A 95,043-nucleotide genomic window follows, 5' to 3' on the forward strand; every position below is an offset into this window, starting at 1 on the left:
AAAAAAGTATTATTCGAATCGACTGAGCACAAAAGTGTTACCTATGTGCCCGGTCTGATCTGTTACCCATGTGCCCGGTTGTACCTTTATGCGCACCTGGCAACTCTCCGATCGCGCCAGCTCACCACCACAAACGTCACCAAAAACATCAGGCTATACAGCACCACAATCGTCGGTCCAGGCGCACTATCAAGGAAGAACGAGGCGTAAACCCCACACACGCCGGTCACAACAGCGATCAACACTGCCAGTAGCATCACCTGCAAAAATCGGCGCGCCAGCAACAACGCAATCGCACCAGGCGCAATCAACATGGCAATCGACAAAATCACCCCCACCGATTTCAGCGCAGCCACAATGGTCAGGGCGATCAAACACAGCAACCCGTAATGCATGAGATTACCGTTAATACCGCAGGCGCGCGCTTGTTGCGGGTCAAACGCATGCAGCAACAGGTCGCGCCATTTTAGGCTTAACAGCACCACCACCAGCAGCGCGATGGCTGCGGTTTGCGCTATATCAGACCAGGCAATGCCGAGCATATCGCCGAACAGAATATGATCGAGATGCACTTCGGGTTTCAGCTTTAGATAGAGCACCAGACCCGCGCCAAACATCCCCGAAAACACAATGCCCATCACGGTATCGGGCTTGATACGACTGTTTTGGCTGATAAATCCCGTGGCCAGAGCGCACAGCATTCCGGCAATAAATGCGCCGATCGCATACGGCAAACCGATCCACCACGCCAGCACCACGCCGGGAAACACCGCGTGACTCATGGCATCACCCAGCAGGGACCAGCCTTTCAGTACCAAAAAAGCTGACAGCATGGCACACGGCAGCGACAACAGCAGGGTAATGATCAGCGCCATGTTCATAAATTCAAACTGGAACGGGCTCAGCAGTATTTCACTCATGACTGTTCATCTCCTGAGCCTGACGTGCACGACGCCGTGCAGCCAGTACGCCGTGTTTAGGTGCAAAGGTAAACGCCACCAGGAACACCAGCGTTTGCGCCACCACAATCACGCCACCGGTGGCGCCGTCGAGAAAATAGCTGCTCCAGGCACCGAGGAAACTGGTGATACTGCCAATCGCTACCGCGATCATTAACAGGCGTGGAAAACGATCCGTGAGCAGGTAGGCGGTGGCACCAGGCGTGACCACCAGACAAATCACCATAAAGGCACCCACCGTCTGTAACGCGGCGACGGTTGAAGCAGCGAGCAGAGTAAAAAACAGAATCTTGAGTGCCGTAGTATTTAAGCCCAGGGATCGCGCGTGGCTCTCATCGAAGAAGGTGACCATCAGGTCCTTCCACTTCAGCAACAATATCGTCAGGGTGATCACGCCAATCGCGCCGAGTTGCCAGATATCGGCGGGCGCGACCGCCAGAATGTTGCCCAGCACAATGGTTTGTATATTGACTGAAGTCGGGTTAAGCGAGACCAAAAACAGACCGATGCCAAAAAAGGAGGAGAAAATCAGCCCGATAATCGCATCTTCTTTCAACCGCGTGCGTTGATTCAGAAACAGCATGCTGCCTGCTGCCAGACCGCCGGAGAGAAAAGCACCGAGCGAGAAGGGCAGACCCAACATATAAGCCCCCGCCACCCCGGGCACAATCGAGTGCGACAGCGCATCGCCAATCAGCGACCAGCCTTTCAACATCAAAAAACAGGAGAGAAAGGCGCAAATCGCCCCGACCAATGCCGCAATCCACATGGCATTGAGCATGTATTGGTAGCCGAAGGGCTCAATAATCCACGACATGGCTGGCCCCGATTTTTTGCAAAAGTGCGGCGTTTCTCTGCTGCAATTCACCATCAAAGGTGCGTGCCAGATTGGCTGGCGTGAAGGTGTCAGCGAGCAGACCGCTGGCCAGCACAGTGTTCTTCACCAGCACACAGCGGTCACAGAAATCCGGGATAGCGTTGAGATCGTGCGTGGAGACCAGCATGGTACGGCCTTCATCGCGCAGTTCCTGCAATAGCGTGATGATTGCCGCTTCAGTTTTCACATCCACGCCGGTAAACGGCTCGTCCAGCAGGATGATCTGCCCACTCTGCGCCAGTGCGCGGGCGAGAAAGACGCGTTTCTTCTGACCACCGGACAACTCACCGATCTGCCGATGGCGATAGTCACTCATGCCCACACGCGCCAGCGCCTCATCCACGCTGCGTTTGTCCTCTACGCGTGGCATACGCAGCATGTTCATATATCCATAGCGGCCCATCATCACCACATCTTCCACCAGCACCGGGAAACTCCAGTCCACCTCTTCGGCTTGAGGCACATAGGAGACGATGTTGCGCTTCAACGCGGTTTTAGCGGGCATCTCCGCCAGCGTCACATGGCCCGTTGAAAGCGGCACAAAACCCATAATGGCTTTGAACAGCGTGGATTTTCCGGAGCCATTGACGCCAACCAGCGCTGCGATGCTCCCCGCGGGCACGGAGAATGACGCCTGGCGTAACGCCGTGTGGCCGTTGCGGTAGGTGACGCTGACATCTTGCACGTTAAGGGTCATTTTTGGCTCCCGGCAGCAATGCCTTTCGCGACGGTGTCCGTGGTGACGCGCAGTAAATCGATGTAGGTAGGCACCGGGCCGTCGTTGTTGCTAAGGGAATCGACGTACAGCACGCCGCCGTAGTGAATCCCCGCTTCACGTGCCACTTGCTGGGCGGGTTTGGCGGAGATGGTGCTTTCGCTAAAGATGGTGGGGATCGCGTTAGCTTTCACTGCATCGATCACCTTGCGCACCTGCTGCGGTGTGCCTTGCTGATCGGCATTGATCGGCCATAGGTAGAGTTCTTTTAGCCCCAAATCGCGCGCCAGGTAGGAAAACGCCCCTTCACTGGTGACTAACCAGCGCTGGTTTTCTGGCAGCTGATCGATCGCTGCGCGCATCGGAGCCAATGTTTGTTGGATTTGCGCTTTATAGCGTTCAGCATTGGCCTGATAAACAGTGGCATTAGCGGGATCGTATTTTTGTAAGGCATCGCGGATGTTATCGACGTAGATCAGTGCATTATCTGGTGACATCCACGCATGCGGATTGGGTTTACCATTGTAAGGTCCCTCGGTGATGCCAAGCGGTTCAATGCCCGCCGTGACGGTCACTTCCGGCACACCTTTCAGGCGTTGATAGAAGCGGTTGAACCAAAGTTCGAGGTTAAACCCGTTGACCAGAATGAGGTTCGCGCCCTGCGCACGACGAATATCGCCCGGCGTGGGTTGATACTCATGGATTTCTGCCCCCGGCTTAGTGATGGACGTGACTTCAGCCGCATCTCCCGCCACGTTGCGGGCCATATCAGCAATCACCGTGAAGGTGGTGACCACTTTGAGTTTTTCTGCAGCAAAAGCGGGGGCACTCAGTGCGAGCACGAGCATGGCAACCGATACGACCTTAGTCTTGAACATCGTCATCCCTCAATAAAATATAGCCTGTGCTATACAGTATAGTGAATGCTATGAATGTGAAGCGTTTTTGTTCACATTTTTCTGTTCACGACAAAAATTTACGCAAGTTGAAATAATGCAGGTAACGGCTTATGCGTTTTTCGGGAAAACTTTTGAATAAAAATGATAAAGGGGAGGGTATTAAATTTAAAAAAGAACACTTCATCCTAATAATGAAGTGTTCTTTTAAGATTATTAATCGATCGACAAATTATGAATCGCCAGCGCAGCGCGCGCGGCTTCTTTGCCTTTCTTAATAAAGTGCTCGGTGTAGAAGTTTTCCAGCACGTCTACTGGCTGGAAATTATGTGGCGTCAGTGACACAGAGAAGACCGGGACGTTGGTGCTCAATTGCACGTTCATCAGGCCATCTACCACTGCTGCCGCAACGAAATCGTGGCGATAAATGCCGCCATCAACCACCAGTGCAGCGGCGACGATCGCATCATATTTGCCGGTTTCAGCCAGGCGTTTTGCCAGCAACGGCATTTCAAATGCGCCTGGCACTTCCAGTACTTTTAATTCAGCATCAACGTTCTGTGCTTTTAATTCCTGCTCAAAACCCACCAGCGCATTGTGCACAATCTCTTTATGCCAACCGGCTTTAATAAAGGCAACTCTAATATTTTTCATAATAAACCCAACATCACCTGTAATTTCTTTGCGCATGAAAGTAGCAATAATGCGTTTGTATACCATATGTTACGTTTGTAATCCACATTGCGCGCGTAGCGATAAATGCGTTTCTGGTCTGACGCAATCCGCGCTTGACGCCGACCGGCACCTGCAATACAAATAGACGCGTCGGGGGAGTCTCGCCAAAGAGACTGAGAGGCTAAAAGCGCACTGCGCGGCTTAGCGACCCTTTGAACCTGACCCAGTTGATACTGGCGTAGGAAGACTGACAGCGCACAGGTTGCGTTGTCTGGCGCAGAGGATTGCTCGCGCCCTTTCCCTCCTCCTGTATCTGCGGGTCTCAGCGAAAACTGAGAGGCCGATGTGAACTCCCTTTGTATCCCGGATCGACGGCTGTGAGCCGCTGGACAGTCTTAGGCTGCGGCGTGGCGGGCCTGTGCGTGGCGACCTTGCTGGCTGAGCGTGGTGAAGACGTCGAGGTGATCGGCGATGAAACGCGCCAACCCGCCTCGTGGTTTGCTGGCGGCATGCTGGCTCCCTGGTGTGAATCTGAAAGTGCGCCGCAGGAGGTGATCACCCTTGGGCAACATTCCGCTGGCTGGTGGCAGCAGCGCGTCAACAGCGTTGTAGAGCAGGGTACGCTGGTGGTGGCACCGCCGCGCGACAGCCAGGAACTCAACCGCTTTGCGCGCATGACGGAACAACATCAGTGGGTCGTTCCCGCTGAGATTGAACCGATGCTGGAAGGGCGTTTCGCCCGTGGGCTGTACTTTACACGCGAGGCGCATCTCGATCCCCGTCTCGCCCTCACCGAAATGCGCGAAAAGCTGTTGCAGCGCGGGGTGCGTTTTGATGCGCAGCAGCCTCATGGGCAGGTGATTGATTGCCGTGGGATTCATGCGAAGAGTGAGCTAAGCCACCTGCGCGCCGTGCGGGGTGAGATGGTTATCCTGCACAGTGATGAGGTGCAATTCTCGCGCCCGATTCGTCTGCTGCATCCGCGTTTTCCCTGCTATCTGGTGCCGCGTCGAGACGGCCATTTCATGCTGGGCGCGACCATGGTGGAAAGCGACGATGCCAGTGCTATCAGCGCTCGCGCCATGATGGAGCTGCTCAGCGCTGCCTATGCCATCCATCCTGCATTAGCTGAAGCACGCGTGGTGGAAAGTGCCAGTGGGCTGCGTCCTGCTTATCCGGCCAACCTGCCAGAAATCCGTTATCACAATCACACTTACTATCTTAATGGCCTGTATCGCCATGGTTTTCTGCTGGCACCGATGCTGGCAGAACAGCTGATGCAGCGCATTTTTGGGGAGCAGCACCATGAACATTCTGCTTAATGGCCGAGCGATTAGCACCGAGGCCAGCACGCTTAGCGAATTGCTGATCGAACAGCAAATTGACGCCGCCTGTGTCGCCAGTGCCTTCAACGGCATGTTCGTGCCGAAGAGCCAGTACAGTAGCCAAACGCTGGAAGAGGGCTGTCAGTTAGAGGTGTTGTCACCGATGCAGGGAGGTTGAAGCATGTTTTACGATTTCGCACCGCAGTCACGTTTTCTGTTAGGGACGGCTGGCTATCCCTCTCCCGCTATTTTGCAGCAGGCGATTGCGGCTTCAGGCACTGAAATCATCACCGTGAGTTTGCGGCGTGAAGGCGCGGCTGGGGCGGCATTTCGCGAGCTGCTCACCGATCTGGATGTGCGGGTGCTGCCAAACACGGCGGGCTGTCACACGGTGAAAGAGGCGGTAACCACCGCGCAGATGGCGCGTGAGTTATTTAATACGCCATGGATCAAGCTGGAAGTGATCGGTCATGCGGATACGCTGCAGCCCGATCCGTTCGCGCTGGTGGAAGCCGCGCGCATTCTTTGTGCAGACGGCTTTAAGGTGTTCCCGTATACCACGGAAGATTTGATTGTCGGCGAAAAATTACTGGAAGCGGGCTGTGAGCTGTTGATGCCGTGGGGCGCCCCCATTGGTTCCGGGCAGGGGCTGCGCAATATTGACGGCCTGCGTGCCATGCGCGCGTGGTTCAGCGATATCCCACTGATTATTGATGCGGGTATTGGTGCCCCTTCACAAGCGGCGCAGGCGATGGAAATGGGCTTCGATGGCATTCTGCTCAACACCGCTGTGGCGAAAGCGGGCGATCCGGTGGGCATGGCGAACGGCTTCCGTCTGGCGATTGAAGCGGGGCAGGCAGCGCGTAGTGCTGGTTTGATGGAGAAGCGCGATATGGCAGCGGCCTCTACGCCGATCTTCGGCCTGGCGAATCTGAGCTGAGGAGCCACCATGGAACGCTATCAACGGCAGATGATGCTGCCAGAAATCGGCATCGCAGGGCAGCAGAAACTGGCGGCGGCGCGCGTGCTGGTGGTGGGCGCGGGCGGATTAGCGGCCACGCTGCTGCCGCAGCTGGTGGGAGCGGGGATCGGATATCTTCGCCTGTGCGATGACGATGAAGTGGCGCTACACAATTTGCATCGTCAGACGCTGTTTACCCAGCAGGATATTGGATTCAGCAAAGCGGAGCGTGCGCAGCAGGCGTTGCAGCAGCGTAATCCCGAGGTGCAAATCGATGCATTTCGGTATGCGATCACCGCCAGCCATCTGCCGCAAACCCTCACGGATATCGATTTGGTGATCGATGCAGCGGACAACTTCGCGGTGACCTATCCGCTCTCGGATGCCTGTCTACAGAGCAACATCCCATTGATCAGCGCCTCGGTGCTCGGTCGTCAGGGTTATGTCGGCGGTTTCTGCGGCAGTGCGCCGAGTTATCGTGCGCTGTTTCCGCAACTTCCTGCCTCGGCGGCCAACTGCAATACCGCAGGGGTAATGGGACCGGCCGTGGCCACGTTGGGTGCGATGCAGGCGCAAATGGCACTGAGCGTATTACTGGATTTACATCCTTCACCGCTCGGGTGTGTGGTGAACTGTGATTTCGTTAACTGGCATTTTCGGCAGTTCCGGTTTGATGGAGCAGAGGAGCCGGAACAGGCGGTGCCGTTTATCGATCAACAGCAACTCAGCGCCGCTGACTGTATTGTCGAGTTGCGCGGCTTTGAAGAAGCGCCGGATAGCGTGGCAGCGCATGTTGAACGGATTTTGCCGCAGGGGATCGCAGACTGGCAGCCGCCACAGGATCAGCGCATCGTGCTGGTGTGCGCCAGCGGCATCCGCGCGGCGAAGGCGGCGTCAGACCTGATGCAGCGCGGATTTACCCAGCTCGCCATTTTAGCGGCGCGCCGTCCATGAACGCGCTCAGTTTCAACCAGGTCACCTTTGGCTGGGGAGAAAACCCGCTGTGTGAACGGCTAAACCTGTCACTGCGCGGCGGAAAAACCACGGTGTTTCTCGGGCGCAGCGGTATTGGTAAAAGTACCTTGCTGCGACTGGTGGCAGGCTTGCTGCAACCTGAGCACGGCACTGTTGAGGGAGTATCGGGCAAGGTCGCCTGGATGGGACAGCAGGATCTGCTCTATCCGTGGTTAACGGTGCTGGAAAACGTGATGCTCTCAGCGCGTCTGAACGGTGAAAAGCCCAATCGCCCCCGCGCTTTAGCACTGTTGGAGCAGGTGAAACTCAGCGAGGTGGCCAACGCGCCGCCCAGCCAACTCTCCGGTGGGATGCGGCAGCGCGTGGCACTGGCACGCACCTTGTATGCGCAACGCGAGGTGGTGTTGATGGATGAACCCTTCGCCACTCTGGATGTAATGACCAAACTCAGCCTGCAAACCCTCACCGCCACCTTGCTAAAAGGCAAAACGGTGCTGCTGGTGACGCACGATCCGCTCGAAGCCTGCCGCATGGCGGATGACATTGTGCTGCTAAATGGGCAACCGCTAATGATCGAAGCCTGGCCGGTGCCGGGCGGTGAAGCGCCGCGTGCTCTGGATGACCCAGGTCTGCTGCAGGCGCAGGGCAAACTCTTCTCACGACTGAATCAAGATGAAAAAACTGTATAGCGCGATCTATCTGATCGCGGTGCTGCTGTGCGCGTGGCTGTTAGCGCGGCGCAGCGGCGTGCCGGAGTTTCTGCTGCCTTCACCGGTGGCGGTGCTGGAAGCGTTGTGGCTGCATCGTCAACTGTTGTGGCATCACGCGATATACACGCTGGCGGAGATTGTGCTGGCGCTGCTGCTCGGCGTAGGGAGCGGGGTGATCCTCGCGGTGTTGATGGCGGGGAGCCAGACACTACGCCGCCTGCTGTTTCCGCTGGTCACGGCCAGCCAGGCGATCCCGGTGTTTGCCTTAGCGCCCTTGCTGGTGCTGTGGCTGGGATTTGGCATGGCTTCCAAAGTAGTCGTAGCGGCGCTGATTGTGTTTTTTCCGCTCTGTTTATCCCTGTTCGATGGGCTGTGCCGGACGCCATCTGGCTGGCTTGAGTTGGCAAATACCCTGAACAGCTCCCGCGTGAAGGTGTTCTGGCATGTGCGCTGGCCCGCTGCACTGCCGCAATTTTTTTCCGGGTTGCAGATGGCGGTGGTTTTAGCGCCGATAGGCGTGGTGATTGGCGAGTGGGTCGGAGCCAGCGAAGGGTTGGGTTATCTGATGATGCAATCCAACGCACGACTGGAAACCGCCACCAGCTTTGCTGCTCTGCTGCTGTTACTGATTCTGGCGCTGCTGCTCTCCGGCAGCGTGGCATTGATTCGTAAAAAACGCCTCTGGCACTCAATATAAGGATGCACTTTGAACACCCTACGTACTGCAATCACCGCACTGCTGTTGCTGGCCACCAGCGCACACGCTGAAGAGAAAGTTCGCCTGCTGCTCGATTGGTTTGTGAACCCCAATCATGCCGCGATTTTTGCCGCGCAATTCAGCGGCGCTTTCAAGAAAGAAGGGCTGGATGTGGAGATGATCGCGCCAGCAGATTCGGCCTCTGTGCCGCTGCTGCTGGCGGCGGGCAAAGCCGATCTGGCGATTAGCTATCAGCCCCAGCTATACACGCTGGTGGAGAAGGACGTCCCGGTTATCCGCGCGGGTACGCTAATTGGTCAGCCGCTGAATACCTTAACCACCGTCTCCAGCGATATTCACTCACTTAAGGATTTCGCCGGCAAAACCCTCGGCTATGCCGTGCCAGGTTCGGAAGATGTTGCTATCCGAAATATGCTGAAGTCTCAGGGCGTGGATGTCGATTCCGTCAAGCTCATCAGTCTTAACATGGATTCCACCTCAGCGCTGCTGACGCATAAAATCGACGGCGCGATGACCATTTTTCGTAACTACGAGCTGATCGACCTGAAAGACAAAGGCGCGAAGCCGGTGGTGTTCAAGCCGGAAGACTACGGCGTGCCGGCTTATGATGAGCTGATCATTCTGGCAAACAACAACAGTGCCGCGCAGGATAAGCGCATACCGGCGTTTTTACGTGGGTTAGATGCCGGTGTGGTATGGCTGCGAGCGCATCCGGAAGAGGCGTGGAAAGCCTTTATCAAGCAGTATCCGGAACTGAACACCAAGCTGAATCATCAGGCTTGGGAAGCAACGTTGCCGCTGTTTGCCGCGCACAGCGCGAGCTTTGATCAAGCGCGATATACCGCGTTTGGCGATTACATGAAGGCTAACGGGTTGATTAAGGCCGTGGCACCGATGACGCGCTATTCGCTGGAGCAGTAGTGCGGTTTGTTTCCCCTCACCCTAACCCTCTCCCAAAAGGAGAGGGGACCGTAAGGTACGGCTTTTCGGTTAGGTAAGCCGCATCAGATATGCTGGATCGCCTCCCTCTCCCGCTTGTGGGAGAGGGCCGGGGTGAGGGCAATCCCACACACCGTTATCAATCCTCAACTAAAACACTTGCTCCCACACCTTTTTTTGATAATGATATCCATTCTCAATTATCAAGTAATGGACAACCTGATGCGTTTGCCTGTTCTGGCACTCCTGTTTCTCTCTACCCTGTTTGCAAAAACCATGGCCGCCGAAACCAGTACAGGTTGGCCGCGCACGCTTGAAACACCTCAAGGCCCGCTTACCTTGCAACTGCCTCCACAGCGAATTGTCTCTACCAGCGTCACGCTGAGCGGAACGTTGCTGGCGATCAATGCGCCGCTCATCGGTTCAGGGGCCACCAGTCGTAACAGCAGCGTATCTGATGCGCAGGGCTTTTTTACCCAATGGAGTGAGGTGGCACGCGCACGGCATGTGAAGCCGCTGTATGTCTCGCAGCCCAATGCCGAAGCGATTGCCGCTGAAGCGCCCGATCTGATTGTGATTGCAGCCACCGGCGGTGATTCGGCGCTGAAACTCTACGATCAGCTGCGCACTATCGCGCCGGTTTTGGTGGTCGATTATGGTGATAAGAGCTGGCAGGCGCTGGCGTTACAGTTGGGTAGCATTACCGGTCACGAAGCAGATGCGAAAAAGGTTATCGCACAGTTCGATCAACGCGTTGACGCCGTTCGCAGTGCAATCACACTGCCGCCGCAGCCAACATCCGCGATTGTCTATTACGAAGATGGACGTGGCATGAACCTGTGGACGCCTGCGTCGGCGCAGGGCATGTTGCTAAAAGAGTTAGGCTTTACGCTGGCTGCGCCGCCCGCCAGTCTGCAGGGCAGCACCAGTATGGGTAAACGCAACGATATCATCCAGCTTAACGGCGAAACCATGGCCGATGGCATCACGGGTAATACGCTGCTGCTGTTTGCGGCGGATGATAAAACCGTGCCGCAGGTCGCGAAGAATCCGTTCCTCGCTCATTTACCTGCGGTTCAGCAGCACGCTATTTATGCCATGGGCAACGATACTTTCCGTCTCGATTACTACAGCGCCAGCAATATGCTCAGCAGCATCGAACGGCAATTCGTGCACTAAGCAGCAGCTTGCGTGTGACTATGCTCACCATTGTCTAGTCTGGCCGTGCGCAAACCGCGTGCGGCCAAGGCCACCAACATCAATAAACCGGCTGCCACACCGCCAAACCACAATACGCTGCTCAGTGGTGCCAGGCTGCGGGCCAACGCACCTAAACCCAGCGCGCCAACGGAATCTCCGGTTACGTCCTGTGCGGTGCCTAAACTGTTCACCCGTCCCAACAAGGCGTCCGGTGTGTGATGCTGGATCAGGATGAACTGCAGCAGTGATGCGATGGCGTTGCTGTAGCCGTAACACACTAACACCACTAACGCGGCAGCGAGATGGTGTATCAGACCCAGCGCGGCGATGGAGCCAAATGCCAGTAGGGCACTGGCGACGAGCACCACACCTGGACGCGATAATTGCCGCACCCAACCGCTGGTAAAGGCGCCAATCATCGCGCCAAACGGGACGGCCGAATACATCAATCCTAACGCCGAGGCATCCAGTTGCCACGTCAGGGCCAGCGCCGGGAACAGCACGCGAACGGCACCGATCATGCTGAGTAGCAAGCCCACCAGTACCACCGTGCCGACGACGGGATGACGACAGACGAACTGGATACCGCTCGCCAGCGCGCGCAGGGGATGTTCGGGTTCTTGTTGTTCAGGTTGCAGGGCGGGGAGGCGAACCAAGGGGATGAGCGTCGCCAGCGTACCTATCGCGGCAACGGCAAATGCCCAGCCGACGCCCGCGGCGACAATGATCATGCCACCCAGCGCCGGGGACAGGATTGCACCAAGACGCACCGTCAACATGCTGAGTGCACCGGCCTCCGCCAGATGCTCGCGACCAACAATCAGCGGAATGACCGCCATCAGCGCGGTCATTCCCAGCGCACCAAAGAAACCATCCCAGAAGGCGAGGAAGTAAAGCGCCCACAAAGAAGGGCTGGGGCTGAACGCGTTCAGGCTGAGCAGCACAAAACCAACCCCGCAGGTGCCACGTGCAAACAGGATTAATTTGCGGCGGTCATAGCGGTCCGCCAGCACGCCGCCCAGCAGCAGGCCGATAAACATGCCGATGCCATCCAGCATTACTGCCACACCGACCTGTAAGGTTGAACCGGTCATGGCCTGAATCTGCACCGGTACGCCCACTGCCAGCATGCCGAGTGCGAACACCGATAACATGCGGGCGCAGAAGATGGCGCGGAACGCGGCGTTTTTTTTCAGCAAGCTGAAATCAAGAAAAATCGAGGGTTTAGCCATACATATCCATAAGAAAGAATCGTTGTATCATGAAATTTTTCCCATCTGAGTACGTGGTAGCGGGGGAATAAATTGCGCCGCTACGATACGTATAAGGCGTTACGCCAGCAGTCGGTTGAGCAGCGGGCCCAGTGCTTTCAGCGATGCGGCAGACAAGATGTCCGCGTGCTCGCAGTCCAGCGGCCAGATCTCCAGCTCGGAAACAAACGGCGCCCAGCTTGCCGCAACGTCCATGCCAGGAGGCACCGTTCTCTCCGCCATAAACAGCGTGGCTTTACCGGCATAGCGCGGCGTCCGCGCCTCAGCCAGACGGGCAACGGCATCTTTGTAGTTGGCAACGATGGTGTTGAACATCGCGGCTTTCTCCTCGCGTAACAGCGCATCGCGTTCATCTTCCGTGGCCGCCATAAACTCCGCCTGCTCGCGTGCCACTTCCTGCTCCGCTTCGTCGGCTTCTGGCGTGCGCCAGTCCTGACCCTCGGCGGGGTAGGTATCCAGCAGGCCCAAGAACGCGACGCTTTCGCCATGCGCTTGCAAACGTGCTGCAATACCTTGCGCCAGCGTGCCGCCCAGCGAGTAGCCCAACAGGTAATAAGGTCCGTGCGGCTGTTGCTGTCGGATAGTCGTAAGATGGTGTTCGCACATTGCATCGACGCTGTCGCAGGCGGTAATCACCCCATCAGGTCGTGGCGATTGCAGCCCAACAATCGGGAAATCACCGTCGAGATAGTGCAGCAACGCACTGTACTGCCAGGCGAAGCCCGAAGCCGGATGAATGCAGAACAGCGTTGGCCCTTGCCCTGCGCGCAGCGGCAGCAGTTCCCCGTTGCCACCGGTGTCGCTGACCGTACCTGCCAGCAACGCGGCCAGTTTCTCCACGCTGCGTGCCGCGATCACCTGTCCGACACTGATCGGCTGTGGCAAACGACGACGCAATTCAGCGACCAGTCGCATCGCTAGCAGTGAGTGGCCGCCCAGCGCGAAGAAGTCATCTTTTGCGTATACCTGTTCGCAACCCAATAACTGCTGGAAAAGTTCAGCCAGCAAGCGCTCATTCTCGCTTTGCGGTAAACGCCCGCTGCGCGCGCTGAGTTGCGGCATCGGCAACGCTTTGCGGTCTAATTTTCCGTTGGCGCTGAGTGGCAGCTCGTCGATGACCTGATAATTTACCGGTTGCATATGTGCAGGCAATCGCGCAGCGAGTTGCTGTGTAACCTGCGCAATATCCAGAGTGATACCCGCATCCGCCACCAGCCAGGCGAGCAGTTGCCGGTTATCGACGCCTGCTGCCGTTTGTTGCGTCAGGGCCCGTGCGGCAACCACGGCTTGCGCCACACCGGGGATTGCCACCAGCGCCTGTTCAATCTCGCCAGGTTCGATACGCTGACCGCGCATTTTGAGCTGATCGTCACTGCGTCCCAGATACTCCACCGCGCCGTCATCACGCCAGCAAGCAATATCACCGGTGCGATACATGCGTTCGCCCTCGGCAAACGGCGCAGCAATAAAGCGCTGGGCGGTGAGGTCAGCGCGATGCAGATAGCCATCGGCCAGTTGCACGCCGCTGAGATAGAGATCGCCGGGCACGCCCACCGGAACCGGACGCAGCAGGCTATCGAGGATGTGCAACTGAGTGTTCCATACCGGACGCCCAATCGGCACGCCGGGTCCACTCAATCCCTCTAACGCACTGCCGCTGGCGGGCTGCCAGGTCACGTCAACGGCGGCCTCAGTCGGTCCGTAGAGGTTGTGCAGAGGAGCGGCAATCAATTGCTGATAGCTGCGCGCCAGATCGCAGGCGAGCGCTTCACCGCTGCAAAATACACGGCGCAGGGTGGCGCAAGCCTGGTCAGTCTGGCTGGCAATGTGGCTGACAAAAGCCGCCAGCATGGAAGGGACAAAGTGCAGAGTGGTGACCTGATAATCGTCGATCAACTGCCACAGCGCCTGCGGATCGCGGTGCGCTTCCGGCGGGGCCATCATCAGCTGTGCACCGGTCATCAGTGGCCAGAAGAACTCCCACACCGAGACATCAAAACTGCACGGGGTTTTCTGCAACACCACGTCGTCACTGCGCAGCGGATAGCTGGCTTGCATCCAGCGCAGGCGGTTGATGATGGCGCGTTGGTTGACCACCACACCTTTCGGCCTGCCGGTGGAACCGGAGGTGTAAAGCACGTAGGCCGGGCGATGGGCATCTGGCTTCGGTTGGGCATGACGCGCGATAAGCTGCTCACTCGCCAGGCCATCGAACATCATTAGCGTACCAAAGGTGGCGAAACGGCTTTCCAGCGCAGATTCAGTGATCACCACCCACGGACGTGCATCTTCAACCATGTAGGACAGTCGTTCATCGGGATAACCAATGTCGAGTGGCAGCCATGCGGCACCCGCCTGCAAGATGGCGGTGAGGGCAATGCTGAGGCGCACGGAACGCGGCAGCGCCACGGCAACGATATCGCCCGGCATCACGCCCGCTTCAATTAAGCGATCGGCCAACAGGCTGGCCTGGCGCTGCATTTCACGATAGCTCAGTTGATGTTCGACATCACACAGCGCCAGCGCATCCGGTGTGCGGGCGGCCTGCTGTGCAATTGCCTGTTGCAGGGTTTCATTTTCCAACTGAACCCCAGTGTTGTTGACCCATTGCAGCAAGGACTGTTCGGCAAGGGTTTGCAGCTTCCACTGTGCCAGCGGGAGATCGGGCGTGGTGACCAACTGTTGCAACAACAGCAGTAAGCGTTCCGCCAGCCGTTCGGCATCGGATACGCAGTCGCGATACTCCAGCAGCAGCGTGAGCTGATCACCGGGCAACACCAGCAGCGTCAGGGGGTAATGCGTGTATCCCCGGTTGTGAATGCTTTCGCAGCGCACGCGGGCATTGGCATCGAACAAACCAAGGTTGTCGGGGTAGTTTTCCACCACCAGCAGGGTGTCAAATAGCGTGCCTTGTCCCGCCAGCTGTTGGATTTCCGCCAGACCGAGGCAGTCTTGCTCAATCAGCTGGATTTGCTGCGATTGGTGCTCTGCCAGCTGTTCCAGCAGCGGTCGCTGGTGATCGAAACGCACCCGCACCGGCAGCGTATTGCTGAACAGCCCCACATGCTCATCAATGCCATCGATTTGCCCGAAACGACCGGAAACCGGCGCACCAAACACCACATCCTGTTGACCGCTGGCAATCGACAGCATCATGCCCCACACGCCTTGCATCAGCGTATTGAGCGTTAGCCCACGAGTGCGGCACAGGGCGTGCAGTTCGCGTTCCAGCGCGCTATCCAGCAACAGACGTTTTTCCAACACCGGACTATCTGAGGCGTTGGGATAGATCAAGGTCGGGCGCACATCGCGCAGGCAATCCTGCCACTGCTTGCGCGCCTCTTGCTCATTACGCTGGCTGAGTTGGCGCACGATATCCGCGTAGTGGGTGCGATGCGCTGGCAGAGGTTGTTGACACAGTGCGCACAGCAGATCGTTGAGGATCACCGGAGTTGACCAGCCATCAACCACCAGATGATGGGCATTGAGCAGCAGCGTCCAGCGTTCTTCATGGCGATGGGCAATCAGCGTCGCCTGTAGCATCACCGGCTGATGAAACAGATCCTGTGCCAGCATTTGCCGTTCAGCCTGCTCGATATCGTCGGTGTCGAGCACCGTAAGCGGCCAGGTGAGTTCACCCTCTGGCAGCAACTGCAGCGGTTGCAGGCAGATTTCGCTGTCAAAGCGGGCGGCCAACTGCGGGTGGCGCAGCAGGACCTGGTTCAGTGCCCGCTGCACGCTTTCAGCAGAGAGATCGCCGCTCAGTGTCAGACGTGTCAATGAGTTGTAACTGCCAGCGGATGAAGTGGTTTGTGCATGGAACAGCAAGCCTTTCTGCAACGGCAGCAGCGGCAGTGCGTGGCTAAAAGCACCGTGCTGCGCGTGCAGTTGTTGCAATGCCTGGTCATCCACGCCCACCAGATTGATGTCGGCTGCCACTTGCGTATTAGCCGCTTGCAGCGGCTGCTGCTCGGCGAAGTGACTCAACTGCATAGCACCCTTTGCCATGGCCTGATGCAGTTGCTGAATCTGATCGGCATGCAACACGCCGTCGGCCCAGCTCCAGTTGAGAGCCAACTGCTGCTCATCGACAAATACGTTGAGTTCCAGTGCATGTTGCAATGGCAGTGAGGCATCCTGAATCATCGCAAAGCTATCGCGGAACTGCTGTGCGGTGCGCTGTGGTTGCCAGTTTCCGTTTCCTTGCGTGAATCGGCCTAAGAAGTTAAATAACACCTGCGGTGCATGATCTGCGGCCAGTTTCGCCAGAGTGACCCCACGATGTGCATCAAGCCAGCGAAGCTGACCATAACCGATTCCCCGGTCGGGCACCGATCGCAGAGCGGCTTTCACCGCGCGCACGCTTTCGTTTAAGGGCGCGGCGGCGGGCAGCGCAATCAGCAGCGGGAACTCTGCGGTTAACCAACCCACAGTGCGAGCCAGATCCTGATGATCGTGCAACTCTGCGCGACCATGTGATTCCAGCGTCAGTCGTTGCGCTGCGCTGCCGTTCATCTGACGTAACGCCAGTGACAGCAGCGTCAGCAGCAGCTCTTCGCTGGTGGCGCGGTACTGCTGCGGCAGCGTGTTGAGCAGGGCGTGAGCGGTTTTCGCATCCAGCAACGTGCGCTGATGCAACGCACGATCGGTGGGGGCTAAGGCGCGCTCACCCAAAACAGGCAGTGGCGGGGTCAGCATGTTTTGCCAGAAGGGTAGCTCGCTGGCGCGCGCGGAAAGATTGGCAAGCAGAGTGGCTGACCAGTCATGCAGCGATGTCTCTTCTGGCGGCAACGCGATGGGCGCACCGCTTAACAGCGCATCACCGGCCTGCTGTAATTCATCCAGCAGCACGCGCCAGGAAACGCCATCCACCACCAGATGGTGCAACGTCAACACCAGACCACAACTGGCACCACCCTGCTGCAGTAACGTGGCCTGCAACACGGTCCCTGCGGCGGGATCGAGGCGCGCAGCATCACCGTTAAAAGCCCGTTCGGCGGCAATGTCGCGCTCTTCGACTTCAATAGCGCGGCAGCGAGCAGGGCGCGTCGGCAGCCATTCCCCCACCACTAACTGCTCATCGCGGGTAAAGGCGTTAAGCGCCGGATGCGCTGTCGCCAACTGTTCGATCAGCTGTTCTAGCTGGGAGAGTTGCAGCTGGGCGGGCACGGACAGCAGCACACCATGGGCAAAGCGCGCGTTGATGCCAGCCTGCGCATTGAACCAGTGCAGGATGGGCAGACCACCCACCGCGCCTTGCTGCGCAACGCGCGCCTGCTGGTTGTGCTGCGACAGCGGCTGTAACCCTGCAGCCATGCGCGCGGCCGTGCGTTCTGCGAAGATTTCTCGTGGACGCAGCAAATAACCGGCGCGGCGCGCGGCCGTGCTCAATCCCATCGCGGAGATACTGTCACCACCGAGTGCAAAGAAGTCATCCTCTGCGCCGACGCTCTCCAGCCCCAATAACCCGGCTATCGCCTGACAAATCAGGGCTTCCTGCGGCGTGCTGGCGGCGCGGCTGATGGCGGTTTGCGCCTGTTGCGGTTTAGGCAGCGCCTGGCGATCGATCTTACCATTGACGTTAAGTGGCAGATCTTCCAGTACCATTAGCACGGCTGGCACCATGTAATCGGGCAGCTGCGAGGCGAGCTGTGCCAGCAAGCGGGCGCTCAGTTGAGCGTCAGCTCGCAGTGCCTCATCCTGCACCGAGCAGTAGCCGATCAGGCGATGTGTAGTACCGATGCTTTCGGCGATCACCACCGCTGTGCTGACTTCAGGCAAAGCGACCAGGGCGTTTTCAACTTCACCCAACTCCACGCGGAAACCGCGCACTTTGATCTGGTGGTCGACACGGCCAATAAACGCCAGCTGTCCGTCCTGGCGCCAGCGCATCAGATCACCGCTTCGATACATCACTTCGCCGTTGAGGAAGGGATTAGCCACAAAGCGTCCGCTGGTGAGGTCGGGACGACGCAAATAGCCGCGTGCGATACCGGTTCCGGCAATATATAGCTCGCCCACGCAGCCCACCGGCACCTGGCGCAGTTGGCTGTCGAGCAGATAGACCTGGGTGTTGCCTACCGGACGGCCAATCACCGGTTGCTGTGCGGCCAGGACGCTGGCACCCAAGGTATCAATGGTGTATTCAGAAGGTCCGTAATAGTTGTGAATCTCCATCTGCTGCTGATTCTGCATTAGCTTCCACAGCGTTGGCGTGGCCGCTTCACCCCCAATCATCACAAACGAGGGACGATGGTTTTCAACATCCATCAGGCCGCTGTCGATCATCTGTGAGAAGAACGATGGGGTGATGTCCAACAGATCGACCGGCACGGCGTTCATCTGTTGAATCAGTCCCCAGGCATCGCGGCGCAGCTCTTCGTCAAAGATATTGAGTTCGCACCCCATCAACATGCAGAACAGCGGCTCCCAGGAGGAGTCAAATGAGAACGACGCGGTGTGGCCTGCCCGCATACGGCGCGGGCTGGTGGCATGGAAGCGATCAATCGCCGGGCCAAACAGATGCTCGCGATGGGATAAGAACAGATTGAGCAGACCCTGATGGGTGCTCATCACCCCTTTCGGGCGGCCGGTGGAGCCTGAGGTGTAGATCATGTAGGCGAGGTCATCGCCACACAGTTGCGTTGCAGGGCGCTCAACCGATTGGTTGGCGAGTTCCGCATCCAGCGCATCAATACAGAGATGTGGCAGTGTCGGCATCTGTGACAATGTCACGGAGTGCGTGAGCAGCAGAGCGGGTTGGGCATCTTCACACATCAGTGCCAGGCGTTCACGTGGATAGTCGAGATCCAGCGGCATATAAGCCGCACCGCTAGCCAGCACCCCGAAGATGGCGACCAGCGAATCGACCGAGCGAGGGATGCCTATCGCCACCACGTCATCGGCACCCAAGCCACGCGCAATCAGCAGGTGTGCCAGTTGCATGGCCCTGTCGCGCAACTGGCGATAGCTCAGGCTGTGCTCACCACACACCACTGCAGCGAGTTCGCCGCTCTGCGCGGCACGCGCCAGCAGTATATCGATAATCGTGGTGACGCCGTCAGGCGGCGTTATCACGGGACCGGTAGACCAGCGCTGGATATCGGCCTGTTCATCTGGCGCAATCAACGAGAGTTCGGCCAGCGTGATGCCAGGCTGCGCAGCGAACTGCGCAATCAGATGACGGATACGATCGGCGTGACGCTGTAACGCAATCGCGTCATAGCGTAATGGATTAGCCACCAGCGTCAGTTGTAGCGCGCCATCGCGGAAACCCACCTCAAATTCGATATCATCCACCGGTCCCATTGCCAGCGTATGGGTTGTCGCCGCAATACCATCAAACTGCAGGTCATCATGATAGACCTTGACGTTGATCACCGGTCCGTACAGGTGCTGACTGCTGCCGACTAACCCCAAATCACGGCGCAGTTGTTCCGCTTCATAGCGCTGATGGCGACGCGCTTTGCGGATTTCGCCCTGTACCTGCTGCACCAGTGCGGCGAGGTCGGTGGTGTCAGACAGGTCAAAGATCAGCGGCAGCACGTTCACCACCGGGCCAAGCGCGGTAATTGCAGCTGACCCCATGCGGCGCATAAACGGGAAACCAATCGACAGGCGTGGGCTGTCACTGATCCGGGCCAGATAAGCCACTAACACGGCGCTCACCACATCGCCTTCACTGCATTCGTACAGGGCGGGCTGCTGGCGTAACGTGGCTAAATGCGGTAGCGTCACCTGGCAACTAATAGGACGATCACCGGGATTGTCGGTGCTCTCATTTGAGAGTGTGATGCTGGTCGGCAGATCGGCGGTATAGCTTTGCCAGTGGCTGGCTGAACGTTGAAACGCCGCTGAGTCCTGCCACTGCTGGTACTCCTCAATCACGCCAGTAAAGGGCGTAAAGGGTGAGGGTGCAGGCGATTCTCCGCGACACAGTGCGGCATAGATAGCCGCGACACGCTGTGCCAGGGCTTCAAAACTGAAGCCGTCAACCTGTAGATGGTGGTAGCGCTGATACCACCACCAACTGCCATCACCGAGGCGCATCAAGACATGACGGCAGAGCGGTTTTTCGCCGTCGGCGGGTAAATCCGCACTCACATCGGCCTGCATCAGTTTGTGTGCCTGGCTGCTGGCATCAGCGCGTTGGCTGAAATCATGCCACTCGGGGATGATCTCCGTTGAAGCGGTAAACCACTGTGCAGGGTCGCCATTTTCATCCAGACCAAAGCGGGCCTGCACGGTATCGGCTTCCATCATGGTTTGGCGGATCGCGCTGTCGAGGGCCGCGCGGTTGATGGCGCCGTGCAACACACTGTAGTGCGCCACTGTGAATTGATTGCGCTGCTGCGCAATAGTGTCAGCGATCCAGATGCCGGGCTGCGCCGCCACCAAGGGGTACGCTGTTGAATGCGTGATTAACGATGCCAAAGGACAGTTCCTGTCTTAAAAAATCAAAAAAAAGAAAATAAGAAAAATTAGTGCGCGGTGGATGACGTCTGCTGCGTCGTGGGCCGCATATCCAGCCAGTGTGTTTCTACGTATTCGATGGCGGCGGATCGTGCCAATGGCCCGGTGACGCAGCACCAGCCTGCTGGAACGGGCGCAAAGGCGGGCCACAGGCTGTATTGCTGGCGGTCATTCAACAGCACGAGGAAATCCAGGGCATCGTTATCAAACGGATTTTGTTGTTCAGACATGGTGTTCACCTTCAGAGGTTGCATCAGAGGAAAGAAAATCGGCCAGTAACCAACGGCAGCCATCGATCAGGCCCCCGCGCCAGCACAGCGCATCGTGTCCACCGGCATAGCGGCGGAAAGAGAGGGTATGTCCAGCCGCTTCCAGCGCCGGACGAATTTGTTGATTGACGTAAAGCATGTCTGCCTCACGGTCACCCACTTCCTGAAAAATTGTCAGCTTACCGCCGGGAAGTTGGTTGTTTTGCAGGCGTTGCAGCAGGAGTCCGGGCGCGTGCTGCTCCCGGTTGGCGTAATCGCGGATGTATTGCAGATGCGGCCACCAGAACGATCCTGATTGCGTCAGCACGCGACCAAAACGCTGTGGCCAGTGCAGGCCAGCGTACAGCGCCGCTAATCCACCATAACTTTGCCCCGCAACAACGGTGCGGTTGCCCTCATTGCTGAAGGTGGCATGCTGGCGCGCCAGGGGCAGTAATTCCTGTTGCATGGCTTGCCAGAAGGTTTCATTGCACGGCAGTTCCACTTCGCGGTGCTGGCTATCAATCACATCAATGAATAACCAGCAGGCAGGCGGCAGTTCACCCGCCGCCGTGACCTGATCGAGAGCGCTGAAAATCGGTTGGCCATAGACCCAGTTTTGACCATCCAGCAGGATCACCAACGGGCGTTGCTCTGCCTCGTCACTGTGTCCAGTGGTGTAAAGCCAGACATTGCGCGTGACGTTGAGCAGGGCACTGTGCCACTGCAGCGTTTGCAGAGAATCCGGCCAGGTGTCGGCTAAGCCGGCATCCAGTAACTGCCAGGCGGATTGGTCTGGCGCATCTGGCATCTGCGCGTTGCTCAGGGCAAAACGGCGGCTGCTGAGAAAGGGCGGTGAAGCATTAAGGATGTCAGGGATCGCCAGCGGCATCAGCGAAATCCACCACTTACGCTGCAACACGCGACAGGTTTCATCATCGCCGCAAAACAGCGGTGGCAGATGGTCATCACCCGCGGGGATCAAACTGTAGCTGCCGCGCCAGTCGGATTCGATGGCGGTAGACCAGTGCCAGACATTGCTATCGCCGATGCGCGCCAGGGATTCGGGCATCTGGCTGTGGTGATCGGTGACGCCATTTATATCGATATAAACACGCCGGGTAGACGATAATGCGGAATGCCCCTGCGGGTCGCGCCAGAAAAAGTGCATGGTGGTTGTGCCGGTTCCATCACGCTCGATAACCGGTGTTCCCGCCGTCCGCACCCTGTCCCACCAGCTTTCGTGGCCCAAATGGGGCTGCTCTAACCAGGTGGCAACTGTCCCCGTCGGGAACCACTTTTCCGCCCTTAATTCCGCGTCAGATCGAAACATCCTGAAATCTATCTCCACATTTTCTTCAAAGACTTTACATTAACAAACGTAATGCAAATGCTATTGATAACGATTTACATTTGCAATATGATTTTTCGCGGTCAATAAATCTCCTGGATTTCAGTAAGTTATTTTGTGAAGTGCGTCACGGGGGGATTTAGGGCCGATATTTTCTTATGACAGTAATATTTCAATTCGTTAAGGCATGTTCGCGTGCACGAGCCTGGCTGGACGAATTATTTCATCGACAAGGTAGTTTGAAATAGAGATGGCAACTATGTCCGTAAAAGCAAGAAAATCAGCAATACCTCCTGTGGCACTTCCGTTTAGACTTTCGCGGCTTCACTTATCACTGGCCTCAATTCTGTTAGTGGCGCCTGCTTTTAACAGTCTGGCGGCTGAAGAGACGATTACCGTTAATGCAGAAGCACGTGAGAGCGTCACCTCTCCCATGCAGGGTTATGTGGCGAAGGAGAGCAGTGCAGGGACGAAAACCTCCACGCCACTGCGTAAAACGCCGCAATCGATCTCGGTGATTACCCGTGAGCAGATGGACGACCAGGCCGCTGCCTCAGTGGCTGATGCGCTGAGCTACACCAGCGGAGTGCTGACCAACTATCGCGGTAATTCCAACCGTAACGATGAGATCATCGCGCGCGGCTTCCGCTATGCACCAAAATTTCTCGATGGATTAAGTTACGGACTGTCTGGGCAACAGGGTGCCGCAGGGCAGATCGATCCCTGGTTGCTGGAACGTGTGGAGATGATTCACGGCCCGGCTTCCGTGCTGTATGGCCAGGTTAATCCCGGCGGTGTGATTGCCATGACCAGCAAACGTCCTACCGCGCAGAGCATCCACAAAGTTCAACTCAGCACCGGGAATCAGCATCTGGGCGAGGCGGCGTTTGATTTCGGTGGCAAGCTGAATGATGACAACACGCTGTTTTATCGACTCAATGGTATCGCCAGCACCAAGCATGAGTTCGTGAAAGATAACAAGCAGCAGCGTATGGCGATTGCCCCAGCATTGACGTGGTTGCCGAATGCTGACACCAGCTTCACGCTGTTAACCATGTACCAGAATGAGCCAAAAGCGGGCTATCGTAATTTCCTCCCAGCCAACGGTACGCTGTTCAACACCAGCGCGGGATACATTCCTTACGACTTCAACGTGAGCGATCCGAGCTTTAATGAAGCGAAGCGTGAGCAGACGTCAGTCGGCTATATTTTCGAACATAACTTCAACGATAACATCAGCTTCACGCAGAACCTGCGTTACAGCAACATGGACGAGTCGTACAAATATCTGGTCTACACCTGGGACGTGGATGGCAGCGATCACCAGATCAACCGTCGTCCGCAACATGACAAGATCAAGTCCAAGGAATTGGGCATCGATAACCAGGTCAAAGCCACCTTTGATACCGGCAGTATTGCGCACACGGTGCTAGGCGGGCTGGATTACAAATGGAGCGATGTGGATAACAAGCTGTGGCGTGACAGCGGCGATCAATACATCCTCGACTGGGCCAATCCCACCAGCGTGACGATTAATGAGAGCGATCTGGCGCTGAATACCAGCACGCGCAAGAAGCTCGATCAAGTCGGCGTCTATTTACAGGATCAGCTGGAATGGGATAACTGGAACCTGCTGCTGTCAGGGCGCCAGGACTGGGCGGAAGTGCGAACTCAGGACCGTATTGAGAACACCAACACGCAACAGAACGACAGCAAGTTTACCGGCCGCGCGGGCTTGCTTTATGCCTTCGATAACGGTTTGTCGCCGTACATCAGCTACAGCACCTCGTTCGAACCCAACCTGAGCACTGGCGCACCGGGCAGCGATCCGTTTGCACCGACCACCGGTGAACAGACGGAGATTGGTGTTAAATATCAACCTGTAGGCTGGGATGCGGTGTTTACTGTCTCTGCGTTCGATATCACCCAGAAAAACATCACCTCTTACAACAGCGAGTTGGGCTACAACGAGCAGATTGGTAAGGTGAAGTCGCAGGGTATCGAAACCGAGGCGCACGCGCAGATTACGCCAGAAATCAAGGTGATGGCCGCCTATACCTTTACGGATGCCGAAACCAAACAGAGCAATACCGCTGCGCAGGTGGGTAAAACGCCAGCCAGTATTCCCCGCCATGCCGCTTCGGCGTGGGGAAGCTATAGCTTCCTCGACGGCGCGCTTAACGGCCTGACGCTGGGCAGCGGTGTACGTTACACCGGCACCGCATGGGCTGATTCAGTGGGGCAGGACAAAGTGCCTCATTACACTTTGTATGACGTGATGGCGAAGTATGAGTTGGGTGAAGCGGCGAATTCACTGCGAGGCACCACCCTGCAGCTCAATGTCAATAATGTGGCGGATAAACATTACGTGGCGTCGTGCAGCAACACCAGTGCCTGTTTCTATGGCAGTGGTCGTTCGATAGTGGCTTCTGTCAGCTACAGCTGGTAAAGAAAGTTGGGGCGCATGTTGGTGCGCCCCATGTTATTCAAACGCGTCCGCGCTTTCACTTTCCGTGCGGGTTGATGCCGGTTAACCCCGTCAGCAACAGGATTTCGGAAAATACTGGATTTATGTGACTGTCATCACTGCATGAGGCACGCTAAAATAAACGCTTCTCATTCAGTAGAGGATTTTTTGTCGCGATGGTTTCTCGTTTTACATTAGCCGCATTGACGGCTGCAATACTGCTTACCGGCTGTGCTCGTCACACCGCAGACAGCAGCGCTACGGCACAGGCTGAAGCGCCCGCTGCCGCACCTATCGAGAATGACAACATTCCTTCCCAGTTTGATAGCGGACCGACCGTAATCAACGTCTCGCATCTGGTGACACGCACTGATGACGGCTCTTCTGTGTATGTCACGGTAGATGGCCAGGATGCAGGTTTGTTGCAGAAGGGCGAAAATAAAGAAATTCACGTCGCTGCAGGTAAACACCAGGTGGGTGGCTACGTGCAGACGCTGTTTGGTTTTGGCAAAGTGACCATTGCGTCAGTGGACGTCACCACTGATGACAAGGGACCGAAGAACGTGGTGTATTCTGTGACGCGCCAGAAACCGGCCTTTAGTGAAGCGCCGGCTTCCACGCCTAACAATTCGTGATGTTGTAAAGGGTGTGGGCGGTGCTCACACCCTTTCGCGTTAACTGCGACTCAATACCAGCTTTAAGCCAGCCAGCGCAAAGCAGCACGCCAGCAAAGCATCCAGGCCGCGACGAATACGGCGATAAAATGCCGCCATCACGCTGGTTGAGAACAATACGGCATAGCCGCAGAACACCAGCACGCAAATGCCTGCACATCCCGCGATGATCATCGGCAAGGTTGAGGCCGCAGCATCGGGTTTTAATGCCACAGACATGATCGCCACCCAGGTGAGAATGGCTTTAGGATTGCCCACATGCATCAGGATGCCCTGGCGGAATAATTTACCAAACGCGGGTTTTTCGCCGCTGGCCATAAACTCCGTGGCATCAGGACGGCGCAGGGCAGATTTGCCGGCTTTAAACGCCAGCCATAACAGATACAACCCCCCACCGATTTTTAGCACGATCAACAGCTGTGCAAAGGTCGCCAGCACCGTTAATACGCCACAGGCTGCTAACAGCGCCCACATCATCGAACCGCCAATCACCCCGCTGGCCAGCGCCAGGGCCGCACCGCGCCCTTTTTTCATTGCCGTACCCATAATCGCCATATTGCTTGGGCCGGGGCTGGCCGTAGCCACAAAATAGGTGGTGTAAATCAATATCAGTTCGTGTGAAAGCGCCATATTGTCCTCTGCGATGGGGGTTGTCCTTTTCCCCGTTATATCGCTAGTGGACGAGATTGGCTATGGAACATTTTTCATCTAGCTGGCAACCGCTTTCGCGTGTCGACGGTTTTTGACTTTAAACAGGGTAAAAATAATCGACAGTGAGGCGATCACCACCAAAATCAGCCCTGGGCCCATTAGCGAGCCGAAACCCAATGCGTTGAAGATCAACAGCCCGACAATCCCGCCGGTGAGGAAGGAGAAAATCGTCACCAGATGGGTATTGAGTTGCTGCTTAAAGGCTCGAATATTTTTTGACGGATCGCGGCGTAATAAGGCGATAAACACCGAACCCATTGAGATACCGGCATCGGTGAGGGTGCCGGTAATATGCGTGGAGCGCACCCGTCCATTGGAGAGTTGTGTCGAGGTGGAGTTGTGGACACCCATTAAGAAGGCGAGCAACAACAATATTTCAGCGTTATTATTCGATGAGAAATAATAGATCTCAAATAACGACGTAAGGATTAACAGCAATCCTTCGGCCAGCAGAATACAGCTGAATATGGTGCGCAGGCCATTAATCACACCCAGTACCACGGAGATGCGTGCGACCACCGCACCGCTAACAAATGCCCCAATCATCGCAATAAAAATTTTCAGGTTCCGGATGTCCATGTCGTTCAAATCACTGGATATTTGCGAGATGTTGCCAGACATATGTGAGGGAAAGAAACCAAATGCCGCCAGCGCCATCGCGTTCAGCAAGCCTGCTGAGGTCGCCAGGCAGAGGGCAAGATTTCGATCTTCAATATGGGTTCTGGTTCGCTTCAGTTTTATCAGCATAATTCACCCTTCCTCATCGAGAGTATTGTGATAACGCAATGCGTCAAATCTGGTGTTCGCCAATCAATAAGTGAAGCACAAATATCTTAAGACGTTCTTAATAACTTAGTGATATAGATGAATCTGAATTTGGATGTAAAGATATCTAAGGAAGATTGTCAGTCTGGTGCTCTGTGTTTACTTTCGCTGGAAGTCACTGGATATATAAGGAAGCAAAGAAAATGACAATTCAGGGTGCTCAACCTGGGCAACGGCGTGCGCTGCTGCTGGTCAATCGCCGTTCGCGTCGTGGTGAACAGTGGGCACAACACGCGCAACGTAAATTGCAATCGGCGGGTTTCACATTAATTACGCCGCATGAGGATGAGCAACGCAGTTACAGTGAGTTGATCATCGCGCATCAGCATGAGGTGGATATGGTTATCGTTGGCGGCGGTGATGGCACCTTGAATGCAAGGTCACTGGTGGTGTTAACGCCCACGGAGGTGTAGGGGAGGAGAATTCAAAATCACCGATAAATATGCAATATGAGTCACATTCCACCAAAGCTTTGCATCATTTCAACCTTCCTGATTTGAACTGGGTTCCAGTAACGAGAAGGTATGGGCCTGGATAGATGAAATCTTCGATATAGACTGTAATGTATATCCTTTATCTAAAACACCACTGGGCAGGAATATCAAAAACACTTGTCACAGCTGGTAAGGGCTAAAAATGAAAACGTTAGATGACCTGATGGCTGATTTGACGCCAGAAGAGCTCGTACAGGTAAATGCTAAAGTTGCCGCTATGCGACTCGATTCTCAGTTGTACAAACTTCGTGAAGCGCTGGATAAAACGCAAAAACAGCAGGCAGAAGCAATGGGTATTGCCCAGCCTTCAGTCGCAGCGATTGAAGGGCGGGGTGAAGATCTGAAAATAGCGACACTCAAACGTTACGTCGAAGCGTTAGGGGGCCAGCTTACCATTGGGGTCAATATGCCCGGCGGCGATCATGTAGAATTTACCCTGTAAGATGACTTAGCCTGAGTTTGTTCGTAGGGTGCGGCCTTCAGGCCGCCAGAAAGTCAGCCACTCCTATACTGCGAAAGCCACACCGTTCGTCCACCACAGGTGGCATCTTCTGTCACCTGTTGAACGACCCTAAAGCCGTTATTCGTCAGCAACTGGCGAAACTCGGCGTGATCGAGACTGGCATGATAGAGGGGGCGATCCATGAAGGTCCCCATCGCTTCACTATCGCTATGCCCACTGGTAAACATCAACGCTGCGCCCGGTTTTGCATGCTGGGCGAAGCGCGGAAACATCGCGCGTTGATGGTCGCGCGTTAAATGGAAAAAACTGTCCCAGGCGATAAGACCGTTAAATGAGCGCGATAAAGCCAGACTCCGCATATCGGCTACATGCCAGGCAGAATGAGGAAATCGTTTTTGGCAATGGGCAATCATCGGTTCTGCTGCATCCACTCCGGTTACATGAAATTGATGGCTTAGAAAATACTGCGCAATCGGTATGCCTGCGCCGCAGCCGATATCGAGAATCTCACCCTGGGCCGGAATCAGCGCCAGAAAACGATCCAGCCAGTGTTGCTCAATAAAATGCGTCTGGCGCAGGTTATCCCAGATGTCCGCACCTGTACGGTAGAGATCGATAATGTGGTCGGCTTCTTTTTCGTGGTTCATGCTTAATCTCTCGTATTCCAGTTGGCAATATCTTAGAACAAAATACAGCGCGAGAATAAAATTATGAAATATGATCCTTGTCACGAAATATACGCATTTTTTCACGGAGTTGTATTAGTTTAGTTATATTTCTGCAATAAACACTTCGCGATAGCAGAAGTGCCACCCATGAATAAAGTGTAGCCATCAATTTCACCGAGAGTATGACTTTAACCCTCTTGATTATTAGCGATGTTCAAGTGATTAATAAGTCTCAATTGGTGGGTGTGATGATAACTGTAAAATTATAGATGGTCTCAATTTTAGATTGTTCCCGTCATAATTCTGATAAGTCAAAAAAAGCCTTCACTATTTTTTTATATGCCGCCACACTGTCAACCAAATAAAATGAGCGTGCTAAGAAATTATAAGTGAAATGTAAGCAAGTGCGTGATTTGAACATGGATAGGTTAACTTTACATTTCTTTAGAAAAGGGGGTGATGAGGAAAGTAAAAAGGTACATCACATTAACAAAGTATATGCATCTGCGAGATATGAAATGTACTCAAACGCAATATGGATCATGCTGGAAAAGTCAGTGAACATTATCGGGCTGATTTATATCAACTCAGTCATGGCTAAATATATTGGACCTGACAACTTTGGTAAGATCGCCATCTCGACCTCACTTTTCATCTTTGTACAAACATTGTCCTGGTTTGGCGGTCAGAACATTCTGTTCAAACGCATGAGCGAAAATACCAAGTCTGGCATCGCATTAGCGATGCATACTCAGAACCAACGCCGTATTTTCTTTCTGCTGTCATCAAGTGCAGTGCTCATTTATCTCTATTTTTTTACTGACCCCATTGTTTTTTTGTTTGGTGTGGCGAACTGCATTGCCACTTACTATATTGTGATGGATTTTTTCTCTATCTATAACAACACACAGCTCAAATCAAAAATAAACACCATAACAAATGTTATCGGCCTGTCGGTTGCGTTATTGGTGAGATTCTGTATTGCTCACTTTGAGTTGCCTGTTTACTACTTCACGATACCTATCATTATCATCCCTTTAATGCCTTATATAATGCGGCTGATTTACTTTAAGTATACAACGCCCGTAAAAGAAAGCACTAAAGGAGCCGGAATGTATAACCGGCACATGCTCTATACAGGAGGGGCATTAATTTTATCGAGTATATCTGCAGACATATACACCCAAATATCCAGCATCTTTTTAGCGAAAATAATTTCGTATTCTAATTTGGGCGTTTATAGCGTTGCGTTAACCATAGGTGGTGCCTGGTCATTTATTGTGTTAGCGCTTATCACCAGTTTTTTCTCGAAAATTTACAGTGAGAAAGACCCCATCACCGTGCGGGAACTGCTGGTTAAGATAAACAGAATTGTCATCCTGTGCTCGCTGGTTGCGCTGGGAGGATTTTATCTGTTTGGCGGGTATTTTATCCATTTCCTCTATGGCGACCGTTTTATGAAGGCCGTTGATATTATTCCGATCATCATTGTCGGGACAATGTTCTCCTCATTAGGAACAATTTGCTATCGCTACATGATTAAAGAGTCGGGTTACAGCTACCTCGCGAAGAAAATGTGTTTGTGTTGTGTGTTAACCATCCCCTTGTCCTGGATGATGATTCAGTCATTCGGCATCAATGGTGCTGCGTATTGCTTTTTGATCGTCGAGATAATGTCTTGCACGTTGCTTAATTATTTTTTCAAAAACAGAACCATCATCAACATGCATCTTAATGTTTTCAAACTGAGATAATTTATATGAAAATGATAAAACACACAGTTAAGTCCGCGCTAAAATTTAGTGCGAATATCTCCCCTGAATTTTCTGCAAAGGCGCACTATTACATAAAGTTTAAGAAGAAGTTAAACCTTAGGAATCCGACCAATTTCAATGAAAAGATCCAGTGGCTTAAGTTCAATGAGTATAAGGGAGATATCTACACCCTGTGTGCGGATAAGTATAAGGTCAGAGAGTACATTATCTCTAAAGGTTGTGGCGAAATTCTTAATGAACTCTACGGTGTGTACGATAACCCGCAAGCGATCGACTATGATGCATTGCCTGAAAAATTTGCCCTGAAATGCAATCATGGTGCAGGCTATAACATCATCTGTGATAACAAGTCGTCGCTGGATGTTGAAAAAACAAATAAGAAGCTGAATGAATGGTTGAAGCAAGATTTCTCCTCACATTTTGTTGAGCCGCAGTACAAGAAGATAGAAAGGAAGATTTTATGTGAAAAGTTCATCGAGAATGAGTCCGGTGGTTTTCCGAATGACTATAAATTTTACTGCTTCAATGGCAAGCCCTACGCGGTGATGGTCTGCATCGGCCGTGAGAAAGGAACGCCCAAGTTTTATTATTTTGACATGGACTGGAACCCGCTGCCTTTCGAGGATACGATTGAATTAATCAATGACAATCAACTGCCTGAGATGCCTGAGGGTTTTCATAAAATGAAAGAGTATGCATTCAAGTTGGCTACCGACTTTAAATTTGTCCGGGCTGACTTCTACCTGCTAAATGGTCAGGTGATTTTTGGTGAATTGACCTTTACCCCATCAGCAGGACTGGATGTCACTTTACAAGAGGCTGACGTGATTTTGGGTGGACAATTAAAATTATGATGTAAAATATCACTGCCAGAACAATGTAGGAACAGGGATCTTAAATATAATAAGTATCAAGTGCTGGCTACTGGCACAATGCAGTATTCATTGACGACCAAGACGAGCATTTCGCAGCGAGAAAGGGCTATTAAGATAGCGAGGGATTTTGTATAGTCTGCGGTGAACAATTGATAAGCTATTAAGATATTGCCAGGGAGAAGGTATACTATGTCTATCTTTATAAAAATCGGCATTCCGATGATCACCACATCTATGGCAATGGTTTATATTGCTCGTATTAAGAAAGATAAAAATTACCTTATACCCGCCGGTGTTCTTCTCGCTGCAGGCTTCGTCAACGTGATGCTGGGGCTGGCGGGGCTTTGACAAGCGGGTTATAACATAAACACATTCCGCCCGTTTAAATCACTCCCTGAGTAGGGAGTGTATAAACGAGGTTGTCCTCAACGTTGTACTGGCAACGTCATAAGGTATCAGGCAGTAGTATTGATATTGCGACCAATCGCCGGATTGGCTGGCAGCTGTGGAATTGAATCCAAAATCCCGGCAGCCATCGATTGCTGATTATCCAGCGTCTTCTTCAGTACCAAGGTGCTCACCTTACTGCTGAGCTCCATGTTATCCAGGCCGGTCGCCAGTGAAACGATTTGTGATACATCCATCTTGCTCTCCTTTAAACGACAAACAGGGGCTTGAACGGCTTTGAAAAAGCCTGATACGACTATCGGCAGTGCGGCATAAATCTTCAATGCCGCACAGGACGTCTGACCCCCGTTCGTTATTGCCCACCTGGCTGCCAGGTCCCGACATCCTGCGCATTAATTTCTTTCGGCAGCAGCTTCGCCTGATAAAACGCATCAGCAATCTTCTGCTGTTCAACCAGATCGCTCTTTTTAACCGGCTCAATATCATAACTGCGCTGCTGATTCGCCTGCTCGACGGTGGTTATGGGTAAATTTCCCCACAGCGGCGAGAGTATTTTGGCGGCATCGCTGGGGTGCGCTTTCAACCATTTGGCTTCCTGGTCGAGCGTTTTATACACAATGCCCAACACTTCAGGATGCTGTTTGGCGTAAGGCGTTGAAACCAGATAGTAGCGCTGATAACTGGCAAGACCTTTGCCGCTGACCAGCACGCGGGTGTGCTGTTCGACTTTCGCGCTGGTGACAAAAGGTTCCCACGTTACCCATGCATCAACGCTGCCGTGTTCCAGCGCGGCGCGGCCATCGGCAGGCGTCAACCAGGCTGGATTGATATCACTGAATTTCAGCCCTGCTTTTTGCAAGGCGGCAATCAACAGATAATGGCTGCCTGCCGCTTTGGTCACGGCAATCTTTTTGCCTTTTAAATCCTGCAACGTTTTGATGTTGGAATTCGCTGGCACCAGAATCGCTTGTGCTTCCGGCGAGGGCGTCTCTCGCGCGTAGTAGGTCAGGTCCGCACCTGCTGCCTGTGCAAAAACAGGCACTGTATCGGCAACATCGGCAGAAAGATCGACATTATTTAAATTCAACGCTTCCAGTAAAGGCAAGCCGCTGGTGAATTCGTGCCAGCTCACCTTAATGCCCTTTTCGGCCAAGGCTTTATCCAAATCCCCTCGCTGCTTTATCAGCGTTAATAACGTGGAGGATTTTTGATAGCCGATTCGCAGTGTTTCTTCGGCGTGCGCACTGGAGATCAGTGTAGAGAAAAGCAGTGAAGCAATGATTGTCTTTGTTGTTTTGCGCATTGAAAGCCCCCTGAAGTTTTATCATTTTTCAAAATGATAAGGCTGCTATCAGGGCAATCAAAACTGCAAGTTTGCATAAGCTTTGCGTAATTTCAGCTATTACAACCGAGCGGTAATCGCCCGTAAATGCGATCTTAATATCGCATGCAAAGCGCGAATCGCAGGGGAGAACTGTTTGCGATGGGGACAGATTAAATGCAGCGGCGTGCTTTCGCCTGGCAGCTGTGGCAGCACGATTTCGAGGCGGCCATGCTGGATATCCTCACAAACATCAATCCATGATTTATACGCGATTCCCATGCCAGCAATTGCCCAGCGACGCGCGACTTCAGCGTCATCGCACAGTAAGCGACTTTTTACGGTAATCTGCCTACGCATGCCCTCCTGTGGAAACGTCCATTTATCATAGACGTGACCACCCATAACAAACGGCAGACAGTGATGTCTTGCCAGCTCTTCCAGCGTTTCAGGACGCCCCTGTTGGTCGAGGTAAGCGGGAGAGGCCACCATCACTCGACGGTTATCTTCGGCCAGTGGCAGCGCGACATAGCTGCTGTCTTCCAGCTTGCCATAACGGATGGCGATATCCACCGGATCGCGGAAGACGTCGCTGATTTGGTCGGACAGCGACAAACGCACGGAGAGAGCAGGGTGTTCACGGCAAAACTCCGTGATCAGCGGCAGTAAAATATGGCGACCGATATCTGAGGGCAGCGCGATTTTTAACTCACCACTCAATGCATCTTCATGGCTCTGCAAACTGTCGGCACCGGCCTGCATCAGCGCCAGCATCTCCTGGGCATAAGGCAAATACTTCTCGCCTTCCGCGGTTAAGCGCAGGCTGCGGGTGGAGCGCGCAAACAGGCGGCGATCGAGTTCGCGTTCCAGTCGCAGAATGGCCGCGCTGACCTGGCCGGGCAGCAAATTCACCTCGCGCGCGGCACGGGAAAAACTGCCTAACGCAGCGGATCGTACAAAGAGGGTGACATCTTCCAGTCGGATCATTTCATCACTATCGCTGATTTTCACTCTGAGAGTGAAAGTGTTGCTCTGCTGCGGGCATTTTTCAACTGCAAGCGTCACGATATTCTGCAGGCAACTCACCTAACTTGCTGATGAATTAAGGAACTGCTGGATGAAAGCCATCGTCTATAGCCAAAACGGTTTACCGATTTCCGATGAAAATGCACTGTACGACCTGGATGTTGCCAAACCACAGCCCGGTGCGCGTGATTTGCTGGTCAAGATCAGTGCTATTGCGGTGAATCCGGTGGACACCAAAGTGCGTCACGGTGCGCCCACCGATAAGCCGCATATTTTGGGCTGGGACGCCGTGGGCGTAGTAGAGGCGGTGGGCAGTGACGTCACCCTGTTCCAACCGGGGGATGAAGTGTTCTACGCCGGGGATATCACCCGTGCCGGCAGTTATGCGGAATATGGTCTGGTGGATGAACGCATCGCTGGCGTTAAACCAAGTTCACTGGATGATGCCGATGCAGCTGCATTACCGCTCACTTCACTCACTGCGTGGGAACTGCTGTTTGATCGCTTAGCGATTGAGGCTGAAGACAACGCGGCATTGCTGATTATTGGTGCTGGCGGCGGTGTGGGATCGATCCTGACACAGTTGGCGCGCAAGCTCACCAACCTTACCGTGATTGGTACTGCATCACGCCCAGAGACGGCGCAGTGGGTGCGTGAATTAGGGGCTCATCATGTGGTGAATCATCAGCAACCTCTGGCTGAACAGCTCGCCGCGATTGGCCATCCGCAGGTGCGGTATGTCGCCTCTTTGACCCACACCGACAGCTATTACACGCAGGTGGTGGATGTGCTGGCACCGCAGGGCAAGCTGGCGTTGATTGACGATCCTGACACGCTGGATGTGGTGCCGCTGAAGCGCAAAGCCATCTCACTGCACTGGGAGCTGATGTTTACCCGCTCGTTGTTCCAGACAGCCGATATGCAGCGCCAACATGATATTTTGCAACGTGTCAGCCAATTGATTGATGATCAGACCCTAAAAACCACCGCTGGCGAACATCATGGTCAAATCAATGCCGCTAATTTGCGCAAAGCACATGCGCTGATTGAAAGCGGTCGAGCACGCGGCAAGATTGTACTCAGCGGTTTTTAACCTTTTGAAACACAATTGGTTTATGGATGCTGCTGCCGTGGCGTAATTTATTGCACAACTTAAATCAGGAGAATGACATGACTCTGAACGACGCAGTGGCAAGTCGCCACACCGTGAAAGCCTTTACAGCCGGTAAAAGCTTGCCGCAGGAAGAGATCGACACGCTGTTGAACGTGCTGCGTAACAGCCCGTCCTCGGTGAACTCCCAGCCATGGCATTTTGTTGTGGCCTCAACCGCAGAAGGGCGTGAGCAAATTGCGCAATCCACTACCGGCGCGTTTGTCTATAACGGCCCCAAAGTGCTCAACGCGTCTCATGTGATTGCCCTCTGCATGCGTACCGATCTGGATGAAGCGCATCTGCAAAATGTACTGGCGCAGGAAGAGCAGGACGGACGTTTTGCCAAACCTGAAGGCAAAGCCGGGCAGGATAAGAGCCGCCGTGGCTATGTTGATATGCATCGCTATGAACAACGTGATATCCCGCAGTGGATGGAGAAACAGGTTTACCTGGCACTGGGCGGCCTGTTACTGGGTGCGGCGATGTTAGGTGTCGATGCCACACCGATGGAAGGTTTTGATCAGCGTGCGTTGGATCAGGCACTGGGCCTGCGTGAAAAGGGTTTCACCAGTGTAGTGCTGGTGTCGCTTGGCTATCGCAGTGAAGATGATTTCAATGCTGCGCTGCCAAAATCGCGTTTGCCGCGTGACGACATTTTCACGTTTATTTGATAAATGCATGAAAACGTAGTGGCGCAATAAATTGCGCCACTACAACACCCAACTAATAGTTAACGCGGAAAGCGTAAACTAAACCTGTTCACCCCGTGCTCGCTCTTCACTGCACAACTGCCGTGATGCAAGCGCATGATGCTGCGTACAATGGACAAGCCTAACCCGCTGCTGCCCTGATGTCGTGAAGCATCGGCGCGCCAAAAGCGATCAAAAATACGTGACTGCTGCNGCCGTGATGCAAGCGCATGATGCTGCGTACAATGGACAAGCCTAACCCGCTGCTGCCCTGATGTCGTGAAGCATCGGCGCGCCAAAAGCGATCAAAAATACGTGACTGCTGCTCAACGCTGAGCGGCGCACCACGGTTTTCTACCATTAACTCAAGACTCTCACCCTGTTCCGTGCTCACGACTTTGATGGTGGAGCCACCCTCGCCATAGCGCAGGGCATTGGCGATCAGATTGGCCAGTGCGCGTTGCAGCAATTGTGGGTCGGCGCGCAGTTCACCTTGCATCTTCATCTCTAACCGCATCGCGTGCTCTTCTGCCATACCGTCAAAGTAATCCCGCAATTTTTCCCCTAACTGCCACAGATCGATGATTTGCCAGTCCATGGCCTGGCTGGCATCTTCCGCTTTCGCCAGAAACAGCATGTTATCGATCATCTTCGCCAGCCGCTCCAGCTCTTCATAATTGGAGCCGAGCAGTGCCTGATAATCACGCACGCTGCGTGGCTGACTCAGCGCCACTTCGGTCTGGCCTATCAGTGTGCCAATCGGTGTGCGGAGATCGTGCGCCATATCCGCCGAAACTTGGCTCAGTTGCTGATAGCCTCCTTCAAGGCGGCTTAGCATTTCATTAAAGGCGGCCACCAGCGGTTGCAGCTCCATCGGCACATCGTCTGACTGAATACGGTGTGACAAGCGTCGGACATCGATGGCATCGGTTTCTGCGGCCAACCGACGTAGAGGAGACAGACCGCGCCGCACCAGCCAAATACTGATCCCCGCCACCCATAACGCGGCCAGTGCGGTAAACACAATGATCTGGTCGCGATAGCTATTCAGCGTTTGGGTACGGTCACTCATCAAACGGCCGGTGATGACTTCAATTTGACCGCTACCATCGCGGGTGGTGACTAACGCCGCTGCAGAAATAAAAGGTGTACCGTCCGGTGAGGTTTGATGGTGAACGGATGCCAGTCCCAAAGGTTGATCGGTGGGTACCGGGATGATGTCCGGCACCGGGCGTGCGCCGGGGTTCACCACAATCAAAGGCGGCTGGCCGGGAAAACGCAGCACCAGCAGGGATTCGGTATTGCCAAGCATATTGGCAAACAGGCGTGGTTTTTGCTGAATCAGGGTGATGGCATCTTCATCGCGCAGCAGGGTGCGAATCTGGTCGATACGCGTCAGTAATGCCGCGTCGTCGCGCACGCCAATCTGCTTCGCCAGAGAGTGATAAAGTGCAAAGCCACTCAGGGCGAAGATCACCATCACCGTGACACTGAGCAGCAGCGATAAACGCGTGGCCAGCGAGCGCTGTTTCATGATTCTGCTTCGCAGCGATAACCCACGCCATGCACGGTGTGAATCAGCGGTTGAGCAAATGGACCGTCGATCTTCTGTCGCAGACGTTTAACCGCTACGTCCACCACGTTGGTATCGCTATCAAAATTCATGTCCCACACGCGAGAAGCAATCACGGTGCGGGTCAACACTTCACCGGGATGCAGCAGAAACAGATGCAGCAGGTTGAACTCTTTGTTGGTGAGATCGATACGCTGACCCGCGCGTTCAACCCGGCGCTTCAGGATATCGAGTTGCAGATCGGCAAGCGTCAGTACATCCGGTAATTTCTGCTGGCCGCCGCGTCGCAGTTGTGTGCGGACGCGCGCCAGCAGTTCAGCAAACGAAAAGGGTTTCACCAGATAATCATCCGCACCCAATTCAAGACCTTTGATGCGATCTTCCACGGTGCCTTTCGCGGTCAGGAAAATCACCGGGGTATGAATTTGCTTGTCCAGCGCGGCCATGACGTCCCAGCCGCTCATATCGGGCATCATCACGTCGAGCAGAATCAGGTCGTAATGATGCTCCTGCGCATAGAACAAACCATCCTGACCATTCTCCGCTACATCCACGATAAATCCCGCTTCCGTCAATCCTTTGCGCATGTAATCGCGTGCTTTGGCTTCGTCTTCAACCACCAAAATCTTCATGCGTATCTCCGGGCGGGATAGGGGATATTAAGGCTGTGCCTGCTGAGCGGCTTGTTCAATCAGTTTTGCCACATCAGCAGGATGCGACTCATACACCGAATGACTGGCACCGGCAATTTCAACGGTGTGGCTGTGCGCGCGTTTCGCGTACATGCGTTCCAGATCGGGGTTAATGATTTTGTCAGCTTTCGCCACCATGTACCAGCTAGGCTTGGTTTTCCACGCCGGGTCTGGGATGTTGGCGGTGAACACCGCAGCATTGGTTGGCATCTGCGCATGTGCTTCGAAATCCGCTTCGTCAGCCGGTAAATCTGCGGCGAAATCGCTGTGATAATTTTCCGGCGCAATAGTCAGGTAGCCATCCGTTGATTTGGCAAAAGGATGCGCGCTATTCGGGAATTTCTTGCCGTTACTGGCTTCAGTTTCGCCGTTATCCAGCGCATGGGCAGCGATGTAAACCAGACCCACCACCTTATTGTCGTTACCCGCTTCGCTGATGATCGCGCCGCCATAGCTGTGACCGACCAGAATCACCGGGCCATTCTGCTGATCAATGATACGGCGGGTGGCCGTGACATCTTCAGGAAAACCGGTCAACGGCTCCTGCACCAGCGTCACTTTGTAGCCGTCGTGAGTCAGGCGGTCATACACCGGGCGCCAGCCCGCTCCACCCACAAAGGCACCGTGTACCAACACGATATTTTTGACCGGTTGCGCTTCAGCCTGCGCCACGCTGCCTGCCATGGCCAACAAGATGCCCGCCGCCAGGGTTAATTTTTTCAGTTTCATCAGTGTGCTCCAGATAAGAAAGGTTCGGGCACAGGATATGAAAAGCGCTCTGACATCAGGGTGAGCGAATCATGACAAAAGAATGACAAGGGCTGAAACGCAGTCCCTGTTTGCAACGGCTAGAAATCGTGAACCCCCTCGCAAATTCAACAAGTGCTTTGGCGCACTGCTTGCCAAACGTGCAATGGCGTGTAATTTATTCCATAACTTCACAAATAATCGTGAAGAAGGAAAGTACATTACAACTTGTCACTGAAGGATCCTTCCTCATGTCAGAATTAAAATTTGCGACACGTTTGAACTCATTCGCCTCTGGGGCGCATTTATACTGGCCAGAACAACAGGGAAAACCCTCAGTATTACAGATGGTTGCGCGTGCGGGAAACGTGCAAGGCTTAACCCATCTCGATCTTAACTATCCACAACACATCACCACTGACATTAAAACCATGCGTCAGGCCATCGCGGATGCCGGTTTAGCTGTGAACGGGATGCAGATGCGTTGGGATGCACCTCAATTCAAAATAGGTGCCTTTACCAACCCAGATGCCAAAGTCCGTCGGGAAGCAATCGAACTGACCAAGCGTGGCATTGATGCGGGTCTGGAGTTTGGCTCGCGTTTAATGACGCTGTGGATGGGACAAGACGGTTTCGATTATTGCTTCCAGGCTGACTATAAAAAAATGTGGGAAGACGCGGTCAGCGCAGTACGTGAAGTGGCGGAATACGCTCCCGATATCGATGTCAGTATTGAATACAAACCCAATGAGCCGCGCGCATACAGCATTTTCCCTAACGCCACGACCTGCCTACTGGCGGTAGAAGAGGCCGGTTGCGCCAATCTGGGGATTACGCTGGATTTTGCCCATGTACTGTTCGCCAATGAAGTGCCTGCTTTTGCCGCCGCGATGGTCGCACGCCGTTCTCGCTTGCTGGGGCTGGACTTAAATGATGGCTGGGGAAAACGTGATGATGGTTTGATGGCGGGCTCCGTCAATCCCCGCGCCACGCTGGAATTCCTGTGGCAAATGCAGCGCGACGGTTATCAGGGGGCGTACTACTTCGATACCTTCCCGGATGCCAGCGGCTTGGATCCGATTCGTGAAGCAGAGATCAATATCGCCACGGTTAAGCGTTTGCTGAAGCTGTGCGAAAAACTCAACAACAATCCTGCACTGGAAGAGGCCATCAGCCGCCAGGATGCCGTGTCTTCACAGCAAATTGTGAACGATATCATGCTTGCCCGATAAGCAAGTCTGTAACCCTGCACCTACACTAAAACGATAAAAAGGCTAACACCATGAAAAAGCTCTTACTCTCTGTCATCACCTCAGCGCTGTTGTGTTCCAGCGTTCATGCTGCCACCTTGTCGCCGCTGAAATCTGACTCCGAACCGGACCGCACGGATTGGACCCAGCTGGAAAGTAAATACGGCCCAATGCCGAAAGTCGACAGTAAGCTCAAAATCGGTGGGGTATCGAAAACACTGACGAATGAGTACTGGCGCTCGTTGGGCGAGGGTTATCAGAACGTCGCCAGGCAGTATGGCTTCACGGTTGCCTATCAGGCTGCCGCTAATGAAGATGACCAGATGGGACAGCTGTCGATCGCGGAAACCCTGATTGCGCAGGGCTTCAATGGTCTGCTGGTCTCACCGCAAACCGATATCAACCTTGAGCCAGCGTTGGAAAGTGCCAGCAGCAAGGGCATTCCCGTGGTTAACGTTAACGATGCGGTGGTGCCAAGTGCGCAGTACTACGTGGGTAACGTGCAGAAAGATAATGGTGTGCGCGTCGCGAAATGGTTCATTCAGCACTATCCGCAGGGTGGCAAAGTGGCGGTGATTGAGGGCCAGCCGGGCGTTTACGCCGCTGGACAGCGTACCGCCGGTTTTAAAGAGACACTGCAGGCGAACGGCAAATTCAATATTGTTGCCAGCGTGCCGGCCAACTGGAGCCGTGAGCAGGCCTTCAATGCGGCATCGACCATTTTACAACAACATCCTGATTTAATTGGTTTCTATGCCAACAATGACACCATGGCACTCGGGGTGGTGGAAGCCGTCCGTTCATTGAATAAAGCGAAGCAGACGGCGGTATTTGGCACCGATGGCATTTCTGATGCCTACGCTTCGATTAAACGCGGTGAACTCACCGGCACGGTGGACAGTTTCCCGGTGCTGACGGGTGAAGTGGCGATGGAAGTGATGTTGCGACTGGTGAACGGCCAGAAACTGTCTCGCGTTATTGCTACACCGCAGGCATTGATCACTAAAGAGAACGCCGACGCTTTCTCTACCAAAGATAACGACAAACTGCGTCAGTTACTGGCACAGCAGTAAAACAGGCGGAGAGCGTATGGAACAGTATCGCTTAATGATGCGTGGCATCAATAAAACCTACGGCAGTGCAGCGGCGCTGCAGGATGTGGACTTTATGGTGCGGCCGGGCGAAGTACACGCGTTGATTGGTGAGAACGGTGCGGGCAAATCCACACTGCTCAACATTCTGTCAGGCGTGCGGGCGGCGGACAGTGGTGATATCCACGTCAATGGCGATCTGGTGATGATGAAAAATCCACTCAGCGCGCGTCACGCGGGCATCGCGATGATTCATCAGGAGTTACAACACGTTCCGGAGCTCTCCGTTGCTCAGAATATGTTTCTTGGCCGTCCGATGACCACATGTAACGGTTTGTTCGTTAATAAGCAGGCTCAGATGGCTCGTGCAGTGCACATCCTGAAGCAACTTGATCCCAGCATCAATCCTGCTGAACCAATCAAGAACCTCAAGGTGTCGCAGCAGCAGATTGTCGAGATCGCGCGGGCATTGCTGGATGAAGCCAAAATCATCGCCATGGACGAGCCGACCTCCAGCCTGACGCCGCGTGAGTTTGAGCGTCTGGCGGAGTTGATCAGCGATCTCAAATCTACCGGTGTGTCATTGATTTACGTGTCGCACAAAATGAATGAGATTTTCCAGGTGTGCGATCGCGCCACCATCATGCGCGATGGCCGTCAGGTCGGTGTGGTGAACATCTGCGATGAAACGGAAGAGAGCATTGTTGCCAAAATGGTGGGGCGTAAGATCGAAAAACTCGCGCACCAATCCTGGGCGACAGATCGTGAAGTGCTGAGCGTCGAGAATGTTGCACGTGGCAGCGAAATTAAACCGGCCAGTTTTAACGTCTGCGCAGGTGAAGTTTTAGGGGTTGCCGGTTTAGTGGGTGCAGGGCGTACGGAATTGCTGAAACTGATTGCGGGCATCGACAAGCGCAGCAGCGGCGAAGTGCGCGTTAATGGCAAGGCGGTGCGAAATCACAATGTCAGCGCGGCCATTCGCGCCGGTATTGGTCTGGTGCCAGAAGATCGCAAGAAAGAGGGCATCATTAAGGCGCGAGCGGTAAAAGTGAACATGGCGCTGCCGTCGATGCGTCACTTCACGCTGGCTGGCGTTATCCGTAAAGCGAAGTTGAATAACGTGGCGCAGCAGGTGATGTCCGATTTAAAACTGCGCCCGCTTAATATCGAAAAACCGATTGGCACCTTAAGTGGTGGCAATCAGCAAAAAGTGATTATTGGACGTTGGGTAGCAGCGGATGCGGAAGTCTTCCTGTTTGATGAGCCAACCCGGGGAATTGATATTGGTGCCAAAGCGGAAATTTATAATCTGATTGAAAAACTGGCCCAGCAGGGCAAAGCGATAGTGGTGGTGTCGTCGGAAATGACTGAGATCTTAAGGGTATCCGATCGCGTATTAGTGATGCGTGAAGGAAAGATTACCCGCGAGCTTAAGGGGGAAGAGATTTCCGAAGAGAACATTGCGCGTTTTGCCATTAACGATATTAAAGAAGCCGTATAACGTTTCATCTGCATATTCTACAAAGGCAAACTTATGATTACGCAAAGTGATACTCAGCCTGCGGCTGCACCAGCGGCACGGTTTAAATTTAACCTGCGCGATGCGGGTACATTAATTGGGTTATTAATTATTGTTGTCACGTTCTCTTTTCTATCACCGGTGTTTTTCACCGTGCCGAACCTGCTGAATATTTTACAGCAGTCATCAATTAATGCTTTGATTGCATTAGGGATGACGCTGGTCATTATTTCAGGCGGTATCGATTTATCTGTAGGACCTACGGCAGCACTCTCTGCGGTATTAGGTGCAACCATGATGGTGGCGGGAGTTCCTGTCCCGCTGGCCATTCTGGCTACGTTAGGAATTGGTGCGCTGTGCGGTGTATTCAGTGGCTCGCTGGTGGCCTATGCTGGCCTGCAACCGTTCATTGTCACACTGGGTGGACTCTCATTATTCCGTGCGATTGCATTGATTTATACCGGTGGCAACCCAGTATTTGGTATTCCCATGGAGTTTCGCAGCATTATTAATAGCGATGTTTTTGGCGTGCCAACACCGATTATCATTGTGGCCGTGATTGCGCTTATTTTATGGGTGGTGATGAATAAGACGCCATTAGGTGAATATATCCTCGCGGTAGGGGGGAATGAAGAAGCCGCACGTGTTGCAGGCGTACCGGTGAAGCGGACCAAAGTCACGGTATTCATTATTTCGGGCACCCTGGCGTCACTGGCCTCATTAATCCTGATTGGCCGATTAGGTGCGGCTGAACCGACGATAGGGAATCTGTGGGAGTTGGATGCCATCGCTGCTGCGGCGATTGGTGGTGCATCATTGATGGGTGGCAAAGGCAGTATTGTGGGCACCATTATCGGCGCTATCATTCTGGGCGCGTTACGTAATGGCTTGACTCTACTGAATATTCAGGCCTTTTATCAATTGCTTGCCACAGGTCTAATCATTATCATAGCGATGTTGATTGACCGGGCGACACGAGGCAGGTAATGAAGCAAGATCCGCGAGCCATTGGCGCTCAAATCCGTATGCGATTACCGCAGTTAACGCCGCTGGAGCGGCGTGTTGCGGAGGCGATTATCGCCAGACCTGACATTAATGAGCAAACGTCACTACAAGAGATTGCTGAAGAAAATAATGTCTCTCAGGCCATGATTGTCAAAATTACTAAAAAACTGAATTTCACCGGTTTTCGTAATTTTCGTACTGGACTGATCTATTACAATCAGTCTGAAGTGGCCGGATTGCATGCGGAAATTGAGCCGGATGACTCATCGGAACAATTGCTGGCAAAAGTATTCAGAACCTCCATTCAGGCAATTGAAGAGTCTCTGTCAATTCTGGATATTTCTGAGTTTAATCGCGCGGCTGATATTTTATTTAAGGCGCGCCATATCGATCTTTATGCTGTGGGTGGCTCTGCGACTGTCGCGCGTGACTTATCGCATAAGCTACTGAAGATCGGGATTAAATCGACCGCTTATGATGATGCACATATTATGCTGATGTCAGCGGCAGTGCTGTCAGATGATGATGTAGTGATTGCTATCAGTCACTCTGGCGCCACCCGAGCGGTTAATGATCCGATTAAACTCGCAGCACGTAATGGTGCAAAAATTATTGCGATTACTAATTATGCCGAGTCGCCTATTGCGCGTAATGCGCATGTGGTTCTTACATCAACTTCTCAGGGATCGCATCTGCTTGGGGAAAATGCCGCTGCACGTATCGCGCAATTAAATATTCTCGATGCGTTGTTTGTCGCTATCGCCAAAAAAGATCTCAAGCTGGCAGAAACAAATCTGATGAAAACCCAGCGAGCGGTTCAGGATCTGCGAGATTTCTAATTATGAAAAAGATTATTGTCGCGGGCAGCTTACATTACGACATTATGCTGTCTGCCCACCATCGGCCTGAAAAAGGTGAAACGGTGATGGGCAGCGACTGTCATTACAAGTTTGGTGGTAAAGGCGGCAACCAGGCTATTGCTGCTGCGCGTGCGGGTTCGCCGGTCCGTTTTATTGGCGCGGTGGGTGATGATGCGCAGGGTGAATTTTTACTGGCTGCGCTGCGTGATGCCGGGGTAGAAACCGATGCCGTGGCCATTTTGCCAGGTGTGGCGTCAGGAATGAGCGTGGCGATCAGTGATGCGGAAGGCGACTATGGTGCCGTTGTGGTGTCCAATGCCAACCGGATGTTGGATGTATCGGCGCTTGCAGAGGATGTCTGGCGCGATGCGGGCTGGCTCATACTGCAAAATGAAGTGCCATCCGGAATCAATATTGCGTTAGCGCAGCTGGCTAAACAGCAGGGTATTCCGGTGTGCATCAACGCCGCACCGGCGCGCGATATCGAACCTGAACTGCAAGCCTGTATCCAGTTACTCATCGTTAACGCGGTGGAAGCTCGCGATATGTGCCAGGTGGATGTCACAGATTTGGCATCTGCTGGTGCTGCGGCACAAAAGCTGGCACAAACCTATCCGCAAGTGATTGTTACGGCGGGTGAACAGGGTTTGGCCATTTGTGAACGCAATCAGTTACCTCACACCCTTGCTGCTGTTCCTGTCCAGCTCGTCAGCACGCATGGGGCAGGAGATTGCTTCGTCGGGGTGCTGAGCCAGGCGTTGCTATCGGGCTGTGGCCTGTCAACAGCCGCGGAGAAAGCAAATATCGCCGCAGCTGAGCATGTTTCCCGGCCTTTACAGGCATAATATGACGCGCTGTTTCTCCGGCATTAAGTTTCTCTTACTGCCGGAGAAAAATTCGCTTAACTCATTCTGTTTAATAAGAATTCCCTCTAGATTATTTCCATTTATTCAGTGGTGGTAATCCGCCCGTCATGTTATTAACTCTGCATGCTGTTATGCCTTAACCTGCCTGCTGGAGATAACCATGAAAAAGAGTTTGTCCTTCGCCTTACTGCTTTCACTCAGCGCCTTCAGCCATCTCTCTTTCGCTGAGCAGACGCTGCGTTTTGGCGTCGATCCGACCTTCCCGCCGTTTGAATCTAAAGCCAGCGATGGTTCACTGCAGGGATTTGATATCGATATTGGTAATGCGATTTGTGCCCAGGCCAAAGTGAAGTGTCAGTGGGTACAGATTGGCTTTGATGGCAGCATTCCGGCACTGCAGGCGAAGAAGTTTGATGCGATTCTCTCCGCGATGTCGATGACCAACAAACGACGTGAACAGGTCGCGTTCAGTGACATGCTTTACAACACCCCCAGCGCATTACTGACTCCCGCAGACAGCAAGCTCACCGCAGATATCTCCACGCTGCGCGGTAAGACCATTGGCGTTGCGCAAGGCACCATCCAGGAAACCTATGCCAAAACCAAATGGGCTTCGCAGGGCGTAAATGTGGTGTCCTATCCTAATCAGATGGAAGTCTATCCAGATTTGGTGGCGGGGCGTCTGGATGCCAGCGTCGCCAATGCCGTTTCTGCTGAGCAGGGCTTCTTAGGCAGCCCCGAAGGTAAAGGTTTTACCATCAAAGCCACGCTGGTGGACAAAACCATCTTTGGTGATGGCGTTGGGATTGCCTTACGCAAGGACGATGAAGCTAACCTGAAACTGATCAATAGCGCGCTGGCAGCGTTGCACGCCAATGGCACTTACGATCAGCTAGCGAAGAAGTATTTTAAATTTAAAGTTTATCCGTAAGCGATATACCCGCACAGGAAAACCCATGTCAGCACTACCGCACTACGCATCACAACGCGCCCGTTTTCTCGCCGCCGTCGAGCGGCAACATGGCGCGTTAACCTCGTACAAACATCCGTTGTCCGGTCCACAAGGTGAGGCGCTTTACACCGATGTTGCCGTGATAGGAAATGCCAACGCCACTAAGCTGATGTTGGTGATCTCTGGCACTCACGGAGTGGAAGGCTACTACGGTTCTGATAGCCAGATTGACTGGCTCAGTCGCTTCAATCTCACCGCGCTACCCGATGACACCGCGATAGTGCTTCTGCATCTGCTAAACCCGTGGGGTGCGGCCCACCTGCGTCGCGTCAATGAAGACAATATCGACCTGAACCGCAACTTCATTGATTTCAGCCAGGCGGCACCGGCTAACCCGGAGTATGCCGCCTGGCACGGCATCTACCACGGCGATCGTGTGCAAGCCGACCAACTGCTTCAAGAGACCCTCAGCAGTGATGGGTGGTTAGCAATGAAGCGGGTGGTGGAAGCCGGGCAATATCACTCAGCTGACGGTTTTTTCTATGGTGGTGAGCAGCCAAGCTGGTCCCATCGCACCCTGCAAACCATTATCACCCGCCACTTGTCGCAGGCGAAAACCATTCTGAGCTTTGATTTGCACACCGGCGCGGGCGCCTGGGGCCATCCAATGCTGTTGTCGATTGCCGAACAGGCTGTGGCTGCCCATCAATGGGGAAAAAGCGTGTATGGCGAATGGCTGACGCTGCTGTATACGGGCGCAGGCAGAGACAGTGAAACCGGCGTCACGGCCACTGCCACAGGCTATGTTTCACAATATCTGCTGGATGCGTTGCCACACACGCACCTCTTGCCGCTGGTGGTGGAGTGCGGCACCTATGCGGGTGAAGAGATGCATCGCCGGGTACGCGACGATCACTGGCTGCATTTGCAAGGTGACCCTACCAGCGAGGAAGGGATCGCCATCAAACAACAGTTGGTGGAGGGGTTTTGGCCCGCAGACCGCGACTGGCGCGATCTGGTGGCGTTTCGCACCCAGCAAATTTTTGTGCGCGGCTGGAAAGCGCTGTTAGCGGAACATCATAAGCGCCCGTAAAACGTCATGCGGGCGGTCTCGGAAAGGGCGATGCCGGGTTGCGTATTGTAGGCCAGCACCGCCAGCATCCGCGTGATGTTGCCTTCGGTAGGCGTGACGCGATGCAACGAGTTACGCCCCCGGAACAGCACTAAATCGCCTGCTTCGATCGCCAGATCATCAACCGGCTGTCGCTGATCCAGTACGGCAGCGACGCCGTCGAAGTTCATCTCTCCGGCATCGGCATCGCGCAAATCCTTCACATACTGGAAAACGCCGCCCGCGCGCGGTTTCTGCACCAACAGGGTGATGGCAAAGGATGAGTTGTCAAAGTGCCAGCCGAGTTCCTGTCCATCAGGTGCGTAGTGCAAATTGATAGAGGAGAGCGGGTCGGCGTAAGGATACAACGCGGTTTCACCCAGCACATCGCACAGGAATTCTTTAAACAAGACGTCGTTGTACAACTGGCGTAGCGGCGATTCGGCGGCGATTACATCATCAGTGATGCAACCCTTGGTGCTGATCACATCGCGATTGCGTGGATGGTCGTTGCTATAAGCCTCATCCGCTTTCATCAGGTAAACGTTGTGCTTACTGAGGGTGTGATAGGCCAAGTGGCGCTGTGCATCACCCTCAGCAATAATCGCCTGAAGCGCCGCAGGTTGTAGAAACTGGCGTAACACCAGCGCACCCTGTTGGTTAAGCTGATCGCGACAAGCGCGTCGCCAGTCGGCGTTGTCTAACGGGTGTAAATCGAAACGGATCAGTGCAGACATAGCAGCGGTTCTCATGATGACAGGTGTATTTAGACTGTAACTCGCTGATAAATTACTGCGTAACGATATAAATTTAACAACCTGCTAAGGAAACCTTAATGCCCGCTCAGTCACCGCGGTTACCTAAAATTAGCGTTATTCAGTCATTTAAGGTGGCGGCAGAATTGGGCAGTCTGGCGAAGGCCGCTGCGCAACTGGCGTTGACGCCCGCAGCCGTGAGTCAGCAGATCCGCCAGTTAGAAGAGCAACTCGGCAGCGCACTGTTTGTGCGTACGCAGAGTGGAGTGATGCTCACCGACACCGGCAAAGAGTATCTGCGCTATGTGACGGAAGCCTTTGATATTTTGCATCTTGGCCAGCAGAACTTGCGCCACGTCGCCTCGATGCCAAAACTTACACTCTACTCACTGCCTGCACTGGCCTCGAAGTGGCTGTTACCCCATTTGGCGCAATGGCGCGCGCACTGCCCGGATATCGATTTATCCCTGCACGGCACCCATGCGCAGGTTGATTTCAATGCCACACCCGCGGATTTTGTCATCTGTTTCGGGGAAGACCGCTATCCGCAACTCGATAAACAGCGGCTGTTTCTGGATGAGGTCGTACCGGTGGCAAGCCCGTCGTTAATCCAACGCTATTCAGCGGACGACATACTGACGCAGGCGCCACTGATTCATCTTGACTGGGGCAACGAGGGGCGTTTTTTACCGGACTGGCGCAGCTGGTATCAGGCCAAAGGGATCACCGAGCCGACAGCGCAACCTGCCTTCAGTTTCAATCTGACTTCTATGGCGATTGATGCCGCTGTCAGCGGTGCAGGTTTGCTGCTGGGGCAGAAAAGGCTGATTGCCGCTGAACTGTCGCGTGGCGATTTAGTGGTGGTGGATGCACTTAGCCTGCCACTGAGCAAACCCTACTTCCTCGCCTGGCCGCTGCGATCGCGTAGCCAGCCGGGCAGCGAAGCGTTGATAAACTGGCTGAATAATTTAACAAACTGTTAACTGTCACCGCGTTGTGCAGAGGGAACTGCACTATGCTTAGCGGCTTTGAGTGACGGTTTAATGAAAGGGAGTTCAGCCAGTGGCCGTAGATCTGCATTTCTGGCTTACCACTGCCGTGGTAAGCATCACCATCTTGTTGTGGGCCAGCGCGCGCTTACCGGAATACCTGACGGCGCTGCTGTTTTTCGCGGCGGCCACGCTACTCAACATCGCGCCTACGCGCACCATTTTTAGCGGTTTCGCCTCATCGGCCTTCTGGCTGGTACTGAGCGGTTTTGTGCTGGGTGCCGCGATTCGTAAAGTCGGTCTGGCGCAGCGGTGGGCGAACTGGCTGGTGGTGCCGCTGAGTCAGAGTTGGCCGCGTATGGTGGCGGGCACCATCGCGTTGACTTATTTACTGGCGCTGGTGATGCCCTCCAACATGGGGCGTATTGCCCTGCTGATGCCGGTGGTGCTGGCGTTGGGTGAGCGGGCGGGGATTGCGCCCGGCAGCCGTGGCAGCATTGGGCTGGCGCTGGCCGTCGGATTCGGTACTTTCCAGCTCTCGGCCAGTATTCTCCCTGCCAATGTGCCTAATCTGGTGCTGAGCGGGGCCGCCGAGAGCGCCTGGCAACTCCATTTGCAATGGATGCCGTGGTGGCTGCTGCACATGCCGGTGGTGGGGCTGGGTAAGGCGCTGGTGCTGATTGGCTGTATCCTGCTGCTGTTTCGTGCCAGGCCGCAGCCGGTAAACCATCGTGATCCATCCCAACCTTTAAGCGCCAGTGAATGGCGGCTTATCGGGCTGCTCGCCGTAACCTTACTGTTGTGGATGACCGACAGCCTGCATGGGTTATCCGCGGCCTGGGTCGGGCTGGCCGCCGCCTGTATTTGTCTGCTGCCCCGGATTGGTTTTCTCTCTGGAGATGAGTTCGCCAGCGGCGTCAATTTCCGCACCTGTATTTATATTGCCGGCATTCTCGGGGTGGCAACGGTGGTGGTGGATTCAGGGCTCGGACGTCTGATCGCCAATGCATTGCTCAGCGTATTACCTCTGCAGGACCATCCTTCGTTCAGTAATTTTGCCGTGCTCAATGCGCTGGTCTCTCTACTCAACTTTGTGCTGACGGCAAACGGTGTGCCGGCGATGGTGACACCAATAGCACAAGAGCTGGCAACCGCCTCCGGCTTTTCACTGATCAGCGTGGTGATGTTGCAGGTCTTCGCTTACGCCACGCCCTTATTGCCCTATCAGGCTTCGCCTGTGGTGGTGGCCATGGGATTGGGTAACGTGCCTGCCAAAGCCGGATTATCACTCTGCGTGCTGGTGTTTATCTTTAGCGTGCTGGTGCTGTTACCGCTGGATTATGGATGGTTTTGGCTGCTAGGCTATGCCTGATAGTTCCCGACCATTAAAGCCTTGAGATCCCTGCATGCCAGCCAATAACGATTGGGTCAATTTTCGTCGTGATGATGAAACCGGAATCGAAAGCGTAAACGCGCATTTTCGCGGGCACGCTTACGATCCGCACGATCATGACGAGTTATTGGTCGGCGTGACGCAGCAAGGTTTGCAGCGCTTTAACTGCCATCGTTCCCTACATACCAGCTCACCGGGTCGCGCCATTCTGATTGAACCGGGCGCGGTTCATGATGGTCACGCACCAGATGCGGACGGTTTTACCTATGTGATGCTGTATCTGCCTCAACATTGGGTGGCGGAGATGATGCAGCAACGTGGGTTGGGTGATGTGGCGAACATAGAAGGGGCGTTCCGCCATACGCTCACCGATGATGCGTTGTTGGCCAGCGCCATCCAGCAAGCCTGGTTTACGGTGCATCACAATGAAGGGCGACTGGCACGCGATCAGAGCCTTGATCATCTGATGACGATGCTTTCCCGCCATCTTGATACCCGGCCCAGCCCGCAGCAGGGCGAAGCGATGCAGCAGATGCAGTTGATGCGTGACTACCTGCATGACTTTATGGCGCAGGATGTCGGGCTGGATGAGCTGTCACGGCTGGCAGGGATTGACCGCTTCAAGTTGACGCGCCAGTTTAAGCAGGCATTTGGTCAATCACCGCATGCTTATCTGGTGCGCCTACGTCTGCGCAGCGCGCGCATGTTACTGGCGCAGGGCATTGAACCGGTGAATGTGGCAGCGCAAGTCGGTTTTGCCGATCAAAGCCATCTGGGCCGCTGGTTCCAGCGTGCCTATCGTATGACGCCTGCGTCTTATCAACGTCAGTGCACAAACGTTCTATCTTCAGCGGCATCTACTCATCGATGATAAGGTTTTTGACCTTAGCAGAGAGTAGTTGCAGATGTTTGATACCAAAATCGCCCTGATTGTTCGTGATGATTTAGCCACCTGGCAGCGCCTGAATGTGGTGGCATTTCTCGCCACCGGTGTGGCGTCCGCCGCGCCCGAGATGATGGGCGAGCCTTATGTCGATGCGCTCGGGCGTCATTATGGCAATATGGCGGGCCAACCGATGCTGGTGTTTGCTGGCGATTTGGCAGGATTGCAGCGTGCGCATCGGCAGGGGCTGGAGCGGGAATTGACGTTGATCCCCTATGTGGAAGCGATGTTCTCTACCGGTCATGATGCGGCCAACCGCGAGGTGTTCAAGGCGGAGGATGCTGATAATCTGAATCTGGTGGGAATTGCGATCCGGGGTCCGAAGAAGGCCGTGGATAAGGCGATTAAAGGGCTGAAGTTGCACGGGTAAAAGCCTTCGCCATCCATGGCGATTTCACTGACATCACGATTTATCTGTCGGGTGCGCATTAATGCGCACCTGGATAGCCTCCGTTGCCCGCAACAGCAAATCCTCCCGGCCACGCAGTGCCAGCAACTCGACGCCAATCGGCATCCCGTCATCACTCAATCCGGCGGGAATACTGATGGCTGGCGCACCGGTCACTGCCGACACCAACGCATTACTGCCTTCCTGCATCTCGCCATGCCTGACCGGGGCGCGGCGTACCACCGGGTAGGCCAACAGGTTGATATTATGCTGTGTGAACATCGCTTCCAGCTGCTGATATACATCGCGCTGGCGTTGCTGCACGGTGGCATAACCTGCACTGTCCGTGCCCGGATGTGCGGCGCGGGTTTTAAATACGTTGGTCAACTGGGGATGGTAAAGCTCTGAGGCGGCAATCTCTTGCAAGGTATGAAACTGCGCGCACGGTTTGTCCGCCAGGTATCCGGCCAGGGCTTCCGCAAACTCATAGCCAATAATGTTGGCTTCTGCAGCAAGGGATTCCAGCTGTGGCCAGCTGACCGTCTCCGGTGCGAACCCGTTAACCGCGGCATACACGGCCTGATTAATTTCGTGCTCATCGGTGGCAAATCCTTCCTGCCAGATGCCCAGTCGCAGCTTTTCACCTTCTCTTGCAAAGTGCTGTCCGCTCAAGATTTCACTGGCGATGCGCAGGTCGGTAGCACTGCGCACCAGCGGACCGGGAATATCCTGCGTCGGAGAGAGCGGCACAATACCTTGAGTGCTGAGTGCGCCGCGCGTCATACGCAAGCCGAACAACCCATTAAACGCAGCGGGGATACGTACCGAACCTGCGGTATCACTGCCGATCGCCAGCGGCACATAGCCAGCAGCAACGGTCACCGCCGAACCACTGCTCGATCCGCCCGGCGATCGGCCTTCGCGCCAGGCGTTATGGGTGAATCCACTCAGCGATGAGGCACCGGTGATTCCTGCCGCCAGTTCATGCATTGCCGTTTTGCCGATTAAAATCGCGCCTTGTTGGCGCAGCGTGGTGATCAGCGGCGCGTCTTCGTGGGCGATAACGTTACGTAGCAGCACCGAACCGGCGCTGGTGGGCCACCCTTTGACTTCAATATTGTCCTTGATCAGCACAGGAATACCGGCCAGTTGCCCTGACAATTCTCCGCGCTGGCGCTGTGCGTCACTGGCATCGGCTGCTGCCAACGCTTCCTCGGCAAACAACCAGGTGATGGCGTTGTAACGGGGTTGATCCACCTCCGCGATGCGTTGCAACGCAAACTCTGTCAGCTGGCGCGAAGTGACAGCGCCGCTTTGCAGTGTCTGTTGTAAGCTGCTGAGTGACGCGGTGAGATAGTCAGCGTATTGCATCCGGTTAATCCTCCAGTGGTATCCATTGCCCGTCGGGCGCTACGCGGCCACACGAGCTGCTGTGAAAATGGGAACTGAACCAGATTGCCTGATGTTGGCGGCACCAGTCTATAACGCGTTGTCGAGAAGCGATGGCCAGCGGTAAATCCTCACAAAACAGCGAGTTCCAGTGTGGGTGTTGAAACTGCACCGGATGATGCATCACATCCCCGGCAAAAATCGCCGATTCTCCGCCGCTTTCCAGCACGATAGAGGCATGATCGACACTGTGGCCCGGTGTGGCGATATAGCGCAGTACGCCTGCAAACAGCGGGGAGTGATCAACATTGATGGTCTCCAGTTGTCCGCGCTCAATTAACGGCAGAATACTGTCGCGATACAACGCCTGCATCGCGGGCGTCTGCTGGCACTGTATTAACTCTTTGGCCGAGCAGATATAGCGCGCGTTAGGAAACATCGGCTGCCACTCACCGTGGTGCCAGTGTGTGTTCCAACCGACATGATCGGTGTGGATGTGTGTCATCAACACCAGGGTCACGGATGCAGGATCAACAATCACACGCGCCAAATTTTCGGCATAAGGGGTATTCAGCTGGTGGAACAGTGGTTTGTTATCGCGGTTGCGTCCATTGCCCGTGGCGGTGTCGATCACAATGACTTCCTCACCCGCACGCACTACCCAACTGTGAATAGACACCTCGGCTAGTTGTGCAGCAAAGTCATCACTCATCTCCGCGCGGTGTGCGGGATAGAGTGAGCCGAAAGGGAAGCTGCCGGTCTGTTCAGAAACTTTTTCAATCAGGCAATCGCCTACGCGAATGTTCATGTTGGCTCCAGTTAAGGGTTCATCACTTCAGATGAAAACCACTATACTGAGCGCAATTTCATTAATTAAATCGATTAAAATCATGCACCCCATCAATGAAAATGATTTTTCACGTATCGACCTCAATCTGGTGATTGTGCTGTTGGTGATGTTTGAGGTGCGTAGCGTGACGCTGGCGGCGAACCGGCTTTACCTCGGACAACCGGCCGTGAGCGCCGCGTTGAAAAGACTGCGCGAAATGTTCAACGATGCGTTGTTTGTGCGTACGTCACAAGGCATGACGCCCACGCCGCGCGCTGAACAATTGGTACAACAATTTGCGCCGCTGATGCAGGATCTGCATCGGGTGATTTTTACGCCTCAGGCATTCAATCCGCTGCAGGATAGCCGTACGTTCCGCATTGGCATGAGTGACTGGCTGGAGCAGTGGCTGATGCCGGATTTACTGGTTGAGTTGGCTCGCACAGCGCCAAATACTGATATCAACGTTGTGGCGGCCGATCCCTGGCAAGCGATCCCGCTGATGGAGCAGCAGCAAGCAGATGTGGTGGTGACGGTAGGCAATGAGGTAAGCCGCGACCTGACACGGGAAAAAATCGCGCGTGCAGGGTTTCGTACCCTGTGGAGCCAGCAGCAGATTGCTGTGAAAACGCTCACGCTGGCGCACTTTGTGCGCTATGACCATGCGCTGGTGTCGTATCGTGGGGCGAGTGAAAGTGCGCTCGACCGTGAGTTGCAGCGGTTAGGCAAATCCCGGCGGGTGCGTTACGTCACGCCACATTTCGCCAGTTTGCCGCTGCTGTTACAGCAGTTGCCTATTTTCGCCACCGTACCGCAAGGGCTGGAACCTGTGTGGCGTGAACGGTATGGCCTCGAAGCCGCTCCTGTGCCGGTCACCATGCCGGATTATGAATTATCGCTGCTGTGGCACAATGCGCAGCAGGATGATCCTGCGAATGTCTGGTTGCGTGAGCGTCTGCGCGCATTGCTGCGACGCAAATGCTAGCCAGGTGCACATAAATGCGCACCCTACGAAAGACCACATTCATTCTTGTAGGGGCACCCTTTATGGCGTAATGCTCGTCAGTTTAGAGGCTGGCGATAACGCCGTCTGGGGCCGCACCGGGGCTGGCGGCCTCACCACGGCACCACGCGCCCCAGATAATCCAGATAATGCAGTCCGGTGCGTCCAGCGTAAGATTCCATGGTATCCAACAGATTAGGAATGCTTTCGTCGATGGTCAGCCGCGCTTCTGGCCCGCCCATATCGGTCTGTACCCAACCCGGTGCCATCAACAACAGTGTGCGTTCGTCTGGGTTGCGCGCGGCGAAACTGCGCATAAACATATTTAACGCCGCCTTGCTGCCGCGATAGACCTCGTAATTGCCGTTGGTGTTATTGGTAATACTGCCCTGGCCCGAAGACATCACCGCGATGGTGCCGTGAGGCGTGACACGATCTTTAAAGGTTTCAATCACGCGCAGCGGGCTAAGGGCATTAGTCACCATCACGCGGGTGAACTCCTCGGTGGAGACGTCGGCAATGGTTTCCCGGTCATCATTTTTCACCCCGGCATTCACAAACAGCATGTCAAACTGGGCGTTATCCAGCCGCTGAGACAGCGCGTCCAGCTGTTGTGGCTCGGTGATGTCCACGCTCTCCACGATTAACTGTTGCGGATACTGCGCCGCCAGTTGCGCCAGCTTGTCTGTTGAGTGGGCGCGGCCCGTGGCCACCACCTGGTTTCCGCGTTTCAGCATATTTTCCGCCAGAGCGAAGCCCAGTCCACGTGATGCGCCAATCAGTAATATTCTCATAAGGTATTCCTCCGGATGCGATGAGGAAAAAGTCTAGCGCGTGGAGAGGGAAGGCGGAACGCGCAGCCTTTGCATTGATAACCTGCATCAGACGCCTTGTCACAGGGACAGCTATCAAGCAGGATAGCGAAGATGAATGATACCGATCTGAATTTACTGATTGCCCTGGATGCACTGCTGATTGAAGGCAGTGTGATAGGGGCTGCACGACGCTTAAACCTCAGTGAATCGGCGATGAGCCGCACATTGGGGCGCTTGCGTGCCACCACCGGAGATGCGCTGCTGGTGCGCGCGGGGCGCAATATGGTGCTCACCCCTTACGCAGAGGCGATGCGCGAACGCACCCATCTCACCTTGCGAGAAGCGCGTGCCGTGTTAAGCCCTGATGCCGAATTACTCGATTTGGCACAACTTGATCGCCGTTTCACCTTGCGTACCAATGAGGGGTTTATTGAAGCCTTTGGCAGCAAACTCATCGCCGCTGTTGCTGCGCAAGCGCCAAACGTACAGCTGGTTTTCGTCAGTAAGCCGGAGAAAAGCGATCGTGATTTGCGCGCGGGTAATATCGATCTGGAAATCGGTGTTTTAGGCAATATGGGCCCGGAAATCCGCTTACAGGCGCTGTTTCGCGACCGATTTGTGGGGGTGGTGCGAAGCGGGCATCCGTTGACAAATCAGGTGAATATTAGCCAGTTGGCGACCTTCGGTCACATCGTCGCTTCAAGACGAATCGAACTGGGTGGGCCTATTCATGACGCCATTGAACTGGCCGGGCTGAGCCGTAGAGTGGTGTCGGTGGTGCCTGCCTTCTCGACGGCGGTCGCGCTGGCGATAGACTCTGACCTGGTGGCACTGGTGCCATATTCGCTGGTACAGCATCATCCACTGATTAAAAACCATCCAGGGTTGGCGATGTTCGAACTGCCGTTTGCCACACCCGAAATGACAGTGTCACAACTGTGGCATCCAAGGCTGGAGAACGATGCCGCGCATCGCTGGCTGCGTGGAGTCATTAAGGCAAACTGCCAGCAATGAGTTATCCGCCGCGCACCGATCCCCGCCACACCACATCAGCCTGATAAACCAGGCTGTGATGCTGTGGGTCATTTTGCGGCGTCAGACCGTGCTCTTCTGCTTCGGTACGTTGCAACCAGTTCACTGCATCCCGCGCAAACTGTTCCACCGGTTGGGCAAAGGTGGTGAGATTGTAAGAGGACCAACCCGCCTGGGCGATGTTGTCATAACCGATCAAACAGAGATCGTCCGGTACGCGCAGAGCAAAGCGATGTCGCGCCTCATCCATCAATCCACATGCCACCAGGTCAGTGACGCAAAATATCGCATCCGGGCGTTGAGGTTGCGTCAGCAGACGATGCGCGAGAATCTGACCGCTTTCATATGAAGTGGTGCCAAACCGCTCCACCGTGACGCTCAATCCCACACGCTCAGCCTCCGCAATAAACGCAGCTTCGCGCTTCTTCAGGCTCGGCGTACCCGCCAGTGAATTGGCAAACGCCAGATGCCGACAACCGGCACGCTGGAATGCCATCACGGCAGTAGCGGCTGCACGCTGTGCATCAAGATGAATGCTGAGTGAACCAGGCAGATCCTCATCGCGGTTAATTAAAATAATGCGCTGCCCATGCTGGAAACACTGTCGGGTGATGGTGCGATCCGGCATGCCCGAGAGAATGATGGAGGCATCGGCGCGGAAATTGATCGCTTGCTGCAACGCCGCTGACACGCTGTTATCGGAACGATCGGTGTTGATCAGCATGGCGATTTTACCCGCCTCTTGCAGATATTGTGTCAGCCAGCGTACCAGGCTGGCGCGATAGGGGGTGGCGATCTCCGAAACCACCAGACAGACGATACCGCTACGATTGCGCACCAGCCCACGCGCCAAATGATTGACGTGGTAACCCAACTCCTCGGCGGCTTTCATCACGCGCGTGCGCATCGCAGGTGACACGCTGGCGCCTGGGGTAAATGCCCGAGAAACAGCGGAGCGCGACACGCCAGCGCGTTCGGCAACATCCTGCGCACTGACCACCGCTTTCTCATTTTGCATGCTGCCTTCCTCCCCAACTTATGGCTGAAAATGAGTCTGCCTCAGATTGCAAAGCTGTGCAATCTGTTCAAGATCTCATTTGTTGCATTTTTGTGACATAGGCAATCAATTGCGCAGCAAGCTATTTGACAGCTGATTTTTTGTTCATTACTACTTTGCACACACGTGCAATACAAGGTGCCAGTGAAGCACCACCCTACAATCCAAGGAGAACACCATGCGAGCCACCTCTATCGCCGTTGCGCTGTCCCTCTGTTCCACCGCTGTCCCTTTCGCCGCGTCCGCTGCGGGCAATCTTAATATGGTCTGCTCGGCAGATGTGGTGGTGTGCGAGCACATGACCCGCATCTTCAGCCAGGAGCATCCAGACATTAAAGTTAGCATGGTGCGCCTGTCCGCCGGGGAAGCCTATGCACGTCTGCGCAGTGAAGCACGTAATCCGCGTACCGATATCTGGTGGGCGGGGACGGGCGATCCGCATATGCAGGCAGCCGAGGAGGGGTTAACCCAAGTCTATAAATCACCGCTGCTGGATCAGCAGCAGGATTGGGCGCAGAAGCAGGCTGAAAACTCGGGCTATCGCACGGTGGGGATTTATGCCGGGGCGTTGGGTTGGGGCTATAACACCAAGTTGCTGGCGGATAAAAAACTCAAAGAACCCACCTGTTGGGCCGATCTGCTGGACCCTGGTTTCAAGGGGGAAATTCAGATCGCCAATCCCAATTCGTCCGGTACGGCTTACAACACCTTAGCCACGCTGGTGCAAATCATGGGTGAAGACAAAGCCTTTGATTACCTGAAAAAACTCAATGCTAACGTTTCGCAATATACCAAGTCGGGATCGGCGCCGGTGAAAGCGGCGGCACGCGGTGAAACCACGGTCGGCATTGTGTTTATGCACGATGCAGTGGCGATGCAAGTGGATGGTTTCCCGATAAAGACCGTGGCGCCGTGTGAAGGCACCGGTTATGAGATTGGATCGATGTCGATCGTGAAAGGCGCGCGCAACCTGGCAAACGCCAAAGTCTGGTACGACTGGGCGCTGAGTGCTGCCGCGCAGTCCCACATGAAAGAGGCGAAATCCTTCCAGTTACCGTCAAACCGCATCGCTGAAATCTCTGAATACGCGCCGCGTTTCGAGAACATTAAGTTGATCGATTATGACTTCAAAACATACGGCGACTCGGCAAAACGCAAAGCCTTGTTGAGCCGTTGGGATAAAGAGATCGGTGCGAGCGCACAGTGATGTCGTTCGTCATGACTTCGGTTCAAAACAATAGTGCTGAAGTTGTCGTAGGGTGCGCATTTATGCGCACCGGATCCTCCGATCGAGGTATTTATGAACGCAAATAATCGTCGTCTCACGGCTGCGCTATTACTGGGCGCAACGGCACTGTTACTGCTGCCGTGGTACAGCCTTGAAAGCGGTTTTTTTGATGGCGGCTGGCTGTTCAATTTATGGGGTGATGCCGCCAATGCGCCCATGCTGTGGCAGCTGGGTGAACATCCGTGGTTGGTGGTTGCACTGGCGTTGTTTGGGCTGTGTGCCGCGTGCGGCATATTGCCTCAAGGAGCGCGCAGCCGATTACTGCTGCTGTTTAGCGCTTTAGGGGTAATTTTTCTGGTCATCGAAGGCCACGCTATCGGTTACAGCGGCTGGAGCTGGATGTGGCTGGAAAACCAGTTTGGCACGCTGGCTCAGGGTCAACCTGCCATGGGGGCCGGTGCGATCGTCTTGCTCACCACCTTCTTGTTGCTGTTCTCCTTTGCCCTTGCCGAACGCGGCGTGCTCAAGGGCGACGCCTTTGTCGTCGCATCGCTGGTGTTACTGACGGCGCTGGTCAGTGTGTTTGTGCTTTATCCGGTGCTCAGTATGTTCGTGGTGTCGGTGCAGGATGTGGACGGCAGTTTTAAACCCGATGGGCTGATCAGCAATCTCCAGGATCCCTCAATCTGGAGCTTAGCCTGCCTTAAGGGCGGCACCTGTGGTACGGCGTGGCGTACGCTGTGGCTGGCGTTGATGACGGCCAGCGGCTCGACCTTGCTCGGGTTAGCCTTTGCCCTCGCCGCCACGCGCACGCCGCTGCCGTGCAAAAAAGCGCTGCGCATGCTGACCATCCTGCCAATCATTACTCCGCCGTTTGTGATTGGTCTGGCGTTGATCTTGCTGTTTGGGCGTTCGGGCGTAGTGACGGAACATCTGGCGACGCTGTTTGGTATCGAGCCTGGACGTTGGTTGTACGGGATGACCGGCATCTGGATTGCGCAAGTATTGTCATTCACCCCGATTGCGTTTCTGGTGCTGATTGGCGTAGTGGAAGGGGTAAGTCCCTCGCTGGAAGAGGCGTCACAAACCTTGCGCGCTAACCGCTGGCGCACGTTCAGCCGCATCTCTCTTCCACTGATGGCACCGGGATTAGCGAATGCTTTTCTGATCAGCTTTATCGAAAGCATGGCCGACTTTGGCAATCCGATGGTATTAGGCGGCAGCCATGGCGTGCTTTCCACGGAGATTTTCTTCTCGGTAGTCGGCGCACAGAACGATCCGAGTCGTGCGGCTGTGCTGGCGATGATCCTGCTGTGCTTCACGCTGGCGGCGTTTGTCCTGCAACGCTGGTGGTTGGGCGGCAAAAACTTTGCCACGGTCACCGGTAAAGGTGACGGTGGAAAACATGGACAGCTCCCACGCGTGTTGCGTTACAGCGTGTACGGCATGGTGATTCCGTGGGGGATCTTCACCTTAGTCATCTACGGCATGATCGTGGTGGGGGGATTCGTGCAGTCGTGGGGATTAAACGATGCATTGACCATCGAACATTATGTCCGCGCCTTCCGTGTCAGCTTTAGTGAGGGGCATCTGTTGTGGAGCGGGGTGGCATGGAACTCATTCTGGACCACGCTAGAGATTGCGCTGATTGCTGCACCGTTGACCGCCATAGTTGGCCTCTTGACCGCCTGGCTCATCGTCAGACAGAAGTTTGCCGGTCGCCAGACGTTTGAGTTCTTGCTGATGCTCAGCTTTGCCATCCCCGGCACGGTGATTGGGGTGAGTTATGTGATGGCCTATAACCTGCCACCGCTGGAGATCACCGGCACCGCGTTAATCCTGATTGCCTGTTTTGTGTTCCGCAATATGCCGGTCGGCGTGCGCGGGGGCATTGCGGCCATGAGTCAACTCGATAAAAGTCTTGATGAAGCCTCTTTAACCCTGGGTGCCAACAGTTTCCGCACCTTACGTAAAGTGGTGCTGCCTTTGCTGAAACCGGCCATCAGCGCAGCGCTGGTGTACGCCTTCGTACGCGCGATCACTTCGATCAGCGCAGTAATCTTCCTGGTCAGCGCGCAGTACAACATGGCGACATCCTACATCGTGGGATTGGTCGAGAACGGTGAATACGGCGTGGCGATTGCCTATTCCACCGTGCTGATTGTGGTGATGCTGCTGATTATTGGTGTGTTCCAGTGGCTGGTAGGCGAGCGTCGCTTACGTCGCGTGGCACGTCCCGTCGACGTGGCAGCTATCCCATCCTCGACGTCATTAACTCAGGAGAGAGCCCTATGACCCGCATTCAAGCCGGTTCGGTGGTGTTTGAACATGTGACAAAACGTTTTGCAGGTTTTAATGCGTTGCCGGATCTCTCGCTGACCGTGGAGCCAGGTACACTGGTGACGCTGCTCGGTCCCTCTGGGTGTGGCAAAACCACTACGTTACGTTTGTTGGCGGGTCTTGAACATCCTACTTCAGGACGCATTTTGATTGGTGGCAAGGACGTGACTAACCTTCCAGCTAACGAACGTGATGTGGCGATGGTGTTTCAATCCTATGCGCTGTTCCCCCATATGAGTGCGTTCGACAACATCATGTATGGGTTGCAGTCATCCGGGATGAAGAAGCAGGAAGCGCAAGACCGCGCGCGTGAAGGGTTAAAGTTAGTCGGACTGGAGACGCAGGGTAATCGTCTGCCGTCTGAGCTGTCTGGTGGGCAGCAGCAGCGTATCGCCGTGGCACGCGCCTTGGTATTAGAGCCGCAAGTGCTGCTGTTGGATGAACCGTTATCCAATCTGGATGAGCGGTTGCGCCGTCGGGTGCGCACCGATATTCGCGATTTACAACAACGGCTTGGCTTCACCGCGGTGTATGTCACCCACGATCAAGAAGAAGCTTTGGCAGTGTCTGATAAAATTATTGTCATGAAAGAGGGGGATATTGCCCAGCAGGGTGCGCCAGAAAGCCTCTATCACGCCCCGAACTCGGTGTTTATCGCTGATTTTATGGGTGAAGCCAATATCCTGCCCTGTGAAGTCGAGCAGCTTGAGGGCAGTGATGCGCTGGTGAAGTTGGGCAACCAACGCTACCGCATACGCAGTAACGGCGTGCAGCCGGGTACGGCACAACTCTCGGTGCGCCCGCAGTTTATCACCTTGAATGAAGCGGGCATGGGCGCACTACAAGGTGAAGTGACGCACAGTACCTGGCTGGGCGATCACATTGAGTATGAAGTGGCAACGGAATTGGGTTCGCTGTTTATTGTTGATGCGCAGATGGAGCAAAAACTGCCCCTGACCTCAACGGTAGCGATTGATTTTAAACCTCAGGGATTAGCCCTGATTGCCGGTTAAGTTAAGGATGAATAATGAGCGACTCGGTAAATGAAGCTTTGCTGTCCCGTTTGATTTTGGCAGAGAAAGTGGCACGCGCTGGCGGCGAGAAGGCACTGGAGTATTTCCATCACCGCGACACGCTGGTGGTGGAAACCAAACATGATTTGCAGGATGTGGTGTCACGCGCAGACCGTGAAGTGGAACAGATGATCGATCAGCAGATTCGTGCACAGTTTGCCGACGATGGTTTTCTGGGTGAAGAGTACGGTTTGCAGGCCGGTACATCGGGCTATACCTGGGTAGTAGATCCGATTGATGGCACCAGTCCGTTCCTGAACGGGATGCCAAACTGGTGTGTGTCAGTGGCGGTGCTGCATGATGGCGTGCCGGTGATTGGGGTGATTTACGCACCGACCTATCAGGAGTGTTATGTGGCGGCCTTGGGTCAGGGAGCGACGTTGAACGGTCGTCGCTTGCAGGTCGACCCTTCGCGTACACTGCAAAATCATGTCACCGGATTTGGTGCCAACAGCTATGTCAGTCCCGAGGAAGTGGGCAAGTTGCTGGCCTCACTGCTGGAGGCCGGTGGCAATTTTATCCGCATCGGCTCGGGTGCATTGATGCTGGCATGGGTGGCCGCAGGCCGTGTGGTGGGCTATTTCGAACCCTATATGCACGCCTGGGATTGCCTGGCAGGCTATTGTCTGGTGAAAGAGGCGGGCGGCTGGTATCACCCATTTAACACCGAAGGCGAACGGCTGCTGAAAGGAGCTAAAGTGTTGGCTGTCGCGCCGGGTGCGGAAGCGGATTTAAAGCGCATTGCCGGTATCTAAGTCATCAGGTGTGCATTAATGCGCACCTGACGAAAATCCACCCCCAATTTTCCATGGGTGCCATTTATGGCGTAATGCTCGTCAGTTAAGAGGCTGGCGATAACGCCGTCTGGGGCCGCACTGTAAATAAAGGCCTCTTTTCAAAAAGCAGCCTGAGTTCTTAACTCACACTCATTACGCTAATATGGCAACCACATCAGTTTGCAATTTCCCCCTGGCGATGCTGTTATAACGCACTCCTCCTTGCTCTTGGTGGTTACGTGTCGCTCACCTCTTCTGACTGGTTTAGCCGTAACGGCATTGAATCTTCGCGCGTCAGTGCCAGCGGCAGTCGCTTTCCGCGTCATCTGCATGATGAATATGTGATTTGCGCCAATCTGAGCGGTCGTGAAGAGATCTGGCTGGATGGCAAAGTCGAACAAGTGTTCGCCGGACAGGTCACCCTGTATAACCCGAGTTCCATTCAGTCCTCTCAGTTTAGCCTTGAGGCGGTAAGCTTCATTAGCCTGCACCTGGCGCAATCGACGTTAAGCAATCTGCTGGGAACAGCAGAAGCGCCCGCACTGCGTGAAGGGGTGTTCAACGACGTTCGCCTGTTTCAGGCCATTTGTCGCTTTGACCAACTGGCTCGCGAGGCCGATGAAAGCTTGCTGGAACAACAGCTGCTGTGGTTGTGTGGAGAGTTGCTGGATGATGAGGCCAGTTTGCAGCAGGGAGATGTGCAGATTATCCAGCAGGTAAAAAAGTTTCTGCGTGAGCATCTGCACGAGAAGCCGCAGCTGGAGGCATTGGCGCAGATAGCAGGGTTGAGTAAATACCATCTGGTGCGTCGATTTACCCAACTAACCGGTATGCCGCCGTTGCAGTATCACATGCAGTTGCGCTTGCATCGGGCCCGCGATCTGCTGCGTCAGCGGGTGCATCCGCAGGAGGCGGCACTGCAGCTAGGGTTCTACGATCAGAGCCACTTTATCAACGCGTTTCGCAAAGTGATGGGCACCACACCGCATCACTATGCGCAACAGATCGCCTCAGCGCAGGATAAATTCCCGATAGCCTGACACCATCACATAGGCCGCGAAATAACAAAAAATCAGCGCCGAAGCGAGATACGAATACTTCAGCAGGCGCTGACCCAGCAATTTCCCCCCCATACTGCCCACCAGACACAGCACGCAGGTCCAGACCACACCCGCAATAAAGAATCCGCTGAGGAACGATGATGTCGCGTTCACGCTGCCGTGCCCCATTCGGGCTATTAGTGCGCCTCCGACACTGGCAAACCAGAGGATGGCGGTCGGGGATGACATCGCCAGTACCACACCACGACGGAATTCACGCAGTAGCGAACGATAGGGCTGCTGCTCTGCCTGCGGTAGGGTGGCATCTTTGCGCAGTGCAGCGATCAGCATCTTTGCGGCGAACCACAGCAACAAGAGTCCTCCGCCAATCCACAGCACCCAGCGCACGGCGGTGAACTGCAGTACCACGGCCATGCCCGCTAGCGCCAGCAAGGCGTAAATCAGATCGCCCACGCAGGTCCCAATGCCGAGCCAGAAGCCGTGAAAGTAACCTCGTTGCATCGCCAGGGTGATCATGGCGATATTGGCCAGCCCAATATCCAAACACAGCGATAAACTCAGTAAAAAACCATTTGAAAACTGCAGCATAGCGAACAATCCGTTCTGTATTTATGGTGTTGACGGCATTAAAGCACGTGCTGAGGAAAGCGGTATTGGAAAGAATTGCGCAATTGTTTGCACGCTGTTTTCTCATCGTCCCAATTATGGTTATATGCATCCATCCGTTACCAATGACCAAACGCCATGAATCTTCGGGAAAATATTGTCAGCCAGTTCAGTGTATTGTCGCCTGAACTGCAACGCGCCGCCGAATTCTCACTGCAAAATGCCAATCAACTGGTGGTGCAATCAATGCGTGCCTTTGCCAGTGAGGCGGGCGTCAAACCCGCGACGCTGCTGCGACTGGCCCAGAGACTGGGCTACAACGGCTGGGGTGAACTCAAAGATGCTTTCATTGATGACATCGGTCTGCGCAATGATACATACGTATCCAAAGCGGAGAAACTGATTGCTAAAGGCACTCAGCCGCAGCTGTATGAAGAGGTGTTCCAGGCGCATCAAGCCAACCTGGGGTATACGCGCAATGAGAATCATCAGGCGATGGAGCAAGCGGTGACGCTGCTGGATGCAGCAGACAATGTCTATATCTGTGGCTTTCGCGCCAGTTTCCCTATCGCCTGGTCACTGTTTTACGTCTATCGGCTGTTTAACCGTCAGGTATCACTGATTGATGGCCTGGCGAGCAATATTGAAGTATTTACCCGTGAACTGACGGCAAAAGATTGCGTGCTGTTGACCAGTTTTGCGCCTTACTCACGTGAGTCTTTGGATGTATTACACGCGGCTCAAGACGCGGGGGCTAAGATTATTGCTATCACCGATTCCCCGGTTTCACCTCTGGCGCAAGCTGCCGATTGTACGCTGCTGTTCTCCATTGATAGCCCATCATTTTTCCCTTCAGTGGTCTCTGGCATGGGGTTGGCAGAGTGTTTACTGGCGATGCTGGTCGCTCGCCATGGCCGCGAAGCCGTCAACAAAATCGAAAGTGCCGAACGCTATCTGATCGATTCTGGTGCTTACGTGGTGCCCGGCAAATCCTGATAAATGATTCATTTGCATCCGTCATAAGAAAATAGAATGCATTTGAATCATAATTGCGTTGACGTGATTCAAATGGATCCTGCAAGATGCGCTTAACTACCGTAGCGTATTCAGGAGCAGGACCCAGTTATGAGCCACATCATCCACCGCAGTTTGCGCACCACGCCCGCCGTGGCGAAAGGCGCACAAGGGGCGTACATCTTCGATGCACAGGGAAAACAGTATCTTGATGCCTGCGGTGGCGCTGCCGTTTCTTGCTTAGGGCACGCCCATCCTGATGTGCTGGCAGCGATGCATCGCCAGATCGATCAACTGGCCTATGCCCACACCAGCTTTTTCACCAGTGACACGGTCGAACAACTTGCTGAGCAGTTGACTCGCACCGCGCCGGGCGATCTTAACTATGCCTACTTCGTGTCTGGCGGTTCGGAAGCGGTTGAAACCGCGCTAAAACTGGCCCGTCAGTATTTTGTTGAGATCGGCCAACCGTCACGCACCAAATTTATCGCACGTAAGCAGAGCTATCACGGCAACACGCTGGGGGCGCTGGCGGTGGGCGGCAACGAATGGCGTCGTCGTCAGTTCGCGCCGCTTTTGATTGATGTGATTCGCGTGTCGGCCTGCAATGAGTATCGCGACCGTCGTGCGGACGAGAGCCAACAGCAATACACCACACGTCTGTTAAACGAAATGGAGCAGGCAATTCTGGATGCTGGCCCGGAAACGATCATTGGCTTCTGTGCAGAGACGGTGGTCGGTGCCACCACCGGCGCGACGCCACCCACGCCTGGCTATTTGAAAGGAGTGCGTTCGCTCTGCGACAAATACGGCATTTTGTACATCGCGGATGAGGTGATGTGCGGTATGGGACGCACCGGCACCCTGCACGCCTTTGAGCAAGACGACGTGATACCCGATTTGGTCACCATCGCCAAAGGGTTAGGGGGCGGATATCAACCCATTGGCGCCGTGCTGGCGAGCGAAAAGATTGTGTCAGCGCTGCAAGCGGGTAGCGGACTGTTCCAGCATGGTCACACTTATATTTGTCACGCCACCGCCGCGTCGGCTGCACTGGCCGTACAACAGGTGATTGAGCGCGATAACCTGTTAGATGCGGTGAAACAGCAGGGCGCATATCTGCAAAACGCACTGCGTGAGGTTTTGGGTGATTTACCGCACGTGGGTGATACACGCGGTCGTGGTTTATTCGCCGGGGTTGAACTGGTGCGCGACAAAGAGAGTAAAACCCCTTTTGATCCCGCATTGAAACTGCATGCGGCAATTAAGGCCAACTGCATGGCACGCGGATTGCTGGTTTATCCGATGGGCGGAACGATTGACGGACAATATGGTGACCATATTCTGATCGCACCTCCGTTTATTATCACCCCAAGCCAGCTCGATTTTGTGGTCGATACCCTGAGCGTGGTGATTCGTGAAGAGACCAGCAAATTATGATTAACCGCTTACCGCCTTTGGCGGAACACCAGTGGGACGATCAGCAACGTCCACTGGCGCAAGAGATCATCAATGGGCCGCGCGGTGCGCTGTTGCCCCCGTTTGAACCACTGTTGCGCAGTCCTGAGTTGATGGCACACGCGCAGCGCATGGGGGAATATTTGCGCTACCGCAGTGCGCTCGGCCAGCGTTTATCGGAACTGGCGATTTTGATGACGGCGCGCCACTGGTCGCAGCCGGTGGAGTGGGCGATACATGCACCGATTGCCCGTGAAAAAGGCATTTCAGCCGCAGCGGTAGAGGCGATTAACGCAAAACAGCTGCCGGAAGATTTACAGCCGGATGAGTGGGTGATTTACCACTTCTGCCAGCAACTGCACCAGCAGCAAAAAGTCAGTGACGCCACCTGGCAGCAAGCCATCGATTTATGGGGCGAAAAAGGGGTGGTGGATCTGATCGGCATTAACGGTTATTACAGTTTTCTCTCGATGATAATGAATGGCGCGCAGACGCCAGTACCCGACACGCAGGATCATATTATTCCTGCGTAAGCTCTCGGTTTAATAAGGCGTACCTGCTACGCCTTATTTTTAAATGAATTAACTCCCTGATACCCATGAATTTATTCGCGGGTGACATTCACTGCATGCTGTTCCACTGACGCTGAGGGTTATTATGTCTGCATTTTTCTCAAAATTAAAAGTTACGTTAGCACTGGTGGCCTGTTCTGCCAGTTTTGTTGCCATGGCACAGGATAAATTAACCGTCGGTGTGGATACCGCCTTTGTTCCCTTTGAATTTAAACAGGGCGATAAATATGTCGGCTTTGATATCGATCTGTGGGATGCCATCGCGAAAAAGATGAAAGTCAGTTACGAATTACGCCCAATGGATTTCGGCGGTTTAATTCCTGGACTGCAATCACGTAATCTGGATGTCGCTATGGCAGGCATTACCATTACGGATGCCCGTAAGCAGGTAGTAGATTTCAGCGACGGCTATTATGATGCCGACTTATTAATGGCGGTTAAAAGTGGTGATAACAGCATCACGAAATTCAGCGATTTGGCTGGAAAAAAAGTGGGGCTGAAGCAGGGTACAGCTGCGGCCAGCTTTATGAAGAGCAAATATAAAGCGAACTACGTTGAATTCCCGAATATCGATAACGCCTATCTTGACCTGCAGGCGGGTAACCTTGACGCGGTGGTGCATGACTCACCTAACGTGCTCTATTACGTGAAAACAGCGGGTGATGGCAAGGTGAAATCCACCGGTGAAACCGATAGCATTCTGCCGCAGCAGTATGGTTTTGCCATGCAGAAAAACAGCAGCCTGACGCCGAAAGTCAATGCTGCACTGCAGGCGCTGCGCGCTGACGGTACTTATAGCAAGATCTACGTGAAGTGGTTTAATAAACAGCCAAAATAATCCTGCCAGGTCGGAGCAATCCGACCTCGTGAGGTATCCTGAACAGAAGTGAATGATAACAATATGAAAAAACTCGCAATTCGTGGTTCCGCTTTCGCTGTGGGTCAGCAATTGGGTGAATTTGGCCGCACGGCCTGGCATCACAAGCTGACGCAAACGGCGCTGTGGCAAACCGTTATCGCCATGAAAGATGCGCCACAGACCGTCAACATGCGCCAGCAGGTTGAGGCGCAGTATCCACTCATCTGGCAAGAGTTGGTCGGGCTGGCTGAAGGTTTGCAGGCACCGATTGATGAGGTGTTTGCCTGGAACTGTCGTGGCGATCTGGTACGTTCCACCTCGGATGGCTGTACCACGGTGGCGGGGAAAGGCGCCAATGGCGAGTTGATTATCGCGCACAATGAAGACGGTTTCCCGCAACTGCGTGATGACTGTGCCATTGTCAGCATCACGCCTGATGCTGGACTTGCCTTCACCAGTTTTGCCTATCCGGGTTCGATCTGCGGTCACACCGTTGCGGTCAACGAGAAGGGAGCGGTGAACACGGTCAATAATATTCGTGCGCTGCACCGTCCTGATGGCATGCCGCGCCAGATTCTGGCGCGCGCAGCGCTCAATGCGACCACCCTGGACGAGGCGATTGCCATTCTCACCACCGAACCGCGTGCCGGGGCATTCCATCATACGCTGGGACAAATGGGCGATAGCCGCCTGTTCAGTGTTGAAGCGACGGGGTCAGGATGTTCCGTGATGCCGTTGACCGGGATATTTGCCCATGCCAACCATCTTATCCATCCGCAACTGGCTGCAGTGGAGCAGGTGATTACCGCAAGCTCAGGTTCACGCCAGCAACGTTTAATTGAGTGGCAAGAGACGCAAACGCAGCTTGATGGTGTTGCAGCGAAAGCAATTCTGTCTGACCAGCATGATGCCGTGCTGCCGATTTATCGGCTCTCGCCGCAGGACCCCGATGATGAGAATACGCTGGCGACCGCCCTATTTACGCTGCATGCTGAACAGGTTGACTGGCAGATATTTACCCTGGATCGCGATGAGCCAGAATTAAATGGCACGATTTCCTAAATATTAATCTGCGTTATTGTGAACCCGGTCACCCTGGCCGGGCGTTATTCAAATTAATCCCACTATATACCCTTCATACTTCAAGTTGCAGGTGCGTTGGCTACGTGCATTCACCTCAGTCACTTACTTCAGTAAGCTCCAGAGGATTCATGCACTTGCCGCCTTCCTGAATCTCGAATTATTTTGGGTATAGTCGTTAAACATTCCGATTATGGTGGGGTATTCACATGAATAGAAATAAAAAAGCCGTACGCAGCGGTTTAGCCACAAACATAACCATGGCATTATCCTTAGCTGTTTTTTCACTGGCGGGGAGCGCTATGGCAAATGCCGCGGAACATCATCAAACAGCATTAGTGGGAACCTGGACGTCGATTCCTGATGCGCCTTTAGAGCAAAAACCGGATCATCCCAGCGAAGGCTTATATCGCCTGAAAGTAAACAGTGACGGCACCTTGACGCCTGTTGATGTAATCAAAATGAAAAGTCCGTCATGGATTGTGAAATCACACGATGGTCGTTTTGCCTACACCACCAATGAAGAGAATGCCGGGGCCGTTACTGCACTGAGTATTGCCAAAGACGGAAAGGTGCAGGTGCTAAATGTGGTGGATAGCCACGGCCAGCAGCCAACCCATGCCACCATTAGCCCAGACGGTAAATTCCTGTTTGTGGCGAACTATTCGGTGGCGAAGGGCGGTGCGGGGGTGTCAGTGTTCCCGATTCATCACGATGGCAAACTGGGCGAGCAAGTACAGCATTTCCCGTTTGATCACGGAACCGGTGCGGTTAAAGGGCGTCAGGATGGCGGTCATGCGCACTCCACCACCTTTACCCATGATGGTAAGGTGCTCTACGCGGCCGATCTCGGTGGAGATAAGTTGCACGCTTACCGTTATCACGCCGATAAGGCCCAGCCGCTGGAAGCGGATAGCGCCCGCGATGTGACTTTCACTGCCGGGTCCGGGCCGCGTCATATGGTGTTTGCCCCGAACGGTAAGCATGCGTATGTGACCACCGAAATGGCCGGTGAAATGGTGGTGTTTACGGTTAAGGACGATCGTCTGGAACCGGCTGCTCATATTAAGCTGAACAGCGAAAACAGCAGTGCTGAATATCGCAGCGGTGGGGGAATTATTCTCAGCCCAAACGGTAAATATATTATCGCGGCCAATCGTGGCTCTGATAATAAATTGCTGGTGTTTAAAATTGAGGCGGATGGCATGCCAGGCAAACCGGTGAGTTATCAGGTCAACGGCATTGAACCCCGCGCCTTTGCTTTTGATGGCAGCGGAAAATATCTCTATGTGACCAATGTGTTTACTAACAATATTTCCCTGTTCCATTTCAATGAGAATAGCGGTGAGTTAAAAGCAGCTGGCGATGCGGCGAAAATCTCCACGCCAACGGATATTAAGTTTTTTAATTGATGGGAGGTGCGCAGAAATGCGCACCGAAATAACGGAAGTTAACGCCGTCTATGCCAGCCAGCAATTATTTATCCTGAGCAACCTTGCTCAGGGTATTTTCCAGCGAGGCTCCGAACATCTGCCCATGCGTCAGTCCCGGATAAAGCTGATAGCGTGCCGCAATGCCGTTTGAGGCCATGCGATTGACGGTCGAACGCACCGCACGCAGCACGTCGGGTTCGGCGGTATTGCTGTCACGACGGCGATCGCCGTTCCCTTCCATCAGCGTCAGATCTTTTGCTTGAGTCTGGTCCGGCTCCAGCCCCTGCATTTGACTCAGCAATGAAAAATAGCCCTGACCGATGGAAGGGCTGGTGGCGTAGAAACGCGTGAAGAAGTGCGACGAGAGATAACTGTCCAGCACAAACAACCCCCCGTATGAGTGGCCCCACAACGCGCGCTGTTTAGTGTTAATCGCTAAACCCTGCTCCACTGCGGGGGCGATCTGCTGCTCCAGCAGAGTGCGGAACGCCACGCTGCCGCCACCGGTTCGACCTCGGCTAAAGGTATACCCGGCCTCGCCGTGCTCTTTATCGGGCGGCGTGTAATCAAAGGTACGAGACTTCACATCAAACGGCAGTGTGGTTTGATAGCCTACCACCACTAACACTGGCGGATTATCCGTTGACAGTTTTTCCAGCAGCGGCTCCTGCAGTTTATCCATTACCGCATTGCCATCCAGCATATAGATCACCGGATAGCCTGCTGGCGGCGGGGCTTTGTCAGGCAGGCCGATCCAGACTTTGTAGTGTCGCATGCCATCGGCAGAGTCGAACATGCGGGTAGAAAAATGGTAAAAGGCCGAGCCTTTATCGGCAATGTTGGGTCCGAGTGGGGTCATATCCGGGCGAGCGTATAAACTGCTGCTAATGAATAAGAGCAGCAATGTTAAAGGCCGAAAAACAGTTAAAAATCGCAGGTACATTGAGATCCTAAATGCGGGTTAAAGGGTGCGCACGCTTACGCACCTTACAAAGGGATCGGTCACCTAATGGCGATGACCGTCGATGTTCCAATCAGAAATGCATGCCCAGTTCCATATAGTACGTCCTTCCTGACTCGTTATAGGTATTGGCGCCTGCACCCCACAAATAAGCCCCGGTGGTAGCATTGCCGGTGCTTTGCGCATTGCCTTCACGGAAGTGACGTTTATCGAACAGATTATCGATACCTGCCGTGACATCGAGATACTTGGTCACGCTATATGTGGCGCTCATGCCGACCAGCGCATAAGGGGAAACCTGGCGCGTTTCACTACCTGAAGTGGCTTCGCCTTTGTAGTTGAGCTTCTTGGGTTTCTGACGACCATACCAGGTCAGCGTGCCCTGCACGGACAGATCGTTGGTTGCCTGCCAGTCCAGCGTGGAGTTAATGGTATATTTCGGGATGATCGACAGATAATCGCCCGTGGTTTTATTCTCGTTATCGATGATGTAGGTGAAGTTGTTCTTCATGGATAACGCATCGCTGATAGGGAAATTCAGCGTACCTTCCAGACCTTGTACCACGGCTTTCGGCACATTCTCCCACTTATAAACATCGGAAGTGCCGTTGTTGTATTCGGGGTTATAACCGCCTTCAATTTTGTCGTGATAGTCATTGCGATACCAGGTCAATCCGGCCTGAATATCATCATGGTGGTACTCAATACCAATCTCTTTATTGACGCTGGTTTCTGCCTTCAAATCGCTGTTACCTTGCAAATAACAGTAGCTGGCACTGGCATAGCAGCCCTGGCCTTTACTGAACAGCAGGTAGTTGGGATTGGTTTGATACAGATTAGGGGCTTTCCAGGCTCGTGCGATGCCGAGTTTCAGCGTGAAGTCATCACCAAGTTCTTGCGACAGATTCAGTGCTGGGCTCCAGTTGCTGCCACTGATGCTCTGATGATTGAAACGAATGCCCGGTGTCAGGCGTGTGGAGTCGGTGAGTTCGATATTGTCTTCGGTGTAGATACCATAAATATCGGCGGAGCTGTAAAGATTGCGGCCATCACTGGATATACCGTTCACTGCACCACCGGCAGTGGTGGTTTCTGTATTGGAGGCTGGATCGCGCATTGCCTGATGATTCAGTTCCGCACCGAACGTCAGCGTCTGACTCACCCAGGCATCAAGCGGAATGTTGACCTCTGAGTGCAGGTTAGTGTCATACAGCGTAATCGTGGAGAAGCCTTCATCGGACGCGTTGAAGATCCCGGCAATCCCCCCCGACAATCCTTCATTGAGTCGGGTATTGCGCGTTTTCTCAAACTGCACATAGTTGTTGGTGGTCACGCCGTCATCCCAGGCACCGGTATATTTCAGGCTCAGGGTTTGGCGATAAAGCACATTGGTCTCTTTGCCGTAATACTTTTGTACTAACGCATTGGTATTGGTGTTTTGGGTATCACCTGCATATAGGTTGCCCTGACGACTAAAACCGGCATCCAGTTCCAGCGCCTGACGTGGCATAAATTCCCAGCGCAGGGCAGAGTGGATATCTTTATTAATAAACCCCTCTCGCCCGGCAGGATAACTGCCGGCATAAGCCCCGATGCGCTGAGTGGTATGGCTTTCGTTAATATCCTGCGCATCGGCCTGGGTTTTATTCCAGTTGCCGTATAGCCGTAATGTAAGATTATCGGCCAGTGCGCCGCTGAGGCTGGCGTTATAACGCTTGGTGGCTCCTTCATCTTTATGTTCTGGCGCATTGAAGTAGGTATTGAAATTACCATGCCATTCATCGGTGGCGGGCTTAGTGATAATATTGACCACGCCACCCATCGCGCCATTGCCATAGAGCGCTGCCGCTGGACCGCGAATGACTTCGATACGATCAATCATCTCCGGCGGCACCCAGTTGGTATCCCCACGGGTGTCACGCTCATCGCTCCAGCCATAGCGTACTGAATTACGGCTGCTGACCGGCATGCCATCAATTAAAATCAGGGTGTTTTCCGGCCCCATGCCGCGAATATCAATCTGACGATTGTTACCTCGCTGACCACTGTTCGAATTACCGGTCAAATTCACCCCCGGTTGGGTGCGAATAATTTCCGCGACATCACGCTGAATCGGGTGCTTTTTAATCGCCGAGCTGTCAATGGTGGAGACGCCAGGTGCCTGTAATGTTTGCTCTCGGGCGGTTACCACCATGGTGTTATCGCTTGTGCTTTTCTTATCCGAAATAGTCAGTGCTTTCTGCTGACCTGACGCATTGGGTGTGGGTTCAGTAATCGGGTTTTCATCGGCCTGAACCGCAGGAATGAAGAGTGCTGCTGTGATGAATGTGCTCAGCAGAGAACGGGCGTAGTGAGGCTTTGCCATGGTATTCAACCACTTCCTTGTAGAGGAGAAAAAGTGGAAACACCTTAGTGAGAATGATTATTAGTTTCAACTTAGTGCTTACACTTTGGCAGCATATTTTGGAAATGGACTGATGCTCAGAATATTCTTGGTCGCGAAGGTGATTCTTCATTAACACCTTCGGTGGAGAGGAGAGTTTAGTGAATGGGGCACAAGAATATGTGCCCCAGCATGACAATCAATCTTTTAAGCGACGTCTCGCCGCCGGGCACGCTGCGAAAACAGCAGCCACACGCCAATTGAACTGGCGATCAGCACCCAACCCATCTGACTGATGACCGCTTCCATCACGCCATCCAGTGCGGGTGAAAGCAGGATATTCAATTGCAACACCGTCGAGACCTCGTAACACCCAATGGCGAAGGCCACGATGATCGACAGTGAGGAGATGGCGATGGTGTAATTAACGCTGCGCAGCGGATCAAACTGCGACCAGCGGTACAGCTTCAACATCATCACGCCGTCGGTCGTGTCGATCAACATCATGCCTGCGGTAAACAACAGTGGCATTAGCATGATGTGTAGCATAGCCTCACCGCCTGCGGCGTGGTTGGCGGACATGCCAAAAATCGCCACTTCGGTCGCCGTATCAAAGCCGATGCCGAACAGAAAACCGATCAGGAACAAGTGATGACTCTTGCTCACCATGCGGAACAGCGGCGCGCACAGTCGGGTCAATACCCCATGATGATGACCTTCATCGGGCTGCAACGCGGTATGGCCCTGCAGTAGCCACTGGCGTTTTTTAAAGCATTGCCACAGGGTCCGGCTGTTGGCCCAGGCGAGCAGCAGTAAAAAAGCGCCTGAGATCAGCGTGCTGACCATGCCGCCAATCTCTTTCACACCGGGAAACATCTGCTGCAACGGTTGAGTGGTTAAGGCAAAGATCAGACAGGCAACCAACACCACTGAGGCATGGCCTAGTGAAAACCACATGCCTGCGGTAAAAGGGCTTTTGCCTTCATTACTTAACTTGCGCGTGGCATTGTCGATGGCGGCGATGTGGTCGGCGTCAACGGCATGCCGCAAACCAAACAGGTAGGCAAGCAGCGCCACGCTTAAAGCAGCGGGTGAGTGTTGAAAAGTGACCAGGGCGGTCCCGATCACCAGCAGATTAAACAGCAGCGCACCGCCAATCACCGCACCGCCTTTTTGCTTGTTACTCAGCACTTTCATGCAAGCTCCTTCATCAGCTCAGGGCGGCAAACACGCTCAGGGGTTCAATAACGGGCTGCGCGTCGTGATGATGATCATGGTGGTGGTGGTGTTCATGATGGTGTGGATGGTCGGGTGGGCATGCCGCGGCGGCTAACTCTACCGGGCTGCCGTGTGGGGTGTTGAGGAATGCCTGACGCCACTGATCTTCACGCATCAACAGTTCCGACACCGTGATCAACTGGTGTTGTGACAGCATTTTTTCCAGACAGCTCAACCATTGGCGATAGTAGGCGGTGTGCGCGCTTTCATCGCTGCGCTGTGGGGCCGTGCGGATCTCGCTGGCAAATTGTTCTACCCATTGCGGCCAACTAAAATAACCGCGCTGTGACAGGGCAACAGCAATCACAAAAGCATCCGCTTCCCAGGGCTGGGCAAAGGCCGGATCGGCTTCGCTGACTTGAGCAATGATGGCGTTTAATTCATCCATGTGGCGCATCCTCGATTTTGCCCTGAATATAATCGGCCCAGACGCTGAGATGGACGCTGAAATTCTCATGGGTTTCCCCCCACAACTCGCTGGCGCTGAATTTGACCAGATAAACGTATTGCGGCTTTTCCTGCTGTTCGGCGACCAGTGTGTCAGGGAAAACACAGGCGCCGTAATTCTCAACAATCACTCCTTTCTTACCGCGCGCGTAGCGGGGCAGACGGGTATGACTCAGCGGATTCAAGTTGTGCGTCATGATGGTATCGCCAGGCTGGTATTCAGGCGCGACCTCGACCGGGCGATGATAGTTAGGAGGGGTGGTAATTAAATCAAGATAACCCTGTGGGGTATATGTATTCATCTTGTGTCCTCAGGCGGAGAGTTCGGCGAGACGCTGTTGTAATTCCTGCTCGGTGAAGACACCGGTCTTACACATTAATTGTTCAATCGCGAACAGCCAGTGTTCGTAATAACTGGATTGCAGATATTCCGTCACCGTCATCTTCTCTATCTCGTAACGAAAATCATCAAGCACGATTTTTCCGCTCATAAAAAACACCAGCGTGGTGGCGAAAATATCTTTTTCCCAATCGCTGTGAAAATTAGGTTCGTCTGCTTCAATGTCTATTGGGCCTAAATTCTGCATGCCGCCGCAATCATGGATATTATTCATGGCTATGCTCCGTTTAAAGAAGACGCGTACCAATCATTGAATCGCGCGTGACCCGCGCGGCCAGTTCGGTTTCGTTTAACCCTTCGCAGTCGGCGGGTGGTTCCGGCAGCACGAAATATCGAATCTCGGCGTTGCTGTCCCACACGCGAATCTCTTTGTTGGCGGGAATATCGGTGCCGAATTCGGCCAGTACGCCGCGCGGATCGATCACCACGCGTGAACGATAGGGCGTTGATTTAAACCAGATCGGCGGCAGGCCGAGTACCGGCCAGGGATAACAAGAGCAGAGCGTACACACCACCACGTTATGCACGCTGGCAGTGTTCTCCAGCACATGCAGGGTGGCACCTTCGAAACCGGAGAAACCTAATTCATTCACGGCATCGCGGCCATTAGCCAGCAGGCGGGCCTTAAATTCGGGATCGCGCCAGGCTTTGGCGACCACCTGCGCACCGTTGCGTGGGCCGACTTTGGTCTCAAAATAGTCCACGATAGTATCCGTCACCTCCTGGCTCAGAAACCCTTTTTCTGCCAACAGCGACTGGATAGCCCGAATTTTCAATGCGGCATCAGCGGGTAATACCGAATGGTCCGACATAGCGACTCCTCAATATTTAAGTGAGTGGAAAAACAGCCAGCGCTAATGACGTTAACTAATTTGATAATTAACTCTTTGTTGATATTGCCATCTGCTGTGTTATATCGGACAGGTGTGGTGGCTCACTCTCTTTGCACTTAAATAGTGCTGATTGCTATTTTGAAGTGCATTTATCCAGGTGGGGTTAATATTGGTCGTGAAATTAAAGTGTGCAAAAAGATGTAGGGTGCGGCCTTCGGACTGACTTTAGCTTAAATATCATTGCAAACCTTAAATCTGGCCCACTTATTGCTAATCTAAATTACAAGCCCCAGTGTCGTGGCTCTTTTCTCGCACTTTGCAGACAACGCTGTCTGTCGTTCTCTTCTGTTTCTCATTCCCATATCTGTTATTTACTTTAACTTCATTGCGAGGGTGCTATGGCTATTAGTCGTCGTTCTTTTCTTCAGGGATCAGCCGTTTCAGCGTTGGGTTTAGCGGCGGGTGTAGCCCCAAAATTGACGTTTGCCGCCGACAGTAAAGATGCCATCAAAGTGGCGAGTATTCTCGACCTTTCGGGTGGCCTGGATATTTACGGTAAACCGATGTCGGACGCGATCAATCTGGCAGCCGAAGAGATCAATGCTGCCGGTGGGTTGTTAGGCCGACCGCTGCAAATCATCAACTATGATGCGCAGTCCAACATGCAACTCTATGCACAATACGCGCAACAGGCCGCGTTGAAGGACAAAGTGGCGGTGGTGCATGGCGGGATTACTTCTGCATCACGCGAAGTGATTCGCCCGGTGTTGGATCGTTTCCGCTCACTCTACTTCTATCCTGCGCAGTACGAAGGCGGCGTATGTGACCGCAACTACTTCTCATCCGGCTCCACACCGGCACAAACGGTGGAAAAGCTGGTGCCTTATGCGATGAAAAAGTGGGGCAAAAAAGTCTATGTGCTGGCCGCCGATTACAACTACGGGCAGATCGTTTCGTCATGGGTGAAAAAGTCGGTACATGACAACGGCGGTGAAGTGATGACGGTGGAGTTTTTCCCGCTCGACGTCACCGACTTTGGCGCGGCGATTTCCAAAATCCAGAGCGCCAAACCCGATATGGTGTGGTCAGCCTTGGTGGGCGGCGCACATATCTCGTTTTATCGCCAGTGGCACGCGGCGGGGATGAGCGGCAAGATCCCGATTGCGTCCACGGTGTTCGGTGGTGGCAATGAACATATCATCCTGTCACCGGAGGAGAGCAACGGCATTCTGGTGGCGGCGAACTACATGCAGGAGATCCCGTCGGCAGAAAACAAAGCCTTCGTGGACAAATTCCATGCGCGTTACGGCGACATCTACATCAGCGATCTGGCGATGGGGGCTTATCAGGGCATGCTGATTTGGGCCGAAGGGGTGCGTAAAGCCGGGGATATCGATCGCATGAAGGTGATTGAAGCGCTGGAGTCGGGAGTCACGTTGACCTCACCGAGCGGTAAATTAACCGTCGACCCCGCCACGCACCACTGTTCACTGGATGTGCATATCGCCGAGGTGGAGAACCACCAGATGAAGATCCTCGAAACCTTCACCGATCAAGCCCCGGTTGATACCGCCATGGTGTGCGATTTGAAGAAAAATCCGCGTGATACCAAACAGTATCAGATCGAGCTGTAACAGGAGTCATTTATGGATCTGTCGATTATCTACGGCATTGAGGTGCTCAACGCCATCGCGGTGCTGGTGATCATGAGTCTGGGTCTGGCGGTGGTGTTTGGCATGATGAAAATCGTCAACATGGCGCACGGTGAATTTATGATGCTGGGTGGCTACAGCGCCATCATGGCAACTAACCACTTTGGCGTACCGATCTGGATTTCGATGCTGGTGATTGCACCGATCAGCGTTGGCGTTTTCGGTATGGTGATTGAGCGCGTCATCATTCGTCATCTGTATGGCCGCATGATCGACACCATGCTGGCGACGTGGGGCCTAAGCCTGGCTCTGATTGGCGCGGCCACCATGCTGTTTGGCAACACCACGCTGGGCATCAGTTCTCCGCTGCCCAGCGTGAGCGTAGGCAGCTACAGTACCAGCGGCTACTCGCTGTTTATGATTGTGTTTGCGCTCTGTCTGGTGACGGCCCTGTGGCTGCTACTGCGTTTTACCACGCTGGGGCTGTGCGCCCGCGCCACCATGCAGAACGCGCGGATGGCCGCAGCGTTGGGCAGTAATCCCGGCAAAATCTACAGTTTAACCTTTGGGTTGGGTGCCGCACTTTCGGGGTTGGGTGGCGCACTACTGGCCCCCATCACCGGCGTGATTCCGACGATCGGCGTGAGCTTTATCGCCAAAGCCTTTATCACCGTGATTGGTGGTGGCAGCGCGATCATCGCTGGCACGCTCTCCTCTTCTGCACTGTTTGGCACCATCTCGCAACTGGTGACCTATCTCTCCACTCCGGTGTTTGGCGCGGTGGCGCTGCTATTGAGCGCCATTGTTCTGCTTCGTCTGTTACCGCAGGGCATCACCGGGCGCTTCTTCAGGAGATCGCTGTAATGAAACTGTTACCGGAAAAAATGCGCATCTTATTGGGTGCCCTGGCGTTTGTATTCGTGGCGCTGTGGCTCTCTGGCGCCATTGAGCTGTATACCTTGCTGTCGATTACGGTGTTTTTGGTGATGGGACTACTGTCTTTGAGCCTGGCGTTTATCTGGGGTTATGGCGGGATCCTCTGTTTTGGGCAGGCGGCCTTTTTTGGCCTGGGTGCCTATACCTACGCGGTGTGCGCCATTAACTGGGGGGATTCTACCTGGGCGGTAGTAATGGCGATTCTGCTGCCAACTCTGTTCTCGCTGTTGCTGGGCTACGTGATTTTTTATGGTGGCGTCAGCGACGTCTATCTTGGGGCGATCACCCTGGCGGTGAGTCTGGTGTTATTCAACTGGGTGAACTCGACCTCCGGCAGTGAATATCACATTGGCGACGCGCTGCTGGGCGGCTTTAACGGCATACCCTCGGTGCCAACACTTAACATGCCGTTCCAGCCGGATGCAATCCTCTCACCGGAAGCGATCTTTATGGTGACTGCCGGGGCGTTGGCGCTGTGTTACGCGCTACTGAAGTTCGTGCTGCTGAGTCGTTTTGGCAAAACGGTGGTGGCGATTCGTGAAAACGAACAGCGCGCGGGTCTTCTTGGCTATAACGTGCCCGCCCACAAGCTGGGCACCTTTGCTATCGGGGCGGCGATTGCCGGTCTGGCGGGATGTCTTTATGTCAACTGGGGCGCGTTTGTCAGCCCCGGCGTGTTCAGCATCAGCCAGTCGGCGCAGATCATCATTTGGGTGATTGTTGGCGGACGCGGCACGTTGGTCGGTCCGGTGATCAGCTGTGTGCTGTTGCAGTGGATGGTGACGCGCCTGGGCGCGCAGCAAACCGTTGACGTTAACCTGGTGCTTGGTGTGATTCTGGCAGTGTTTGTTCTGCTGATCCCCGGCGGCATTTTGCCGACGCTGCAACGACTGTGGCGGAGTAAGCGCCCCATGGCGACGACGCGTGCGGCGCAGGTAAGTGAGGTAAAACAATGACGGCAAACATCTTATTGGAAACGCGCAAAATGGGCGTCAGCTTTGGTGGCGTGCATGCGGTGAAAGAGGTAGATTTCACGTTACATGAAGGCGAGCTGCGCTGCCTGATTGGCCCCAACGGCGCGGGCAAAAGCACTTTCTTTAAAATGCTCAGTGGTCAGGTGACGCCCACGCGGGGTGAGTGCCGTTACCGCGATCAGGTGATTTCGGGCAAGCGCCCCTGGGATATTGCCCGGCTGGGGATTGGCATTAAGACCCAAGTACCGAGCGTGTTCGAAGGATTAAGCGTGCGGGAAAACCTCTGGCAGGCGGCGGCGAACAAACTGAACAAGGCGGAATTGCCACAGGCGATTGATCGGGTGCTGGTGGATATCGGTTTGCTGGATCTACAGGATGCCGTGCTTTCGGAGTTGGCACACGGTCAGCGTCAGTGGGTGGAGCTGGGGATGATCCTGATTTCCCGCCCGCAACTGGTGTTGCTGGATGAACCCGCAGCGGGTATGACGCATCAGGAAGTGCGTAAAACTGCACAACTGATTAAAGCCATCAACCAACAGAGCACGGTGGTGGTGGTGGAGCATGACATGGAGTTCATCAGCATGATTGCACAGCAGGTCACGGTGTTTAATCAGGGCGCGGTGCTGGCGGAGGGGAGTTTCCGCGAGGTGACGCAGAATCCATTGGTCAAAGAGGCGTATCTCGGCAATCTGGAGATTAAACATGCTTGAAATAAAAGAGATGGTCTCGGGCTACAACAAAATTCCGGTTTTGCACCTGTCCGAGTTGTTTGTCGGCGCGAAATCCTTTACCGGCGTGCTGGGCCGCAATGGCATGGGGAAAACCACTTTATTGCGCACGATAATGGGGGAGCTGCCAGCATGGCAGGGTTCGATTGCGCTGAACGGCATCGATATCACTCGCTATCAGGCGCATCAGCGGGCGGCGGCCGGTATTGGCTTTGTGCCGCAAGGGCGGCAGATTTTCCCGCTGCTGACGGTGGAAGAGAATTTGCGTATGGGCTGTGTGAAGCATTTTTCCCGTGCCGGGCAGATTATCGAGCAGATGCTGGAGATTTTCCCCAGGCTTAAACGTTTGCTGGCGCAACCGGGCGGGGCGTTGTCAGGCGGCGAACAGCAACTGCTGGCCCTGGCGCGCTGCCTGTGTGGGCAACCCCAACTGGTGCTGTTGGATGAGCCAACGGAAGGGATACAACCCAACATTTGCGAGGAGATCATCGAAACCTTGCAGCGGCTGCGCCATGAAATGGATATTTCGATTATTTTGGTGGAGCAGGATATTGAATTTCTCTACGCCCTGTCGGATCGGATCCATGTGATTGAGAAGGGGCAGATCGTGCAGCAGATTGATCCGCGCACGCAGCCCAGCGCCAGCGTCGCGGAACAGTTTTTGGGTTTTCATGCTTAGATTGTCTTTAGGCGGAAGCGGGACAAAGTGTGGGCATCCGCTCGCACTCTGTCCCTACCGACACAGCACCCGACTGTAACAACACAGCAGATCAAACGGGACTGCTCTACTGTGATGCTTCCCTTATCAGGTGGCATACAGGTGAAACATGAACGAGCAATCACTGCTGGCAACACTCTCTGGCGTTCGGCTGCATATTTTCCATCCTGATTCTCAGAGCGTGCGGGCGTTTTGCGCCTCGCTGACGCAGCTGGGATGCCAGGCGCAGCATAGTTGGCCACCTGAAGCGGACGTGCCTGCAGGTACACAACTGCTTCTGGTGGCGATTGAATCGCAGCATCAGACACCACTGATCCGCTTATTCAAATCCCTGAAACAGCACCATACTCCCGTGATTGCGCTGGCAAATTGCCAGGATGCGCGCCTGTTTCCGCTGCTATTGCAGCTTCAACCCAGCGCCATCGCTGAACGCGACCTCAACCCTTTTGCGTTGATTGTGCAGATGATTGGAACCTGGCAGGCCGCACAGCAGAGCGCGCAATTGCGCATTGAACTGTCAGCACGTCAGCAGCGTCAGCTGAGGCATGACCGACTGGCACAGGCAAAAGGGGTACTAATGCAAACCTTTGGTTTGGATGAGTCAGGCGCGTATCGCTTTATGCGCACAGAGGCGATGAACACGCGCAGCAGTCTGGAATTCACTGCTGAACGTGTGATCAATCAGTTGCAGAAATAGTCGGGCATCAGCTCTCGGTCTGGCGCAGCAAGCTGCTGGGGGTGTAACCAAAGGCTTTGCGGAATGCCAGACTGAAGTGCGACATATCGCTAAAACCATGATCGAGTGCCACTTGAGTGATGTTGCGGGCTTTCCCCTCAGCCAACGCTTTACGACACGCCAGAAGACGCTCCTGCCAGACAAAATTCATCGGGGTCGTCCCGTGCGCTGCAAAAACCCGGCTGATGGTGCGCGGAGAAACATGGTGGGCGTTGGCGATCTGCACCATCGATAAATCGGCCTCCTGCAAGTTTTGCCGCAAATAGCTCACCACCCGTGAATAGAGATCCGGTTTCAAGGCGTCATCACCTTTCTGCAGATTCACACTCACCGAAATCATATTGATCAACGTGTTGGCGAACTGCTCTGCAAGGAACGGGTTTTCACATTCGGCGTTAAAGATAAACGCCTCCTGCAGTAGTTGCTTCAGCGAGGTCATGCCGGGGCGGCTGAGGTCCAGCGTTTTTCCTGCCAGTTTGGCAATCGCCGGTGCCTCTTTCTCAATCATCTGACGTGGCAAATGCACAATATTGATGGCCACGTTTTCCATGGCGAAATCAAACGGCGTGGCGGCATCGTAAATCACCACATCACCGGCGCTAACACGGGACTGATTATCGTTCTGGCGCAAGGTGCCGTGCCCAGAACGCACGTATCCCAGGTAAAAGTCATGGTTAGGATGGCGACGGATACACTCTGGCGTGCGTTGCCACACCAGGGCGGTTTGCGAAACATGATGCGCAATATCAACGTGTCCTAGCATCGAATAGCCAAAACTGCCGGAAAACGCGCCGGATTGTACCTGTCGGGCTTCGGCTTTGATTAAGCGTGAACAGACCGCATCGCGCCAGGCATCAAAGCGATGACGATTGTCTAAATGATCCGTGGTGAAATTTTCTTTCATAGCTACGTCCCCTAAACTTGGCGAAAAAGGGCGAAATCACCACAAATTAAGCAATTATCAGGCCATAAAAGGGTGGTGAAGCCGCACCGGGGTATCGGTGCGGGCTGGCGAGAAGGGTTAAAGGGCGGGATGTTTTTTATGCCAGTCAGTGACCTGCTGGAAAGCCCAGGCGCCTTGAATCATGGCGGTTTCATCAAAATGCGCGGCGACTAACTGGAAACCAATGGGCGCACCGGCGGCGGTCATGCCACAGGGCAAGGTAATGGTGGGGTGTCCGCTGGCATCAAATGCACTGGTATAGCGCAGCACGCCGTTAAACAGTGCCTGATCGGTACCAAAACGGGTCATGGTGTCCCAGGTAAGTCCGGCATAGGCGGTGGCAGGAGCGAGGATTAAATCAACCTGACTGAACAGCGCCGAGATATCGCCACGCAGCGCCGCACGACTTAACAGCAAACGCTGATACTCCAGTGCGGTCACTTGATGTCCCAGATCCAGCAAGCCAGAAAGCCCTGGACCGTACTGATCTTTTTGCGCGGGATAGGTGTCTTCATGCGCTAAGGCGGTTTCCACCGCGCAGAGCGCGCTCCACTCTGCCGCCGCTTTCTCGGTATCCGGGATGGTGATCTCCACCAGGGTTGCACCCAGTGAGGTCAGGGTCACCATGGCGGACTCGAGCGCGGCGCGTGTGTCAGCATCGACTTTTTCCAGCGCCCAGGCTTTATCGATACCGATGCGCATCTTACTGATTCCGCGCGTCATCAAAGCCAGATAATCCGGCACCGGCTCACTGCTGGAGGTGGGATCTTTATCATCACGTCCTGCAATCGCTTGCAGCATGGCTGCGGCATCGGCGGCGGAGCGTGCCATTGGCCCGATATGATCGAGCGAAGCGGCCAGTTCACACGCACCATGGCGCGTCACACGGCTCCAGGTGGGTTTGATGCCGGTGAGACCATTGGCATTGGAGGGAAAGCGGATAGAACCGCCGGTATCGGTACCGATGGAGCCATAGCACAGGCCCGCAGCCGTCGCGACACCGGAACCGCTGGAGGAGACCCCGGTCCAGAGCGCGCTGCCCCACGGGTTATTCGGCCGGGTAATTTCTGGATGATGATCGGCAAAGGCGCTTTCGGTCTGGGTGAGTTTACCCAGAATCACCGCACCTGCAGCGCGGAAGCGATCGACCACCGTTGAGTCTTCTGTCGGGTAGCGATCTTTATGAATGATCATCCCGTGGCTGGTGGGGGCATCTTTGGTCCAGATCAGATCTTTCAACGCAATCGGGACGCCATGCAACGGGCCACGCAGCTTACCTGCTGCAATTTCCGCATCGGCTTCTGTCGCCTGTTTTAGCGCGCTGTCGCGCATCACATAGAAATAACTATGTAAGTCGCTGTCCAGGGTGTCGATGCGCGTCAGCAATGCTTCGGTGACGGCAACTGAGGTGATGTCGCCAGATTGAATCAGGCGTCCAATTTCCAGCAAGCTTTTGTAATGCAGGTTGTTCATCGCGACGTTACCTCCGGTGAAAGACGGGCTGCGGTTGAGCAGACAATGTGTTGATCAACAACGTAAATCACTCACGTTTAACCGGCTGTGTTAAAGCGGACAGATGCTGTGCCAGATGTGCCAGCGGCGTGGAATAAGAGAGGAATGCTATTTTCCTCTATCGATTGCGTTATTTGATATTAAGAATTTGCTGTGCGTTTTTATTTATTTATCTCGCGTGATGCCTGTGCTGGTCTGAGGTTAATGTTATTTAGCCAATAAACAGAAACCGATTGCCGGATATAGCATAACCACGCTATTTACTAGATTTATTCCTGCTGATTATCATCCCTTTCAATTCGTTATTTATGCCCCAGTTCGCTGATTAACTTCATGCGGGCTTGTTATTCACTGCGCCGTAAAAAAGTGAAAATGACCATGACGCAAAATAATCATTATGCCAATCCGCGCGCCGTAGTACTGGCCAGCGATGCGGATGCTCTGGCTGCCGCACGCCATATTGCTGAACAAGCGAAGGCTGGCGCGGTAGAGCGCGATCAACAACGTATTTACCCGTTGGAACTGTTGAATCAGTTCACGCAATTGGGGCTGGGCAGTATCAGCGTGCCCCACCAGTTCGGCGGGGCGGGATTGTCATTCCAGACCCTGGCGGAAGTCTTTCGACTGATCTCTGCCAGCGATCCCTCACTGGGCCAAATTCCGCAAAATCACTTTGGTTTAATCCAGTTTATCCTCGGTGAAGGCACACCTCAGCAGCAACAGCAGCTGCTCAGCGCGGTGGTCAGTGGGCAGCGTCTTGGCAACGGCGGGCCGGAGAAAAACAGCAAACATACGCGGGATGTACAGGCCACTATCGTGACAACGTCACGTGGCAAGGTGCTGACGGGAGAGAAGTTTTACTCCACGGGGGCATTGTTCGCGGACATTCTTGTCACCACCGCGATTGACGGGGAACAATCGGTGATGGCGTTTATCCCGCTGCCTGCCGAGGGAGTAGAGATCGTCGATGACTGGTCAGGAATCGGGCAGCGCACCACCGCCAGCGGCACGGTGAAACTACAACAGGTGTTGATTGATAACACGCTGACGATGCCATTGCCTGCGTCTGAAAAGCCCACGCTGCGCGGTGCCGTCTCCCAATTGATACAGGCAGCGATTGACGCCGGTATTGCACAAGGTGCGCTGGATGAAGCGCTGGAATTTGTCCGCAGCAGTTCGCGTCCGTGGGTGGATGCGGGCGTCAGCCGCAATGCTGATGATCCTTACATCCTCGCTGACGTTGGGCGGATCAGCACCGAACTCAGTGCGGCCAACGCGCTGCTCGTGCGTGCCGCACGGGTGCTCGACAGCATCGACCCGCGCGCGCTCACTGCCGAAAACTGCGCACAGGCGTCAATTGCGGTTGCCGAAGCCAAAGTGCTCACCACTGAGATTGCCCTGCGTGCCAGCGAGAAGCTCCTCGAATGGGGTGGCAGCCGCGCCACGCTGCTGCGTCATGGCCTTGATCGCCACTGGCGTAATGCGCGGACGCACACGCTGCACGATCCTGTCCGCTGGAAAACGCATGCCATCGGGAATTTCTACCTCAACGGTGAGCACCCTGCGCGTCACGCGTGGATTTAAGGAGCGGCTATGACCCAGGTTTTCCCGAAACAGCAAGCCCTGCGCATCACCAGTGCGCCACAGGCTTTGCAGGTGGCACAAGAACTGGCATCGCTTTATCGCAGCGGTGCAGCACAGCGCGATCATCAGCGCACGTTACCGCACGCGGAGTTGCAACGTTATTTTCAGTCGGGCCTCGGTGCCATTACCGTGCCGTGTGAGTATGGGGGTATTGCGCTCTCTACCGCTGCCTTAGCCGAAATATTCGTGGTACTCAGTGCGGCAGACGGTTCAATTGGTCAGGTTCCGCAGAACCATTTTTATGCGCTGGAAGTCCTGCGTATTAACGGCAGTGAAGCACAGAAGCAGCGCTTATATGCCGAAGTGCTGGCCGGGGTACATTTGGGCAATGCACTGGCTGAATTCAGTTCACCAGCGGCACATCAACGTTCAACCGCTGTGGTGCAGCATCCTGAAGGGCTGCGCCTCAACGGCGACAAGTTTTACGCCACCGGGGCGCTGTTCGCCGATCGTATTCCGACTCTGGCACTGGCCGACGACGGCAAAGAGCAACTGGTGTTCGTGCCGCGTCATCAGGCGGGCGTGACGGTGATTGATGACTGGAGCGGCTTCGGCCAGCGCACCACCGGTAGCGGTAGCGTGCAGTTCCGGGATGTCGAAGTTGTTGCTGAGGATGTGGTGCCGTTCCAAAGTGCTTTTGAACGACCCACCACCGTCGGTCCATTTGCCCAGATTATGCATGCGGCGGTCGATCAAGGTATCGCCCGCGAAGCCTTCAATGACCTGTTGGTGTTTGTGCGGGAACGTGCGCGTCCGTGGCCAGATAGCGGAGTCGCGCACGCCAGTGAAGACCCATTAACGCTGGATCGTATTGGTCGGCTGGCGGCACGGCTGAGTGCAGGAGATGCACTGCTGGCGATGGCCGGAGAGGCAGTAGACACTGCGCAGCGCGACAGCAGTGCGGCAAACGTGGCGCAGGCGTCAGTAGAAGTGGCGAAAGCACGCGCCTGGACCACTGAAATCTCGCTGGAAGCCGGAAACCTACTGTTTGAGCTGGGCGGTTCGCGAGCCAGCTTGCGGGAACACCATTTCGATCGCCATTGGCGGAATGCGCGCACCCACACTTTGCACGACCCCTTGCGCTGGAAATATCCAGCCATCGGCAACTATTTGCTTAACGGTGTGCTGCCGCCGCGCCGGGGGACGATATGAGTCAGAAGCAGATATTGCTCAACGCGTTCAACATGAACTGTGTTGGACATATTCATCACGGTATGTGGACGCATCCGCAGGATCGCTCGGTGGATTTCAACTCACTCTCCTACTGGCTGGATCTGGCACGGTTGCTGGAGCGCGGCCTGTTTGATGGGATGTTTATTGCCGACATTCTGGGTGTGTACGATGTCTACCAGCAGGGGATTGGCTTGACGGCGAGTGAGTCGATTCAATTACCGGTTAACGACCCGCTGATGCTGATCTCGGGCATGGCCAGCGTCACACAGCATCTGGGCTTTGGTGTCACCGCCAACCTGAGCTATGAAGCGCCGTATCCTTTCGCGCGCCGCTTCTCTACGCTCGATCATCTTACTCAAGGCCGTATTGGCTGGAATATCGTCACCGGTTATCTCGACAGTGCGGCGCGCGCCATGGGGCAGCAACAGTTGCAGGCGCACGACCGCCGCTATGACCAGGCCGATGAGTTTTTGGATGTGGCTTACCAACTGTGGGAAGGCAGTTGGCAGGATGATGCGCTGCAAGCCGATAAGGCAAAACGCCAGTATGCCGATGCCAGCAAAATCCACGCGATCAATCATCAGGGTGAGTTTTATCAGGTGCAGGGCTATCACCTGAGCAGCCCCTCACCGCAACGCACGCCGCTGCTGTTCCAGGCGGGGTCATCGGCGCGAGGCATACAGTTTGCCGCGCGTCATGCCGAGTGCTCGTTCGTGAATGCCGCTTCACCTGCTGCGATGCGCGAGCAGTCTCAGCGTCTGCGTCAGGCTGCCGTCGCGGCAGGGCGCCGTGCTGACGATCTGCGCATTTTTATGGGCGTCAGCGTGATTGTGGCACCGACCGAACGCGAAGCGCAGGAGAAGCATCGCAGCTATCTCGAATACGCCAGCCCGGAAGCGGGTATCGCTCACTTCTCCAGCTCGATTGGTCTCGATCTGGCCGCTTTTGGATTAGATGAACCGATCCAGAGCGGTGATACCCGCGCCATCGAATCCGTCAGCAAAGCCTTTAGTGGCTGGACGCGCCGCCGCTTGCTGGAGCAGCACGCGATGGGGAGTCGTTACCCGTTGATTGTGGGCAATCCTGCACAGGTCGCGGATGCGTTGATCCAGTGGATCGATGAAGGTGACATTGATGGCTTTAACCTGACACGCATCCTGAATCCGCAAAGCTACCGCGATTTTATCGATCTGGTGGTGCCGGAATTACAACAGCGCGGTCGCTATAAAACCGCCTATCAACCGGGCAGCTTAAGACAAAAAATTTTCCAGCAGCAAGACCGTCTGCCCGCTCGCCATCCGGCGGCACGCTGGCGGCTGGCTAATCATATTCGTTAATTTAACCTCAGGGATTTACATGAAAATTGCACAACTATTGATTCTCAGTGCCGCGATGTTGACCAGCAGTGTTTTCGCCGCCAACGATTACAGCGGCCCGCTGAAAGTGGGCACCACCGCTGCTTTCGCGCCCCCGCTGGAAACCGCCGTCGCCGAAGCCAAAAAGCAGGGACTGGAGGTTCAGTTGGTGGAATTTACTGACTGGACTGCGCCGAATGTCAGCGTAGAAAACGGTGATATCGACGTTAACCTGTTCCAGCATAAACCCTTCCTGGAGAACGCCAATCAGCAGGGCGGTTTCCACCTTGTGCCCTATGCACCAGCCATCATCAACAACATCGGTCTTTATTCGAAAAAGCACACCGCCCTTGACCAGATCCCCGATGGCGGAACGGTCGCGATTGCCAACGATCCGATTAACGGTGCGCGGGGACTGCTGCTGTTACAGAAAGCCAGGCTGATCACCCTCAAGCCGGGCGCTGGGTTGAAATCCACTGTGGATGATATCGCCAGCAATCCCAAACACCTGAAGATCATTGAGGTGGAGGCGGTACAGTTATCGCGGTCGCTGGATGAGGTCGATTTAGCGCAAGGGTATCCGCACTATCTGCGCCTGTCGAAAACCATCGATCCCAACAGTGCTCTGTTATTTGATGGTCTCGAACATCCTGAATATGTGATCCAGTTTGTGATTCGTGAGGGGCATCAGGATGATCCGCGACTGAAAAAGTTTGTTGATATTTATCAGCATTCACCGGTAGTGCGCGCCAAACTGGATTATTTCTACGGCAAGCTGTATCAGCCGGGTTGGAGCCAGTAACCATGGTTAGCCTGACGTTGCCTGGCGAGCATGATGCGCTGTTAACACCTCGACAGGACGCACCCGGCAAGGTGCACGTCCAGATTAAGGGGTTGAGTAAACGCTATGCCGGGCAGACCCGGGAGGCGCTTAAAGAGGTTGATTTGCAGGTTAAACGCGGTGAGATCTTCGGCATTATCGGCCGCAGCGGGGCGGGCAAATCGACGTTAATCCGCTGCCTCAATCGGCTGGAAAATCCCTCTCAAGGTTCGGTAGTGATTGATGGCATCGATCTTAGCCGTTTGCCGGATCACGAGTTGGTCGCGTGGCGGCGGCGCACTGGTATGATCTTTCAGCACTTCAACTTGTTGTCGGCGAAAACGGTGCGGGAAAACATTGAGTTGCCGCTGAAAGTGGCGGGTGTGGCTGCACCGCAACGCAGGCAAAAAGTCGATGAACTGCTGGCGCTGGTGGGGCTGGAGGAACGCCAGCATGCCTGGCCCGCGCAACTTTCCGGCGGGCAGAAGCAGCGTGTCGGCATTGCGCGTGCGTTGGTGCATGACCCGGAGTTGCTGCTGTGTGATGAGGCGACATCGGCGCTTGATCCAGAAACTACGCGCGCGATTTTGGCATTGCTGAAGACCATCAATCAGCAGCGGCATATCACCATCGTGTTGATCACCCATGAGATGGATGTGGTGCACGATCTCTGTCATCAGGTGGCGGTGATCGACCAGGGCGAAATCATTGAACGTGGACCGGTGTGGCAGGTGTACAGCAATCCTCAACAGGACACCACGCGGCAACTGCTCAATCCGCAGTTTAGTGCGCTGCCGGAGGGGCTGCAGGCGCTGTTATCCAACACGCGTCGGCGCGCAGATTCACGGGTGCTGCTGCGGCTGCGCTACAACGGACAGGGGGCGCAACCGGATTTGGCGGCCATCAGTGCACGCGTGCCGGGAGCGTTAACCTTGATCTACAGCGCGGTGGAGTGGGTTGATCGCAAGCCTATTGGCCAGATGTTGCTTTTACTGGATGCACAACATGATGCTTCGCAGGCGCTTGACCTGTTGGCCACACAGTCAGATCAACGGGAGGTTGTAGGCTATGTCACTGACTATTGATCGTTTATGGACCGGGTTGCTGGATACCTTGCTGATGGTGGGAGTGTCATCGCTCTTAGCGTTGGCGCTGGGCTTGCCCATGGCGGTGATTTTGGTGGTGACAGGACGCGGCGATCTGTTTCCTAATCCGCTGCTCAACCGTGTGCTGGGATGGGTGGTGAATCTGTTCCGCTCGATTCCGTTTTTGATTCTGATGGTGGCGTTGATCCCGTTTACCCGCTGGATTGTCGGGACCACCTACGGCGTTTGGGCCGCCGTGGTGCCACTGACGTTAGCGGCCACGCCGTTCTTCGCCCGCATCGCTGAAGTCAGTTTGCGTGAAGTGGATAAAGGCTTAACCGAGGCAGCACAGGCGATGGGGTTTCATCGCTGGCATATTGTCTGGCATGTATTGTTACCCGAGGCGCGACCCGGCATTGTCAGCGGTTTTACCATTACGCTGGTGACGATGATCAATGCCTCGGCGATGGCCGGTGCTATTGGTGCCGGTGGTCTGGGCGATCTTGCCTATCGTTATGGCTATCAGCGCTTTGATATGCAGGTGATGCTGACCGTGATTGTGGTGCTGGTGGCGTTAGTGACGGTGCTGCAATTTTTCGGCGACCGGCTGTCGCGGCGATTGAATCACCGCTGATGATGGGGAAAATCGCGCAATTCATTGCGCTTTTTTCACCGAATCTGTAATCCCTCCAACGCTGTCAACAACGCGTCTACCTTCGGTAACAGCTGTTTACGGCGTGGCCAAATCAGGGTCAGCGCCAGGCCATCAGGCTGCTGTTCGGGCAGGATAATCTCTAGTTCACCACGGGCCAGCGGCTCTCGCACTAGCCATGACGGCATTTGCGCCACCCCTAATCCACCACATAACGCTTGCACCTGTGCGTCCACATCACCCAGCGCCATGCGGTGTGGCACGTTACGCCAGTGTGGATGCCCGTCGGCGGTGGTGAACAGCCAGGGTTTGGTGCTGCCATCCACACGCTCATACATGATGGCCTGATGCTGTAACAGTTCGCTTTCGCTGCTCGGGCGTCCCGCTCGCGCTAAATAGCCGGGTGAGGCGCAAAACACCATGCGTTCGCGACCCATCTGACGACACCCTAAAGAGGCGGGCACATCTGGCGAGCCGCCAATACGAACCGCAACATCAATTCCTTCATCAAAAAGATCGATAAAGCGATCGGAGAAAGTAAGATTCAGTTCCAACTCCGGATGCTGTTGGCAAAAGGGGATCAAGACCGGCATCACGCCTAAACGGCCATAGGTGTTGGGGACCGCCACACGCAGCCGTCCGGAAGGAATGGTACGCTGTGCCGCCAACACGGCTTCCGCTTCGGCCAACTCCTCCATAATGCGCAAGCAGGTTTGATAATAGGCGTTACCGGCATCCGTCAGTTTGAGGCTGCGGGTGGTGCGCTCCAGCAGACGCGAACCCAGGCGCGACTCCAGCCGGGTGACGCTTTTGCTGACGGCCGAACCGGTCAGATGCAGACGCTCTGCCGCCGCCGCAAAGCTTCCGCTTTCCACACTAGCAACAAAGGGAACGATGTCTTTCAGGCGCTGATCGTGCATTGATTCGTGAATCCAGGTTATGAATGATGTGAATTAAAGCCAGAGATAGGAATTCAATTCTGCATTAGGCTAATGATTACTGAAACTGAGGAGAATTGAAATGCAAAAGCAGGCGTTAATTGTTGGCATCAGCGGTGTGATTGGTCGCGCATTGGCAGAGAAACTGCAACGAGAAGGCTGGCAGGTCACGGGGTTATCGCGTGGGCGCGGCGCGATCCCTGAGGGTTGCCGCAGCCTTACTGCCGATATCACCGATGCTGATGCCGTGCGCGCGGTACTGGCGCAGGAGAAACCCGATGCACTGTTCTTTAGCGTGTGGTCACGTCAGGAAAATGAAAAAGAGAATATTCGTGTGAACGGTGGCATGGTGCGCAATGTGATCGAAGCGTTGGGCGAACGATTAAACGGCGCGCATGTCGCACTGGTCACGGGACTCAAACACTACCTGGGGCCATTCGAAGCTTACGGCAAAGGCGCGGTGCCCGTTACGCCGTTCCGTGAAGAACAAGGACGTCAACCTGTCGATAATTTCTATTACGCGCAGGAAGATGAGGTGTTTGCAGGGGCCGAAAAGTATGACTACCGCTGGAGCGTGCATCGTCCGCATACCATTATTGGTTATGCGTTAGGCAATGCCATGAACATGGGGCAGACCCTGGCGGTGTATGCCACGCTGTGCCGTGAGAAGGGTTGGCCCTTTATTTTCCCTGGCTCGCCAGAACAGTGGAACGGCTTAGCCGATGTGACCGATGCCGGTTTGCTGGCCGAACAACTGTTGTGGGCCGCGACAGCGGATGAAGCCGCCAATCAGGACTTCAACGCGGTTAACGGTGATGTGTTCCGCTGGAACTGGCTGTGGCCGCGGCTGGCGGCCTATTTCGGTGTTGAAGCTGCGGCATACCCCGCGCAGATGATGCCACTGGAGGGGCGTATGCAAGATGCAGCAGACGCATGGCGTGAGATTGCTGCACGCGAGCACCTGCGTGAGTCTGACATTAATAAACTGGCTTCCTGGTGGCACACCGATGCCGATTTGGGACGCCCAATGGAAGCCTTTACGGATATGAGCAAAAGCCGGAAAGCGGGTTTCACTGGCTACCGTGCCACGCAGGATTCGTTTATTACGCTGTTCGATAAGCTGAAAGCGGAAAAAATCATTCCACAGTAAGGCTTTTTGTTGCTGGTGCGCATGAAGGTGCAAACCGGGCACATGGGTAACACTTTAGACCGGGCACATGGGTAACAGTTATAAATTGGCATAGCAGAGGAGACTCACTATGCCCTGGACTGAGA

General features: G+C 54.4%; 90 protein-coding genes and 1 riboswitch. Of the genes, 55 read left to right on the forward strand and 35 right to left on the reverse strand.

The annotated features are described in order from the left end of the window. Positions 1-86 precede the first annotated feature (86 nt). From ACPUC8_RS18915 to ACPUC8_RS18935, 5 genes are all read right to left on the reverse strand, one after another. On the reverse strand, positions 87-920 hold the full coding sequence (locus ACPUC8_RS18915) for a metal ABC transporter permease (RefSeq protein ID WP_494927016.1): 834 nt from the start codon (positions 918-920) through the stop codon (positions 87-89). Next, the gene (sitC, locus tag ACPUC8_RS18920) at positions 913-1,776 is read right to left on the reverse strand and encodes an iron/manganese ABC transporter permease subunit SitC (RefSeq protein ID WP_039332542.1); all 864 of its coding nucleotides are present in this window, start codon (positions 1,774-1,776) and stop codon (positions 913-915) included. Before sitC ends, ACPUC8_RS18915 begins: the two co-directional genes overlap by 8 nt. Beyond that, entirely contained in the window at positions 1,760-2,533 is a 774-nt protein-coding gene (locus ACPUC8_RS18925) for a manganese/iron ABC transporter ATP-binding protein (protein WP_494927017.1), read from the reverse strand. Before ACPUC8_RS18925 ends, sitC begins: the two co-directional genes overlap by 17 nt. Continuing rightward, entirely contained in the window at positions 2,530-3,429 is a 900-nt protein-coding gene (locus ACPUC8_RS18930; protein WP_494927018.1) for a metal ABC transporter substrate-binding protein, read from the reverse strand. The genes ACPUC8_RS18925 and ACPUC8_RS18930 overlap by 4 nt, the downstream gene beginning before the upstream one ends. A 234-nt stretch (positions 3,430-3,663) precedes the next feature. Beyond that, positions 3,664-4,101 (reverse strand): 6,7-dimethyl-8-ribityllumazine synthase, encoded by a 438-nt coding sequence (locus ACPUC8_RS18935; RefSeq protein ID WP_039332631.1) that lies wholly within the window; start codon positions 4,099-4,101, stop codon positions 3,664-3,666. A 163-nt stretch (positions 4,102-4,264) separates the two neighbouring features. Next, positions 4,265-4,384: riboswitch (TPP riboswitch) on the forward strand. 115 nt (positions 4,385-4,499) lie between these two features. On the opposite strand from ACPUC8_RS18935, the gene ACPUC8_RS18940 reads away from it, so the two are divergent. The 8 genes from ACPUC8_RS18940 to fepB all read left to right on the forward strand — a co-directional run bounded on the left by ACPUC8_RS18940 (position 4,500) and on the right by fepB (position 10,929). Next, complete coding sequence (locus ACPUC8_RS18940) at positions 4,500-5,444, forward strand: FAD-dependent oxidoreductase (protein WP_494927019.1); 945 nt, start codon at positions 4,500-4,502, stop codon at positions 5,442-5,444. Beyond that, positions 5,428-5,625, forward strand: a complete 198-nt coding sequence (gene thiS, locus ACPUC8_RS18945) for a sulfur carrier protein ThiS (RefSeq protein WP_058973602.1) — start codon at positions 5,428-5,430, stop codon at positions 5,623-5,625. The genes ACPUC8_RS18940 and thiS overlap by 17 nt, the downstream gene beginning before the upstream one ends. A gap of 3 nt (positions 5,626-5,628) precedes the next feature. Next, positions 5,629-6,387 (forward strand): thiazole synthase, encoded by a 759-nt coding sequence (locus tag ACPUC8_RS18950; RefSeq protein ID WP_039332535.1) that lies wholly within the window; start codon positions 5,629-5,631, stop codon positions 6,385-6,387. A gap of 9 nt (positions 6,388-6,396) precedes the next feature. After that, complete coding sequence (locus ACPUC8_RS18955) at positions 6,397-7,362, forward strand: ThiF family adenylyltransferase (RefSeq protein ID WP_494927020.1); 966 nt, start codon at positions 6,397-6,399, stop codon at positions 7,360-7,362. Further along, positions 7,359-8,072 carry an ABC transporter ATP-binding protein gene (locus ACPUC8_RS18960; RefSeq protein WP_494927021.1) on the forward strand — a complete coding sequence of 238 codons (714 nt, stop codon included), beginning with the start codon at positions 7,359-7,361 and terminating at the stop codon, positions 8,070-8,072. The genes ACPUC8_RS18955 and ACPUC8_RS18960 overlap by 4 nt, the downstream gene beginning before the upstream one ends. Further along, positions 8,056-8,790: an ABC transporter permease gene (locus ACPUC8_RS18965; RefSeq protein ID WP_494927022.1), complete on the forward strand. Its 735-nt coding sequence runs from the start codon at positions 8,056-8,058 to the stop codon at positions 8,788-8,790. Before ACPUC8_RS18960 ends, ACPUC8_RS18965 begins: the two co-directional genes overlap by 17 nt. Positions 8,791-8,799: 9 nt before the next feature. Next, complete coding sequence (locus ACPUC8_RS18970; protein WP_494927023.1) at positions 8,800-9,732, forward strand: ABC transporter substrate-binding protein; 933 nt, start codon at positions 8,800-8,802, stop codon at positions 9,730-9,732. Positions 9,733-9,972: 240 nt separating this feature from the next. Continuing rightward, complete coding sequence (fepB, locus tag ACPUC8_RS18975; protein ID WP_494927024.1) at positions 9,973-10,929, forward strand: Fe2+-enterobactin ABC transporter substrate-binding protein; 957 nt, start codon at positions 9,973-9,975, stop codon at positions 10,927-10,929. On the opposite strand, the gene entS is transcribed toward fepB, so the two are convergent. The 4 genes from entS to fes form a co-directional block, all read right to left on the reverse strand. After that, a complete protein-coding gene (gene entS, locus ACPUC8_RS18980) occupies positions 10,926-12,182 on the reverse strand; it encodes an enterobactin transporter EntS (RefSeq protein WP_494927025.1) in 1,257 nt (418 codons plus the stop codon). The two genes, fepB and entS, sit on opposite strands and share 4 nt — an antisense overlap. Positions 12,183-12,281: 99 nt before the next feature. Further along, a complete protein-coding gene (locus tag ACPUC8_RS18985; protein ID WP_494927026.1) occupies positions 12,282-20,654 on the reverse strand; it encodes an amino acid adenylation domain-containing protein in 8,373 nt (2,790 codons plus the stop codon). A 47-nt stretch (positions 20,655-20,701) separates the two neighbouring features. Next, on the reverse strand, positions 20,702-20,923 hold the full coding sequence (locus ACPUC8_RS18990; RefSeq protein WP_058973594.1) for an MbtH family protein: 222 nt from the start codon (positions 20,921-20,923) through the stop codon (positions 20,702-20,704). Further along, positions 20,916-22,274 carry an enterochelin esterase gene (gene fes, locus ACPUC8_RS18995; RefSeq protein WP_494927027.1) on the reverse strand — a complete coding sequence of 453 codons (1,359 nt, stop codon included), beginning with the start codon at positions 22,272-22,274 and terminating at the stop codon, positions 20,916-20,918. Before fes ends, ACPUC8_RS18990 begins: the two co-directional genes overlap by 8 nt. 277 nt (positions 22,275-22,551) lie before the next feature. Between fes and ACPUC8_RS19000 the strand changes: the two genes are divergently transcribed. Beyond that, complete coding sequence (locus ACPUC8_RS19000) at positions 22,552-24,741, forward strand: TonB-dependent siderophore receptor (RefSeq protein ID WP_494927028.1); 2,190 nt, start codon at positions 22,552-22,554, stop codon at positions 24,739-24,741. A gap of 194 nt (positions 24,742-24,935) precedes the next feature. Further along, positions 24,936-25,394, forward strand: a complete 459-nt coding sequence (locus ACPUC8_RS19005) for a hypothetical protein (protein ID WP_494927029.1) — start codon at positions 24,936-24,938, stop codon at positions 25,392-25,394. A gap of 39 nt (positions 25,395-25,433) precedes the next feature. Here ACPUC8_RS19005 and ACPUC8_RS19010 read toward each other — a convergent pair whose 3' ends face one another. Beyond that, positions 25,434-26,063 (reverse strand): LysE family translocator, encoded by a 630-nt coding sequence (locus ACPUC8_RS19010; protein WP_494927030.1) that lies wholly within the window; start codon positions 26,061-26,063, stop codon positions 25,434-25,436. Positions 26,064-26,141: 78 nt separating this feature from the next. Next, complete coding sequence (locus ACPUC8_RS19015; RefSeq protein WP_494927031.1) at positions 26,142-26,891, reverse strand: YoaK family protein; 750 nt, start codon at positions 26,889-26,891, stop codon at positions 26,142-26,144. A 221-nt stretch (positions 26,892-27,112) separates the two neighbouring features. Between ACPUC8_RS19015 and ACPUC8_RS19020 the strand changes: the two genes are divergently transcribed. Together ACPUC8_RS19020 and ACPUC8_RS19025 are read left to right on the forward strand one after the other, a co-directional pair. Next, positions 27,113-27,382 carry a diacylglycerol kinase family protein gene (locus tag ACPUC8_RS19020; RefSeq protein ID WP_494927032.1) on the forward strand — a complete coding sequence of 90 codons (270 nt, stop codon included), beginning with the start codon at positions 27,113-27,115 and terminating at the stop codon, positions 27,380-27,382. Positions 27,383-27,605: 223 nt separating this feature from the next. Further along, positions 27,606-27,905 (forward strand): XRE family transcriptional regulator, encoded by a 300-nt coding sequence (locus tag ACPUC8_RS19025; protein WP_039331123.1) that lies wholly within the window; start codon positions 27,606-27,608, stop codon positions 27,903-27,905. Between the two features lie 53 nt (positions 27,906-27,958). Here the strand turns inward: ACPUC8_RS19025 and ACPUC8_RS19030 are convergent, their stop codons facing one another. Beyond that, positions 27,959-28,573 carry a class I SAM-dependent methyltransferase gene (locus ACPUC8_RS19030; RefSeq protein WP_494927033.1) on the reverse strand — a complete coding sequence of 205 codons (615 nt, stop codon included), beginning with the start codon at positions 28,571-28,573 and terminating at the stop codon, positions 27,959-27,961. A 425-nt stretch (positions 28,574-28,998) separates the two neighbouring features. Here ACPUC8_RS19030 and ACPUC8_RS19035 point away from each other — a divergent pair, with 425 nt between their 5' ends. The 3 genes from ACPUC8_RS19035 (at position 28,999) to ACPUC8_RS19045 (ending at position 31,592) form a co-directional block, all read left to right on the forward strand. After that, on the forward strand, positions 28,999-30,348 hold the full coding sequence (locus ACPUC8_RS19035) for an oligosaccharide flippase family protein (RefSeq protein WP_494927034.1): 1,350 nt from the start codon (positions 28,999-29,001) through the stop codon (positions 30,346-30,348). A gap of 5 nt (positions 30,349-30,353) precedes the next feature. Continuing rightward, complete coding sequence (locus ACPUC8_RS19040; RefSeq protein ID WP_494927035.1) at positions 30,354-31,223, forward strand: ATP-grasp fold amidoligase family protein; 870 nt, start codon at positions 30,354-30,356, stop codon at positions 31,221-31,223. 210 nt (positions 31,224-31,433) lie between these two features. Beyond that, on the forward strand, positions 31,434-31,592 hold the full coding sequence (locus ACPUC8_RS19045; RefSeq protein ID WP_156138056.1) for a hypothetical protein: 159 nt from the start codon (positions 31,434-31,436) through the stop codon (positions 31,590-31,592). Positions 31,593-31,699: 107 nt separating this feature from the next. On the opposite strand, the gene ACPUC8_RS19050 is transcribed toward ACPUC8_RS19045, so the two are convergent. From ACPUC8_RS19050 to ACPUC8_RS19060, 3 genes are all read right to left on the reverse strand, one after another. After that, the gene (locus ACPUC8_RS19050) at positions 31,700-31,888 is read right to left on the reverse strand and encodes a YjfB family protein (RefSeq protein ID WP_039331118.1); all 189 of its coding nucleotides are present in this window, start codon (positions 31,886-31,888) and stop codon (positions 31,700-31,702) included. A gap of 116 nt (positions 31,889-32,004) precedes the next feature. Beyond that, positions 32,005-32,955, reverse strand: a complete 951-nt coding sequence (locus ACPUC8_RS19055) for an aliphatic sulfonate ABC transporter substrate-binding protein (protein ID WP_039331117.1) — start codon at positions 32,953-32,955, stop codon at positions 32,005-32,007. Between the two features lie 99 nt (positions 32,956-33,054). Then, positions 33,055-33,960 carry a LysR family transcriptional regulator gene (locus ACPUC8_RS19060; protein WP_494927085.1) on the reverse strand — a complete coding sequence of 302 codons (906 nt, stop codon included), beginning with the start codon at positions 33,958-33,960 and terminating at the stop codon, positions 33,055-33,057. Positions 33,961-34,090: 130 nt separating this feature from the next. Between ACPUC8_RS19060 and ACPUC8_RS19065 the strand changes: the two genes are divergently transcribed. Together ACPUC8_RS19065 and nfsB are read left to right on the forward strand one after the other, a co-directional pair. Next, positions 34,091-35,092: a zinc-binding alcohol dehydrogenase family protein gene (locus ACPUC8_RS19065; protein WP_494927036.1), complete on the forward strand. Its 1,002-nt coding sequence runs from the start codon at positions 34,091-34,093 to the stop codon at positions 35,090-35,092. Between the two features lie 77 nt (positions 35,093-35,169). Further along, positions 35,170-35,823 (forward strand): oxygen-insensitive NAD(P)H nitroreductase, encoded by a 654-nt coding sequence (nfsB, locus tag ACPUC8_RS19070; RefSeq protein WP_494927037.1) that lies wholly within the window; start codon positions 35,170-35,172, stop codon positions 35,821-35,823. Between the two features lie 59 nt (positions 35,824-35,882). Here nfsB and ACPUC8_RS19075 read toward each other — a convergent pair whose 3' ends face one another. The 4 genes from ACPUC8_RS19075 to ACPUC8_RS19090 all read right to left on the reverse strand — a co-directional run bounded on the left by ACPUC8_RS19075 (position 35,883) and on the right by ACPUC8_RS19090 (position 38,835). Beyond that, positions 35,883-35,960 carry a hypothetical protein gene (locus ACPUC8_RS19075; protein ID WP_494927086.1) on the reverse strand — a complete coding sequence of 26 codons (78 nt, stop codon included), beginning with the start codon at positions 35,958-35,960 and terminating at the stop codon, positions 35,883-35,885. A 23-nt stretch (positions 35,961-35,983) separates the two neighbouring features. After that, on the reverse strand, positions 35,984-37,375 hold the full coding sequence (locus tag ACPUC8_RS19080) for a heavy metal sensor histidine kinase (protein ID WP_494927038.1): 1,392 nt from the start codon (positions 37,373-37,375) through the stop codon (positions 35,984-35,986). Next, entirely contained in the window at positions 37,372-38,046 is a 675-nt protein-coding gene (locus ACPUC8_RS19085; protein WP_494927039.1) for a heavy metal response regulator transcription factor, read from the reverse strand. The genes ACPUC8_RS19080 and ACPUC8_RS19085 overlap by 4 nt, the downstream gene beginning before the upstream one ends. 27 nt (positions 38,047-38,073) lie before the next feature. Then, entirely contained in the window at positions 38,074-38,835 is a 762-nt protein-coding gene (locus ACPUC8_RS19090; RefSeq protein ID WP_494927040.1) for an alpha/beta hydrolase, read from the reverse strand. A gap of 269 nt (positions 38,836-39,104) precedes the next feature. On the opposite strand from ACPUC8_RS19090, the gene ACPUC8_RS19095 reads away from it, so the two are divergent. From ACPUC8_RS19095 to ACPUC8_RS19130, 8 genes are all read left to right on the forward strand, one after another. Next, positions 39,105-40,085 carry a TIM barrel protein gene (locus ACPUC8_RS19095; RefSeq protein ID WP_494927041.1) on the forward strand — a complete coding sequence of 327 codons (981 nt, stop codon included), beginning with the start codon at positions 39,105-39,107 and terminating at the stop codon, positions 40,083-40,085. Positions 40,086-40,135: 50 nt separating this feature from the next. Next, positions 40,136-41,176 carry a sugar ABC transporter substrate-binding protein gene (locus ACPUC8_RS19100; RefSeq protein ID WP_494927042.1) on the forward strand — a complete coding sequence of 347 codons (1,041 nt, stop codon included), beginning with the start codon at positions 40,136-40,138 and terminating at the stop codon, positions 41,174-41,176. A gap of 16 nt (positions 41,177-41,192) precedes the next feature. Continuing rightward, positions 41,193-42,695: a sugar ABC transporter ATP-binding protein gene (locus ACPUC8_RS19105; RefSeq protein ID WP_494927043.1), complete on the forward strand. Its 1,503-nt coding sequence runs from the start codon at positions 41,193-41,195 to the stop codon at positions 42,693-42,695. A 33-nt stretch (positions 42,696-42,728) separates the two neighbouring features. After that, entirely contained in the window at positions 42,729-43,700 is a 972-nt protein-coding gene (locus ACPUC8_RS19110) for an ABC transporter permease (protein WP_494927044.1), read from the forward strand. Next, entirely contained in the window at positions 43,700-44,557 is an 858-nt protein-coding gene (locus ACPUC8_RS19115; protein ID WP_039331097.1) for a MurR/RpiR family transcriptional regulator, read from the forward strand. Before ACPUC8_RS19110 ends, ACPUC8_RS19115 begins: the two co-directional genes overlap by 1 nt. A gap of 2 nt (positions 44,558-44,559) precedes the next feature. Further along, positions 44,560-45,423, forward strand: a complete 864-nt coding sequence (locus tag ACPUC8_RS19120; protein ID WP_494927045.1) for a PfkB family carbohydrate kinase — start codon at positions 44,560-44,562, stop codon at positions 45,421-45,423. 181 nt (positions 45,424-45,604) lie between these two features. Beyond that, positions 45,605-46,375 carry a transporter substrate-binding domain-containing protein gene (locus ACPUC8_RS19125; protein WP_494927046.1) on the forward strand — a complete coding sequence of 257 codons (771 nt, stop codon included), beginning with the start codon at positions 45,605-45,607 and terminating at the stop codon, positions 46,373-46,375. Positions 46,376-46,400: 25 nt separating this feature from the next. Further along, positions 46,401-47,489, forward strand: coding sequence for a DUF2817 domain-containing protein (locus tag ACPUC8_RS19130; protein ID WP_494927047.1), 1,089 nt, complete (start codon positions 46,401-46,403; stop codon positions 47,487-47,489). Here the strand turns inward: ACPUC8_RS19130 and ACPUC8_RS19135 are convergent. Continuing rightward, on the reverse strand, positions 47,474-48,244 hold the full coding sequence (locus tag ACPUC8_RS19135; RefSeq protein ID WP_494927048.1) for a HalD/BesD family halogenase: 771 nt from the start codon (positions 48,242-48,244) through the stop codon (positions 47,474-47,476). The two genes, ACPUC8_RS19130 and ACPUC8_RS19135, sit on opposite strands and share 16 nt — an antisense overlap. A 98-nt stretch (positions 48,245-48,342) precedes the next feature. On the opposite strand from ACPUC8_RS19135, the gene ACPUC8_RS19140 reads away from it, so the two are divergent. The 4 genes from ACPUC8_RS19140 to ACPUC8_RS19155 all read left to right on the forward strand — a co-directional run bounded on the left by ACPUC8_RS19140 (position 48,343) and on the right by ACPUC8_RS19155 (position 51,957). Next, positions 48,343-49,245, forward strand: coding sequence for a LysR substrate-binding domain-containing protein (locus ACPUC8_RS19140; protein WP_494927049.1), 903 nt, complete (start codon positions 48,343-48,345; stop codon positions 49,243-49,245). 79 nt (positions 49,246-49,324) lie between these two features. Next, positions 49,325-50,623 (forward strand): SLC13 family permease, encoded by a 1,299-nt coding sequence (locus tag ACPUC8_RS19145; RefSeq protein WP_494927050.1) that lies wholly within the window; start codon positions 49,325-49,327, stop codon positions 50,621-50,623. Between the two features lie 34 nt (positions 50,624-50,657). Further along, positions 50,658-51,515, forward strand: a complete 858-nt coding sequence (locus ACPUC8_RS19150) for a helix-turn-helix domain-containing protein (RefSeq protein WP_494927051.1) — start codon at positions 50,658-50,660, stop codon at positions 51,513-51,515. 34 nt (positions 51,516-51,549) lie between these two features. Then, positions 51,550-51,957, forward strand: a complete 408-nt coding sequence (locus tag ACPUC8_RS19155) for a DUF2000 family protein (RefSeq protein ID WP_494927052.1) — start codon at positions 51,550-51,552, stop codon at positions 51,955-51,957. A gap of 33 nt (positions 51,958-51,990) precedes the next feature. Here ACPUC8_RS19155 and ACPUC8_RS19160 read toward each other — a convergent pair whose 3' ends face one another. Together ACPUC8_RS19160 and ACPUC8_RS19165 are read right to left on the reverse strand one after the other, a co-directional pair. Next, positions 51,991-53,346: an amidase gene (locus tag ACPUC8_RS19160; protein ID WP_494927053.1), complete on the reverse strand. Its 1,356-nt coding sequence runs from the start codon at positions 53,344-53,346 to the stop codon at positions 51,991-51,993. Positions 53,347-53,350: 4 nt separating this feature from the next. Continuing rightward, positions 53,351-54,172: an MBL fold metallo-hydrolase gene (locus ACPUC8_RS19165; RefSeq protein WP_494927054.1), complete on the reverse strand. Its 822-nt coding sequence runs from the start codon at positions 54,170-54,172 to the stop codon at positions 53,351-53,353. 31 nt (positions 54,173-54,203) lie between these two features. Here ACPUC8_RS19165 and ACPUC8_RS19170 point away from each other — a divergent pair, with 31 nt between their 5' ends. Then, positions 54,204-55,178 (forward strand): LysR family transcriptional regulator, encoded by a 975-nt coding sequence (locus ACPUC8_RS19170; RefSeq protein ID WP_494927055.1) that lies wholly within the window; start codon positions 54,204-54,206, stop codon positions 55,176-55,178. A 131-nt stretch (positions 55,179-55,309) separates the two neighbouring features. Here the strand turns inward: ACPUC8_RS19170 and ACPUC8_RS19175 are convergent, their stop codons facing one another. Further along, positions 55,310-55,990, reverse strand: coding sequence for an SDR family NAD(P)-dependent oxidoreductase (locus tag ACPUC8_RS19175; protein WP_494927056.1), 681 nt, complete (start codon positions 55,988-55,990; stop codon positions 55,310-55,312). Between the two features lie 132 nt (positions 55,991-56,122). Between ACPUC8_RS19175 and ACPUC8_RS19180 the strand changes: the two genes are divergently transcribed. Next, positions 56,123-57,025, forward strand: coding sequence for a LysR family transcriptional regulator (locus tag ACPUC8_RS19180; RefSeq protein ID WP_494927057.1), 903 nt, complete (start codon positions 56,123-56,125; stop codon positions 57,023-57,025). 1 nt (position 57,026) lies between these two features. Here ACPUC8_RS19180 and ACPUC8_RS19185 read toward each other — a convergent pair whose 3' ends face one another. Beyond that, entirely contained in the window at positions 57,027-58,061 is a 1,035-nt protein-coding gene (locus ACPUC8_RS19185) for a LacI family DNA-binding transcriptional regulator (protein ID WP_494927058.1), read from the reverse strand. 217 nt (positions 58,062-58,278) lie between these two features. On the opposite strand from ACPUC8_RS19185, the gene ACPUC8_RS19190 reads away from it, so the two are divergent. The 5 genes from ACPUC8_RS19190 to ACPUC8_RS19210 all read left to right on the forward strand — a co-directional run bounded on the left by ACPUC8_RS19190 (position 58,279) and on the right by ACPUC8_RS19210 (position 64,557). Further along, entirely contained in the window at positions 58,279-59,307 is a 1,029-nt protein-coding gene (locus ACPUC8_RS19190; protein WP_494927059.1) for an ABC transporter substrate-binding protein, read from the forward strand. Between the two features lie 93 nt (positions 59,308-59,400). Beyond that, positions 59,401-61,623, forward strand: a complete 2,223-nt coding sequence (locus tag ACPUC8_RS19195) for an ABC transporter permease (RefSeq protein ID WP_494927060.1) — start codon at positions 59,401-59,403, stop codon at positions 61,621-61,623. Beyond that, a complete protein-coding gene (locus tag ACPUC8_RS19200; protein ID WP_494927061.1) occupies positions 61,620-62,681 on the forward strand; it encodes an ABC transporter ATP-binding protein in 1,062 nt (353 codons plus the stop codon). The genes ACPUC8_RS19195 and ACPUC8_RS19200 overlap by 4 nt, the downstream gene beginning before the upstream one ends. Positions 62,682-62,695: 14 nt before the next feature. Beyond that, positions 62,696-63,496, forward strand: coding sequence for an inositol monophosphatase family protein (locus ACPUC8_RS19205; RefSeq protein WP_494927062.1), 801 nt, complete (start codon positions 62,696-62,698; stop codon positions 63,494-63,496). A 260-nt stretch (positions 63,497-63,756) separates the two neighbouring features. After that, a complete protein-coding gene (locus tag ACPUC8_RS19210) occupies positions 63,757-64,557 on the forward strand; it encodes an AraC family transcriptional regulator (RefSeq protein ID WP_494927063.1) in 801 nt (266 codons plus the stop codon). On the opposite strand, the gene ACPUC8_RS19215 is transcribed toward ACPUC8_RS19210, so the two are convergent. Then, the gene (locus tag ACPUC8_RS19215) at positions 64,528-65,166 is read right to left on the reverse strand and encodes a LysE family translocator (RefSeq protein WP_039331062.1); all 639 of its coding nucleotides are present in this window, start codon (positions 65,164-65,166) and stop codon (positions 64,528-64,530) included. The two genes, ACPUC8_RS19210 and ACPUC8_RS19215, sit on opposite strands and share 30 nt — an antisense overlap. Before the next feature lie 156 nt (positions 65,167-65,322). Between ACPUC8_RS19215 and ACPUC8_RS19220 the strand changes: the two genes are divergently transcribed. The 6 genes from ACPUC8_RS19220 to ACPUC8_RS19245 all read left to right on the forward strand — a co-directional run bounded on the left by ACPUC8_RS19220 (position 65,323) and on the right by ACPUC8_RS19245 (position 71,579). Then, a complete protein-coding gene (locus tag ACPUC8_RS19220; protein WP_494927064.1) occupies positions 65,323-66,180 on the forward strand; it encodes a MurR/RpiR family transcriptional regulator in 858 nt (285 codons plus the stop codon). 129 nt (positions 66,181-66,309) lie between these two features. Continuing rightward, on the forward strand, positions 66,310-67,638 hold the full coding sequence (locus ACPUC8_RS19225) for an aspartate aminotransferase family protein (RefSeq protein WP_494927065.1): 1,329 nt from the start codon (positions 66,310-66,312) through the stop codon (positions 67,636-67,638). After that, positions 67,635-68,189 (forward strand): carboxymuconolactone decarboxylase family protein, encoded by a 555-nt coding sequence (locus tag ACPUC8_RS19230; protein ID WP_197063323.1) that lies wholly within the window; start codon positions 67,635-67,637, stop codon positions 68,187-68,189. The genes ACPUC8_RS19225 and ACPUC8_RS19230 overlap by 4 nt, the downstream gene beginning before the upstream one ends. A 124-nt stretch (positions 68,190-68,313) precedes the next feature. Further along, positions 68,314-69,066, forward strand: coding sequence for a glutamine ABC transporter substrate-binding protein GlnH (gene glnH, locus ACPUC8_RS19235; protein ID WP_494927066.1), 753 nt, complete (start codon positions 68,314-68,316; stop codon positions 69,064-69,066). Between the two features lie 63 nt (positions 69,067-69,129). Then, positions 69,130-70,149, forward strand: coding sequence for a C45 family autoproteolytic acyltransferase/hydrolase (locus tag ACPUC8_RS19240; RefSeq protein ID WP_494927067.1), 1,020 nt, complete (start codon positions 69,130-69,132; stop codon positions 70,147-70,149). A gap of 320 nt (positions 70,150-70,469) precedes the next feature. Beyond that, complete coding sequence (locus tag ACPUC8_RS19245) at positions 70,470-71,579, forward strand: lactonase family protein (protein WP_494927068.1); 1,110 nt, start codon at positions 70,470-70,472, stop codon at positions 71,577-71,579. Between the two features lie 64 nt (positions 71,580-71,643). Here ACPUC8_RS19245 and ACPUC8_RS19250 read toward each other — a convergent pair whose 3' ends face one another. The 7 genes from ACPUC8_RS19250 to nthA all read right to left on the reverse strand — a co-directional run bounded on the left by ACPUC8_RS19250 (position 71,644) and on the right by nthA (position 77,881). Beyond that, on the reverse strand, positions 71,644-72,543 hold the full coding sequence (locus ACPUC8_RS19250; RefSeq protein WP_494927069.1) for an alpha/beta hydrolase: 900 nt from the start codon (positions 72,541-72,543) through the stop codon (positions 71,644-71,646). Between the two features lie 91 nt (positions 72,544-72,634). After that, positions 72,635-74,926: a TonB-dependent siderophore receptor gene (locus tag ACPUC8_RS19255; RefSeq protein ID WP_494927070.1), complete on the reverse strand. Its 2,292-nt coding sequence runs from the start codon at positions 74,924-74,926 to the stop codon at positions 72,635-72,637. Positions 74,927-75,151: 225 nt separating this feature from the next. Continuing rightward, positions 75,152-76,141 (reverse strand): HoxN/HupN/NixA family nickel/cobalt transporter, encoded by a 990-nt coding sequence (locus ACPUC8_RS19260; protein WP_494927071.1) that lies wholly within the window; start codon positions 76,139-76,141, stop codon positions 75,152-75,154. 13 nt (positions 76,142-76,154) lie between these two features. After that, positions 76,155-76,610 (reverse strand): nitrile hydratase accessory protein, encoded by a 456-nt coding sequence (locus tag ACPUC8_RS19265; RefSeq protein WP_494927072.1) that lies wholly within the window; start codon positions 76,608-76,610, stop codon positions 76,155-76,157. Continuing rightward, positions 76,603-76,971, reverse strand: a complete 369-nt coding sequence (locus ACPUC8_RS19270; protein ID WP_494927073.1) for an SH3-like domain-containing protein — start codon at positions 76,969-76,971, stop codon at positions 76,603-76,605. Before ACPUC8_RS19270 ends, ACPUC8_RS19265 begins: the two co-directional genes overlap by 8 nt. A 9-nt stretch (positions 76,972-76,980) precedes the next feature. Further along, positions 76,981-77,283 (reverse strand): SH3-like domain-containing protein, encoded by a 303-nt coding sequence (locus tag ACPUC8_RS19275; protein WP_052206269.1) that lies wholly within the window; start codon positions 77,281-77,283, stop codon positions 76,981-76,983. 13 nt (positions 77,284-77,296) lie between these two features. Beyond that, positions 77,297-77,881, reverse strand: a complete 585-nt coding sequence (gene nthA, locus ACPUC8_RS19280) for a nitrile hydratase subunit alpha (protein ID WP_494927074.1) — start codon at positions 77,879-77,881, stop codon at positions 77,297-77,299. Between the two features lie 419 nt (positions 77,882-78,300). On the opposite strand from nthA, the gene ACPUC8_RS19285 reads away from it, so the two are divergent. From ACPUC8_RS19285 to ACPUC8_RS19310, 6 genes are all read left to right on the forward strand, one after another. Next, a complete protein-coding gene (locus tag ACPUC8_RS19285) occupies positions 78,301-79,536 on the forward strand; it encodes an urea ABC transporter substrate-binding protein (protein ID WP_494927075.1) in 1,236 nt (411 codons plus the stop codon). A gap of 12 nt (positions 79,537-79,548) precedes the next feature. Further along, complete coding sequence (locus ACPUC8_RS19290) at positions 79,549-80,418, forward strand: branched-chain amino acid ABC transporter permease (RefSeq protein WP_494927076.1); 870 nt, start codon at positions 79,549-79,551, stop codon at positions 80,416-80,418. Further along, the gene (locus ACPUC8_RS19295; protein ID WP_494927077.1) at positions 80,418-81,446 is read left to right on the forward strand and encodes a branched-chain amino acid ABC transporter permease; all 1,029 of its coding nucleotides are present in this window, start codon (positions 80,418-80,420) and stop codon (positions 81,444-81,446) included. Before ACPUC8_RS19290 ends, ACPUC8_RS19295 begins: the two co-directional genes overlap by 1 nt. Then, positions 81,443-82,174, forward strand: a complete 732-nt coding sequence (locus ACPUC8_RS19300; protein ID WP_058973154.1) for an ATP-binding cassette domain-containing protein — start codon at positions 81,443-81,445, stop codon at positions 82,172-82,174. The genes ACPUC8_RS19295 and ACPUC8_RS19300 overlap by 4 nt, the downstream gene beginning before the upstream one ends. Then, positions 82,167-82,871 carry an ABC transporter ATP-binding protein gene (locus ACPUC8_RS19305; RefSeq protein WP_039337180.1) on the forward strand — a complete coding sequence of 235 codons (705 nt, stop codon included), beginning with the start codon at positions 82,167-82,169 and terminating at the stop codon, positions 82,869-82,871. The genes ACPUC8_RS19300 and ACPUC8_RS19305 overlap by 8 nt, the downstream gene beginning before the upstream one ends. A 148-nt stretch (positions 82,872-83,019) precedes the next feature. After that, positions 83,020-83,607 carry an ANTAR domain-containing response regulator gene (locus ACPUC8_RS19310; RefSeq protein ID WP_039337178.1) on the forward strand — a complete coding sequence of 196 codons (588 nt, stop codon included), beginning with the start codon at positions 83,020-83,022 and terminating at the stop codon, positions 83,605-83,607. Positions 83,608-83,614: 7 nt separating this feature from the next. On the opposite strand, the gene ACPUC8_RS19315 is transcribed toward ACPUC8_RS19310, so the two are convergent. Continuing rightward, complete coding sequence (locus tag ACPUC8_RS19315; RefSeq protein ID WP_039337176.1) at positions 83,615-84,550, reverse strand: helix-turn-helix domain-containing protein; 936 nt, start codon at positions 84,548-84,550, stop codon at positions 83,615-83,617. Positions 84,551-84,667: 117 nt separating this feature from the next. After that, a complete protein-coding gene (locus ACPUC8_RS19320) occupies positions 84,668-86,062 on the reverse strand; it encodes an amidase (protein ID WP_494927078.1) in 1,395 nt (464 codons plus the stop codon). A gap of 411 nt (positions 86,063-86,473) precedes the next feature. Between ACPUC8_RS19320 and ACPUC8_RS19325 the strand changes: the two genes are divergently transcribed. The 6 genes from ACPUC8_RS19325 to ACPUC8_RS19350 are packed head-to-tail and all read left to right on the forward strand — an operon-like array spanning position 86,474 to position 92,812. Continuing rightward, positions 86,474-87,685 carry an SfnB family sulfur acquisition oxidoreductase gene (locus ACPUC8_RS19325; RefSeq protein WP_494927079.1) on the forward strand — a complete coding sequence of 404 codons (1,212 nt, stop codon included), beginning with the start codon at positions 86,474-86,476 and terminating at the stop codon, positions 87,683-87,685. A 9-nt stretch (positions 87,686-87,694) separates the two neighbouring features. Then, positions 87,695-88,897, forward strand: coding sequence for an SfnB family sulfur acquisition oxidoreductase (locus tag ACPUC8_RS19330; RefSeq protein ID WP_494927080.1), 1,203 nt, complete (start codon positions 87,695-87,697; stop codon positions 88,895-88,897). After that, positions 88,894-90,255, forward strand: a complete 1,362-nt coding sequence (locus ACPUC8_RS19335; RefSeq protein ID WP_494927081.1) for an LLM class flavin-dependent oxidoreductase — start codon at positions 88,894-88,896, stop codon at positions 90,253-90,255. The genes ACPUC8_RS19330 and ACPUC8_RS19335 overlap by 4 nt, the downstream gene beginning before the upstream one ends. Before the next feature lie 19 nt (positions 90,256-90,274). Next, entirely contained in the window at positions 90,275-91,075 is an 801-nt protein-coding gene (locus ACPUC8_RS19340) for a MetQ/NlpA family ABC transporter substrate-binding protein (RefSeq protein WP_494927082.1), read from the forward strand. Positions 91,076-91,077: 2 nt separating this feature from the next. Further along, positions 91,078-92,178, forward strand: a complete 1,101-nt coding sequence (locus tag ACPUC8_RS19345) for a methionine ABC transporter ATP-binding protein (RefSeq protein WP_494927083.1) — start codon at positions 91,078-91,080, stop codon at positions 92,176-92,178. Continuing rightward, positions 92,162-92,812, forward strand: coding sequence for a methionine ABC transporter permease (locus ACPUC8_RS19350; protein ID WP_039337163.1), 651 nt, complete (start codon positions 92,162-92,164; stop codon positions 92,810-92,812). Before ACPUC8_RS19345 ends, ACPUC8_RS19350 begins: the two co-directional genes overlap by 17 nt. 35 nt (positions 92,813-92,847) lie before the next feature. Here ACPUC8_RS19350 and ACPUC8_RS19355 read toward each other — a convergent pair whose 3' ends face one another. Further along, positions 92,848-93,750 carry a LysR family transcriptional regulator gene (locus ACPUC8_RS19355; protein ID WP_039337161.1) on the reverse strand — a complete coding sequence of 301 codons (903 nt, stop codon included), beginning with the start codon at positions 93,748-93,750 and terminating at the stop codon, positions 92,848-92,850. A 100-nt stretch (positions 93,751-93,850) separates the two neighbouring features. On the opposite strand from ACPUC8_RS19355, the gene ACPUC8_RS19360 reads away from it, so the two are divergent. Next, the gene (locus ACPUC8_RS19360; RefSeq protein WP_494927084.1) at positions 93,851-94,918 is read left to right on the forward strand and encodes an SDR family oxidoreductase; all 1,068 of its coding nucleotides are present in this window, start codon (positions 93,851-93,853) and stop codon (positions 94,916-94,918) included. Positions 94,919-95,043 lie beyond the last annotated feature (125 nt).

The sequence above is a fragment of the Pantoea sp. CFCC18177 genome, assembly GCF_059412425.1.

What these genes read in the sequence shown, in the direction of transcription:
- fes (WP_494927027.1), bottom strand. Translation starts at nt 22,274, where the DNA reads ATGTTTCGATCTGACGCGGAATTAAGGGCGGAAAAGTGGTTCCCGACG.
- ACPUC8_RS18955 (WP_494927020.1), top strand. Translation starts at nt 6,397, where the DNA reads ATGGAACGCTATCAACGGCAGATGATGCTGCCAGAAATCGGCATCGCA.
- ACPUC8_RS19345 (WP_494927083.1), top strand. Translation starts at nt 91,078, where the DNA reads ATGGTTAGCCTGACGTTGCCTGGCGAGCATGATGCGCTGTTAACACCT.
- ACPUC8_RS19000 (WP_494927028.1), top strand. Translation starts at nt 22,552, where the DNA reads ATGTCCGTAAAAGCAAGAAAATCAGCAATACCTCCTGTGGCACTTCCG.
- ACPUC8_RS19085 (WP_494927039.1), bottom strand. Translation starts at nt 38,046, where the DNA reads ATGAAGATTTTGGTGGTTGAAGACGAAGCCAAAGCACGCGATTACATG.
- ACPUC8_RS18990 (WP_058973594.1), bottom strand. Translation starts at nt 20,923, where the DNA reads ATGTCTGAACAACAAAATCCGTTTGATAACGATGCCCTGGATTTCCTC.
- ACPUC8_RS19135 (WP_494927048.1), bottom strand. Translation starts at nt 48,244, where the DNA reads ATGTCTGCACTGATCCGTTTCGATTTACACCCGTTAGACAACGCCGAC.
- ACPUC8_RS19190 (WP_494927059.1), top strand. Translation starts at nt 58,279, where the DNA reads ATGCGAGCCACCTCTATCGCCGTTGCGCTGTCCCTCTGTTCCACCGCT.
- ACPUC8_RS18935 (WP_039332631.1), bottom strand. Translation starts at nt 4,101, where the DNA reads ATGAAAAATATTAGAGTTGCCTTTATTAAAGCCGGTTGGCATAAAGAG.
- ACPUC8_RS19330 (WP_494927080.1), top strand. Translation starts at nt 87,695, where the DNA reads ATGACCCAGGTTTTCCCGAAACAGCAAGCCCTGCGCATCACCAGTGCG.
- nfsB (WP_494927037.1), top strand. Translation starts at nt 35,170, where the DNA reads ATGACTCTGAACGACGCAGTGGCAAGTCGCCACACCGTGAAAGCCTTT.
- ACPUC8_RS19305 (WP_039337180.1), top strand. Translation starts at nt 82,167, where the DNA reads ATGCTTGAAATAAAAGAGATGGTCTCGGGCTACAACAAAATTCCGGTT.
- ACPUC8_RS19055 (WP_039331117.1), bottom strand. Translation starts at nt 32,955, where the DNA reads ATGCGCAAAACAACAAAGACAATCATTGCTTCACTGCTTTTCTCTACA.
- ACPUC8_RS19320 (WP_494927078.1), bottom strand. Translation starts at nt 86,062, where the DNA reads ATGAACAACCTGCATTACAAAAGCTTGCTGGAAATTGGACGCCTGATT.
- ACPUC8_RS19115 (WP_039331097.1), top strand. Translation starts at nt 43,700, where the DNA reads ATGAAGCAAGATCCGCGAGCCATTGGCGCTCAAATCCGTATGCGATTA.
- ACPUC8_RS19120 (WP_494927045.1), top strand. Translation starts at nt 44,560, where the DNA reads ATGAAAAAGATTATTGTCGCGGGCAGCTTACATTACGACATTATGCTG.
- ACPUC8_RS19225 (WP_494927065.1), top strand. Translation starts at nt 66,310, where the DNA reads ATGAGCCACATCATCCACCGCAGTTTGCGCACCACGCCCGCCGTGGCG.
- ACPUC8_RS19340 (WP_494927082.1), top strand. Translation starts at nt 90,275, where the DNA reads ATGAAAATTGCACAACTATTGATTCTCAGTGCCGCGATGTTGACCAGC.
- ACPUC8_RS19160 (WP_494927053.1), bottom strand. Translation starts at nt 53,346, where the DNA reads ATGCAATACGCTGACTATCTCACCGCGTCACTCAGCAGCTTACAACAG.
- ACPUC8_RS19110 (WP_494927044.1), top strand. Translation starts at nt 42,729, where the DNA reads ATGATTACGCAAAGTGATACTCAGCCTGCGGCTGCACCAGCGGCACGG.
- ACPUC8_RS19025 (WP_039331123.1), top strand. Translation starts at nt 27,606, where the DNA reads ATGAAAACGTTAGATGACCTGATGGCTGATTTGACGCCAGAAGAGCTC.
- ACPUC8_RS19310 (WP_039337178.1), top strand. Translation starts at nt 83,020, where the DNA reads ATGAACGAGCAATCACTGCTGGCAACACTCTCTGGCGTTCGGCTGCAT.
- fepB (WP_494927024.1), top strand. Translation starts at nt 9,973, where the DNA reads ATGCGTTTGCCTGTTCTGGCACTCCTGTTTCTCTCTACCCTGTTTGCA.
- ACPUC8_RS19270 (WP_494927073.1), bottom strand. Translation starts at nt 76,971, where the DNA reads ATGAATACATATACCCCACAGGGTTATCTTGATTTAATTACCACCCCT.
- ACPUC8_RS19185 (WP_494927058.1), bottom strand. Translation starts at nt 58,061, where the DNA reads ATGCAAAATGAGAAAGCGGTGGTCAGTGCGCAGGATGTTGCCGAACGC.
- ACPUC8_RS19050 (WP_039331118.1), bottom strand. Translation starts at nt 31,888, where the DNA reads ATGGATGTATCACAAATCGTTTCACTGGCGACCGGCCTGGATAACATG.
- ACPUC8_RS19245 (WP_494927068.1), top strand. Translation starts at nt 70,470, where the DNA reads ATGGCAAATGCCGCGGAACATCATCAAACAGCATTAGTGGGAACCTGG.
- nthA (WP_494927074.1), bottom strand. Translation starts at nt 77,881, where the DNA reads ATGTCGGACCATTCGGTATTACCCGCTGATGCCGCATTGAAAATTCGG.
- ACPUC8_RS19140 (WP_494927049.1), top strand. Translation starts at nt 48,343, where the DNA reads ATGCCCGCTCAGTCACCGCGGTTACCTAAAATTAGCGTTATTCAGTCA.
- ACPUC8_RS19300 (WP_058973154.1), top strand. Translation starts at nt 81,443, where the DNA reads ATGACGGCAAACATCTTATTGGAAACGCGCAAAATGGGCGTCAGCTTT.
- ACPUC8_RS19165 (WP_494927054.1), bottom strand. Translation starts at nt 54,172, where the DNA reads ATGAACATTCGCGTAGGCGATTGCCTGATTGAAAAAGTTTCTGAACAG.
- ACPUC8_RS18950 (WP_039332535.1), top strand. Translation starts at nt 5,629, where the DNA reads ATGTTTTACGATTTCGCACCGCAGTCACGTTTTCTGTTAGGGACGGCT.
- ACPUC8_RS19020 (WP_494927032.1), top strand. Translation starts at nt 27,113, where the DNA reads ATGACAATTCAGGGTGCTCAACCTGGGCAACGGCGTGCGCTGCTGCTG.
- thiS (WP_058973602.1), top strand. Translation starts at nt 5,428, where the DNA reads ATGAACATTCTGCTTAATGGCCGAGCGATTAGCACCGAGGCCAGCACG.
- ACPUC8_RS19315 (WP_039337176.1), bottom strand. Translation starts at nt 84,550, where the DNA reads ATGAAAGAAAATTTCACCACGGATCATTTAGACAATCGTCATCGCTTT.
- ACPUC8_RS18965 (WP_494927022.1), top strand. Translation starts at nt 8,056, where the DNA reads ATGAAAAAACTGTATAGCGCGATCTATCTGATCGCGGTGCTGCTGTGC.
- ACPUC8_RS19350 (WP_039337163.1), top strand. Translation starts at nt 92,162, where the DNA reads ATGTCACTGACTATTGATCGTTTATGGACCGGGTTGCTGGATACCTTG.
- entS (WP_494927025.1), bottom strand. Translation starts at nt 12,182, where the DNA reads ATGGCTAAACCCTCGATTTTTCTTGATTTCAGCTTGCTGAAAAAAAAC.
- ACPUC8_RS18915 (WP_494927016.1), bottom strand. Translation starts at nt 920, where the DNA reads ATGAGTGAAATACTGCTGAGCCCGTTCCAGTTTGAATTTATGAACATG.
- ACPUC8_RS19325 (WP_494927079.1), top strand. Translation starts at nt 86,474, where the DNA reads ATGACCATGACGCAAAATAATCATTATGCCAATCCGCGCGCCGTAGTA.
- ACPUC8_RS19065 (WP_494927036.1), top strand. Translation starts at nt 34,091, where the DNA reads ATGAAAGCCATCGTCTATAGCCAAAACGGTTTACCGATTTCCGATGAA.
- ACPUC8_RS18960 (WP_494927021.1), top strand. Translation starts at nt 7,359, where the DNA reads ATGAACGCGCTCAGTTTCAACCAGGTCACCTTTGGCTGGGGAGAAAAC.
- ACPUC8_RS19155 (WP_494927052.1), top strand. Translation starts at nt 51,550, where the DNA reads ATGTTTGATACCAAAATCGCCCTGATTGTTCGTGATGATTTAGCCACC.
- ACPUC8_RS19295 (WP_494927077.1), top strand. Translation starts at nt 80,418, where the DNA reads ATGAAACTGTTACCGGAAAAAATGCGCATCTTATTGGGTGCCCTGGCG.
- ACPUC8_RS19045 (WP_156138056.1), top strand. Translation starts at nt 31,434, where the DNA reads ATGTCTATCTTTATAAAAATCGGCATTCCGATGATCACCACATCTATG.
- ACPUC8_RS19060 (WP_494927085.1), bottom strand. Translation starts at nt 33,960, where the DNA reads ATGATCCGACTGGAAGATGTCACCCTCTTTGTACGATCCGCTGCGTTA.
- ACPUC8_RS19275 (WP_052206269.1), bottom strand. Translation starts at nt 77,283, where the DNA reads ATGAATAATATCCATGATTGCGGCGGCATGCAGAATTTAGGCCCAATA.
- sitC (WP_039332542.1), bottom strand. Translation starts at nt 1,776, where the DNA reads ATGTCGTGGATTATTGAGCCCTTCGGCTACCAATACATGCTCAATGCC.
- ACPUC8_RS19150 (WP_494927051.1), top strand. Translation starts at nt 50,658, where the DNA reads ATGCCAGCCAATAACGATTGGGTCAATTTTCGTCGTGATGATGAAACC.
- ACPUC8_RS19090 (WP_494927040.1), bottom strand. Translation starts at nt 38,835, where the DNA reads ATGAAACTGAAAAAATTAACCCTGGCGGCGGGCATCTTGTTGGCCATG.
- ACPUC8_RS19265 (WP_494927072.1), bottom strand. Translation starts at nt 76,610, where the DNA reads ATGGATGAATTAAACGCCATCATTGCTCAAGTCAGCGAAGCCGATCCG.
- ACPUC8_RS19205 (WP_494927062.1), top strand. Translation starts at nt 62,696, where the DNA reads ATGAGCGACTCGGTAAATGAAGCTTTGCTGTCCCGTTTGATTTTGGCA.
- ACPUC8_RS19175 (WP_494927056.1), bottom strand. Translation starts at nt 55,990, where the DNA reads ATGAGAATATTACTGATTGGCGCATCACGTGGACTGGGCTTCGCTCTG.
- ACPUC8_RS19220 (WP_494927064.1), top strand. Translation starts at nt 65,323, where the DNA reads ATGAATCTTCGGGAAAATATTGTCAGCCAGTTCAGTGTATTGTCGCCT.
- ACPUC8_RS19230 (WP_197063323.1), top strand. Translation starts at nt 67,635, where the DNA reads ATGATTAACCGCTTACCGCCTTTGGCGGAACACCAGTGGGACGATCAG.
- ACPUC8_RS19130 (WP_494927047.1), top strand. Translation starts at nt 46,401, where the DNA reads ATGTCAGCACTACCGCACTACGCATCACAACGCGCCCGTTTTCTCGCC.
- ACPUC8_RS19240 (WP_494927067.1), top strand. Translation starts at nt 69,130, where the DNA reads ATGAAAAAACTCGCAATTCGTGGTTCCGCTTTCGCTGTGGGTCAGCAA.
- ACPUC8_RS19215 (WP_039331062.1), bottom strand. Translation starts at nt 65,166, where the DNA reads ATGCTGCAGTTTTCAAATGGTTTTTTACTGAGTTTATCGCTGTGTTTG.
- ACPUC8_RS19200 (WP_494927061.1), top strand. Translation starts at nt 61,620, where the DNA reads ATGACCCGCATTCAAGCCGGTTCGGTGGTGTTTGAACATGTGACAAAA.
- ACPUC8_RS19015 (WP_494927031.1), bottom strand. Translation starts at nt 26,891, where the DNA reads ATGCTGATAAAACTGAAGCGAACCAGAACCCATATTGAAGATCGAAAT.
- ACPUC8_RS19285 (WP_494927075.1), top strand. Translation starts at nt 78,301, where the DNA reads ATGGCTATTAGTCGTCGTTCTTTTCTTCAGGGATCAGCCGTTTCAGCG.
- ACPUC8_RS18925 (WP_494927017.1), bottom strand. Translation starts at nt 2,533, where the DNA reads ATGACCCTTAACGTGCAAGATGTCAGCGTCACCTACCGCAACGGCCAC.
- ACPUC8_RS19075 (WP_494927086.1), bottom strand. Translation starts at nt 35,960, where the DNA reads ATGCGCTTGCATCACGGCAGTTGTGCAGTGAAGAGCGAGCACGGGGTG.
- ACPUC8_RS19100 (WP_494927042.1), top strand. Translation starts at nt 40,136, where the DNA reads ATGAAAAAGCTCTTACTCTCTGTCATCACCTCAGCGCTGTTGTGTTCC.
- ACPUC8_RS19250 (WP_494927069.1), bottom strand. Translation starts at nt 72,543, where the DNA reads ATGTACCTGCGATTTTTAACTGTTTTTCGGCCTTTAACATTGCTGCTC.
- ACPUC8_RS19040 (WP_494927035.1), top strand. Translation starts at nt 30,354, where the DNA reads ATGAAAATGATAAAACACACAGTTAAGTCCGCGCTAAAATTTAGTGCG.
- ACPUC8_RS19105 (WP_494927043.1), top strand. Translation starts at nt 41,193, where the DNA reads ATGGAACAGTATCGCTTAATGATGCGTGGCATCAATAAAACCTACGGC.
- ACPUC8_RS19360 (WP_494927084.1), top strand. Translation starts at nt 93,851, where the DNA reads ATGCAAAAGCAGGCGTTAATTGTTGGCATCAGCGGTGTGATTGGTCGC.
- ACPUC8_RS19195 (WP_494927060.1), top strand. Translation starts at nt 59,401, where the DNA reads ATGAACGCAAATAATCGTCGTCTCACGGCTGCGCTATTACTGGGCGCA.
- ACPUC8_RS18930 (WP_494927018.1), bottom strand. Translation starts at nt 3,429, where the DNA reads ATGTTCAAGACTAAGGTCGTATCGGTTGCCATGCTCGTGCTCGCACTG.
- ACPUC8_RS19170 (WP_494927055.1), top strand. Translation starts at nt 54,204, where the DNA reads ATGAAAACCACTATACTGAGCGCAATTTCATTAATTAAATCGATTAAA.
- ACPUC8_RS19180 (WP_494927057.1), top strand. Translation starts at nt 56,123, where the DNA reads ATGAATGATACCGATCTGAATTTACTGATTGCCCTGGATGCACTGCTG.
- ACPUC8_RS19355 (WP_039337161.1), bottom strand. Translation starts at nt 93,750, where the DNA reads ATGCACGATCAGCGCCTGAAAGACATCGTTCCCTTTGTTGCTAGTGTG.
- ACPUC8_RS19010 (WP_494927030.1), bottom strand. Translation starts at nt 26,063, where the DNA reads ATGGCGCTTTCACACGAACTGATATTGATTTACACCACCTATTTTGTG.
- ACPUC8_RS19125 (WP_494927046.1), top strand. Translation starts at nt 45,605, where the DNA reads ATGAAAAAGAGTTTGTCCTTCGCCTTACTGCTTTCACTCAGCGCCTTC.
- ACPUC8_RS19335 (WP_494927081.1), top strand. Translation starts at nt 88,894, where the DNA reads ATGAGTCAGAAGCAGATATTGCTCAACGCGTTCAACATGAACTGTGTT.
- ACPUC8_RS19260 (WP_494927071.1), bottom strand. Translation starts at nt 76,141, where the DNA reads ATGAAAGTGCTGAGTAACAAGCAAAAAGGCGGTGCGGTGATTGGCGGT.
- ACPUC8_RS19095 (WP_494927041.1), top strand. Translation starts at nt 39,105, where the DNA reads ATGTCAGAATTAAAATTTGCGACACGTTTGAACTCATTCGCCTCTGGG.
- ACPUC8_RS19005 (WP_494927029.1), top strand. Translation starts at nt 24,936, where the DNA reads ATGGTTTCTCGTTTTACATTAGCCGCATTGACGGCTGCAATACTGCTT.
- ACPUC8_RS19030 (WP_494927033.1), bottom strand. Translation starts at nt 28,573, where the DNA reads ATGAACCACGAAAAAGAAGCCGACCACATTATCGATCTCTACCGTACA.
- ACPUC8_RS19255 (WP_494927070.1), bottom strand. Translation starts at nt 74,926, where the DNA reads ATGGCAAAGCCTCACTACGCCCGTTCTCTGCTGAGCACATTCATCACA.
- glnH (WP_494927066.1), top strand. Translation starts at nt 68,314, where the DNA reads ATGTCTGCATTTTTCTCAAAATTAAAAGTTACGTTAGCACTGGTGGCC.
- ACPUC8_RS19290 (WP_494927076.1), top strand. Translation starts at nt 79,549, where the DNA reads ATGGATCTGTCGATTATCTACGGCATTGAGGTGCTCAACGCCATCGCG.